Origin of the sequence: Polaromonas aquatica, assembly GCF_042659145.1 — a bacterium.
GTDB classification, from domain to species: domain Bacteria; phylum Pseudomonadota; class Gammaproteobacteria; order Burkholderiales; family Burkholderiaceae_C; genus Polaromonas; species Polaromonas aquatica.
Window position 1 is genome coordinate 1 of sequence record NZ_JBHSRS010000015.1, and the last position, 113,347, is coordinate 113,347.

105 protein-coding genes and 1 pseudogene (1 of these 106 cut by a window edge) are annotated in these 113,347 nt (G+C 63.3%); 73 read left to right on the forward strand and 33 right to left on the reverse strand.

Going from position 1 to position 113,347, the window contains the following annotated elements; genetic code table 11:
• Window positions 1-112: 112 nt before the first annotated feature.
• From ACFQND_RS06355 to ACFQND_RS06410, 12 genes are all read left to right on the forward strand, one after another.
• Window positions 113-1,894, forward strand: a complete 1,782-nt coding sequence (locus ACFQND_RS06355) for an extracellular solute-binding protein (RefSeq protein WP_371436252.1) — start codon at window positions 113-115, stop codon at window positions 1,892-1,894.
• 10 nt (window positions 1,895-1,904) lie between these two features.
• Entirely contained in the window at window positions 1,905-2,939 is a 1,035-nt protein-coding gene (locus tag ACFQND_RS06360; protein ID WP_371436244.1) for a microcin C ABC transporter permease YejB, read from the forward strand.
• 3 nt (window positions 2,940-2,942) lie between these two features.
• Window positions 2,943-3,986: an ABC transporter permease gene (locus ACFQND_RS06365; protein WP_371436245.1), complete on the forward strand. Its 1,044-nt coding sequence runs from the start codon at window positions 2,943-2,945 to the stop codon at window positions 3,984-3,986.
• Complete coding sequence (locus ACFQND_RS06370) at window positions 3,983-5,608, forward strand: ABC transporter ATP-binding protein (RefSeq protein ID WP_371436246.1); 1,626 nt, start codon at window positions 3,983-3,985, stop codon at window positions 5,606-5,608. Before ACFQND_RS06365 ends, ACFQND_RS06370 begins: the two co-directional genes overlap by 4 nt.
• A gap of 159 nt (window positions 5,609-5,767) precedes the next feature.
• Window positions 5,768-6,388, forward strand: coding sequence for a ribosome maturation factor RimP (gene rimP, locus ACFQND_RS06375; protein WP_371436247.1), 621 nt, complete (start codon window positions 5,768-5,770; stop codon window positions 6,386-6,388).
• Window positions 6,389-6,423: 35 nt separating this feature from the next.
• A complete protein-coding gene (gene nusA, locus ACFQND_RS06380) occupies window positions 6,424-7,962 on the forward strand; it encodes a transcription termination factor NusA (RefSeq protein ID WP_371436248.1) in 1,539 nt (512 codons plus the stop codon).
• 28 nt (window positions 7,963-7,990) lie between these two features.
• On the forward strand, window positions 7,991-10,906 hold the full coding sequence (gene infB, locus ACFQND_RS06385) for a translation initiation factor IF-2 (protein ID WP_371436249.1): 2,916 nt from the start codon (window positions 7,991-7,993) through the stop codon (window positions 10,904-10,906).
• A gap of 126 nt (window positions 10,907-11,032) precedes the next feature.
• Window positions 11,033-11,401 (forward strand): 30S ribosome-binding factor RbfA, encoded by a 369-nt coding sequence (gene rbfA / locus ACFQND_RS06390; RefSeq protein ID WP_309683221.1) that lies wholly within the window; start codon window positions 11,033-11,035, stop codon window positions 11,399-11,401.
• Between the two features lie 89 nt (window positions 11,402-11,490).
• A complete protein-coding gene (truB, locus tag ACFQND_RS06395; RefSeq protein WP_371436250.1) occupies window positions 11,491-12,549 on the forward strand; it encodes a tRNA pseudouridine(55) synthase TruB in 1,059 nt (352 codons plus the stop codon).
• Window positions 12,550-12,600: 51 nt separating this feature from the next.
• On the forward strand, window positions 12,601-14,424 hold the full coding sequence (typA, locus tag ACFQND_RS06400) for a translational GTPase TypA (protein ID WP_377412655.1): 1,824 nt from the start codon (window positions 12,601-12,603) through the stop codon (window positions 14,422-14,424).
• Window positions 14,425-14,548: 124 nt separating this feature from the next.
• On the forward strand, window positions 14,549-15,424 hold the full coding sequence (locus tag ACFQND_RS06405; RefSeq protein ID WP_371438653.1) for a DMT family transporter: 876 nt from the start codon (window positions 14,549-14,551) through the stop codon (window positions 15,422-15,424).
• Window positions 15,421-16,557, forward strand: coding sequence for an enoyl-CoA hydratase/isomerase family protein (locus ACFQND_RS06410; protein ID WP_371438654.1), 1,137 nt, complete (start codon window positions 15,421-15,423; stop codon window positions 16,555-16,557). Before ACFQND_RS06405 ends, ACFQND_RS06410 begins: the two co-directional genes overlap by 4 nt.
• A gap of 96 nt (window positions 16,558-16,653) precedes the next feature.
• Here ACFQND_RS06410 and ACFQND_RS06415 read toward each other — a convergent pair whose 3' ends face one another.
• The 4 genes from ACFQND_RS06415 to smpB all read right to left on the reverse strand — a co-directional run bounded on the left by ACFQND_RS06415 (window position 16,654) and on the right by smpB (window position 19,136).
• Window positions 16,654-17,487, reverse strand: coding sequence for an anti-sigma factor family protein (locus ACFQND_RS06415; protein ID WP_371438655.1), 834 nt, complete (start codon window positions 17,485-17,487; stop codon window positions 16,654-16,656).
• Between the two features lie 14 nt (window positions 17,488-17,501).
• Window positions 17,502-18,044 carry an RNA polymerase sigma factor gene (locus ACFQND_RS06420; RefSeq protein ID WP_371438656.1) on the reverse strand — a complete coding sequence of 181 codons (543 nt, stop codon included), beginning with the start codon at window positions 18,042-18,044 and terminating at the stop codon, window positions 17,502-17,504.
• A gap of 58 nt (window positions 18,045-18,102) precedes the next feature.
• Window positions 18,103-18,477: a COG4315 family predicted lipoprotein gene (locus ACFQND_RS06425; protein ID WP_371438657.1), complete on the reverse strand. Its 375-nt coding sequence runs from the start codon at window positions 18,475-18,477 to the stop codon at window positions 18,103-18,105.
• 113 nt (window positions 18,478-18,590) lie between these two features.
• Complete coding sequence (gene smpB / locus ACFQND_RS06430) at window positions 18,591-19,136, reverse strand: SsrA-binding protein SmpB (RefSeq protein ID WP_371438658.1); 546 nt, start codon at window positions 19,134-19,136, stop codon at window positions 18,591-18,593.
• Window positions 19,137-19,191: 55 nt separating this feature from the next.
• On the opposite strand from smpB, the gene ACFQND_RS06435 reads away from it, so the two are divergent.
• Window positions 19,192-19,638, forward strand: a complete 447-nt coding sequence (locus ACFQND_RS06435; RefSeq protein WP_371438659.1) for a type II toxin-antitoxin system RatA family toxin — start codon at window positions 19,192-19,194, stop codon at window positions 19,636-19,638.
• A 15-nt stretch (window positions 19,639-19,653) separates the two neighbouring features.
• Window positions 19,654-19,983, forward strand: a complete 330-nt coding sequence (locus ACFQND_RS06440; protein WP_371438660.1) for an RnfH family protein — start codon at window positions 19,654-19,656, stop codon at window positions 19,981-19,983.
• Window positions 19,984-20,008: 25 nt separating this feature from the next.
• On the opposite strand, the gene ACFQND_RS06445 is transcribed toward ACFQND_RS06440, so the two are convergent.
• Complete coding sequence (locus tag ACFQND_RS06445; protein ID WP_371438661.1) at window positions 20,009-20,551, reverse strand: DUF4124 domain-containing protein; 543 nt, start codon at window positions 20,549-20,551, stop codon at window positions 20,009-20,011.
• 165 nt (window positions 20,552-20,716) lie between these two features.
• Here ACFQND_RS06445 and guaB point away from each other — a divergent pair, with 165 nt between their 5' ends.
• From guaB to ACFQND_RS06475, 6 genes are all read left to right on the forward strand, one after another.
• Complete coding sequence (gene guaB / locus ACFQND_RS06450; protein WP_371438662.1) at window positions 20,717-22,186, forward strand: IMP dehydrogenase; 1,470 nt, start codon at window positions 20,717-20,719, stop codon at window positions 22,184-22,186.
• Between the two features lie 72 nt (window positions 22,187-22,258).
• Window positions 22,259-23,878, forward strand: a complete 1,620-nt coding sequence (gene guaA, locus ACFQND_RS06455) for a glutamine-hydrolyzing GMP synthase (protein ID WP_371438663.1) — start codon at window positions 22,259-22,261, stop codon at window positions 23,876-23,878.
• Between the two features lie 301 nt (window positions 23,879-24,179).
• Complete coding sequence (locus ACFQND_RS06460; protein WP_123787438.1) at window positions 24,180-25,436, forward strand: tyrosine-type recombinase/integrase; 1,257 nt, start codon at window positions 24,180-24,182, stop codon at window positions 25,434-25,436.
• Between the two features lie 156 nt (window positions 25,437-25,592).
• Window positions 25,593-26,414 carry a type IV toxin-antitoxin system AbiEi family antitoxin domain-containing protein gene (locus ACFQND_RS06465; protein ID WP_123788133.1) on the forward strand — a complete coding sequence of 274 codons (822 nt, stop codon included), beginning with the start codon at window positions 25,593-25,595 and terminating at the stop codon, window positions 26,412-26,414.
• Window positions 26,398-27,345: a nucleotidyl transferase AbiEii/AbiGii toxin family protein gene (locus ACFQND_RS06470; RefSeq protein ID WP_123787439.1), complete on the forward strand. Its 948-nt coding sequence runs from the start codon at window positions 26,398-26,400 to the stop codon at window positions 27,343-27,345. Before ACFQND_RS06465 ends, ACFQND_RS06470 begins: the two co-directional genes overlap by 17 nt.
• A gap of 17 nt (window positions 27,346-27,362) precedes the next feature.
• Entirely contained in the window at window positions 27,363-27,605 is a 243-nt protein-coding gene (locus ACFQND_RS06475) for a transcriptional regulator (RefSeq protein ID WP_123788134.1), read from the forward strand.
• A gap of 28 nt (window positions 27,606-27,633) precedes the next feature.
• On the opposite strand, the gene ACFQND_RS06480 is transcribed toward ACFQND_RS06475, so the two are convergent.
• From ACFQND_RS06480 to ACFQND_RS06490, 3 genes are all read right to left on the reverse strand, one after another.
• A complete protein-coding gene (locus ACFQND_RS06480) occupies window positions 27,634-27,999 on the reverse strand; it encodes a helix-turn-helix transcriptional regulator (protein ID WP_252978772.1) in 366 nt (121 codons plus the stop codon).
• Window positions 28,000-28,112: 113 nt separating this feature from the next.
• Window positions 28,113-28,982: an ImmA/IrrE family metallo-endopeptidase gene (locus tag ACFQND_RS06485; RefSeq protein WP_123787441.1), complete on the reverse strand. Its 870-nt coding sequence runs from the start codon at window positions 28,980-28,982 to the stop codon at window positions 28,113-28,115.
• 2 nt (window positions 28,983-28,984) lie between these two features.
• Window positions 28,985-29,377, reverse strand: a complete 393-nt coding sequence (locus ACFQND_RS06490; RefSeq protein WP_123787442.1) for a helix-turn-helix domain-containing protein — start codon at window positions 29,375-29,377, stop codon at window positions 28,985-28,987.
• A gap of 275 nt (window positions 29,378-29,652) precedes the next feature.
• On the opposite strand from ACFQND_RS06490, the gene ACFQND_RS06495 reads away from it, so the two are divergent.
• The 7 genes from ACFQND_RS06495 to ACFQND_RS06525 all read left to right on the forward strand — a co-directional run bounded on the left by ACFQND_RS06495 (window position 29,653) and on the right by ACFQND_RS06525 (window position 35,588).
• Window positions 29,653-29,877: a DUF2188 domain-containing protein gene (locus ACFQND_RS06495; protein ID WP_003454802.1), complete on the forward strand. Its 225-nt coding sequence runs from the start codon at window positions 29,653-29,655 to the stop codon at window positions 29,875-29,877.
• A 4-nt stretch (window positions 29,878-29,881) separates the two neighbouring features.
• Window positions 29,882-30,883, forward strand: a complete 1,002-nt coding sequence (locus ACFQND_RS06500; RefSeq protein ID WP_343499480.1) for a CBASS cGAMP-activated phospholipase — start codon at window positions 29,882-29,884, stop codon at window positions 30,881-30,883.
• Complete coding sequence (locus ACFQND_RS06505) at window positions 30,877-32,019, forward strand: CBASS cGAMP synthase (RefSeq protein ID WP_123787443.1); 1,143 nt, start codon at window positions 30,877-30,879, stop codon at window positions 32,017-32,019. The genes ACFQND_RS06500 and ACFQND_RS06505 overlap by 7 nt, the downstream gene beginning before the upstream one ends.
• Window positions 32,016-33,647, forward strand: a complete 1,632-nt coding sequence (locus ACFQND_RS06510; protein WP_371438664.1) for a ThiF family adenylyltransferase — start codon at window positions 32,016-32,018, stop codon at window positions 33,645-33,647. The genes ACFQND_RS06505 and ACFQND_RS06510 overlap by 4 nt, the downstream gene beginning before the upstream one ends.
• Window positions 33,635-34,111: a Mov34/MPN/PAD-1 family protein gene (locus ACFQND_RS06515; RefSeq protein ID WP_123787474.1), complete on the forward strand. Its 477-nt coding sequence runs from the start codon at window positions 33,635-33,637 to the stop codon at window positions 34,109-34,111. The genes ACFQND_RS06510 and ACFQND_RS06515 overlap by 13 nt, the downstream gene beginning before the upstream one ends.
• A gap of 324 nt (window positions 34,112-34,435) precedes the next feature.
• Window positions 34,436-34,972, forward strand: a complete 537-nt coding sequence (gene radC, locus ACFQND_RS06520) for a RadC family protein (RefSeq protein ID WP_123787475.1) — start codon at window positions 34,436-34,438, stop codon at window positions 34,970-34,972.
• Window positions 34,973-35,240: 268 nt separating this feature from the next.
• On the forward strand, window positions 35,241-35,588 hold the full coding sequence (locus ACFQND_RS06525) for a DUF2958 domain-containing protein (protein WP_123787476.1): 348 nt from the start codon (window positions 35,241-35,243) through the stop codon (window positions 35,586-35,588).
• Between the two features lie 37 nt (window positions 35,589-35,625).
• On the opposite strand, the gene ACFQND_RS06530 is transcribed toward ACFQND_RS06525, so the two are convergent.
• Entirely contained in the window at window positions 35,626-36,420 is a 795-nt protein-coding gene (locus ACFQND_RS06530) for a DUF6988 family protein (protein ID WP_377412672.1), read from the reverse strand.
• Window positions 36,421-36,836: 416 nt separating this feature from the next.
• Here ACFQND_RS06530 and ACFQND_RS06535 point away from each other — a divergent pair, with 416 nt between their 5' ends.
• The 4 genes from ACFQND_RS06535 to ACFQND_RS06550 all read left to right on the forward strand — a co-directional run bounded on the left by ACFQND_RS06535 (window position 36,837) and on the right by ACFQND_RS06550 (window position 40,266).
• The gene (locus ACFQND_RS06535) at window positions 36,837-37,661 is read left to right on the forward strand and encodes a DUF932 domain-containing protein (RefSeq protein WP_123787477.1); all 825 of its coding nucleotides are present in this window, start codon (window positions 36,837-36,839) and stop codon (window positions 37,659-37,661) included.
• 78 nt (window positions 37,662-37,739) lie between these two features.
• A complete protein-coding gene (locus ACFQND_RS06540; protein ID WP_123787478.1) occupies window positions 37,740-39,782 on the forward strand; it encodes a ParB/RepB/Spo0J family partition protein in 2,043 nt (680 codons plus the stop codon).
• A gap of 62 nt (window positions 39,783-39,844) precedes the next feature.
• The gene (locus ACFQND_RS06545) at window positions 39,845-40,054 is read left to right on the forward strand and encodes a hypothetical protein (RefSeq protein WP_123787479.1); all 210 of its coding nucleotides are present in this window, start codon (window positions 39,845-39,847) and stop codon (window positions 40,052-40,054) included.
• A gap of 2 nt (window positions 40,055-40,056) precedes the next feature.
• Window positions 40,057-40,266, forward strand: coding sequence for a hypothetical protein (locus tag ACFQND_RS06550; RefSeq protein ID WP_252979110.1), 210 nt, complete (start codon window positions 40,057-40,059; stop codon window positions 40,264-40,266).
• Here the strand turns inward: ACFQND_RS06550 and ACFQND_RS06555 are convergent.
• The 8 genes and pseudogenes from ACFQND_RS06555 to ACFQND_RS06590 form a co-directional block, all read right to left on the reverse strand.
• A pseudogene (locus ACFQND_RS06555) lies at window positions 40,185-40,703 on the reverse strand (GNAT family N-acetyltransferase). The gene ACFQND_RS06550 and the pseudogene ACFQND_RS06555 overlap by 82 nt on opposite strands.
• Window positions 40,704-40,720: 17 nt before the next feature.
• Window positions 40,721-41,950: a chromate efflux transporter gene (chrA, locus tag ACFQND_RS06560; RefSeq protein WP_123787480.1), complete on the reverse strand. Its 1,230-nt coding sequence runs from the start codon at window positions 41,948-41,950 to the stop codon at window positions 40,721-40,723.
• The gene (locus ACFQND_RS06565; RefSeq protein WP_015014846.1) at window positions 41,947-42,276 is read right to left on the reverse strand and encodes a PadR family transcriptional regulator; all 330 of its coding nucleotides are present in this window, start codon (window positions 42,274-42,276) and stop codon (window positions 41,947-41,949) included. Before ACFQND_RS06565 ends, chrA begins: the two co-directional genes overlap by 4 nt.
• Window positions 42,277-42,348: 72 nt before the next feature.
• On the reverse strand, window positions 42,349-42,771 hold the full coding sequence (gene arsC / locus ACFQND_RS06570; protein ID WP_123787481.1) for an arsenate reductase (glutaredoxin): 423 nt from the start codon (window positions 42,769-42,771) through the stop codon (window positions 42,349-42,351).
• A 17-nt stretch (window positions 42,772-42,788) separates the two neighbouring features.
• On the reverse strand, window positions 42,789-43,874 hold the full coding sequence (arsB, locus tag ACFQND_RS06575; protein WP_123787482.1) for an ACR3 family arsenite efflux transporter: 1,086 nt from the start codon (window positions 43,872-43,874) through the stop codon (window positions 42,789-42,791).
• Between the two features lie 10 nt (window positions 43,875-43,884).
• Window positions 43,885-44,382, reverse strand: coding sequence for an arsenate reductase ArsC (locus ACFQND_RS06580; protein ID WP_123787483.1), 498 nt, complete (start codon window positions 44,380-44,382; stop codon window positions 43,885-43,887).
• 12 nt (window positions 44,383-44,394) lie between these two features.
• Entirely contained in the window at window positions 44,395-44,865 is a 471-nt protein-coding gene (locus tag ACFQND_RS06585; protein WP_003107243.1) for an ArsI/CadI family heavy metal resistance metalloenzyme, read from the reverse strand.
• Window positions 44,866-44,877: 12 nt separating this feature from the next.
• Window positions 44,878-45,207, reverse strand: coding sequence for an ArsR/SmtB family transcription factor (locus tag ACFQND_RS06590; RefSeq protein ID WP_123787484.1), 330 nt, complete (start codon window positions 45,205-45,207; stop codon window positions 44,878-44,880).
• Window positions 45,208-45,993: 786 nt separating this feature from the next.
• Between ACFQND_RS06590 and ACFQND_RS06595 the strand changes: the two genes are divergently transcribed.
• A complete protein-coding gene (locus ACFQND_RS06595) occupies window positions 45,994-46,308 on the forward strand; it encodes a DUF736 domain-containing protein (protein ID WP_123787485.1) in 315 nt (104 codons plus the stop codon).
• Between the two features lie 106 nt (window positions 46,309-46,414).
• Here the strand turns inward: ACFQND_RS06595 and ACFQND_RS06600 are convergent, their stop codons facing one another.
• The 3 genes from ACFQND_RS06600 to ACFQND_RS06610 are packed head-to-tail and all read right to left on the reverse strand — an operon-like array spanning window position 46,415 to window position 48,147.
• Entirely contained in the window at window positions 46,415-47,251 is an 837-nt protein-coding gene (locus tag ACFQND_RS06600; RefSeq protein WP_252978782.1) for a macro domain-containing protein, read from the reverse strand.
• 33 nt (window positions 47,252-47,284) lie between these two features.
• Window positions 47,285-47,848: a TIR domain-containing protein gene (locus ACFQND_RS06605; protein ID WP_016448843.1), complete on the reverse strand. Its 564-nt coding sequence runs from the start codon at window positions 47,846-47,848 to the stop codon at window positions 47,285-47,287.
• An 8-nt stretch (window positions 47,849-47,856) separates the two neighbouring features.
• Window positions 47,857-48,147 (reverse strand): helix-turn-helix domain-containing protein, encoded by a 291-nt coding sequence (locus ACFQND_RS06610; protein WP_123787487.1) that lies wholly within the window; start codon window positions 48,145-48,147, stop codon window positions 47,857-47,859.
• Window positions 48,148-48,385: 238 nt separating this feature from the next.
• On the opposite strand from ACFQND_RS06610, the gene ACFQND_RS06615 reads away from it, so the two are divergent.
• From ACFQND_RS06615 to ACFQND_RS06670, 12 genes are all read left to right on the forward strand, one after another.
• The gene (locus tag ACFQND_RS06615; protein ID WP_031323550.1) at window positions 48,386-48,736 is read left to right on the forward strand and encodes a DUF2958 domain-containing protein; all 351 of its coding nucleotides are present in this window, start codon (window positions 48,386-48,388) and stop codon (window positions 48,734-48,736) included.
• A 309-nt stretch (window positions 48,737-49,045) separates the two neighbouring features.
• Complete coding sequence (locus tag ACFQND_RS06620) at window positions 49,046-49,807, forward strand: DUF2285 domain-containing protein (protein ID WP_123787488.1); 762 nt, start codon at window positions 49,046-49,048, stop codon at window positions 49,805-49,807.
• An 83-nt stretch (window positions 49,808-49,890) separates the two neighbouring features.
• The gene (locus tag ACFQND_RS06625; protein WP_003107109.1) at window positions 49,891-50,172 is read left to right on the forward strand and encodes a helix-turn-helix transcriptional regulator; all 282 of its coding nucleotides are present in this window, start codon (window positions 49,891-49,893) and stop codon (window positions 50,170-50,172) included.
• A gap of 26 nt (window positions 50,173-50,198) precedes the next feature.
• Window positions 50,199-51,056, forward strand: a complete 858-nt coding sequence (locus tag ACFQND_RS06630; protein WP_123787489.1) for a replication initiator protein A — start codon at window positions 50,199-50,201, stop codon at window positions 51,054-51,056.
• A 253-nt stretch (window positions 51,057-51,309) separates the two neighbouring features.
• A complete protein-coding gene (gene parA / locus ACFQND_RS06635) occupies window positions 51,310-51,948 on the forward strand; it encodes a ParA family partition ATPase (protein ID WP_123787491.1) in 639 nt (212 codons plus the stop codon).
• On the forward strand, window positions 51,945-52,229 hold the full coding sequence (locus ACFQND_RS06640) for a chromosome partitioning protein ParB (protein WP_123787492.1): 285 nt from the start codon (window positions 51,945-51,947) through the stop codon (window positions 52,227-52,229). Before parA ends, ACFQND_RS06640 begins: the two co-directional genes overlap by 4 nt.
• Window positions 52,226-52,768 carry a DUF2840 domain-containing protein gene (locus tag ACFQND_RS06645; RefSeq protein WP_123787493.1) on the forward strand — a complete coding sequence of 181 codons (543 nt, stop codon included), beginning with the start codon at window positions 52,226-52,228 and terminating at the stop codon, window positions 52,766-52,768. Before ACFQND_RS06640 ends, ACFQND_RS06645 begins: the two co-directional genes overlap by 4 nt.
• Window positions 52,765-53,352: a S26 family signal peptidase gene (locus tag ACFQND_RS06650; protein WP_123787494.1), complete on the forward strand. Its 588-nt coding sequence runs from the start codon at window positions 52,765-52,767 to the stop codon at window positions 53,350-53,352. Before ACFQND_RS06645 ends, ACFQND_RS06650 begins: the two co-directional genes overlap by 4 nt.
• A gap of 460 nt (window positions 53,353-53,812) precedes the next feature.
• Window positions 53,813-55,798 carry a relaxase/mobilization nuclease domain-containing protein gene (locus ACFQND_RS06655; protein ID WP_123787496.1) on the forward strand — a complete coding sequence of 662 codons (1,986 nt, stop codon included), beginning with the start codon at window positions 53,813-53,815 and terminating at the stop codon, window positions 55,796-55,798.
• A 215-nt stretch (window positions 55,799-56,013) separates the two neighbouring features.
• A complete protein-coding gene (locus tag ACFQND_RS06660) occupies window positions 56,014-57,357 on the forward strand; it encodes a ferredoxin reductase family protein (RefSeq protein WP_123787497.1) in 1,344 nt (447 codons plus the stop codon).
• A 14-nt stretch (window positions 57,358-57,371) separates the two neighbouring features.
• Entirely contained in the window at window positions 57,372-58,037 is a 666-nt protein-coding gene (locus ACFQND_RS06665) for a response regulator transcription factor (RefSeq protein WP_012204578.1), read from the forward strand.
• Window positions 58,038-58,040: 3 nt separating this feature from the next.
• Window positions 58,041-59,453, forward strand: coding sequence for a sensor histidine kinase (locus ACFQND_RS06670; protein WP_046984621.1), 1,413 nt, complete (start codon window positions 58,041-58,043; stop codon window positions 59,451-59,453).
• 13 nt (window positions 59,454-59,466) lie between these two features.
• On the opposite strand, the gene ACFQND_RS06675 is transcribed toward ACFQND_RS06670, so the two are convergent.
• Together ACFQND_RS06675 and ACFQND_RS06680 are read right to left on the reverse strand one after the other, a co-directional pair.
• A complete protein-coding gene (locus ACFQND_RS06675) occupies window positions 59,467-60,174 on the reverse strand; it encodes a VIT1/CCC1 transporter family protein (RefSeq protein WP_123787498.1) in 708 nt (235 codons plus the stop codon).
• A gap of 41 nt (window positions 60,175-60,215) precedes the next feature.
• Window positions 60,216-60,767, reverse strand: coding sequence for a cytochrome b (locus ACFQND_RS06680; RefSeq protein ID WP_123787499.1), 552 nt, complete (start codon window positions 60,765-60,767; stop codon window positions 60,216-60,218).
• Window positions 60,768-61,077: 310 nt separating this feature from the next.
• Here ACFQND_RS06680 and ACFQND_RS06685 point away from each other — a divergent pair, with 310 nt between their 5' ends.
• The 19 genes from ACFQND_RS06685 to ACFQND_RS06775 all read left to right on the forward strand — a co-directional run bounded on the left by ACFQND_RS06685 (window position 61,078) and on the right by ACFQND_RS06775 (window position 80,876).
• A complete protein-coding gene (locus tag ACFQND_RS06685; RefSeq protein WP_123787500.1) occupies window positions 61,078-62,301 on the forward strand; it encodes an efflux RND transporter periplasmic adaptor subunit in 1,224 nt (407 codons plus the stop codon).
• A 13-nt stretch (window positions 62,302-62,314) separates the two neighbouring features.
• Window positions 62,315-65,410 (forward strand): efflux RND transporter permease subunit, encoded by a 3,096-nt coding sequence (locus ACFQND_RS06690; RefSeq protein WP_235105032.1) that lies wholly within the window; start codon window positions 62,315-62,317, stop codon window positions 65,408-65,410.
• A complete protein-coding gene (locus tag ACFQND_RS06695) occupies window positions 65,407-65,727 on the forward strand; it encodes a DUF3240 family protein (RefSeq protein WP_003056157.1) in 321 nt (106 codons plus the stop codon). The genes ACFQND_RS06690 and ACFQND_RS06695 overlap by 4 nt, the downstream gene beginning before the upstream one ends.
• Window positions 65,724-67,022, forward strand: a complete 1,299-nt coding sequence (locus ACFQND_RS06700; RefSeq protein WP_252978783.1) for a TolC family protein — start codon at window positions 65,724-65,726, stop codon at window positions 67,020-67,022. The genes ACFQND_RS06695 and ACFQND_RS06700 overlap by 4 nt, the downstream gene beginning before the upstream one ends.
• A 170-nt stretch (window positions 67,023-67,192) precedes the next feature.
• Window positions 67,193-68,107, forward strand: a complete 915-nt coding sequence (locus ACFQND_RS06705; protein ID WP_123787501.1) for a LysR family transcriptional regulator — start codon at window positions 67,193-67,195, stop codon at window positions 68,105-68,107.
• Between the two features lie 26 nt (window positions 68,108-68,133).
• A complete protein-coding gene (locus ACFQND_RS06710) occupies window positions 68,134-68,358 on the forward strand; it encodes an EexN family lipoprotein (protein WP_123787502.1) in 225 nt (74 codons plus the stop codon).
• A gap of 215 nt (window positions 68,359-68,573) precedes the next feature.
• A complete protein-coding gene (locus tag ACFQND_RS06715) occupies window positions 68,574-70,577 on the forward strand; it encodes a conjugal transfer protein TraG (RefSeq protein WP_123787503.1) in 2,004 nt (667 codons plus the stop codon).
• Window positions 70,574-71,038 carry a CopG family transcriptional regulator gene (locus ACFQND_RS06720; RefSeq protein WP_123787504.1) on the forward strand — a complete coding sequence of 155 codons (465 nt, stop codon included), beginning with the start codon at window positions 70,574-70,576 and terminating at the stop codon, window positions 71,036-71,038. The genes ACFQND_RS06715 and ACFQND_RS06720 overlap by 4 nt, the downstream gene beginning before the upstream one ends.
• The gene (gene trbB / locus ACFQND_RS06725) at window positions 71,035-72,051 is read left to right on the forward strand and encodes a P-type conjugative transfer ATPase TrbB (RefSeq protein ID WP_123787505.1); all 1,017 of its coding nucleotides are present in this window, start codon (window positions 71,035-71,037) and stop codon (window positions 72,049-72,051) included. Before ACFQND_RS06720 ends, trbB begins: the two co-directional genes overlap by 4 nt.
• A complete protein-coding gene (locus ACFQND_RS06730) occupies window positions 72,048-72,440 on the forward strand; it encodes a TrbC/VirB2 family protein (RefSeq protein WP_123787506.1) in 393 nt (130 codons plus the stop codon). The genes trbB and ACFQND_RS06730 overlap by 4 nt, the downstream gene beginning before the upstream one ends.
• Complete coding sequence (locus ACFQND_RS06735; protein ID WP_123787507.1) at window positions 72,437-72,709, forward strand: VirB3 family type IV secretion system protein; 273 nt, start codon at window positions 72,437-72,439, stop codon at window positions 72,707-72,709. The genes ACFQND_RS06730 and ACFQND_RS06735 overlap by 4 nt, the downstream gene beginning before the upstream one ends.
• A gap of 12 nt (window positions 72,710-72,721) precedes the next feature.
• Window positions 72,722-75,193 carry a conjugal transfer protein TrbE gene (gene trbE / locus ACFQND_RS06740; RefSeq protein WP_033955072.1) on the forward strand — a complete coding sequence of 824 codons (2,472 nt, stop codon included), beginning with the start codon at window positions 72,722-72,724 and terminating at the stop codon, window positions 75,191-75,193.
• Window positions 75,190-75,915, forward strand: coding sequence for a P-type conjugative transfer protein TrbJ (gene trbJ, locus ACFQND_RS06745; protein ID WP_123787508.1), 726 nt, complete (start codon window positions 75,190-75,192; stop codon window positions 75,913-75,915). The genes trbE and trbJ overlap by 4 nt, the downstream gene beginning before the upstream one ends.
• A gap of 12 nt (window positions 75,916-75,927) precedes the next feature.
• The gene (locus tag ACFQND_RS06750) at window positions 75,928-76,260 is read left to right on the forward strand and encodes a hypothetical protein (RefSeq protein WP_123787509.1); all 333 of its coding nucleotides are present in this window, start codon (window positions 75,928-75,930) and stop codon (window positions 76,258-76,260) included.
• Window positions 76,257-77,642, forward strand: coding sequence for a P-type conjugative transfer protein TrbL (trbL, locus tag ACFQND_RS06755; RefSeq protein ID WP_123787510.1), 1,386 nt, complete (start codon window positions 76,257-76,259; stop codon window positions 77,640-77,642). Before ACFQND_RS06750 ends, trbL begins: the two co-directional genes overlap by 4 nt.
• A 12-nt stretch (window positions 77,643-77,654) precedes the next feature.
• Window positions 77,655-78,359 (forward strand): conjugal transfer protein TrbF, encoded by a 705-nt coding sequence (gene trbF / locus ACFQND_RS06760; protein ID WP_123787511.1) that lies wholly within the window; start codon window positions 77,655-77,657, stop codon window positions 78,357-78,359.
• Entirely contained in the window at window positions 78,356-79,348 is a 993-nt protein-coding gene (gene trbG, locus ACFQND_RS06765) for a P-type conjugative transfer protein TrbG (protein ID WP_123787512.1), read from the forward strand. The genes trbF and trbG overlap by 4 nt, the downstream gene beginning before the upstream one ends.
• A 2-nt stretch (window positions 79,349-79,350) precedes the next feature.
• Window positions 79,351-80,637 (forward strand): TrbI/VirB10 family protein, encoded by a 1,287-nt coding sequence (locus tag ACFQND_RS06770; protein WP_123787513.1) that lies wholly within the window; start codon window positions 79,351-79,353, stop codon window positions 80,635-80,637.
• Complete coding sequence (locus tag ACFQND_RS06775; protein WP_123787514.1) at window positions 80,634-80,876, forward strand: DUF2274 domain-containing protein; 243 nt, start codon at window positions 80,634-80,636, stop codon at window positions 80,874-80,876. The genes ACFQND_RS06770 and ACFQND_RS06775 overlap by 4 nt, the downstream gene beginning before the upstream one ends.
• Before the next feature lie 366 nt (window positions 80,877-81,242).
• Here the strand turns inward: ACFQND_RS06775 and ACFQND_RS06780 are convergent, their stop codons facing one another.
• From ACFQND_RS06780 to ACFQND_RS06800, 5 genes are all read right to left on the reverse strand, one after another.
• Complete coding sequence (locus ACFQND_RS06780) at window positions 81,243-82,340, reverse strand: S1 family peptidase (protein WP_252978784.1); 1,098 nt, start codon at window positions 82,338-82,340, stop codon at window positions 81,243-81,245.
• Between the two features lie 14 nt (window positions 82,341-82,354).
• Entirely contained in the window at window positions 82,355-82,567 is a 213-nt protein-coding gene (gene cspE, locus ACFQND_RS06785) for a transcription antiterminator/RNA stability regulator CspE (RefSeq protein ID WP_123787515.1), read from the reverse strand.
• Between the two features lie 196 nt (window positions 82,568-82,763).
• Window positions 82,764-84,113 (reverse strand): Na+/H+ antiporter NhaA, encoded by a 1,350-nt coding sequence (gene nhaA / locus ACFQND_RS06790; protein WP_123787516.1) that lies wholly within the window; start codon window positions 84,111-84,113, stop codon window positions 82,764-82,766.
• A gap of 34 nt (window positions 84,114-84,147) precedes the next feature.
• Window positions 84,148-92,718 carry a GH36-type glycosyl hydrolase domain-containing protein gene (locus ACFQND_RS06795; RefSeq protein WP_343499475.1) on the reverse strand — a complete coding sequence of 2,857 codons (8,571 nt, stop codon included), beginning with the start codon at window positions 92,716-92,718 and terminating at the stop codon, window positions 84,148-84,150.
• 1,436 nt (window positions 92,719-94,154) lie between these two features.
• Entirely contained in the window at window positions 94,155-95,222 is a 1,068-nt protein-coding gene (locus ACFQND_RS06800) for a DUF72 domain-containing protein (RefSeq protein ID WP_371436110.1), read from the reverse strand.
• Window positions 95,223-95,311: 89 nt separating this feature from the next.
• On the opposite strand from ACFQND_RS06800, the gene ACFQND_RS06805 reads away from it, so the two are divergent.
• From ACFQND_RS06805 to tadA, 3 genes are all read left to right on the forward strand, one after another.
• Complete coding sequence (locus ACFQND_RS06805) at window positions 95,312-95,932, forward strand: FMN-binding negative transcriptional regulator (RefSeq protein ID WP_371436109.1); 621 nt, start codon at window positions 95,312-95,314, stop codon at window positions 95,930-95,932.
• A gap of 1 nt (window position 95,933) precedes the next feature.
• Window positions 95,934-96,185, forward strand: a complete 252-nt coding sequence (locus ACFQND_RS06810; protein WP_371436108.1) for a hypothetical protein — start codon at window positions 95,934-95,936, stop codon at window positions 96,183-96,185.
• Window positions 96,186-96,248: 63 nt separating this feature from the next.
• On the forward strand, window positions 96,249-97,637 hold the full coding sequence (tadA, locus tag ACFQND_RS06815) for a tRNA adenosine(34) deaminase TadA (RefSeq protein WP_371436107.1): 1,389 nt from the start codon (window positions 96,249-96,251) through the stop codon (window positions 97,635-97,637).
• On the opposite strand, the gene ACFQND_RS06820 is transcribed toward tadA, so the two are convergent.
• A complete protein-coding gene (locus ACFQND_RS06820) occupies window positions 97,638-98,288 on the reverse strand; it encodes a trimeric intracellular cation channel family protein (protein ID WP_371436106.1) in 651 nt (216 codons plus the stop codon). It lies immediately after the preceding gene.
• Window positions 98,289-98,452: 164 nt separating this feature from the next.
• Here ACFQND_RS06820 and ACFQND_RS06825 point away from each other — a divergent pair, with 164 nt between their 5' ends.
• From ACFQND_RS06825 to ACFQND_RS06835, 3 genes are read left to right on the forward strand one after another with little or no spacing between them, the layout of a single operon-like run.
• Window positions 98,453-99,343, forward strand: coding sequence for a WcbI family polysaccharide biosynthesis putative acetyltransferase (locus ACFQND_RS06825; RefSeq protein WP_371436105.1), 891 nt, complete (start codon window positions 98,453-98,455; stop codon window positions 99,341-99,343).
• Window positions 99,340-100,422, forward strand: a complete 1,083-nt coding sequence (locus tag ACFQND_RS06830) for a GSCFA domain-containing protein (RefSeq protein ID WP_371436104.1) — start codon at window positions 99,340-99,342, stop codon at window positions 100,420-100,422. Before ACFQND_RS06825 ends, ACFQND_RS06830 begins: the two co-directional genes overlap by 4 nt.
• 17 nt (window positions 100,423-100,439) lie before the next feature.
• On the forward strand, window positions 100,440-101,405 hold the full coding sequence (locus tag ACFQND_RS06835; protein WP_371436103.1) for an LD-carboxypeptidase: 966 nt from the start codon (window positions 100,440-100,442) through the stop codon (window positions 101,403-101,405).
• Between the two features lie 40 nt (window positions 101,406-101,445).
• On the opposite strand, the gene ACFQND_RS06840 is transcribed toward ACFQND_RS06835, so the two are convergent.
• The gene (locus ACFQND_RS06840) at window positions 101,446-101,802 is read right to left on the reverse strand and encodes a hypothetical protein (protein WP_371436102.1); all 357 of its coding nucleotides are present in this window, start codon (window positions 101,800-101,802) and stop codon (window positions 101,446-101,448) included.
• Window positions 101,803-102,048: 246 nt separating this feature from the next.
• Between ACFQND_RS06840 and ACFQND_RS06845 the strand changes: the two genes are divergently transcribed.
• The 3 genes from ACFQND_RS06845 (at window position 102,049) to ACFQND_RS06855 (ending at window position 107,151) form a co-directional block, all read left to right on the forward strand.
• A complete protein-coding gene (locus ACFQND_RS06845; RefSeq protein ID WP_371436101.1) occupies window positions 102,049-103,488 on the forward strand; it encodes an aldehyde dehydrogenase family protein in 1,440 nt (479 codons plus the stop codon).
• A gap of 89 nt (window positions 103,489-103,577) precedes the next feature.
• Window positions 103,578-104,510, forward strand: a complete 933-nt coding sequence (locus ACFQND_RS06850; RefSeq protein ID WP_371436100.1) for an adenylate/guanylate cyclase domain-containing protein — start codon at window positions 103,578-103,580, stop codon at window positions 104,508-104,510.
• Window positions 104,511-104,589: 79 nt separating this feature from the next.
• Entirely contained in the window at window positions 104,590-107,151 is a 2,562-nt protein-coding gene (locus ACFQND_RS06855; RefSeq protein WP_371436099.1) for a penicillin acylase family protein, read from the forward strand.
• Window positions 107,152-107,179: 28 nt separating this feature from the next.
• Here ACFQND_RS06855 and ACFQND_RS06860 read toward each other — a convergent pair whose 3' ends face one another.
• Together ACFQND_RS06860 and ACFQND_RS06865 are read right to left on the reverse strand one after the other, a co-directional pair.
• Entirely contained in the window at window positions 107,180-109,354 is a 2,175-nt protein-coding gene (locus tag ACFQND_RS06860) for a catalase (RefSeq protein WP_371436098.1), read from the reverse strand.
• A gap of 74 nt (window positions 109,355-109,428) precedes the next feature.
• A complete protein-coding gene (locus ACFQND_RS06865; RefSeq protein WP_371436097.1) occupies window positions 109,429-109,626 on the reverse strand; it encodes a hypothetical protein in 198 nt (65 codons plus the stop codon).
• Window positions 109,627-109,947: 321 nt separating this feature from the next.
• On the opposite strand from ACFQND_RS06865, the gene ACFQND_RS06870 reads away from it, so the two are divergent.
• Window positions 109,948-111,300, forward strand: a complete 1,353-nt coding sequence (locus ACFQND_RS06870) for an MFS transporter (protein ID WP_371436096.1) — start codon at window positions 109,948-109,950, stop codon at window positions 111,298-111,300.
• 110 nt (window positions 111,301-111,410) lie between these two features.
• Here the strand turns inward: ACFQND_RS06870 and ACFQND_RS06875 are convergent, their stop codons facing one another.
• Complete coding sequence (locus tag ACFQND_RS06875; RefSeq protein ID WP_371436095.1) at window positions 111,411-112,337, reverse strand: hypothetical protein; 927 nt, start codon at window positions 112,335-112,337, stop codon at window positions 111,411-111,413.
• 359 nt (window positions 112,338-112,696) lie between these two features.
• On the reverse strand, window positions 112,697-113,347 hold the 3' portion of the coding sequence (locus ACFQND_RS06880) for an ATP-binding protein (protein ID WP_371436094.1). 18 nt of this gene lie beyond the right edge of the window; the window shows 651 of its 669 coding nt (coding positions 19-669); its start codon lies beyond the right edge, outside the window — the gene reads right to left on this strand; its stop codon occupies window positions 112,697-112,699.

The following is a 113,347-nucleotide window of genomic DNA, read 5'->3' on the forward strand; positions in this document are numbered from 1 at the left end:
CGTGCGTGAGCCGTATGCGGTGAAAGTCGCAAGTACGGTTCTTAGGGGGGGGGAAGGCAGTGATGCCTTCTCCCTACCCTCCCGGGATTTTCCTTTTTTACGTGCCCTGGTGATGGCGCTGGTGGCATGTGTTGCCCCGGCCGCAGAGGCGGCCCACGCTTACGCCCAGTTCGGCGACATCAAATACCCGGCCGGCTTCACCCATTTCGGCTATGTCAACCCGGATGCGCCCAAAGGCGGTGAAATCCGCATGGTGCCACCGACCCGGCCCACCAACTTCGACAAGTTCAACCCCTTCACCCTGCGCGGCACGGCACCCTACGGAATAGGCACGCTGATGGTCGAAAGCCTGCTCACCGGCAATTCCGAGGAGCCGACCACGGCCTACGGCCTGCTGGCAGATGACGTGGTGGTTTCGCCCGACAAGCTCTCCGCAACCTTTCGGCTGAACGGGAAAGCACGCTTCAATGATGGTCAGCCGGTGCTTGCAAGCGATGTGCTGCATTCGTACAAACAGCTCACCGGCCCGCTGGCGGCGCCGCAGTACCGCATGATTTACGCGGAGGTCAAGGCCGTCACTGTCGTTTCCGATCGTGTCGTGCGTTTTGATTTTGCGACGCCGAACCCCGAGCTGCCGCTGGTGGTGGGCGGCATGCCGGTGTTCAGCAAACGCTGGGGCGGCGGCAAACCCTTTGACCAGATCGTGTCGGACCCGCCCATAGGCTCCGGCCCCTACAAGCTGGCATCCCTTGCAATGGGCCGCGACATCACCTATGTGCGCGACCCGGCGTACTGGGGCGCGGACCTGCCTACGCGCAAGGGCCAGTTCAACTTTGACCGCGTAACCTACAAGATCTACCTCGACGAGACCTCGCGTTTTGAAGGCCTGAAAGCCGGTGAGTACGATTTTTTGCGCGAGTTCATCTCGCGCAACTGGGCCCGCCAGTACACCGGCAAGCAGTTCAGCTCCGGTGAGCTGGTCAAGCGGGCTTTTGAAAACCTCAACCCGGGCGACTTCCAGGGTTACGTGTTCAACCTGCGCAAGCCAAAGTTCCAGGATGTGCGGGTGCGCCAGGCGATCGGCCTGGCGATGGACTTCGAGTGGATGAACCGCCAGCTCTTTTACGGCATCTACAAACGCGTGAACGGCTATTTTCCCAACAGCGAATTTCATGCCGAAGGCCTGCCCAAGCCCGACGAACTGGCTCTGCTGGAGCCCTTGCGTGCCAAACTCAAGCCGGAAGTGTTCGGGCCGGTGCCGGTTTCGCCCAGCACCGCACCGCCGGGCAGCCTGCGCGAGAACCTGCGTCAGGCCCAGGCCTTACTGAAAGACGCTGGCTGGACCTACCGTGAGGGGGCGCTGCGCAATGCCCAGGGCGAGGCCTTCACCATGGAGTTCTTGAACGACCAGCCTTCGCTGATACGCATCGTCGGGCCCTTCCAGAAAGCACTGGAAAAGCTGGGCATCACCATGACCTACCGCGTGGTCGATTTCTCTTTGGCCAAGCAGAAGATGGATGCCTTTGACTTTGAAATCACCACCATGCGCCTGCCGGGCAGCATGGCGCCGGGCAGCGAGCTTCTGGACCGCTGGGGTTCTGCCGCTGCAAAAACGCCGGGCTCCTCCAACGTCTGGGGCATTGCAGATCCGGCCGTGGATGCGTTGCTGCAAAAAGTGCTGACGGCCACCACCCGGCCAGAACTGGGTGCTGCCATGCGCGCCCTGGACCGCGTGCTGACCAACGGTTATTACTCAGTCCCGCAATACTATGGCGACGCCTTCCTGATTGGTTACCGGCCCGGTGCCTTTGTGCTTCCGGCCACCATCCCGCCGTATTACGAAGCCGACACCTGGGCCATGGGCACCTGGTGGGCATCGGCCTCAAACAAATAAAGGCACAGCCATGGCCAGCTATATCCTCAAACGCCTGTTGCTGATGATCCCGACCCTGCTGGGCGTGCTGCTGGTGACTTTCACCATGGTGCAGTTTGTGCCGGGCGGGCCGGTTGAGCAGATGGTGGCGCAGTTGCAGGGGCGGGATTCGGGCGGCGAGCGTGCCGCGGCATCCGGCGCCGGTTACCGCGGGCGGCAGGGCGTGGACGCGCAGCGCATTGCGGAGATCAAGGTGCTTTACGGCTTTGACAAACCCGTGCATGAGCGCCTCTTCCAGATGCTGGGCCAGTTTGCGCGCTTTGACCTGGGCAACAGCTTTTACCAGCACAAGGATGTCTGGCAGCTGATCAAGGAAAAGATGCCGGTTTCCATCAGCCTGGGCTTGTGGACCTTTTTTATCAGCTACCTCATAGCCGTGCCGCTCGGCGTGGCCAAGGCGGTGCGGGCCGGCACGCGCTTTGACTTTGTCACCACGCTGGTGGTGCTGGTTGGTTATGCAATTCCCGGCTTTGTACTTGGTGTTGCGCTGCTTGTGGTGTTTGGCGGGCAGTTGCAGTGGTTTCCGCTACGCGGGCTGACCTCGTCCAATTGGGAAACCCTGAGCTGGGGCGCAAAAATCACCGACTACCTCTGGCACATCACCTTGCCTGTGATTGCCATGGTGCTGGGCAGCTTTGCTGTGACTGCCGTCCTGACCAAAAACTCGTTTCTGGAAGAAATCCGAAAGCAATACGTGTTGACGGCACGTGCCAAGGGTTTGAGCGAACGCCAGGTGCTCTGGAAACATGTGTTCCGCAATGCGCTGATTCCCATCATCACGGGTTTTCCGGCGGCCTTTATAGGCGCTTTTTTTACCGGCTCGCTGCTGATTGAAACCCTTTTTTCACTCGACGGCCTGGGTTTGCTGAGTTATGAAAGCGTGATCCGGCGCGACTACCCGGTGGTGCTGGGCACGCTTTACCTGTTTACCCTGATCGGACTGGTGACCAAGCTGGTCAGCGACCTCTGTTATGTGTGGGTCGATCCCCGCGTCAAATTTGATTGAGCCATGACGATCCCCACGCCATCTCTTTCTCCCTCAAGGCGCGCCTGGCAGCGTTTCAGGCGCAACCGGCTCGGTTTCTGGAGTTTGTTGATCTTCTCCACGCTGGTGGTCATCAGCCTGTTTGCCGATGTGTTGTCCAACGACAAACCCCTGGTTGTCAGTTACAAAGGGCAGCTGTATTTCCCGCTGGTCAGGGACTATTCGGAAAAAACCTTTGACGGTGATTTCGACACGCCTGCGGATTACCTGGACCCGTTTATCAAGGGCAAACTCAAGCAGGACGGCAACTGGGCGATTTACCCGCCGAATCCTTACGGCCCGAAAACCATCAACTACTTCGCCAAGGAGCCGAATCCTTCGGCGCCCTCAAAGGACAACCTGTTTGGTACCGATGACCGTGGCCGGGATTTGCTGGCGCAGCTGATTTACGGCTTTCGTTTGAGCGTGCTGTTCGGGCTGGCACTCACCGTGATCGGGGTGGTCATCGGTGTGATCACCGGCGCCATACAAGGTTATGCAGGCGGCAAGACCGACCTGGTGTTCCAGCGCTTCATGGAAATCTGGAGCTCCATGCCCGAGCTGTATTTGCTGATTATTTTCAGCGCTGTTTTTGCGCCCAGCGTAGCGCTGCTGCTGTTCTTGCTCAGCCTGTTTGGCTGGATGGGCCTGTCCGACTATGTGCGTGCCGAGTTTTTGCGCAATCGGCAACTGGACTACGTGCGGGCGGCGAGGGCGCTGGGTGTGAGCAACCTGCAGATCATGTGGCGTCACATCCTGCCCAACAGCATGACGCCCGTGGTGACGTTTTTGCCTTTTCGCATGAGTGCGGCCATTTTGGCGCTGACCTCGCTGGACTTTCTGGGCCTGGGAGTGCCGCCTGGCACGCCGTCGCTGGGTGAGTTGCTGAACCAGGGCAAGGCAAACATTGATGCCTGGTGGATTTCGCTGTCGACGTTTGCGGTGCTGGTGGTGACCTTGCTGCTGCTGACCTTCATGGGTGATGCCTTGCGCGATGCGCTGGACCCGCGAAAGGCGGAACAGTCATGAAAAAAGCACTGCTTCAAGTCAAAAACCTGCGGATTTCTTTTGCCGGCAAGGAAGTCGTGCACGGCATTGACTTCCATATTGCGCCGGGTGAAAAGCTGGCGCTGGTCGGCGAATCGGGCTCCGGCAAAACCATCACGGCCCTGAGCCTGCTGCGCCTGGTGCAGAACGCCGCCGTCAGCGGCAGCGCGGTTTTTGAAGGACGTGATGCCGAAGTCGACCTGCTGGCCATCCTCGAGCGCCAGTTGCGCGGCATTCGCGGACAGGACATTTCCATGATCTTCCAGGAGCCCATGACGGCCCTGAACCCGCTTTTCAGCGTGGGGGCCCAGATCGCCGAGGTTTTAGAACTGAAAATGGGCTTGGCCACCGTGGATGCAGCGCAGGCAGCTATTAAATTGCTAGCGGATACGGGGATTTCCGAGCCTGCCAGGCGGGCTCAGTCCTTTCCGCACCAACTCTCGGGTGGCCAGCGCCAGCGCGCCATGATTGCCATGGCGCTGGCCTGCAAACCAAAACTGCTGCTGGCGGACGAACCCACCACCGCGCTGGATGTCACGGTGCGCGGTCAGATTCTGGACCTGCTGGCCGATTTGCAGCAAAAAAACGGCATGGCCGTGCTGATGATCACCCACGACCTGAACCTGGTGCGCCGTTTTGCGGACCGCGTCGCCGTCATGGAAAACGGCCACATCGTGGAACAGGGCAGGGTGGCCGACGTTTTTGCCAGCCCGCAGCACCCCTATACCCGCAAGCTGATAGACAGCACGCCGGCGCGCGATCTGCTTGAAATACTGCCGGACTCATCATTGGCCCCCGTCATGCGGGCAACAGACCTGCGCGTGAGTTACCCGGTGTCGGTACCGGGCTTCAGGGGCTGGTTTAAAAAGAGCGAGTTTGTGGCCGTGCAGGGCGCCAGTTTTGACATTCCGGCCGGCCAGACGCTGGGGGTGATAGGCGAATCGGGCTCTGGCAAATCCAGCCTGGCGCTGGCGGCCCTCGGCCTGCACCCGCACCAGGGGCAGCTGGAGGTCACGGGCAAGGCCTGGAGCCGTGATACAGCCGGCAACAAGGCCCTGCGCCGGGCCATACAAGTGGTGTTCCAGGATCCTTTTTCCTCGCTGTCGCCGCGCATGACGGTGGAAGCCATCGTCGGGGAGGGCTTGCTTGTTCACCAGCCCGGGCTGGACGAAGCGCAAAGGCAGCAGCGAGTACTGCAGGCCCTGGCCGATGTGGGCATGCTGGAAGCCCAGTTTCCCGGCCTGCTGCAGCGTTACCCGCATGAGTTCTCAGGCGGGCAGCGCCAGCGCCTGGCCATCGCCAGGGCTCTGATGGTCGAGCCGCAACTGCTGGTGCTGGACGAGCCGACCAGTGCGCTGGATGTAACAATTCAGAAACAGGTGCTGGCGCTATTGCAGCGGCTGCAAAGAGAGCGTGGCCTGAGTTATTTGCTGATCACCCACGATGTGGACGTGATCCGCGCCATGGCGCACCAGGTCATCGTGATGAAAGACGGCGAAGTTGTCGAGTCCGGCGCTTTGGCGCAGATAGTGGACTCCCCGCGCCATCCTTACACAAGAACGCTGGTCGCGGCCCATGCGCCGGTTTCTTCCATGCCCATGTAACACCGGGCACGCAAACTGCTTGCACAGGCCTGTTTCACAGGTTACAATACGAGCTTCACGACCAAATGGGCGGGTTTTCACCGCCCATTTTTTTTGGGCGTTTGTTTTTGCATTTTGGTTATTTGGCAACTATTTTTGGCACTGCTTTTTAGATATTGAATGGCATCACTCAGCACGAACGACACGATTGAGCAAACCGTCACGGGACTTGGTTACGACCTGGTCGATATCGAGCGCACGGGCGGTGGCTTGTTGCGCGTGACGATTGACATGCCGTATGTCAAGGATGCCGAGCAATTCATCAATGCCGAAGATTGCGAAAAAGTCACGCGCCAGCTGCAGTTTGTACTGGAAGTCGAAGGCGCGGCCTATTCCCGGCTTGAGGTGAGCTCGCCGGGCATAGACAGGCCGCTGCGCAGTGAAAAGGATTTTGAGCGTTTTGCCGGTGAGTTGATAGACCTCACCCTCAAGGCGCCTATTGGTGTGGCGGCAACGGCGGGATCGACCGTGTCGGCCAACCAGAAAAAGTTTCGGGGAACGCTGGAGCACGCCGAGCCCAAGGATGGCGTGGCGGGCTGGCAGATTGTGTGGAGCGACGAGCCGGCGGTCAAGCCAGGCCAGAAAGTCAGCAAAAAGCGGGTTTCGGCCCCCTTGCAGGCTTTGGGCTTCACGCTGGATGAAATCCATTCGGCGCGCCTGGCGCCCGTGGTTGATTTCAAGGGGCGAAAGCCAAAAGCCGCCAAGGGCGCCCCAGCTGCGGATGCGCAGCCTGAAAACTGAATCAGTTAGAAATATTAGAGTGAAAGGCTTGTGAAATGAATCGCGAAATGTTGATGTTGGTCGATGCCATCTCGCGCGAGAAAAATGTCGAACGCGACGTGGTTTTCGGCGCGGTCGAGCTCGCCCTTGCGCAAGCCACCAAAAAGATTTACCCCGGTGAAGTCGATATCCGTGTTGCGGTTGACCGCGACAGCGGCAACTACGAGACCTTCCGCCGCTGGCTTGTCGTGCCCGACGAAGCCGGTTTGCAGAATCCCGAAGCCGAAGAGCTGGTCAGCGATGCACGCGACGAAATCGCCGACATCGAAGAAGGCGACTACATCGAAAAGCCGGTCGAAAGCCTGCCTATCGGCCGTATTGGCGCACAGGCTGCCAAACAGGTCATCCTGCAGAAAATCCGTGATGCCGAGCGCGAAATGCTGCTCAACGAGTTCATGTCGCGCGGCGACAAGATCTTTGTCGGCACCGTCAAGCGCATGGACAAGGGCGACATCATTGTCGAGTCCGGCCGGGTTGAAGGCCGCCTGCGCCGCAGCGACATGATCCCGAAAGAGAACTTGCGCTCCGGCGACCGCGTTCGTGCCATGATCATGGAAGTGGACACCACACTGCGTGGCGCGCCCATTATCCTGTCGCGTACCGCACCTGAATACATGATTGAGCTGTTCCGCCAGGAAGTGCCCGAGATAGAGCAGGGCCTGCTGGAGATCAAATCCTGCGCCCGTGATCCCGGTTCGCGCGCCAAGATCGCCGTGCTGTCGCACGACAAGCGCGTCGACCCCATCGGCACCTGCGTCGGCGTTCGCGGTACCCGCGTCAACGGCGTGACCAACGAACTAGCCGGCGAGCGCGTCGACATCGTGCTGTGGAGCGAAGACCCGGCGCAGTTCGTGATCGGTGCGCTGGCGCCGGCCAACGTCTCGTCCATCGTGGTGGACGAAGAGCGCCATGCCATGGACGTGGTGGTGGACGAAGAAAACCTGGCCATCTCCATCGGCCGCGGCGGGCAGAACGTGCGCCTGGCCGCCGAGCTGACAGGCTGGAAGATCAACATCATGACGGCCGACGAGTCTGCACAAAAGCAGGCGACGGAAACCGACTCCAGCCGCAAGCTCTTCATGGAAAAGCTCGACGTGGACGAGGAAATCGCCGACATCCTGATCTCCGAAGGCTTTACCAGCCTCGAAGAAGTGGCTTATGTGCCCATCCAGGAGATGCTCGAGATCGAGTCGTTTGATGAGGACACCGTCAATGAGCTGCGCACGCGCGCCAAGGACGCACTCCTGACCATGGAAATCGCCAAGGAAGAAAGCGCCGAAGGCATCTCGCAGAACCTGCGCGATGTCGAGGGCCTGACCCCCGAGCTGATTGCCAAGCTGAATGAGGCGGGCGTCAACACCCGCGACGACCTGGCCGACCTGGCCACGGACGAACTCACCGATATCACCGGCCAGTCTGCAGAAGACGCCACGGCCCTGATCATGACTGCACGCGCGCATTGGTTTACCGATGACGCCGCAGCCGCCGATGCCCCTGCCGAGCCTGAAAAGCCAGCAGCGGCCCAAGAGCAATGATCATGGAGGCCAGTCAGGAAAACCAAATATGTCCAGTACCACTACCGTCGCTGAATTCGCAGCTGAACTCAATAAATCCCCTGCAACCCTGATCGAGCAATTGACCAGCGCAGGCGTCGCCAAGGCACAAGCCAGCGACCATTTGTCGGAGGCCGACAAGCAGAAGCTGCTCGGCTATTTGCAGGCCAGCCACGGCACCGTGTCGGCCGAGCGCAAAAAAATCACGCTGGTGAAAAAATCCACCAGCGAAATCAAGCAGGCTGATGCCACCGGCAAGGCGCGCACCATCCAGGTGGAAGTGCGCAAGAAGCGCACCTTCGTCAAGCGCGATGACGGCTCCGAGGCGGCTGCCGAGGAAGCAGTGCCCGAAGTAGCGGCTGCACCCCAGGCGCCGGTGGTTGATAACGCCGAACTGGTCCGCCGTGAAGAAGAAGCCAACCGCCACGCTGAACTGCTGCGCCGCCAGGAAGCAGAGCTGACGGAAAAACGCCGCCTGCGTGAAGAGCAGGATGCCAGGGAAGCCGCCCAGGAGCAGGAGCGCCAGGCCGAGGAACAACGCGCAAAAGCTGCGGCCCAGGCGGCAGCAGAAGCCGCAGAAAAAGCCAAGCCTGTCGTCGGAAGGAATATCAAGCAGACCCCTCCGTCCGCAGTGGAAGTCCAGGCCGTCAAGGCCTCGGAAATCGCCGCTGCCGAGCAGGCTGGCAAGGCTGCTGAAGCCGCCGCCGCTCAGGTGTCTGCACAGGTTGCCGCCAAAGCCAAGGCTACGGCCGAGTTCCAGGCCGATGCGGCCAAGGCGCAGGATCTGCAGGAACGACGCCGCAAGGCCGAAGCCGAAGCTGCAGGCATCCGCGCCATGATGAACGCGCCCAAGCGCGTTCTGGTTCCCCACGTCGACCCCAAGGCGGCCATCAAGGGCACGCTGCACAAGCCGGCTGGCGCGCCAGGCGCTGCCAAACCGGCTGCAGCGGGTGCGCCCGCAGCGCCCGGCGCTGCAGGCAAGAAGGAAGTCAAGTCGGAGAACCTGTCTTCGACCTGGAAAGACGACGCAGCCAAGAAAAAGGGCCTGCCAAGCCGTGGTGCGCCCGTCATACCCGGTCGCGGCAACTTCCGCGGCGGCCCGCGTGGCCGGCGCAGCAATGACCGCGACGCACGTCCCGAGTCAACGTTTGTCGCACCGACCGAATTCAAGGTCATTGAAGTCCATGTGCCGGAAACCATCACCGTGGGTGAACTGGCACACAAGATGAGCATCAAGTCGTCCGAGGTCATCAAGCACCTGATGAAGCTCGGCCAGATGGCGACCATCAACCAGCCGCTGGACCAGGACACCGCCATGATCGTGGTGGAAGAAATGGGCCACAAGGCCGTGACGGCAGCACTGGACGATCCAGAAGCGTTTACCGACGACGATGTGCAGGGCCAGGAAGCCGAAATGCTGCCGCGCGCTCCTGTGGTCACCGTCATGGGCCACGTTGACCATGGCAAGACCTCGCTGCTCGATTACATCCGTCGTGCCAAGGTGGCCTCCGGTGAAGCCGGCGGCATTACCCAGCACATCGGTGCCTATCACGTGGAAACACCGCGCGGCGTCATCTCTTTCCTGGATACCCCAGGCCACGAGGCGTTTACCGCCATGCGTGCCCGCGGCGCCCAGGCGACCGACATCGTGATCCTTGTGGTGGCCGCCGACGACGGCGTGATGCCGCAGACCAAGGAAGCCATCAAGCACGCCAAGGCTGCCGGCGTTCCCATCGTTGTTGCGATCAACAAGATCGATAAACCCGATGCCAACCTTGACCGCGTCAAGGGCGAGCTGGTGACCGAAGAGGTTGTGCCCGAAGAGTTCGGCGGCGATTCACCGTTTGTGCCCGTGTCCGCCCGGACCGGTGCCGGTATCGACCAGTTGCTGGAACAGGTGTTGCTGCAGGCCGAAGTGCTGGAGCTCAAGGCGCCGGTGGATGCGCTGGCCAAGGGCCTCGTGATTGAAGCCCGCCTCGACAAGGGCCGCGGCCCCGTGGCCACCGTTCTGGTTCAGTCCGGAACGCTCAAGGCCGGTGACGTGGTGCTGGCAGGTTCAACCTTCGGCAAGGTTCGTGCCATGCTGGACGAGAACGGCAAGCCGATCAAGACCGCGGGTCCATCGATCCCGGTGGAAATCCAGGGCCTGACCGAAGTCCCGCAAGCCGGTGATGACTTCATCGTCATGCTCGACGAGCGCCGTGCCCGTGAAATTTCGACCTACCGCGCAGGCAAGTTCCGCAACACCAAGCTGGCCAAGCAACAGGCGTCCAAGCTGGAGAACATGTTCTCCGACATCGGTGCCGGCGAGGTCAAGATGCTGCCCATCATCATCAAGGCCGACGTGCAGGGTTCGCAGGAAGCGCTGGCCCAGTCGCTGCTCAAGCTGTCGACCGACGAGGTCAAGGTCCAGCTGGTGTACTCGGGTGTTGGCGGTATTTCCGAATCCGACGTGAACCTTGCGATCGCTTCCAAGGCCGTGCTGATCGGGTTCAACACCCGCGCAGATGCCCAGGCGCGCAAGCAGGCCGAAGGCAACGGTATTGATATCCGCTACTACAACATCATTTACGATGCAGTGGATGACCTGAAGGCGGCCATGTCCGGTATGTTGACGCCCGACAAGAAGGAAGAAGTCATCGGTACGGCCGAGATTCGCCAGGTGTTCAAGGTCAGCAAGATCGGCTCCATTGCCGGCTGTATGGTCACCGCAGGTGTGGTTCGCCGCACCGCCAGGTTGCGCCTGTTGCGCCAGAACGTGGTCATCTTCACGGGTGAACTCGACTCGCTCAAGCGCTTCAAGGACGATGTCAAGGAAGTCAAGGAAACTTTCGAATGCGGCTTGAATATCAAGAACTACAACGATATTCAAGAGGGTGACGTGCTCGAGTTCTTTGAAATCAAGGAAGTTGCCCGTACTTTGTAAAAATAAAGCGCGCCACGATATCAGGTCCATTGCTGCGTTGCAGTCGTCTTGTCGTACCTCGGTACTGCCTGCGACGACGCGCCTTGCACTGAACCTGATCTCCTGCCGCTTGCGATTGATTAAACAGTGAGAAAAAAGAGTTCTACCCCCAACCGCGGCTTTCGTGTTGCCGATCAGATCCAGCGGGATCTGACGGAGTTGATCGCGCGCGAGCTAAAAGACCCGCGGGTGGGCATGGTGACCGTGCAGGCCGTCGAGGTAACGCCCGACTATGCACACGCCAAGGTGTTCTTCAGCGTGCTGGTCGGCGACCCGAAAGAGTGCGAGGAAGCGCTCAACCAGGCTGCCGGCTTTTTGCGCAACGGCCTGTTCAAACGCCTGATGACGCATACAGTGCCGACTCTGCATTTCCATTTTGACCGCACGACAGAACGTGCTGCCGACATGAACGCCCTGATCGCCAAGGCAGTTTCTTCGCGCGCCCAGGACGACTAAAGCGTACCGTTCCCCTTCGGCAGGCTCGGGGTGAACGGTACCCCACCGCGAGCGGGTGTTCCGTTCGCGTTGAGCTTGTCGAAACGCTTATGTCCACATCACCCAGTCATCGTCAAAAGATCCAGCGACGTCCCGTACACGGCGTGTTGCTGCTCGACAAGCCGCTGGGCTTATCGAGCAACCAGGCGCTGCAAAAAGCCAAATGGCTGCTGCGGGCGGACAAGGCCGGCCATACCGGCACGCTGGACCCGCTGGCGACTGGCGTGTTGCCGCTGTGTTTTGGCGCGGCGACCAAGTTCAGCCAGATCCAGCTCGATGCCGACAAGACTTATGAAGCCGTGCTGCTGCTGGGCCAGAAGACCAGCACCGGCGATGCCGAAGGCGACGTGATCGAGACGCGGCCGATACCGGCCATCACGCCGGAGCTGCTGGACGAAATGACACGGCGTTTTACCGGTCCATTGGCGCAGATTCCGCCCATGTATTCGGCGCTGAAAAAAGACGGCAAGGCGCTGTACGAATACGCCCGCAAGGGTGAAGAAGTCGAGCGGGAAGCCCGCCACATCACGATTTTCAAGCTGGATATGGCTCCAGCCCAGGACCCACGCGCGCAAGCAGCTATCAAAATAGTAGTGAATTGCAGCAAGGGCACCTACATACGCACACTTGGTGAAGACATCGGCGAGGCCATTGGCTGCGGCGCACACCTGGGTTCGCTCAGGCGCCTGGAAACCGGTGGTTTTGTTGCCGGGCAGTGCGTGAGCCTGGCCGCGCTAGAAGCCATGACAGAGCCGGAGCGAGAAGCCTGCCTGTTGCCGCCGCAGTCGCTGGTAGCTGCGTACCCGTCTGTCACATTGGACGCGGACAATGCAGGACGCCTTTTAAGTGGCTTGCGCCGCAGGGGTGAGCCGGGGCAGTGGGGTGCCGACGCGCCCCTGGTGCAGGTGTACGGCCCTTCGTCAAGCTCAGGACAGGCCGGAGCTGCGCAGGCGTTTTTGGGCTCCGCCCACATCACTGCCGATGAGTTGATACCCCAGCGCTTGCTGAGCCCGATTGAAATACAGGACATCCTGAAAACCACACAACGCCGCCTTGAAAGCTTCGCATTGGAGCCCCCCGACCGGATGGTTGCGTCCCTGCATTCCTGATTTTTTTCTATCGTTATCCGTTTCAAGTTTCAAGTCTCCAGAAAGCCAACCATGAGCCATAAACAAATCCGCAATATTGCCATCATCGCCCACGTCGACCATGGCAAGACCACCATGGTCGACCAGTTGCTGCGCCAGTCCGGCACCTTCGCCGAACACGAAAAAGTCGTTGATACCGTGATGGACAACAACGCCATCGAAAAAGAGCGTGGCATCACCATCCTGGCCAAGAACTGCGCCGTGAGCTGGGAAGGCACGCACATCAACATCGTCGACACCCCGGGCCACGCCGACTTCGGCGGCGAAGTGGAACGTGCACTGTCCATGGTCGATGGCGTGGTGCTGTTGATCGATGCGCAGGAAGGCCCCATGCCCCAGACGCGTTTTGTGACCAAGAAGGCCCTTGCCCTGGGTCTCAAGCCCATCGTGGTGGTGAACAAGGTCGACAAGCCCGGTGCCAACCCCGACAAGGTGGTCAACGCCGCGTTCGACCTGTTCGACAAGCTGGGCGCGACCGACGAGCAACTCGACTTCCCGGTGGTTTACGCCTCCGGCATCAACGGCTGGTCCTCGCTGGAAGAAGGTCCTCCAAATGAACAGTGGGGTCCCGACATGTCGGCCCTGTTCAACACCATCCTGAAGCACGTACCCGCGCAAAAGGGTGATCCCGCTGCGCCGCTGCAGCTGCAGATTTCCGCACTCGACTTCTCGACCTTCGTGGGCCGTATCGGCGTGGGCCGTATCAGCCAGGGCACGATCAAGCCCATGATGGATGTGGTGGTCATGGAAGGCCCGGACGGCAAGGCCATCAAGGGCCGTATCAACCAGGTCCTGACCTTCCAGGGCCTGGAACGTGTTCAGGCGACCGAAGCCGGCCCCGGCGAAATCGTGCTGATCAACGGCATTGCCGACATCGGCATTGGCGTGACCATCACCGACCCAACCAATCCGGCACCGCTGCCCATGCTCAAGGTCGATGAGCCGACCCTGACCATGAACTTCTGCGTCAACACCAGCCCGCTGGCCGGCCGCGAAGGCAAGTACGTCACCAGCCGCCAGATCTGGGACCGCCTGCAAAAGGAACTGCAACACAACGTGGCGCTGCGCGTCAAGGAAACCGACGAAGAAGGTATCTTCGAAGTCATGGGCCGGGGCGAGTTGCACCTGACCATCCTGCTGGAAAACATGCGCCGCGAAGGTTACGAGCTGGCCGTATCCAAGCCGCGCGTGGTTTACAAGGATGTCGATGGTGTGCGCCACGAGCCTATCGAGCTGGTGACGGCCGACATCGAAGAGCAGCACCAGGGCGGCGTGATGCAAGCGCTGGGCGAGCGCAAGGGCGAGCTGGTCAACATGGAGCCGGACGGCCGTGGCCGTGTGCGCCTGGAATACCGCATCCCGGCCCGCGGCCTGATCGGTTTCACCAACGAGTTCCTGAACTTGACCCGTGGTTCCGGCCTGATCTCCAACATCTTCGACAGCTACGAGCCGCACAAGGGCGACATCGGCGGCCGTAAAAACGGCGTGCTGATCTCCATGGACGACGGTGAAATCTTCACCTACGCCCTGGGCAAGCTGGACGACCGCGGCCGCATGTTCGTCAAGGCCAACGACCCGGTGTACGAAGGCATGATCGTCGGCATCCACAGCCGCGACAACGACCTGGTGGTCAATGCCACGCGTACCAAGCAGCTGACCAACTTCCGGGTGTCCGGCAAGGAAGACGCGATCAAGATCACGCCGCCCATCGAGTGCACGCTGGAATACGGCGTGGAATTCATCGAGGACGACGAACTGGTCGAAATCACGCCCAAGTCCATCCGCCTGCGCAAGCGTTACCTGAAGGAAAGCGAGCGCAAGCGCGCTGGCCGTTAATCGGGCGGCCTTTTGGATGTTTCAGGCCCTGCCGGCCTGAATGAGGTCAAAATAAGGTCATAAGGCCGCTGCGGGGCAGCGGCCTTTTTTCTTGTACTTCGCTGTCCGCAGCACAAGCTGTTTCATGAAACTCACGCATCCCAGGGCTGTGGCCCTCATGGTTCTGGTCACCCTGATGTGGTCCATCGCGGGTGTGGTGACGCGTCAGCTGGAGTCGGCGCGCAGTTTTGAAGTGACCTTCTGGCGCAGTTTTTTCACGGCGGCTTCATTGCTCGTCATCCTGCCGCTGGTACAGGGCCGTGCCGTTTTTTCAAGGATTCGCAACGGCGGCCCGGCACTCTGGTTGTCCGGCGTCTGCTGGAGCGTGATGTTCACGGCCTTTATGGTCGCGCTGACACTAACCACCGTGGCCAATGTGCTGGTGACCATGGCGCTCAGTCCCTTCATCACGGCCTTGCTGGCGCGGGTGTTTACCGCTTACCGCATTCCTGCGCGGACCTGGGTGGCCATCAGCATGGCCGGTGCCGGCATCGCCTGGATGTATGGCGGGCAGGTGGATCTCTCAAGCCACCTGGGCGGCACACTGGTGGCCTTGCTGGTGCCGCTGGCCAGCGCCGTCAACTGGACGGTGGTGCAGCACAGCCGGGCGCATGGCCAGAAGATAGACCTGGTGCCCGCGGTGCTGGTAGGCGCCGTGATTTCTTCGCTGGCGACGCTGCCGCTGTCGCTGCCGTTTTCCGCAACCCCGCACGACATCGGCCTGCTGGGCCTGCTGGGCCTGGTCCAGCTGGCCATTCCCTGCGTGCTGTCGGTCATGTGCGCCGGCGTGCTCAAGGCGCCAGAGGTCGCGCTGCTGGCGCTGCTGGAGGTTATTTTTGGCATCCTGCTCGCCTGGCTGGGTGCAGGGGAGGTGCCGGGTGCGAGTGTGTTGACCGGTGGTGCACTGGTTATCGCCGCACTGGTGATTAACGAATTGATTGGATGGAGACAGAAGTTATGAATGCAGAAACCCTGAAAACGGAAATCAAGAGCGACATCATTGTCGAGCGGCGCGGCAGTGCCGGCCTTATCACCCTGAACCGCCCCAAGGCGCTCAATGCCCTCAGCCTGCAGATGGTGCGCGACCTGACAGCAGCACTAACCGCCTTGCGCGATGACCCGGCGGTGTTGCTGGTGGCGATTCGCGGCACCAACAAGCATGGCCAGCCCGGCACACCCGAGAGCCGTTTCGGCGGGTTTTGTGCGGGCGGCGACATCCGGTTTTTTCACCAGGCCGCGCTGGCTGGCGATTCCGCACTGGAGGATTTTTTCACCGAGGAATACAGCCTCAACCACCTGATCCAGAGCTATCCCAAGCCCTACATCGCCTTTATGGATGGCATTGTCATGGGCGGCGGCATGGGACTGAGCCAGGGCGCAAAAGTCCGTATCGTCACGGAGCACACCAAGATGGCCATGCCCGAAACGAACATCGGCCTGTTCCCCGACGTAGGCGGCGGCTACTTCCTGAGCCGCTGCCCGGGCCACGTTGGCGAGTACCTGGCCTTGACCGGTGAGGTGATAGGCGCCGACGAGGCGATTGGCTTTGGTCTTGCCGACATCAAGCGCGACGCGGCGCAATTGCCCGCGCTCTGGGATGCACTGGGCAGCCGGGTTTTTGTGTCAGGCGCGGAAGCCGATCAGTGGGTTGCTACTGAATTCATAGCTGATCCCGAACGTTCTTCGGGGGCCACGGGCCATATTGATACTTATTTTTCGCTGCAGAGGGTCAAACACATCGTTGACGCGCTGGAAGCCGCGAAGGATGACCCCTGGGCCGGAAAAACCGCCAGCGTCCTGCGCAAACGTTCACCGTTGATGTTGCACGTGGCGCTGGAGCAGGTCCGTCGCGCGCGCAGCATGAGCCTGGCCGATGACCTGCGCATGGAGCGCGACATGGTGCACCAGTGTTTCCACCTCAGGCCGGGTGCCCGGAGCGAAACGGTGGAAGGCATACGTGCGCTGGCCGTTGACAAGGACTACAAACCGCAATGGTTGCCGGCGCGTATTGAAGACGTGAAGCCGGGCATGGCCGATGCGTTTTTTGCCAGTCCCTGGACGGCTGAAACGCATCCGCTGCGCGGGTTGAAGTAAAAAAGCTGGCGCAGCCGCTATCAAATGGATAGCTGGTTGCGCTCGTTCTGCCTTGGCTGGAGGCAGATTTGTTCTTGATTTACGCGTGCGCTTGCGTCAAAGTTGCTGGTAAACGGCTTGCGCGAGTTTCATCAATTCCTCGCGCGAGACGGTCCCGCTGAGCGCATAACCAAAGCCCTGGTCCACCCAGTAAAACGAAGGCACCGGACCGTCGCCGCTGTAGCGGAAGGCAGTTTCCTGTGCGGTCTGGGGTCGGGACGCCGCAGCCTTGGCTGGTGAAGCCGTATCCACGGCGCCAAGGTAAAGCGTCAGTCGAAGGCCGGCTGCGTTCTGGAACATGAACTGCGCACGGGCGCCACCGTCACCGGACAGCAGCCGGCCGCCGACCAGTTCATAACCCTGCGCCGTCAACACAGGCACCTTCAGCGGGCGATCCAGCCGTTTGGACAGCCATTGCACAAGATGCTCTTGTTGCGCCGCCGTCACTTCCACGGGGTGGCGGACTTCAGGTGAAAACACCGCATGCGCCAGCGACGCCTGGTGGACGAAATTCTGCGCCGCGCGCATGGGCGCGGACGCCATTTGCCGGGATGCCTGGTTATCCAGCCGGCCATGCGACAACCAGCCCGCGCCGAATGCCAGCATCACGCCTGCGGCCATGCCGCCCCAGCGCCACCACCGGTCAAGCTGCTGCCGGCCCTGTTGCCCGCGTTGTGCGGCAACCAGCAGGGTTTCCGGAATCGGTTCATCCAATAAAGGGCGATGCAGGGCGCGCAAGGCTTCGCGTTGCGATTGCCAGGCTTCTAACGTTTCCTGAGCAGCCGGGTTGCCGGCCAGCCTGTCCCTTGTTTCGGCTTCTTCGACGGGAGACAAACGGCCATCGACCAGCGCGTTGATCTTGTCCTGCATAGGTTCGTTTTTCCTGTCCATGATGTTCAGTGCCCTTATTTCAGCCGCCTGAGCGGGGCGGGGGACTCGGGGTGAATGGCACGTACTGTGCCGGCAGCAGCAGGTCCCTCCATCAGCTCCCGCAGGCGGGTCCGTGCCCGTGACAGGCGCGACATCACCGTGCCCATGGGGATACCGATGATTTTGGCAACTTCCTCGTAAGACAGGTCTTCCAGGCTGACCAGCAGCAGCACCGCTCGCTGGTCTTCCGGCAGGCGCATCAGGCAGCGCTGCAGGTCCAGCGACTGCGAGGCAGCGCTTTCTGGCGCAACAAGCTCATGTTCAACATCATCCACATTGACCGCGGTGCCCGCAGCTCTCTGCCGGACCGCGCTGCGCACCTGGTTTGCAAAAATATTGTGCATCAGGGTAAAAAGCCAGGTGCGCAGGTCGCTGCCGGCCGTCCACAAGCGCCATTTGGCGCAGGCGCGCTCCAGCGTGTCCTGCACCAGGTCGTCGGCCGTCCAGGCATCGCCGGTGAGCGCACGGGCGTAACGCCGCAGGCTGGGGATGTGTTCGGTCAGCGGAAAATCAGTCATGGCTGGCGGCCAGGGTCGTGGTCGTGTGGCGCATGGCTGGTTTCCGCACCGGGCCCCTTCAGGGCTTGGCGACGTGCCAGATGTTCATGAAGTTGTCACCAGTCTTGTCGCCGGGCTTGCTGTCCTTGGCCCAGTAATACAGCGGCTTGCCTTTCATGGCCCATTGTTTTTTGCCGTCATCACGCGTGATGACCATGTAGTCGCCGGTGGGCTTGTCGGCATCCGTGGCCATCAGCGGCGGCCAGTTGGTCGCGCAAGGGCCATTGCAGACGGATTTGCCGCTGTTGGCGGTGTCGCGGTCGAAAACGTACAAGGTCATGCCGTTGGGGCCGACCAGCGCGCCGTCGGCGACTTTGGCCGGGGTGGCGGCGTTCATGGAGGCGCAGCCGCCCAGCAGGGCCGCGGTGATCAGGGCGATGGACAAGAGTTTCATGAAAGACTCCGGGTGAAGGTTAGGCAGCAAATGTCTGCACCGGAATAAACACCGGCCAGGCCCGGTTTATTCCACCGCCCGCCGAAATCGTTCAAAAAAACCGCTTTGGATGCCTAGCGGCTCCTGGATTTCATGGCGCGTTCAACCTCGCGTTTGCCTTCGCGGTCCTTGATGGTGTCACGTTTGTCGTGTTCGCCCTTGCCCTTGGCCAGGCCGACCTCGCACTTGACCTTGCCGGCTTTCCAGTGAAGGTTCAGCGGCACCAGGGTGAAACCTTTTTGCTCGATCTTGCCGATGAGGCGGCGGATCTCATCCTTGTGCATCAGCAGCTTTTTGGTCCGCACCGAATCCGGCCGCACATGGGTGGAGGCCGTGCCAAGAGGGTTGATCTGGCAGCCAATGATGAAGAGTTCGCCATTGCGGATCACCACATAACCGTCGGTCAACTGCACCTTGCCTTCACGCAAGGATTTGACCTCCCAGCCTTCGAGCACCATGCCGGCCTCAAAACGCTCTTCAATGTGGTAGTTGAACAGCGCCTTTTTATTGTCTGCAATGCGTATGGCTGCCGCTGCGGCCTTGGGCGAAAGCTTTGAATCAGCTTTGCCTGAAGATGCCGCGGCTGGTTTTTTTGAGGAGGATGCTTCTTTGGTGGCCATGACTACAAAATAAGGGCGCCGTCGACTAATACAATTGCGCGCAACTCTCCATTGTATGAAAACTGTCCACAAGTCCGTCCTGATCTGGTACAGCGCTGCCGAAATGTTTTCCCTGGTCACGGATGTTGCCAGCTATCCGCAGTTTCTTCCCTGGTGCGATGAAGCTGTTGTGATAGAGGAAAACGCCCACGGCATGACCGCCAGGATCGGGCTCGGGATGGCGGGCCTCAAACAAAGCTTCACCACCCGCAATACGCATGTCAAAGACCGCAAGGTCTCCCTGAAACTGGTGGACGGACCTTTTTCTCAACTGGACGGGCAATGGGATTTCACGCCGGTCGGCAAAGGCTCCGAGCGGGCCTGCAAGATCGAGTTCAGCCTGCGTTATGACTTTGACAACGCAGCGTTGGCTGCCATGGTGGGTCCGGTGTTTGACAAGATCGCGGGCAGCCTGGTGGATGCTTTTGTCAAAAGGGCCGGCCAGGTCTACGGCGAGATTTAGGCCTGCGCATTCAGCATGAAGGTATTGCTCTTCTACTCACCCGCACCCCGGCAGGTGCGTGAATGGTTGCTTGATCTTCCCAGTGGCTGCACCGTCGCGCAAGCCCTGGCGCAAAGCCCGGTCTTCGGGGAGTTCCCGGACCTGCAGTCCCGGACGCTGACGCTTGGGGTTTGGGGTAAGCGCACGGGCCAGAACCATATCCTGCGTGAAAATGATCGCCTGGAGATCTATCGCGGGCTAAGGGTGGATCCCAAAATTGCCCGCAGGGAACGCTTCAGCCGCCAGGGCGCCAAAAGGGCAGGGCTTTTTTCTGCGACAAGGGCAGGGGGCAAGGCGGGTTATTGAAGCGAACGGCTGGAGTAGCCGGAGCTTACTTGCAGCTGGCGTCGATGACGTCCTGTGCACGCTTTGTTTCGGCGGCGCGCCGGTCATCGTCAAAAACCTCACGTTCACCCTTGGCGTTGACTGACGCCATCCGCACGCCGGACTGGAGTGTGGCCAGGCTGGTTTTGGCCCGTTCGCAATTGTCAGCCCTGGTTTTTGCAAGCTTTTCTTCTTCAGCCTTTTTCTTGGCCGCTTCATCGGCTTCAGCTTTTTTCTTCTTTGCTTCCAGGTCGGCGTCCTTGCCCGAGAGTTTCGGCGCGCTTGCCTTTGCAAGAGGTGCTGATGCCGTATCGGCTGGTTTTGCGGCCGGGCCTCCTGCTTCAGCGGTCACTTGAGGAGGCGCCGGCCTGGCGCTTCCGGCCGGCCGCTTCAGGATGTCCTTTTCCTGGACTTCGGCCGGGGGGGAGCGGTCGCTGAAAACCTTTCGGCCGTCTTTGTCAAGCCATTGCCACTGGGCCAATGCCGTGAGCGAAAAAGACGCGCCGGCAAGGGCCAAAACCAGGGTTTTTGAAACAGATTTGAAGTCCATCCGCCGAGTGTATAGCGGTGCAGCGCAAATTTACAAAGGACGTTTTGTCACAGGCAATACTTGCCGGATTCAGTTTGTAACCTTTTGTCGCTTGATCCCCAAATTTTGGGTGTCCGGGTTACTACCCAGCGGCGCGGGTACAATCGTGTTTTTGGAGCCATCCCTATGCGCCTACTCGGCAAAGCGCTCACCTTCGACGACGTATTGTTGGTGCCAGCGTTCTCCCAGGTCCTGCCAAAGGACACCTCGCTTTCCACCCAGTTTTCCCGCAATATCCGCCTGAATCTGCCGCTTGTGTCGGCAGCAATGGATACGGTCACCGAAGCCCGGCTGGCCATCGCCATTGCACAGGAAGGCGGCATTGGCATCGTGCATAAAAACCTGACGCCGCAGGAGCAGGCTGCGCATGTGGCCAAGGTCAAGCGCTACGAGTCCGGCGTGGTGCGTGATCCCGTGGTGATCACGCCCGAGCACACCGTCCTGCAGGTCCTGGAGCTCTCCGAGCAGCTCGGCATCTCCGGCTTCCCGGTATGCGACGGCGGCAAGGTTGTAGGCATCGTCACCAGCCGTGACCTGCGCTTTGAAACCCGCTACGACGTCAAGGCGCACCAGATCATGACGCCGCGCGACAAGCTGATCACGGTCAGGGAAGGCACGTCCGCAGCCGAAGCCAAGGCCCTGCTCAACAAGCACAAGCTGGAGCGTGTGCTGGTGGTCAATGAGGCCTTTGAACTCAAGGGTCTGATCACCGTCAAGGACATCACCAAGCAAACCAATTTCCCCAATGCTGCCCGCGACACTTCAGGTCGCTTGCGTGTGGGTGCAGCGGTTGGCGTGGGCGCCGGGACCGAGGAACGCGTAGAGGCCCTAGTCAAAGCGGGTGTCGATGCCATCGTGGTTGATACGGCCCACGGCCACAGCCAGGGCGTGATTGAGCGCGTACGCTGGGTCAAGAAGAACTACCCGCAAATTGATGTGATCGGCGGCAACATCGCAACCGGTGCAGCAGCGCTGGCGCTGGTTGAAGCTGGCGCAGACGGCGTCAAGGTCGGCATCGGCCCGGGCAGCATTTGCACTACCCGCATCGTGGCAGGCGTTGGCGTGCCGCAGATCATGGCGATCGACAGCGTTGCCACCGCATTGCGTGGCACCGGTGTTCCCCTGATTGGCGACGGCGGTATCCGTTACAGCGGCGACATCGCCAAGGCGATTGCCGCGGGCGCCAATACCGTGATGATGGGCGGCATGTTTGCCGGAACCGAAGAAGCGCCAGGCGAAGTCATCCTGTACCAGGGCCGCAGCTACAAGAGTTACCGCGGCATGGGCAGCATAGGCGCCATGCAGCAGGGCAGTGCGGACCGCTACTTCCAGGAATCCAGCACCGGCAACCCGAATGCCGACAAGCTGGTGCCTGAAGGCATTGAGGGACGGGTGCCTTACAAGGGCTCCATGGTGGCCATCGTGTTCCAGATGGCGGGCGGTTTGCGTGCCAGCATGGGTTACTGCGGTTGCGCCACCATCGAAGACATGCGCGACAAGGCAGAGTTTGTCGAGATCACCGCTGCCGGCATACGCGAAAGCCATGTCCACGACGTACAGATCACCAAAGAAGCCCCCAATTACAGGGCTGATTGAACCTTGAACCGGCCCACAGGCGTCTGATAAACCAGACGCCTTTTTCTTTTTTGCCCTGAAGACTAGCCCCTCATGCAACACCAGAAAATCCTCATCCTCGATTTCGGCTCCCAGGTCACCCAGCTGATTGCCCGCCGCGTGCGCGACGCCCACGTGTTTTGCGAAGTCCATCCCTGCGATGTGACGGACGACTGGGTCCGCGAATATGCCAAGGACGGCACGCTCAAGGGCGTGATCCTCTCGGGCAGCCATGCCAGTGTCACAGAAGACAGCACCGACCGGGCGCCGCAAGCCGTGTTCGAGCTGGGCCTGCCGGTGCTCGGTATTTGTTATGGCATGCAAACCATGGCACAGCAGCTTGGCGGCAAGGTTGAAACCGGCCACAAGCGCGAATTCGGCTCGGCCGACGTGCGCGCCCGCGGCCACACGGCGCTGCTCAAGGACATCGCCGACTACACCACGCCCGAAGGCCAGGGCATGCTCGATGTCTGGATGAGTCACGGCGACAAGGTCACCGAAATGCCGCCCGGCTTCAAGCTCATGGCGTCGACCGACTCCTGCCCTATCGCCGGCATGGCTGATGAAGACCGCAAGTTTTATGCAGTGCAGTTCCATCCAGAAGTCACGCACACCAAACAGGGCAATGCCATCCTCAAACGTTTTGTGCTGGACATCTGCGGCACACGCCAGGACTGGGTCATGGGCGACTACATCAGCGAGGCGGTGGAAAAAATCCGCGCCCAGGTTGGTGATGAAGAAGTCATCCTGGGCCTGTCGGGCGGGGTTGATTCATCGGTTGCTGCGGCTCTGATTCACCGCGCCATCGGCGACCAGCTCACCTGCGTGTTTGTCGACCACGGCCTGCTCAGGCTGAACGAGGGCGACATGGTGATGGACATGTTTGTCGGCAAGCTGCACGCCAAGGTCATACGTGTTGATGCCAGCGACCAGTTTCTTGGACACCTCGCCGGTGTCAGTGAGCCGGAAGCCAAACGCAAAATCATTGGCCGCGAGTTTGTCGAAGTCTTCAAGGCCGAGGCAGCGCGCCTTAAAGCTGGCGACGGCGGCCATAAAGGCGCCAAATGGCTGGCCCAGGGCACGATTTACCCCGACGTGATCGAGTCCGGCGGCGCCAAAAGCAAAAAAGCCGTCACCATCAAGAGCCACCACAACGTCGGCGGCCTGCCGGAACAGCTGGGCCTGAAACTGCTGGAGCCGCTGCGTGAGCTGTTCAAGGACGAAGTCCGCGAATTGGGCGTGGCGCTGGGCCTGCCGCACGACATGGTCTATCGCCACCCCTTCCCCGGCCCAGGCCTTGGCGTGCGGATTCTTGGCGAAGTCAAAAAGGAATACGCCGACCTGCTGCGCCGTGCCGATGCGATCTTTATCGAGGAACTGCGCAACTTCAAGGACGCCGAGACCGGCAAGACCTGGTACGACCTGACCAGCCAGGCCTTCACGGTGTTTTTGCCAGTGAAAAGTGTGGGCGTGATGGGTGATGGCCGCACTTACGACTATGTGGTGGCCCTTCGCGCAGTGCAAACCAGCGACTTCATGACGGCTGACTGGGCTGAGCTGCCTTACGCGCTGCTCAAAAAGGTGTCGGGCCGCATTATCAATGAAGTGCGCGGTATCAACCGCGTGACCTACGACGTCAGCAGCAAGCCGCCAGCCACTATTGAGTGGGAGTGAAATCGAGTCCTTCGGGGACTATCGCCAGTTATCGAAAAACTGCCGTAACGTGTTGATTTAAAAGAAAATACGTCACGACAGCTATCGGTGGCTATCGCCGGCCAGCAAAACGGGTTGACGGTAGAGTTGACGGTAAGAACCGAAGGTCTGATTAAGACCCTCCCGTTTACTATTGAGACCAAACCGGTCTTTGACGGTAAAACGCTCCCCTGGAAAGCTTGTTTCATGCGGCTTTCCGGGCATCGACGGGTCTCCTGACCCCTGACGGTAAAAGCCGTCACGAAACAGGAGGAAAACCTCGATGCTTACCGACACAGCACTGCGCAACCTGAAGCCTAAGTCATTGACTTATAAGGTTTCTGACCGGGATGGGATGTACGTGACGGTATCGCCTGCCGGTACCGTCACCTTCCGCTACGATTACCGTCTCAACGGGCGCCGTGAGACCCTGACCATCGGCCGCTATGGCTCTGGCGGCATCTCGCTGGCTCTGGCCCGCGAAAAGCTGCTCGACGCCAAGAAGGCCGTCGCTGCGGGCCGCTCCCCGGCATTGGAGAAGCAGCGCGAGAAGCGCCGGCTGACCGCAGCCAAGAACTTCGGCGATGTAGCGCTCAAGTGGCTGGCGGACGCCAAGATGGCCGACAGCACGCGCGCGATGCGCAAGCATGTCGTGGACCGCGACATCCTGCCGGTGTTCAGGAGCCGGCTGCTCAACGAAATCACGGCCGATGACCTGCGGGCCTTGTGCAACAAGGTGAAGGCGCGCGGCGCTCCTGCCACTGCGGTGCATGTCCGCGACATCGTGAAGCAGGTCTATGCGTTTGCCATCCTGCACGGGGAGAGAGTGGACAACCCGGCCAACGACGTGGCGGCCGCCTCGATCGCCACATTCGTGCCGAAGGACCGCGCGCTGTCGCCGGTCGAGATCCGGCTGGCGTTCCACCAGTTGGAGTCCATTGCGACATACCCGACGATCCGCCTGGCGCTGCGGATGGTCCTGCTGACCCTGGTGCGCAAGAGCGAGTTGATCGAGGCCACCTGGAGCGAGATCGACTTCGAGAACGCGACCTGGACGATCCCGAAGCAGCGCATGAAGGGGCGCAACCCTCACGTGGTCTATCTGTCTCGGCAGGCGCTGGACATCCTCGTGGCGTTGCACACCTGCGCGGCGGGCTCGAAGTTCGTGCTGCCCTCGCGCTATGAACCAACCCGTTGCATGTCGCATGCAACCTTGAACCGCGTGACCCAGCTCATCGCGTCGCGGGCCCAGGCCGCAGGCCTGCCGCTGGAGCCTTTCACGGTGCATGACCTTCGCCGCACGGGCTCGACGCTGCTCAACGAAGTGGGCTTCAACGGCGACTGGATCGAGAAGTGCTTGGCACACGAGGAAGGGCGCTCCTCGCGCTCAATCTACAACAAGGCCGAGTACGCTGAGCAGCGGCGGCACATGCTGCAGGAGTGGGCGGACATGGTCGATGCCTGGATCGATGGGCGCACCCATGTGCCGAAGCTGCTGCCGGAGAACACATCGGTCCCGGTTCTCAGCGCAGCTTTGTGAAGGGAGGGCCGCATGATGACCCTATCGAGACTCTCTCTCGGCGACGAGTGCAAGGTTTGCTGGCATGGCGAAAAGATCACTCTGAGTGATCCTTTGTGGCCCTTATCAAACTGGCCTATCTTGGCGAAGGTTTATAAATCTGTTATTTTGAGCACTATGGATGCTCAAAATTCAGGAAAACTGAACCGTTTGCTGGCCGAGCTGGGGGATACCCGCCTGGTGTCCAGCCGCTGGCTCCGGGCGCACGGCTACTCCAATAGCCTTGTGGCGCGCTATGTGGGCAGCGGCTGGCTGGTGTCGCCGGCGCGTGGTGTCTACATGCGCAGAGGCGGGCGGCTGCAATGGGATGGTGTGGTCCGCAGCCTGCAGGTCGGCGAGGGCATGCCGCTGCACCTCGGGGGACGCTTCGCGCTCGGCCTGCAGGGCCACGAGCACTACCTGCGCCTGGGCGATGCCGGGACGATCACGCTGTATGGGCCGCAGCAACTGCCGGGCTGGGTGGGCAAGCTTTCACTGGAGCAACGCTTCGAGTACCAGGGCAAGGGTCCGCTCGATCTCCCGGCCGTGCCTGTCACTGCGGAAGTCTCCGAGAAGGCGTTGTCGGAAGCGGGCCTAGCTTGGCATTCAGCAGCACCTGGGACCGATGCGCTGGTCTGCTCGACGCCCGAGCGGGCCATGCTGGAACTGTGCGACAGCGTGTCGGATGCGGCAGGGGTCTACGAGGCCGATGCGCTGATGCAGGCCATGACCACGCTGCGGCCGCAGCGGGTCGGCCTGCTGTTGCGCCACTGTCGCAGCATCAAGGCGAAGCGGCTGTTCCTGGCCCTGGCCGAGCGCCATCGGCATGCATGGCTGTCGCACGTGCCCCTGGAGGGCGTTGATCTCGGCCGTGGCAAACGCGCGCTGGTGCCCGGCGGGCGCCTGCATCCGACCTACCAGATCACTTTGCCGGGGGACCTCGATGAGCACCTGGCTTGACCATTGGGACCAGCGCTACACGGACCGCGTGCGGCTGCTGGTCGAGATCCTGCCGGTGTTGGCTTCGGAGCCGGGCTTTGCGCTCAAGGGCGGCACGGCCATCAACCTGTTCGAGCACGATCTGCCGCGCCTGTCGGTAGACATCGATCTGGCCTGGTTGCCGGTACACGGCTATGCCGAAGATGCGAAGCTGATTGCTGACGCGTTGGGGCGACTGGCCAATACGCTGCGCGCCCGGCCTCTGCAATTACAGGTCCACGCCTCGGCGGGCGAGGGTGGGGTGGTCACCCGGCTGGTGGCCAGTCGCGGCCGTGCGCGCGTGCAGATAGAGACGACGCCGGTCATGCGCGGCGCGGTGCATCCGGTGCGAACCATGGTCGTGCGGCCACGGGTGGAAGAGGCCTTCGGCTTTGCCGAGGTGCAGGTGCTGGCGTTCGCTGATCTCTATGCCGGCAAGCTGGCGGCGGCGCTGTCGCGCCAGCATCCGCGCGATCTTTTCGACGTGGGCCTGCTGCTGCAAGATGAACGAGCGGACGAAGTGCTCTGGCGCACCTTCCTTGTTTACCTGACGTGCAGCCCCAAGCCAGCCTGGGAGATGCTGTCGCCGCGCGTGCCGGGGGATTTCGAGGCCACCTTCGAGGCCCACTTCAAGGGGATGACATCCGAGCCTATCAGCGTGGCTGCCTTGCTGGAAAACCGCGAGCGCCTGTTGGCGCGCGTAGCGCATTGGCTGGATGGTCCGTCGCGCGCCCTTCTGCAATCCGTCGAGGATGAGAAGCCGGATTTCAGTTTGATCGGATTGGCCGATGCGGTCGGCCTGCCGGGTGTGCGGCGCAAGCTGCACAACCTTGCGCAGCGCACGGCCGCCAAGCGTGCAGCAGATCGCCAGCAGCTTGACGAAACGCTCGCGCGGATCGCAGGAGCTAGATGACGAAGGAGGTTGACGCGATGGTTCACGATTTCATACTGGTCTATGCGCTGGACTCGGGCGTGGGGTCGCAGGAGGATGTTCTTCGCGAGTTGGCGGATAGCGATTGCGCCGATGCCACGGTGGGCTGGGGACGGCCGGGTCATGTCGGCCTGGCTTTCAGCAGGGAAGCGAGCGACCGCGATGCTGCAGTCACGCTTGCAACGCTGCAAATGGCACAGGCGCTGCCGGGGGCGGTACTGGTCCGGGTTGATGCCGCGTAGCCGCTGCAGGCATTTGATGGTGACTTCATCATCGAACAGGGCGGTGCCGGCGCAGCCTCACGTCCGGTCCGCTGGGCGAGTTAGTCTTCCCTGATCGAGAGGCTTGCTTGCGGTCTTCGATCCAGGCTTCGACTTCTTCCAGGTCCCAGACGACGCAACGGGAGGTGAGGTGGAAGCGACGGGGAAATTCGCCGCGCTGTTCCATTTCGTAGATCGTCGTCTCGGCGAGGGGGACGATTTGGTGCAGTTCGGGACGTCGGATGGTGCGACGAAAGGGGAGAGGGCTGCGCTGCGGAAACTGGGGTAGGGCCTCGTAAGCTTCGGTGCCTGGCAAGGGAAGCGACTGGTGGGCGTGGGTGCCGGTCGCATGAGATGCTTGTCGTAGCTTTTCCACCTCGAACTCCAAGAACTTGCTGTATGGAGATATGGTGAAGTTCAGTACCCATCGGAACAACTTGCTGTGGAGTGGAAGAGCAAGTTACGTACGGACAAACAACTATCCGCTTCTCAGCGGCGTCTACTTCGCCCTGGCCACGGTAGCTGCCCCGTGAGCTCCGCCAAGCCGCCATCGTCTTCGACGCGCGCACCGAAGCGGTTCACTTCGACATCTGGCAAGTCCTCGCTGTCGAACCACAGCAGCGACGTCGTGGTATCAGTGCGGGCGTAGTGTTTGGAAATCTCCCAGAGGTCAAGGCCCTTTTCCCAGTTGTCGAACCAGATGTCTTGTGCAACCTCATCCGTGTCGGCGGCACTGCTGCCTGAAGAACGGAGGCGGTGAGCCACGGAGCCGACGGGAATGGCGGATCTGGGAGATATCCAAGCCCCAGCCTGTCGCAAGCTGGTGGAGCGTGCCGCGTAGCGTACTGCGCCGCGCTCCATGGTGACGAAGGCGCAAGGGATGTCGCTGAGGGAGGCGAATCGCGACGCTGCGGCGGGAAATGATGTGCTGAACAATGCCGCCATGCGCTGGATCAGCTCCAGCGAAGGTTCTTCCTTGGGCGCAAGCGACAGCCATTGCTGATATGGCATCAGCAATTCAGCGGCGAAGGTGTCGCAGGCGATTTCGTTCGGATGCCGCTTTGCATAGGACCAGGACGGCACCTCCTCATGGCTCGATTCCAGCGCAAGGACGATATGCGCAATTTCGTGGCAGATGGTGAAGCGCTGGCGTTCTTCCGTCTCCAGCGAGTTCACCGTAATGACGTGCTTGCCATTCGGCTTGGTGATCGTGTAGCCGGACTCACCCTCACCAAGCTCCTCCTTCTTGACCTTGGCGTTGGCCTCGACGACATAGGGCGTCAGATCTTGCCGGATGTCGGACGCATCGACCTTCGCAACAAAGGCGCGCGCTTTCTGTCTGACATCCGCCTCATCCATGTTCAATCGTCCTCGTCCTCGTCCTCGAATGCCCTCTGTATCCGGGCAATCAGCGTCGCGGGATCGGGCCTCGTATTCCCACGATGCCTCACCCCCGCTGCAGCCGAAAAGATATCGATGCTGATGGACGGATCGTTCAGCACGAACTCGACAAGGCGGGGATCGGCTTCAGCATGGTCAACCAGCCACATCACCAGCGCAGCATCTCTTTCACCTGGTTTGAGAACCTTCAGCAGCTTCTCGACCAAGTCCGCTGACGGGTTCGTCTTCTCGCCGGACTCCAGGCGGTGGACATAGGCATGGTCCACCGATGACAGTTGACCGATTTCGCGCAATGAGAGGGTTCTGCGCTCGCGTAGCGTCTTGAGGGCGACGCCCAGGCCTGTTTGTGACATCCGTTCCGTTCCTTGTGGCTGCGGCGGACACCGGTGTGTTTCCGGTCCGAAGCAGTTGCGTTCCGCGGCACCAAGCCCACCCTTTGCAGCTTGGCACCAAGTCTGATACATTGTTGTCCAGCCAGACAACAGAAGTAAGTTCTACGACTGCAGAGAGTTGATTTGGCTTGACTCGCCCGTTGTCTGCAAGAGCAACGATTTTGCTTCAACCGGTGGTCATTGGCAACCCGGCCGGCTGGCTGGGGTCTCGATGGTTCAACTTAAGGAAATTCGCCATGACAGGCAAAAATCAGCACGTAGTTCCTCACCAGGACGGTTGGGCCGTCAAGGGTGCCGGCAATCAGCGGGCAACCTCCGTGCACGACACGCAGCAACAGGCCATTGACGCGGCACGGGACATCGCACGCAACCAGCAGTCCGAACTGGTCATCCACCGCCCCGACGGCCGCATCCGCGACAAGGACAGCCACGGCAACGACTCTTTCCCGCCGAAAGGCTGATGCCATGACGGGCGTGCCCACCTACCATGTGCTCGCCCTGTCTGGGGGCGGCTATCGCGGCCTGTACACCGCGACGGTTCTTGCCGAGCTTGAAGCCGTGCTGGGCCGCCCAATCGCTTCGCACTTCGACCTGATCTGCGGCACCTCTGCAGGCGGGATGCTGGCCTTGGGGCTGGCCGCAGAAATCCCTGCCATTGAACTCAAAGCCTTGTTCGAAGGACAGGGTTCCCGCATCTTTGGTTGCCGAAGTCTCGCTCGGCGCCTTCTGGGCTTCTGGTTGACCGCCAAGCACGACTCCGCAGGGTTGCGGGGCGTGCTGACCGAGCGCTTTCAAGACGCCACGATCGGCAACTTGAAGCACCGCGTTCTCGTGCCAGCCGTCAACTACTCGACAGGGCGTGGCCAGTTCTTCAAAACGCCTCACCATCCCTCATTTGAGATGGACCACCGCATGAGGATCGTGGATGTGGCGTTGGCGACCGCCGCTGCGCCTGTGTACTTTCCGCTGGCGCGTAACGACCGCGGCGTCTTTGCGGATGGAGGTCTGGTCGGCAACGCGCCCGGACTGTTCGGGCTGCATGAGGTCAATACGTTCCTCGCGCCGAAACAGAATGCCCTGGTTAGGGTGCTGTCCATCGGCACGATGACGATCGGTGCAACGGTCCGCGGTGGCGCCAGCCTCGACCGCGGATTCGGTAAGTGGCGCGGGGGGCTCTTCGACCTGGTGATCTCCGCCCAGGAGTCGTCGGTGGACTACATGCTACGACAGTCCTTGGGCAGCAACTACTTCCAGATCGACGACAAGGCCACGCCCGATCAAAGCAAGGACGTAAAGGCGCTGGACCGGGTTTCCTTCGGTGCCACGAATACGCTGAAGGATCGCGGCAATCATGCAGCGCAGCGCGCGCTTGGCGACCCTCTTTTCCAACCGTTTCGAGCGCATCAGGCCGGCGCACCCACCTTCTATCACGGCCCTAACAAGAATGTGCCGGAGGCCGCATGCTGAATCTGAGCCCGCTTTTCTTTACCACCGTCGATGACGAATCCTGCATGCATGACGAGTTGGATCTGTCGCCCGCGCAACGAGCGGGGATCGCCAGCGCCCGAAATGATGTCAGGAACTGCCTCCGCACCGGAATTCCGCGCGTGCTGCGCGAACGTGGGTACACGGAAGACGTGCCGCAGCCGCGTTTCTTCACGCAAGGATCGTGGGCGTACAAGACTTTGAATGGTCCGGCACAGCGGCCCCAGCAGGCGGATGTCGATGATGGTTGTTATCTGCCGTTGAGTTTCGTCTCCCAGACGAAGCGTCCCAGCAGGGCAACAACGGTGTTCTTTGCCGCTGCAGAAGAAGCATTGAAGCCGCTGGTCGAGGAAAAGCGCTGGAAGCTCGTCACCGACAAGCCGACCTGCATCCGAATTGTCATTGCAGCGTATGCCCACATCGACATTCCGCTGTACGCCATTCCCGACGAAGAATTCGTCACGCTCGCGAAAGCCTCGATGGAGCGATACGGCTACGACTCGCTGACGGAGGCAGTGAATATGGCAGAGCGGGATGCCTGGACGGCATTGCCCGCTGACAAAGTTTTGCTGGCGCATCGGGAATGCAACTGGATGTCTTCGGATCCCAGGCCTGTGAAGGAATGGTTTCTGGGCGAGGTGGAAGCCAAGGGCGAACAGTTCCGCCGCGCGATTCGCTACTTGAAGGCGTTCCGCGATTGGCGATGGCCCAGCGGCGGGCCGGCTTCGATTCTGCTGATGGCCGCTGCGGCTCCGCTCTTCGAGAAACGGGATCGGCGTGACGACCTAGCCCTGCTGGATGTCGTCGCAGCATTGCCGGGCAGGCTGCGCGCGGGGGTGAACAACCCCGTGGAAGAGTCGGAGTCACTTACCTCACGCCTTGGCAAAGAGGGCGTCGAAGAGGCTGCGAAGGCGTTCGAAGCATTTGAAAAGGTGCTGCGCGGTGCCACCGACGCCGGCAGCCCTTCACAGGCCTGCATCTGGATGCAAGGCGAGTTCGGTCCACGTTTTCCGAACGAGCCCGACCGGGTCAAAGTGGTATCCGTTGCCGCGACCATCGCCGCAGCGCCGGCCACGGCTGGTCCGAGTGAACTGGTCGGGCGAACGAAAGCCGGATGAGCAGCGTTGCCGCAATCGCTGACGTGATCGAAGCCTTTGAGCGGCAAGGCTTCAAGTTCGTCGGCAAGACGGAAGACGGCTGGTTCAAGCTGCGGGGGCCGTTGATCCCTTGCGGCGCGGTCGACGGCATTCCATGTGAGGTTCAGCTCGACCCTGCCTTCTTCGACCTGCCTCGCATTCGGTTGCTTGAAATTCCGCCTGAACTGCCCAAGGCGGTTCCCCATCTTGGTGCGGATGGCAGCCTTTGCTATTTGGCCAAGGGGACCGTGGTATTGGACATCTACGATCCAGTCGGGCAGTCCTTGGCATGTCTGCAACGCGCGGCCGCCGTGCTGGGGCGAATATTGAAAGGCGAGATGATCGAAGACCTCGCCGAAGAATTCTTTGCCTACTGGAGCGGCTGGCTTTGCTTCGTGGACATGCAAGGCGAAGATCTGGGCCGGCAGAACTGTATCGTTGCGCAAGCCCATGGCAATCCGCTCTGGTTCATCACCGACAACGAAGAACGAACAACCAAAAAGCTGCATTCGCTCGGCTACCAGGTCACCGATAGAACGGTGCTGACCTACCGAGTCAAGACCACCGCTCAGCCCCGGCCGCTGACCAGCCACTGGCCTCCTGAAACCGTGGGGGACGTGTTGACTTGGCAAAGCACCCTGGACCCTCGGTGTCGGCGCAAGATTCACGAACGAATCAAGGAGGGGCAAAGCAAGAGGGCCAATGGTGTCCTCATCGTCATCGAGTCGCCATTGATGACGTATGGTTTTGTTGTGCTCTTTGACCACCAACCGTTGACGCACAAAGCCAAGCTCGCTGATCGCAGAGATTCAACCTTTGGACTGAAGGTTATGCCCGTCTCTGTGATCCGGATCGATGACCGGTATCTGGCCCAGCGCAACATTCCCAATTTGAGAACGCTGGCGGGGAAACGAATCGCAGTTGTGGGGTGCGGCACGATCGGCGGATACCTCTCGGACATGCTGGTCAAGGCCGGGGCGGGCACATGCGGCGGAAAACTCACGCTGGTGGATTTCGACGCACTCCTTCCACAGAACATCGGGCGGCATCGCCTCGGATTTCCGGACCTGCTGTCGAACAAGGCCGAGGCCATGGCGCGGGAACTCAAGCGCTTGTCGCCAGGCGCCGAGGTTCACGCGCTTCCTGTAGATGTCAGACAGGCTCAATTGGGAAAGCTTGACCTGCTCATCGATGCCACCGGCGAAGAATCCCTCGGGCACTGGCTGTGCGGCCGCTATCGGGCGCCCACCCCCATGCTTTCTGTCTGGATCGAAGGGCCTGGAACAGCTGTGCGGGCGCTCCTGAGAACGACCGCGTTGGGTGCGTGCTACCGGTGCTTATGGCACAGCCACAGAAGAAGCGAACTTCGCTCGACCGTTGATGCTCTACCGAACATCTTGGCAGGCCATGGGTGCGAGGGCTTGTATGTGCCATTTCCGGCTTCGGTGTCGGTGCAGGCTGCCAGCCTGGGCGCTGATATGGCCCTTGATTGGATCAACGGCGTCCACTCTCCTGCGTTGCGAACCCGGCTGATCGATCAGACCCATCAGTTGGCCACGTCCGACTGCGATCCTCAGCGAGATCGGGATTGCCCTCTATGCAACTCCTAGGTTCCTGGGCAACTGGCGACAAAGGCACGTTGCTGCATTTTTCGGCAGCTACGCTGCAGACATTCAATCAGCATATTCAGGGCACTGATGCCGACTGCGAAGCCGGTGGGCTTTTGCTTGGCTCCGTGCATGGAGGCCACTTGCTCATTGAGCAAGCGACGGTTCCCACGGCCTGGGACAAGCGGTTTCGCTACCTGTTCGAGCGGATGCCGTTTGGACACGAAGCCATCGCCTTGTCTCGATGGACGGCGAGTCAAGGGACAATCCGCTATTTGGGTGAATGGCATACCCACCCTGAAGATCATCCTCATCCTTCTGGTCTCGACAGATCAGAGTGGAACCGACTGTCAGCGCAGCGTCGAGACAAGCGGCCCATGCTTGCTGTCATCGTTGGGCGACAGTCCCTGTATGTCGAACTGGTGCCAAGTACGGGACGCGGTTCAGTGCTGATCCCTGTGGAATAACTGGTAATCGATATTCGGTCGTTCCGGCGTACCGCAGCCGGGTTCGGGGGCTGCGCCCCGGGTTTCCTGCCGCATCCCGGCCATCCGGCTTTGATCCCTGACGTCTGCGCGGCGTTGCCGCTGCGCGCTTCGCTTGCCAGTGCAATGCTGGCGGGGTGTGGGCTGGCTTGCTGTTCCCTTCATCCTTGCACACCGTTCTCGCGGTCAAGGTCTGCGCGCACTCGTGCGCTTGCGGCCTGACGGCCGTCGTTGAACCTGTGACAGCTGCGCTGCGGCGTGCCGGTTCCGGTCTTGGGCAATCCCGCCCGATCACTGGAGTTCGCCATGTCGCACGATCTGTTCTCGTCCCTCGATTCCTTCGCAGCCGTTTCTTCTGCTGCTGGTTCACTGCTCTTTCGCGATGTCGCGGGTGAGTACCGCTCGGCCGAGCCAGCCGAAGTGCTGCAGGCGGCGCTGCGGGTGTTGGCAGGCCAGTTGCGCGGTACCGAGATGCTGTCGTCACCGCAGGTGGTGCGCGACTTCCTGCGTATCAAGCTGGGCACGCTGGAGCACGAGGTGTTCGCGGTGATCCATCTGGATGTCCAACACCGGGTCATTGAGTACGTCGAGATGTTCCGGGGTACGGTGAACCAGACGTCGGTGTACCCGCGCGAGATCGTCAAGGAAGCCCTGGCGCGCAATTCGGCGGCGCTGATTCTGGTGCACAACCATCCGTCGGGTGTGGCCGAGCCGTCGCGGGCGGACGAGGCTCTGACGCAGACGCTCAAGAGCGCGCTGTCGCTGGTGGACGTGCGGGTCATCGATCACCTGATCGTGGCTGGGCCGACGATCCTGTCCTTTGCCGAGCGCGGGCTGATCTGAGCCCGCGCAACCGGGAGCCGCATGGGCTCCCGGATTTTCCTGTGCCGTGGACAGCGTGCCATGGCATGGCACGAGACCGTTGCAAGACGGAGGGTGAGGCTGGCTTGCTGTTGCACCCAGCGTGCCACGTCATTCTCGCCGTCAAGGTCGGCGCGCATCGGCGATGCGCTGGCGGCCTGGGCGGCCGTCTTCGAACCTTGACCGCTGCGCTGCGCCGTGACCCGGAGGCTGCGGGCAATCCCGCCCGGCATTTCTTCTGGAGTTCACCATGAACGCACTCATCACCGACGCGCAGCGCGTGCTGCTTCTGGCCAATGGCCGCGAATCGCTACAGGACACCGACTTCGATCCGGCACCCGTGGTCAAACTGTTCACGGCCGATGCGGGCGCGACCTGGCTGCTGACCGAGATCGACCCCGACGACCATGACCATGCCTTCGGTCTTTGCGACCTGGGCCTGGGTGCCCCGGAGCTGGGCTGGGTCAGTCTGCAGGAACTGGCAACCGTGCGGGGACGGCTGGGCTTGCCGGTCGAGCGTGATCTGCACTTTCGCGCCGAGAAGCGCTTGAGCGCCTACGCACGTGATGCGCGGCTGGCCGGGCGGGTCGTCGTCTGACCCGCCATCAGGGCGTCCGTCATCGACGCCCTGATCCTCAGGGCTTGAGCAGATCCGGCAGGCAGTCGGCGAACGCCGGCTGGACCTTGCTCATCGGCTTGGTGATGGCTTCATCGCCGGTGAGGATGGCCATCGTCATGGCGGTCATGGTGCTCAGCCCGTTCGAGTTGCGCAGCACCTGCAGGGCCAGATGCACGGGGAAGCCATCGGCATTGCGCCGCAGGGGATGAATGCCGCCGTGAACGAACGAGTTCATGGCATTCCAGGAGATGTCCTTGAAATGGACCAGCATCTGGTGGGCTGCTGCCGGCGCATTCTGTCCGACGCGCTTGCCGATCTGATCGATCATGTCCTTTGCGCTGGGTAGATTCTTGGCGGCCTGTTCGGCCTCCAGCGTGAGCGGGGCCGACAGCTTCTCGATCGCTGTCTCGGGGGCCGCATAGATGAGCCACATGGCGCGGGTCAGCGCTTCGAACTGCAACCGCATCAGACTGACGGCCGATGTAGGCATGCCCAGCGCCATCAAGGCATGCAAGGCTGTGGCGTGTTCCATGGCGACCAGGCACATGCCCAGAGCTGCTTCGCCGCGTGGAGAGCCGTCGAATTCGGCTTCGTCCAGCAGTTCGTTGAATCGTTCGTGCAAGGCCTCCGAGCGCTGGAGCATGTGTTCCAGGGGATCGTCGGAATCGGTGTGTTCTGTCTCGGGCATGGCGTCATCGTAAAGGCCACTTTGCGTTCGGGCGTCCCCGGCCACCAGGGAGATGGCCGGTCGCGCTGTCGTGCGCGTTGCGCATCGAGCCGCCTGCGGTGTCTCGCCCCTTCGGGCTTCCATCGTTCCCTCGCTCCGCTCGGCTGACGCCTCCGGCCCAGCTTCCAGCTTCGGGCCTGCGCGCTTCGCTTGCCGTGCGGTCAGCGCAAGGGGAGGGCCGTTGCCATGTCCAGCCGTCTTCCCTGACTCCATCACCTTGTCCGCGACTGTAGCCGCGCCCCTGTGCCGTCAAGGCGCGCAGGGCCGTGTCCTCGGCTGCGCCTGCGGGCCGCACCAACCCCGCGCTTGCCTCCTTGACGGCACCCGTTCGCGCGCTCCTGACCGTCGCGGGCGATGAACTCAGGAAAGACGGTGGCAACAGGGCCAGCCGGGTTCCTCGTGCCGACCGCACCGAACAGCCGGAAGGCTGGGCTTCCGAATCTAGGAATCCGGTGTGCGGTGTGAACAGCAAACCCTTTTTCTTTGTAAGGAGAAATGCCATGCAACTCGCATCCCGCTTCGCTTCCCGTTCTCCGGTGCTGCGTTCGGAACGTCCCTTGTCCGATGACCAAATCCGGGCCGTGGCCCCGTCCATCTTCGCGGAGGCACCGCACGAAAGCCGCTCCGAGCGGTACAGCTACATCCCCACCGCGACCGTGCTGCAAGAACTGCGCGGGGAAGGCTTCGAGCCTTTCATGGTGACGCAGACCCGCGTGCGCCACGACGACCGCCGCGACTACACCAAGCACATGATCCGGCTGCGCCACGCCAGCCAGGTCAACGGCCGCGAGGCCAACGAAATCATCCTGCTGAATTCCCATGACGGCACCAGCAGCTATCAGATGCTGGCCGGGATGTTCCGCTTCGTTTGCAGCAATGGCCTTGTCTGCGGCGACACCGTGGCCGACGTGCGCGTGCCGCACAAGGGCGACGTGGCCGGACAGGTGATCGAAGGCGCATACGAAGTCCTGCACGGCTTCGACCGGGCGCAGGAATCACGCGATGCCATGCGCGCCATCACGCTCGACAGCGGGGAATCGGAAGTGTTCGCCCGCGCTGCGCTGGCGTTGAAGTACGACGAGGACAAGCCGGCGCCCATCACGGAATCGCAAATCCTGATGCCGCGCCGCCACGACGACGACCGCCGCGACCTGTGGAGCGTGTTCAACCGCACGCAGGAGAACTTAACCAAAGGCGGCCTGTCCGCCCGCTCCGCGAATGGCCGCCGCCAGACCACGCGGCCCGTGCAGGGCATCGACCAAAGCGTGCGCCTGAATCGCGCCCTGTGGCTGCTGGCCGATGGCCTGCGCCAGTTGAAAGCCTGAATCCCGACGCGGCAGCGGCACGCCGCAGCCCTTGCCGCTTCTCTCGCTGCTGCATCCCAACCGCAAGGAGTTATCACCATGAACGCCGTACTCAAAACCGAAACTGTCGCCATCGAAGCTGGCGCACCGCTGGAAGTGGCCGACCCGTCCAAGAACCTGATCTTGGTTCCCCTCTCGCTGTTGCTGCCGCGCCGCTCCAAGCGCAACGTGCGGACGACCCCGCGCCAGTCCATCCCCGAACTGGCCGCAAGCATCGCCCGCATCGGCCTGCTGCAAAACCTGATCGTCATCCTCTCCGCCGATGGCGAGCAATACGAAGTCGTCGCAGGCGACCGCCGCCTGACCGCCTTGAAGCTGCTGGCGAAGAAGAAGCGCATCCCCGCCGACTACGAAGTGCCGTGCCTGCTGGTGCCCGATGCCTCGGCTCGCACCGTCAGCCTTGCGGAGAACGTGCAACGCGAGAACATGCACCCCGCCGACCAGTTCGCGGCCTTCGCCGCGCTGGTCAAGGAAGGCCGACCCATCGAGGACATTGCCGCCGATTTCGGCGTGTCCCCGCTGGTGGTGCAGCGCCGCTTGAAGCTGGCGAACGTCTCGCCGCGCCTGATGGCCGACTATCGCGCCGGTGGCGTGACGCTGGAACAGTTGATGGCCTTGACCATCACCGACGACCACGCCGCGCAGGAAGCCGCGTTCTATGGTGCGCCGGAATGGCAGCGCAGCCCGTCCAAGCTGCGCGAGCGCCTGACCGAGCGCGAAATCGACGCCACGCACCCGCTGGTGCGCTTCGCCGGGCTGGACGCCTACAAGGCAGCGAACGGCGGCATCCGCCGCGACCTGTTCGCAGAAGGCGATGCCGGAACCTACCTCACCGATACCGGAGTGCTGGAAATGCTGGTGCGCGACAAGCTGGAAACGCTGGCCGAGGACGTGCGCGCCGAGGGCTGGGCATGGGTGGAGGCCGTGCCGCATCTGGCCTACGAGGACCGGCAGGCGTTCCAGAACGCCCCGCGCCATCGCCGCGAGCCGACGACCCGCGAGGCCCGCCGCATCGCCTCGCTGGAAACCCGCCTCGAGAAGATCGACGCCGAACTGGAAGATGCTTGCGACGCCGAGGACGAGGCCAAGGCCGAGAAGCTGGAACAGCGGCGCGATCAGGTGGTCGGGGAATTGCAAGACGCGGAGGACGCCTTGCAAGGCTATGCGCCCGAGGTGCGCGACGTGGCCGGGGCCATCGTCACCATCGACCGCAACGGCGAGGCCGTCATTCATCGCGGCCTGCTGCGCGAGGCCGAAGCGAAGGCGCTGCGCGCGCTCGACAAGCTGCGGCGCGGTTTCGGCAGCACCGAAGGCGAAGCCGCCAACGACGAGCGCGAGGACGACGACAACGACGCACCCAAGGCCGCGAGCCTGTCCGATCGGCTGGCGCAGCGGTTGAGCGCCCACCGCACCGCCGCGCTGCAAATTGAAGTCGCCCGGCATCCGCAAGCCGCGCTGGCCGCGCTGGTACATGGCATGGTGCAGACCGTCTTGCAGCCCGACGCCTACGGCGATGGCCTGCCGTTGGGCGTGCGCCTCACGGTGCAAGACCGGCTGGAAGGCATGGCCCCGGACTGGCCGGAATCGCCCGCCGCCGTGGCGCTGCGCGAACTGCAACAGGTGGCCGGTGAAGCCTTGCCGGAGGACAGCGCCGAATTGTTCGCCGCGCTGCTGGCGAAGTCGCAAAACGAACTGGTCAAGCTGCTGGCCGTATGCGTCGCTTCCACGGTGGACGTGGTGACGCCCCGCGCCATGACGCACCAGCCCGGCGAGGAACTGGCGCAGGCCGTGGGCCTGGATATGGCCGCATGGTGGAAGCCGACCGCAGAAGGCTACTTCAAGCATGTTTCCAAGGCCGCGATTCTGGATGCCGTGGGCGAGTACGCACCCGAGCAGGTCAACCGGCTGGCGAAGCTCAAGAAGGCCGACATTGCCAGCGAAGCGGAACGGCTGGCCGATGGCACGGGCTGGATGCCCGCCATCTTCAAGGCCGCAGGCGCGCAGGACGCCGTGCAGGAGGCCGACCCAGAGCAGGATGCCGACGCTGTGGCGGATGAACCTGCCGAGGCGCTGGCCGCTTGACCCGCGCCAATGGCAAGCGCCCCGACTCCGGCCGGGGCGCTTCGCTGGAAGGGGCACCGCCCATGACCCACACTACGACCAGCCGCCCACGCATGGCGGCGACCTATGCCCCCGGCACGGTACGCACCCGCCGCTGGCATGGTGAAGGCGACGTGCGCGGCTATCGTCCGCCTGCGGGCTGGACGGCCCGCACCGACCTCACCGACATTCATCCCATCACGGGCCGCGCCTTGCCGCGTGCCGTGTGGTGGCTCATCGAGACGAAGGAATAACCGTGTTCAGCACCGCGCCCAGGCCGTTCCGTCCTGGGCGCGGTGAAACACAAAATCCGGGCGTGGCAGTGGCCGCGCCCGGTGTCGAAGGCCAACAGCCGAATCAGAACGCCGCCGCCTTCGCGGTGGCTCAGGCGGCGGCGTTGAAGGCATCGCTGTATTTCGCGATGCCTTCGGGCACCGGCCCATCGAAGGCCAGCGCCATGAAGTAGCCGGGCGGCACGCCCGGCAGTTACAGGCCCGCATGGGCCTGGAAACCAAAGCGCGCGTAATACGCGGGATCTCCCAGCAGAACGCAGCCTGCGGCCCGCATGGCCCGCAGTTCGGTCAGTGCCCGTTCCATCAAGCGCGAACCAATGCCTTGCCCCTGCCTTGGCGGCATGACTGAAATCGGCCCCAAACCATACCAGCCCTCGGCCTTCCGGCCTTGGGCGTCGGAGACCGTGACGGGGGACAGTGCGACGTAGCCGATGATCTGTCCACGTTCCTCGGCCACGATGGAAAGCGTCAGTTCCTGGGCTACACGCAAGGCACGCACGATGAACTGCTCGGTATGGCTGGTGTGCGGCGCATCGGCGAAGGCGGCGGTCGTGATCGCTTCGATAGCGGCAATGTCGTCGGCGGTTTCGTGTCGGAGCTGGATGGTCAGGGTGTGCCACATGAGATTCAGACGCCCATCGCCATGACCCAGCCCACCAGCCCGGCTAACAGCACCACGAGCGCCGGCGGCACGCGCCCCACCGTCAGCAGTCCGAACGAGAGCAGCGCCAGCCCAAAATCCGCCTTGCTGTGGATGGCACTCGTCCATACCGGGTCATAGAGGGCGGACACCAGAATACCGACCACGCCGGCGTTGATGCCGGCCATGGCCGTCTGGATGCCCGCGCGGTGGCGCAGCCCTTCCCAGAACGGCAGTGCACCGACCAGCATGAAAAAAGCGGGGAGGAAGATCGTGCCCAGGAGTGCCAGCCCGCCGATCCAGCCATGCAGCGGTCCGTGGGCGACCGCGCCGAGGTAGGCCGAGAAAGTGAACAGCGGCCCCGGCACGGCCTGCGCCGCACCGTAGCCGGCCAGGAAGTCGGCATTGCTCACGACGCCGCTGGGCACCACCGAGGCCTGCAGCAGCGGCAGCACAACGTGTCCACCGCCGAAGACCAGTGCACCGGAGCGGTACACCCCTTCCAGCAGGGCTATCGTGGACGAGTCCGTGGCTGCCGCCCACAGGGGCAGCCCGACGAGCGGTGCGGCAAACAGCAGCAGCGCCACGATGCCCAGCTTGCGCGAGACGGGGTAGCTGTGGGCGTGGCCGCCGCCGGGTTGCGCGATCTTCAATGTCCACCAGCCCAGCAGCCCTGCCACCGCGATGGCGGCAAGCTGTCCCGCAGCCGAGGGCAGGACCATGGTCAGCAGCGCCGCCAGAATGGCCAGCGCGGCGCGCGGCCGGTTCGGGCACAACGACTTGGCCATCCCCCAGACCGCTTGCGCCACGATGGCCACGGCGACGACCTTGAGCCCGTGCACCCAGCCGGACTGGGCCAGCCCCTGGTACTCGGCGATGCCAAAGGCGAACAGGATCAGCGCAATCGCCGATGGCAAGGTGAATCCGGCCCAGGCCGCCAGCAGCCCCAGCCAGCCCGCGCGGCCCAACCCCAGCGCCATACCGACCTGGCTGCTGGCCGGCCCCGGCAGGAACTGGCACAGGGCGACCAGATCGGAGTAGCTGCGGTCATCCAGCCAGCGGCGACGCTCGACGAACTCCGAGCGGAAATAGCCCAGATGCGCGATCGGCCCGCCGAAGGAGGTCAGCCCCAGCTTGAGGAAGGCGCCGAAGACTTCGACGGGTGAGCCGCGCGCGGCAGCGGCCTCATGCTGCAAGGTGTTGGTGGAATCTGTCATTTGTGCATCGCCTCCCCGGTGAACTCCCGGATGCGGTCCTTGGCCAGCGCCAAGCCTTCCTTGCCCTTGGGCGTGATCGTGTAGAGCTTGCGCACGGTGCGCCCCTCACGCTCCTGGCGGGAGACGAGGTAGCCGTCGCGCTCCATCTTGTGCAGCATCGGGTACAGCGTTCCGGGGGAGAGGCGGTAGCCGTGGTGGGCCAGCTCGTCGATCATCCATTGCCCGTAGATCTCCTGCTCGGCTGCGTGGTGCAGCACATGCAGGCGGATCAGCCCCGACAGCAGGTCGTGGTGCTCCATGGCGCGTGGAGTAGGTTTCTCTTTCATATCGAATATCGATAACGAAATTCGATAATACCAGCCTCACTTCAGATTGCCTGCCGCTTGTGCGGGAGGTCTTCAGACCCTGCGACCCTCCGCATCCACCACGGCTTCGCCGTCTTCCTTGCGGAACGCGCCGCGCTGCGGCTGCGGCAGGATGTCCAGCACGGCCTCCGAAGGCCGGCACAGGCGCGTGCCCAGCGGCGTGACCACAATGGGCCGGTTGATGAGGATGGGATGCTGGAGCATGAAGTCGATCAACTGGTCATCGCCCCACTGCGGGTCGCCCAGGCCCAGTTCGGCATAGGGCGTGCCTTTCTCGCGCAGCACGGCGCGCGCCGATACGCCCATTGCGGCGATCAGCACCATCAGCGTCGCCCGATCAGGCGGGGTCTTCAGGTACTCGATGACCGTGGGCTCCTCGCCGCTGTTGCGGATCAGGGCCAGCACGTTGCGCGAGGTGCCGCAGTCGGGATTGTGGTAGATCGTGACGGTGCTCATGGGAGTGACCTGGTTGGTTATCGGGTGGCGGAGTCCGGGCCGCATTCGTACCAGCCGCGCGAGCGGTTGACCACGCGCACGACCAGCAGCATCACGGGTACCTCGATCAGCACGCCGACCACCGTGGCCAACGCCGCGCCGGACTGGAAGCCGAACAGGCTGATGGCGGCGGCCACGGCCAGCTCGAAGAAGTTGGAGGCACCAATCAGCGCCGAGGGACAGGCAATGTTGTGCTGCTCGCCCAGCCGGCGGTTGAGCCAGTAGGCCAACCCGGAGTTGAAGAACACCTGGATCAGGATCGGCACCGCCAACATGGCGATCACCAGCGGCTGGCGGATGATGGCCTCGCCCTGGAAGGCGAACAGCAGCACCAGCGTGAGCAGCAGCGCCGCGATCGACAGAGGGCCGATGCGCTCCAGCGCCCGGTCGAAGGCGGCTTGGCCCTTGCTCAGCAACGCGCGGCGCCAGAGCTGGGCCAGGATGACCGGAATCACGATGTACAGACCGACCGATACCAGTAATGTGTCCCACGGCACCGTAATGGACGATAAGCCCAGTAGCAGGCCCACGATTGGGGCGAAGGCGAAGACCATGATGGTGTCGTTCAGCGCCACCTGCGACAGCGTGAACACAGGATCGCCCCCGGTCAGCCGGCTCCAGACGAACACCATTGCCGTGCAGGGTGCGGCGGCTAGCAGGATCAGGCCCGCGACATAGCTGTCGAGCTGGTCGGAGGGCAGCCACTGCGCGAAGACCTGGCGGATGAAGATCCAGGCGAGTAGCGCCATCGAGAAGGGTTTGACGGCCCAGTTGACGAACAGCGTCACGCCGATGCCGCGCCAATGCTGCTTGACTTGGCCCAGCGCGCCGAAGTCCACCTTGAGCAGCATGGGAATGATCATCACCCAGATCAGCAGGCCCACCGGCAGGTTGACCTGCGCGATCTCCATGCGGCCGATGGCATGGAACACGCCGGGCGCGAACTGGCCGAGCGCGATACCGGCGACGATGCACAGCAGTACCCACACGCTCAGGTAGCGCTCGAAGACGCTCATGGTTGGGGCGGCCGGCACGCGGCTGGCCGTTTGGGTTCCAACACTCATCGCGCAGACCTCACTTCGTGCCGATGCTGCGCAGCTCGTGCTGCAGCGACATGGCATCCAGGCGCTGAATCGGCAGCGACAGGAACAGCTCGATGCGTCGGCGCAAGGTCAGCGCCGCATCCGTGAATGCCTTGCGCTTCTGTTCGTCGGTGCCCTCGACGGCTGTGGGATCAGGCACACCCCAATGCGCCGACATCGGGCGTCCCGGCCACACGGGGCAGACCTCGCCGGCGGCGTTGTCGCAGACCGTGAAGATGAAATCCAGCTCCGGCGCACCGGGCGCCGCGAACTCGTCCCAGTTCTTGCTGCGGTAGCCGGCGGTCGGCATGTGCAGCCGCTCCAGCGTGGCGAGCGCCAGTGGGTGGACTTCTCCCTTGGGGTGGCTGCCCGCCGAGTAGGCGCGAAAGCGCCCCTGGCCCAATTCATTGAGGATGCCTTCGGCCAGGATGGAGCGAGCCGAGTTACCCGTGCAGATGAACAGGGCGTTGTAGGTCTTGTCGGTGGTCATGGGTATCTCACATCAGCAGCAGGAGGAAGCCGGCTTCACCGCAACGCCCACCGGCTTGCCGCGCACCGGGGTACAGCACGCTGCGGCGGAAGTCGCTGCAGGCGCCGCTTCGTTAAAGACCGGAATATTGCCCAGCGTGTGGAAGTGCTCCCAGGCCACGCCCTGCGGATCGGTGATCCAGTGCTTCTCGCTGCGCGCGTAGCAGCAGGTCGTGGTGCCCTCGTCCAGCAGCGTCATGTCGGCCGCCTCGGCGCGGGCCTTCAGCACCGCCAACTCCTCGGCATCGTCGGTCTGGATACCCAGGTGGTCGATGCCCGGCTTGTTGCCACGTGTGGAGATGGCGAAGTTGACCGGCGGGTCTTCGAGCATCCATTTGGCGTAGTCGCCTTCGACGCGCGCGGGCTGCGCGGCGAACAGTTGGGAATAGAAGCCGATGCTGCGGTTCAGGTCATCGACGTGCAGGTGGACGTGGAAGCGCTTCATGGGGAGATCCTTTCAGCAGGAGGTACAGGCGGAGGAGGAATCACTGACCTCACACGTGCTGCCTTGGCAGCAGTGCTCGGTCAGGTAGCCGAGCAACCCATTCATCTGGCTGAAGTCGGCGCGGTAGATCAGGTTGCGGCCTTGCTGTTCGATGGTGACGAGGCCGGCATGGGCCAGTTCTTTCAGGTGGAAGGACAGCGCGTTGCGGGCCACGTCGAGCTGATCGGCCAGAACGCTGGGCGTGAGCCCTTCGGGGCCGGCGACGACCAGGGATCGGAACACGCGCAGGCGCTGGGCATGGGCTAGGGCACCGAGGGCGGAAACAGCTTGGGTCTCATTCATTATTCAATGATACATCAATTATTGAATCAATGGCAATGCCGCTTATGCTGGATCAAGCCTGCGTGCTTGGGTGGCTTGACCTTCAAGACAGTTGCTCACGCCTTCGCGCCTGCGGCGCTGCGCGCTTCGCTTGCCTCCAGGGGAAAGCCCTGCGGGCTATCCCCGCCGCGCGCAGCTTGGCGCCCCTCAAACACCGCCGAACCGGCTGCGCCGGATCTGCCTAGCCAGCGCCCCGCCGCGATGGACGGGCCGCTGGCGAACACGCTGGCGCTTGCTGCGGCAGGTTGTGCGGATGCGTGCCGTCCTCAACGCTGGCGGTTCCTGCCCATCACGTCACGAAGGACGGTTCACGGACAACCCGCCCGGCATCGCTATGGAGCTTCCACGCCACGCCTCAAGACCTGCGCCGCAAGGTGTGGCAGGGCGTTCTCGCCTGTCGTTGGGTGGTTGACCTGGCCCGCGTCAGGGGGCGGGCCGGAGAAGCCTTCGGGCGGGGATGCCGAGCCGGCCCTATCTCCGTTCGGAGCGGTTCGGCCCAAGGCGTCCTTGTCTCGTTGTGAATCCTGGCGGGGGCGCGGCTGCGCCTCGGGCTTCATGACTGCAACCGTCCGGCGAAAACAATTTCCCCTGCGCTGCGCGCATTCCTCGCGGGACAAATTCTTTTCGCCTCCCGGTTCTCCACTACGTTGCGACCGCAAGCGGTGCAGCCAGCCCGTCCCCCGCCGGCCGGATCACAACAAGGACGCGATGGGCGCGAACCTTGTTCAACCGAAAGGAGAGAACATCATGGCCAACATCGGCACCTTCACCGCAGACAAAGACGGCTTCACCGGCACGCTGCGCACCCTGACGCTCAACGTCAAGGTCAAGCTGGTTCCCAACGACAAGGGCAGCAGCGAGAACGCCCCCGAGTTCTGCCTCCAGGCCGCAGGCCACGACATCGGCGCGGCATGGAACAAGACCAGCGAGGCCGGGCGGGAATACAAGTCCGTGACCCTCGACGATCCTTCGTTCCCGGCTCCGGTCTATGCCCGCCTGATCGAAGGCGAGGACGGCACGCACGACCTGATCTGGTCGCGCAGCAAGCCCCAGGCGGCGTGACCGTCGCAGCGCCCCGCCCATCGCGGCGGGGCGCTGTGCTGTTGGTACAGCACCTATCCAGTCAGCACCTATGAGAAGCAGGCTCGTTCCGAACCGCTATTGGAAATTACACGCCGTTCCTAGCGGATTTAATGTCAAGAAGATTGATCTGGTCAATCTTATCTTTGTGGATCACGATGGTCAGCTTCGCGGGATACTTGAATCGCATTTCGCTGATCCTGAACGTCCACAGCATTATCTTCAGGAGATCCTCGTCGGAAATGTTCTTGTGTCCTTTGATCCGCGTGATTCCCGAACCGAAGATTGTGGTCGATACGCTTTGCTGGGCGTAGACGTTGTTTACCTTGTCCCAGAAATTGATGAGAAACTCAAGGTACTCCGGCATCGTTAGCAGCGCCTTGTTGTTCTCGTCGAACTTGGAGAACGCGGTCAGGAGGTAGTCCTTGTACAGGCAGATCGTGCCTATCTGATATCTTTTCTTCTTCCCCTGTTTCCTGGCCTCGTTCTCATCCAGCACTTCGCTGATATCAAAAGCGTATTCCTCGATGTGGCGGTCCAGTTCGGAGAGTGGGACGCCGAGATGCTTCTGGATGAAAACGCCGTTGAGGGAAGTCTCGCCAATTATCTTGTTATCAACCTGCGTGTCGAAATACTCATTGAAGGCGATTGCCTTCAATCCAGGCTGCTGGAAAATGTCTCCAGTCTTGATCGCGACATCGCTGCCCTCGACATTGATGTCGATACTATTCAGGTTGTTCGACCAGAGCCATATCACCAAGTAGATGAGCGCCAGTATTACTAAGAAGCCCAAGCCAGCCTTCAGCTTCCACTCGGTAGGGACGTCAACAAAAATAACTACGAATGACAGCGTACCGCTGATGACAGCGGTGATCTCAAGGAATTTCTTGATGACCCGCCTGTCAAAAAAGTTGACCTTCGCCATGACGTGGATCATTCGCTCCGATATGTCGATTGATTATGGGTTGTACCTGTAGATGCCTGGGGCCTTCATGCTCCCAACCATGAACTCGCCGTCCTGCAAGGATTTTTTTATGAGTTCCTTGTTCATTGGGACATGAAGCGTAGGGATTTTGCTCATCGAATCCCGGAATACGGGAAGATTTCCCCACAGGTTCTTGACCGCCTGCTTCAATGATCCACCGACCAGCAGGCTTTCCTTGGTGGCATATTCAGGGTAGACGACGATGACGGGTAGCCCCTGGTCGTTGATCCCGTAGTCGATTTCTTCTCGAAGGGCACGGGAATTCGTCGTGATCGAACTCAAGATGAGGATGATGTTCTTCGAGTTCCGAAGGCGCTCCCTGAGTCTCGGCTTCAGGGTATATTCCCAATCGCTGCCGTCGCGGACGCTGTAAGTTTTGTCGTGCGAATCGACAAAGGGGAACGTCGCATCAGCGCCTTTCCACATCCGCAGGGTGTTGTAGTATTGAAAATCTTTTGTCGCATTGGCACCCAGCGAGCTGGGATGGAATGGCTCCGCAACGTAGAAGGCGGTGTAGTTTCCATTTCGATATGCCATGGCGCTTCTCAATCTCCGTCTGAATTCAATACCGCCTCAAGTTCGTGGCGAACCTGCGCCAGCAACTCGTCGGCCTTGCGCGTGCTGTCGCCTGCGTAAGCCAGCGTCAGCAGCGTGAGCGGGTGGATCTCCATCACCTCGCACAGCTCGGCCAGTTTGTTCAAGGTAGGGCTTTTAAGGTCGCGCTCCAGGGTACTCATATAGGTGCGGCTCGACACGTCCGAAAACGCTTCTTGGCTCAAGCCACGCGCTTTCCTGACTGTCTTCAAAGCCTTCGCCAATGAGTACCGAGCCGCCACCTATGGTTCCCCTGAAAAACCAAGATGACAACCCATTGCGCTCTATAGGGCTACAATCTATAGTGTTCATTGTTGTTCTCCGCTTTCGTGCCTTTACGGAAATCCGTATCGACGGGTTCCAGCAAAGCCACAGAACCGCATCCGTGCTTGCGCACGAAGGCGTACATCCGTTTTCGCGGTTCTGCGCTTCGACGTGGAACAGCATTCGTGCATCATTGGATTTGTGGGATTGCCGACCATGCCCCAGTCACTCACCACCGCCCCGGAGCGCGCGCAACTGCTCGCCAACGGCGCGGCCCGTGCCGCTGGCCGGGCCATCGACCCGGTGCCCGTGGTGCGCCTGTTCACGCCGGACGCGCACGTGACCTGGCTGCTGGCCGCGCTCGACCCCGTCGATGGCGATACCGCCTGGGGCCTCATCGACCTGGGGATCGGGATGCCGGCGCAAGGCACCGTCAAGCTGTCCGAGCTGGCCGGCATCGTCGGGCCACGCAAGCAGCCCGTGATGCGCGATCTCTATTTCCAGCCCACGCGCACACTGTCGGAATACACCTGCTTGGCCGAGCAAGACGGGGCTATCCCGGACTGAGCACAGCCCACTGTGACTTTTTCAGTCTGGTGTCATACCGGGCAGGTCTCAATCAGCATTCTTGCGGCGCAGCCGCACCAGTCTGATCCAAATAGACATGATGCCCGACGCGGGCTACGGCAGGCTGGTCTGTACGGCGCCCCACCTCGGGGCGTTGCCGCCGCAGCATTGAGACAACTACCGCAACGCATCGGAGCCAATCGGTCTTGACAGTCCCAACTATCTTTTTTCCCCATGACGTTCTGATGATGGCGATGTAGCGCGTAGCCCTGCCGTGGCGGCCTGTCCTGTTCGCAGGGAGGTTGCGCCATGGTCGATCCCCATCACGTCGCGCATTGGTATCCGACTGCCGCTTACCTGTACGTCCTTTGGCTGGATACGCTCGCGCTCGCCTGGGAGTACCTGCGCAGGCATCCCGACTACCGGCTTGACTGGCTGCGCCGTCATCGCCGGCCTGAAGCAGCGCATCGCTGGGGCTTGCGCCTGCTGGAAGACCCGGCCTTGGATGCGCGTGACGCGCATCCCGCTTGGCTGCCTGGTCATGCGGCCGTGGTGCAGCTCTATCCCGATGCCGACCCGCCGCAGGATGCCGCCACCTTCGCGTTCTGGTGCATCCCCGGCCACAAGCAACTTCTCCACGACGGCAAGGGGCTGGCGCTGATCGCGCGCAGCCCAGGCCATTGCCTGCGCTTCGCGTTGGCGTCCGCCCTGGAAGACGGCATGGCCGTGGCCTATGCCCATCGCGGCGGCGCTGCCGCGAATGCGCGTCGCCATACGCCCGGCCCAGCCTTGGCCGACGCCAAGCCCAGGCCAACACCTGCCGCGCTGCTGGAGCTGCACACCTTGCAGGCGCTCGACGCGACCCTGGCGGGCGCATCCTTGCGCGATGTCGGCGAAGGGCTGTTCGGTGCCGAGGCCGTGGCCGATTGGTACAGCGATGGCGGCCTGCGCTCCAAGGTGCGCCGCCTGGTGCGGCGCGGCGATGCGCTGATGCGCGGCGGCTATCGCCGGTTAGCACAGCTTCCGCCGCTTGAGAAGGGTCGTTTTGATGCGGACGCAAAACGGCCCTGATCGGAAACCTCTCGCTTCTTGAGACTGCCTCCATCCGGTCGCGCTGTGTGGCCGGGCGTTTTCAAACGATGGAGGTTCACACCATGCGTCCCGCTCCTTTGCGGCCTGCCGCCACTGTCTCGACCGCTGCCGCGCAACCTCAACGCTATCTCACCAACGACGAAGCCGCCGAGTACCTACGCCTATCGCCGCGCACGCTGGAAAAGCAGCGCGTGATTGGCGGTGGCCCGCGCTTTCGCAAGTTCGGCCGCCGTGTCATGTACGCCGTGGCCGACCTCGATGCCTGGGCGGCCGACCGCAGCTTCGAGACGACCTCCGATCCCGAATACGCCGAGCACCACTCGGCCGACAGCCGTGCGCGCTGATCGGCGGCGCGCGGCAGGCCATCGCCATGTCCAGCACCGCGCTGCCGTCCCGGCAGCGGCCGTTGCAGGAGCGCGAACAGCTCGACCTGTTCCGCGCCTTGCCCGGCGACATGGCGCCGCGCGACAGCCAAGACCTGATGGCCTATCCGTTCTTCTCGCTCGGCAAGTCCAAGCGGGTCAAGCCCATCGACTTCCGCGCGGGCAACGTCACGATCCGCGTGGAAGGCACGGCCGAGCACGGCATCGCCACGATTTGGGATGCGGACGTGTTGATATGGGCGGCCTCGCAGATCGTGGAGGCAAAGGACGCGGGACTGCGGCCTTCGCGGCTGATGCGCGCCACGCCCTACGAGATCCTGCGCTTCATCGGGCGCGGCAAGTCGCTGCGCGACTACCAGCGCCTCAAGGCTGCGCTGGATCGCCTCCAATCGACCACGGTGGCCACGTCCATCCGCGAGACGACCGGGCGGCGCCTGCATCGTTTTTCATGGATCAACGAGTGGAAGGAACTGGCCGACGCCAGCGGCACGCCGCTGGGCATCGAGCTGATCCTGCCGGACTGGTTCTATGCCGGCGTGCTCGACGCCGCCTTGGTGCTGACCATCGACACGGCGTATTTCCGGCTCACGGGCGGCATCGAGCGGTGGCTGTATCGGCTGGTGCGCAAGCATGGCGGCAGGCAGGAGCACGGCTGGCAGTTCGACTTCCGCTACCTGCACCAGAAATCGGGCAGTACCGCCAAGCCCTACGACTTCGCCTGCGACCTGCGCGCGCTGGTCGCACGGCAGTCGCTGCCCGGCTACGTCCTGGGCATCGAGCGGATGCCGGACAACGGCATGGAACTGCTGACATTCCGGCCCGTGCCGCAGACGGCACGGGGATAACTCCGGGAGAGCCTGTGGATGGAGTCGTGCTATCAGGCGTGCGGGGTATCGTGCTATCAGGCGTGGGACGATCGTGCTATCAGGCGTGCCGATCGGCCGCAAACCCTCGCCAGCACTGGGTTTCCTGGCCCTCTAACTTCCCTAACTTCATTTCTCTAACTTTTAGTAGAGAAACGCCGCTGCGGTGGACAACCACCACGCGGCCACAAACGCAGCAGCAAAAGCCCGGTTTTCCAGCACGGAGGGCCAGGCCATGATCGTCGCTCTGCTCAACCAGAAAGGCGGCGTGGGCAAAACCACGCTCGCCACGCACATCGCCGGCGAGCTGGCGATGCGCGACCAGCACGTCGTCCTGCTGGACGCCGACCCGCAGGGTTCATCGCTGGACTGGACACAGCGCAGAAGCCAGCAGGGTTTGCCAAGGTTGTTCAGCGCCGTGGGCCTGGCACGCGAAACGCTGCATCAGGAAGCACCAGAACTCGCCAGGCGGGCCGATCACGTCGTCATCGACGGCCCGCCACGCATCGCGGCACTGGCGCGCTCCGCGCTGCTGGCGGCCGAGCGCGTGCTGATCCCCGTGCAACCCAGCCCCTACGACCTGTGGGCCAGCGCCGAGATGGTGGCGCTGATCCGCGAGGCGCAGGTGTTTCGGCCTGCGCTGCGCGCGGCCTTCGTCATCAATCGGCGCGTCAGCACCACGGTGATCGGGCGCGAAGCGCGCCAGGCGCTCGCCGACCAGCCGCTTCCTGCGCTGCGCGCGGAAGTGCATCAGCGCATCGTGTTCGCCGACAGCGTGGCCGCTGGCCGGCTTGCACGCGAGACGGCGCCGGACAGCGCAGCCGCCCGCGAAATCACTGCGCTGGTGGACGAACTGCTGCGGTGGCCGTCATGACAGAGAAGCCACCACCGAACAGCAAGCGCACGGCCAAGCGCGTCGGCATCGGCGCGCGCCCGCCCGCAAATCCGCACGCCGAGGCGTGGATTCGCCAGGGCGACGCCGATGCGCTGGGCAAGGGCGACCTCTACACCGCCCGCCTGACCCTCGACATCACGTCCGCGATGCGGGCGCGCATCAAGGTGTCGGCCTTCACGCAAGGCGTGACCGTGGCCGACCTGCTGCGCGGCCTGCTGGAACGGGAGTTTCCAGAGAACCGCAGGGAGAACACACCATGACTACATCCGCTTCGCCTGCCTCCGCGCCTTCCGTCGCGGCCACGGCTGCGCTCGCAGCACCTGCCGGCCAACCCGCCAGCGCGCCGCTGACGCGCGTGGCGCTGGCTTACATCGAACCGCATTTCAAGCTCTATCTGCGCTTCGGTGAACCCGCGCGCACCCTCCAGCTCGACCGCTGGCGGCGCTGCGCGGTGTTCCTGCCGGGCGCGATGTTCTGCCGCATCCGCTGGCAGGCCAACGACTACGGCACCGTGCGCTGGCAGCTCATGGTCATGCAGGCTTGCACGCCGTTCGATGCGGCGCAGCGCATCCCCGGCGTGCTGCCGGGCGCGCGCCTGCTGCTGCACGCCGAGGGCGAGAACGCAGTGCGCGCCGTGCTGGAGCGCATCGACGCCATCGAGGCGCTGGGTATCGCGCCCGGCGGCGCCTCGCTCGCGTACTGGCGCACGCTCGCCAACCGGCTCGCCGCACGCTTGCCACTGCCCGAATACACAGCCGAGCGGCACGCCGCCTGGCTGACCGGGAGGGCGCTGTCATGACCGCCGCTTGTGCTGCCGACACCGCGCCGCAGCCTCGCTCGCGCCTGCGCGCTCGCATCGTGCTGGCGGGCCTGTCCGCCTGCGGCCTCGCTGCGCTGGCCTGGGCATCCTTCGTGCATCCGCTGCCGCGCCTGATCTACAACCCGTCCGACAGTGTGGCGGTCGGCTGGTATCGCGTCGATCCGCTGGGCCACGGTGCCGGCTCGCTGCCACGTCCGTTGTCCGTGGACAGCATCGTCCTGACCACGCTGCCGCCAGACGCCGCCGCGCTGGCTGCGCAGCGCGGCTACCTGCCGGCGCGCGTGCCGCTGCTCAAGCGCGTGGGCGCTATCGCACCGCAGGAGGTGTGCATCTCTGGCCGCATCGTCCGCATTGACGGCGTGCCTTCGGCCGCCGTGCTGCCCGCTGATCGCTGGGGTCGTCCGCTGCCATCCTGGCAGCAATGCCGTCGCCTTGAAGCTGGCGAACTGTTCCTGCTCAGTGTGACCAACCCGGCGTCGTTCGACAGCCGGTATTTCGGGCCGGTCAGCGCATCCGCCGTGATCGGCGTCGCGCATCCGGTCTGGCTGGAGTCCCACCCATGATGGCCGCCGATTCGCTGCACGTCGCCGTGCATCTCATCGTGCCATCGGGCGTGTCGTTCTGCTGTTCGTCGCCGTGTCGTCGCGCGTGCAGTGCGGGTGCCAATCCTACGCATTGGGCACCGCAGTTCGCGCTGCCTTCGGCGCAGCCGTCCAACGTGCAGGCGTCTTGCCTCGAACGCGCCCGGCCTGCGGCCGTGTCCGCGTTCGCCGGCGCGCTGGCTGCTCACGCAGCAGCGCCGCCGGGCCGCCGCTGCCCGGAGCGCCAGCGAGGGGCAAAGGCGGAAGGCAAGACAAAAGGACGCGGCACCGGGCCGCGTCGAAAGCCAGTCTGCACGTGGGGTTGGCGCAGCACGGAGCGGCTTCGCCGCCGTGCCGTTTGTGGCGCGAGGCCCGCGCCAATGCAGGCATGTCCGCGTGCTTCGCACGACCGGACACGCCAGAGCTTGCAGAGGGCACAGCCATGACCGACCGCCGCGACGACGATTTCCGCATCCGCCCCAGCGCCCCGAAGAATCGCGGCCAGGGCTTTGTCTCCAAGGTGCTCAAGCAGGCAGGCAAGGCCAGCGGCGGCAAGTCCTCGGTGCGCCGTCCTGGGACGGCTGGCGGCACCGGGAGGGGCACCGGCCAGCGGCCCGGTTCGCGCCTGGGGCGCGGCCACACGGCGGCGCGCTTCGCGGGGGCGAAGCTCACGCCCATGTCGCGGCGCGTGACCATCAAGACGCTGCTGGTCAACCAGCGCCAGGCCAGCCCGCAGTCGCTCGCCAAGCACCTGCGCTACATCGAGCGCGATGGCGTGGGCCGCGATGGCGAGCCGGGCCAAGCCTACGGGCCGCAGACCGATGCCGCCGACCTCGACGCCTTCAAGGAACGCTGCGCCGACGACCGACACCATTTCCGCTTCATCCTCTCGCCCGAGGATGGCGCCGAGCTGGAAGACCTGCGCACCTACACGCGGCACCTCATGGGCCGCATGGAAGCCGACCTGGGCACGGGCCTCGATTGGGTGGCCGTCAACCACTGGAACACCGACAACCCGCACACGCACATAGTCGTGCGCGGGCGCGACGACACCGGCAAAGACCTCATCATTGCGGGCGACTACATCGCCGATGGCTTCCGCCATCGCGCCGCCGAGCTGGCGACCGAATGGCTGGGGCCGCGCACCGAGCTGGAGATCCAGCAGACCTTGCAGCGCGAGGTGGAGCAGGAGCGGTGGACGAGCCTGGATCGCACCCTGCAACGCGAGGCCGGCGACGACGGCCGAGTGCAGATCGAACGCTTCAACGAACCGAGACTGCAACGCCAGCGCCTGTTGCTGGTTGGCCGGCTGCAACGCTTGCAGCGCCTGGGCCTGGCCGACGAAATGCAGCCCGGCACCTGGGCCGTCCACGCCGACGCGGAAAAGACCCTGCGCACCCTGGGCGAGCGTGGCGACATCATCCGCACCATGCAGCGGGCCATGCGCGGCGAGCCGCGCGAGCTGGCAGTGTTCGAGCCGGGCGACGATGGCCGAACCATTCTCGGCCGCGTAGCCGCGAAGGGGCTGGCCGACGAGCTGCGCGACCGGGGCTATCTGGTCATCGACGGCGTGGACGGCAAGGCCCACTACGTCGCGCTCAATGCCCGCGACGAGCTGGCGAACTATCCGACCGGCGCCGTGGTGGCGGTGAAGGGATCGGCCGACGTGCGTGCGGCCGACAAGAACATCACCGCACTGGCGAGCGGTGGCCTGTACCGCACCGACCATCATCTGGCCGTCGCGCAGGGGCAGACAGTGCCGGGCCGTGATCCGCAGGAAGTCGTCGCGGTCCACGTCCGCCGGCTGGAAGCCCTGCGCCGCGCCGGCATCGTGGAGCGCGTGGCCGAGGGACTTTGGAAGGTGCCGGACGACCTGGCCGAACAGGGCCGCCGCTACGACGCGCAGCGTCTGGGCGGCGTGGCGGTGGAACTGAAATCGCACCTGCCCATCGAGCGGCAGGCCCGCGTGATTGGGGCCACTTGGCTCGACCAGCAATTGATCGGCGGCGGCTCGGGCCTGGGCGACCTCGGCTTTGGCAGCGAGGCCAAACAGGCGATGCAGCAGCGCGCCGACTTCCTGGCCGAACAGGGATTGGCCGAGCGGCGCGGCCAGCGCGTGATCCTGGCGCGCAACCTGCTGGGTACACTGCGCAACCGGGAACTGGCGCAGGTCGCCAAAGACATTGCGGCCGAAACTGGCTTGGAGCATCGACCCGTGTCCGATGGGCAGCGCGTGGCCGGCATCTACCGGCGCTCCGTCATGCTTGCCAGCGGGCGCTACGCGATGCTCGATGACGGCATGGGGTTCAGCCTGGTGCCGTGGAAACCGGTGATCGAGCAGCGAATGGGGCAGCAGCTTGCCGGGACGGTGCGCGGCGGCGCGGTGTCATGGGAGATTGGGCGGCATCGGGGGCCAACCATTTCTTGAGTCAAGGTAATGCCACAAGCCGGTGGGAAAAATTAGATCCTATTTATTGATGGTTGATCAATCCAAAGCATTACCAAAGGTTGGGATTCCAGAATTAAAATTTTCTGTAATTTCGGATACATGGCCACATTCAAAGGCACGCTATCGCGTATCTGGATTGATGGTTTCAGACCAATACCGCATGCGCCTTCCGCAGAATTTAGGGCAAATCCACGATGAAGAGAATAATTTGGACGTTCTGGTTTTTTGCGCTGGCATTGAGCGCTCTATGGCTTTTTACCGATACGCTCTGGCCTGCACAGTCCAACTACTTCGCCCTGCGAACGGTATGGATTCAATACAGCGGCGTACTGGCCATCGGCACGATGTCCGTGGCGATGGTGCTGGCCACGCGCCCTGCGTGGCTGGAGCCCAGCTTGAACGGACTGGACAAGATGTACCGCCTGCACAAGTGGCTCGGCATCGCCGCTCTGGCCGCTGCAACAATACACTGGCTGTGGGCGCAGGGTACTAAGTGGGCCGTAGGCTGGGGCTGGCTGACGCGCCCGGCGCGCAAGCCCCGCGCAGCGGCTGATTCAATGGGCTCCATTGAATCGGCGCTGCGTGGCTGGCGCGGACTGGCCGAGGACTTGGGCGAATGGGCCTTCTACGCCGTCGCGGTGCTACTGGTACTGGCTTTGGTCAAGCGCTTTCCATACCGGCTGTTCGCCAAGACGCACCACTGGATGGCAGCGATCTACTTGGTGCTGGCCTTCCACACCTTGGTGCTGGTTCAGTTCTCCTACTGGGCGCAGCCCGTGGGCTGGGCTTTGGCTATGCTGCTGGCGAGCGGCACGGTATCGGCGGTGTGGGTGCTGCTGGGCCGGGTCGGTGCGCAGCGCACCACGCACGGTGTCATCGAATCGCTGCAGACCTACCCTGCGCTGAACGTGCTGGAAACCACCCTGCGAATGGACCCGGCCTGGCCCGGCCACCGGCCCGGACAGTTTGCCTTCGCCATGTCCAACCCGAAAGAAGGCCCGCATCCCTACACGCTGGCCTCAGCCTGGGTGCCGGAAGACCGGCGCATCACCTTCATCACCAAGGCGCTGGGCGACCACACCCGCCGGCTGCCGGAACGCCTGCAAGTTGGCGACCGGGTGACGGTCGAGGGGCCTTACGGCTGCTTCACTTTCGACGACGGGCGTGCCCGCCAGATCTGGATCGGTGCTGGCATCGGCATCACGCCGTTCATCGCGCGCATGAAGTTCCTGGCGCAGCACGAGGGCCAAGACGCACGTCCCATCGATTTGTTTCATCCGACGAGCGACGTTGATCCGCAGGCCATCGAGAAACTGAGCGCCGACAGCGAGGCGGCCGGCGTTGCGCTACACCTGTTCATCGACAAGAAGGACGGTCGCCTGACAGGTGAGCGCCTGCGTGCCATGGTTCCCGGTTGGAAAGACGCCAGCGTCTGGTTCTGCGGCCCCACGGCCTTCGGCAGCGCGTTGCGCGCCGACCTGCTGGCCCAGGGGTTGGAGCCGGAAGCCTTCCACCAAGAGCTTTTCGAGATGCGCTGAATGGAAGAAAGCATATGCGCGTATTGATCGTGGAAGACTCGCAAACGCTGGCCGAAGCCCTGAGCCAGAGCCTTCAGTCGGAAGGCTATGCCTGCGATACAGCAGCCGATGGCGTGTCCGCGCTGAAGTTTCTTGCCAGCTACCGGTACGACGCCATCATTCTGGACTTGATGCTGCCCCGGCTGGACGGCTTTGGCGTGTTGCGCGCATTGAGCCGGGAGGCCCATGCCGCTCCGGTATTGGTGCTCTCCGCGCGCGAACTGCTTGACGACCGGGTGCGGGCCTTGGATGCGGGTGCCGATGACTACCTGACAAAACCCTTCGAGCTGGCCGAACTGCTGGCTCGCCTGCGGGCGCTGGTGCGGCGTCCGCCGCAACGGGACGTTCCAGTTCTGCGCCACGGCGATCTGGAGGTCGATCCGCGCTCGCGCACCGCGAGGTTCAAGGGCATTGATCTTGGGCTCACGCCGAAGGAATATGGACTGCTCGACTTGCTGCTGCGTCGGCGCGGCGCCACGCTGTCGCGCCCGCAGATTTTTGAACATTTGTACGACAGCCGCAGCGATGCATCGGACAAGGTGGTGGAGGTGATCGTCAGCACCTTGCGAACCAAGCTCGCCCAGTGCGGCCTGGATGAACTGATCGTGACACGACGTGGCTTCGGCTACATACTGCCCTGAACGATGGTACGTCCCGATTCCGAAGCCCTCTCTGATGCGAGTCAAGGCAGATCCTGGTCCTTGCAGCGGCGGCTGGCTGCCAGCCTGGTGATCTGCATTGGAGGAACCTTCGCCATCCTGTTTCCCGTCCTCGACTACTGGATCGACCACGAAATCTACCGACGGATGGATACCACCCTGATGCAACGATCAGCGGCGGTGGGGCGCGTGCTGCAGGAGTTGGATGCGAGAAAGCTCGAAAGCCTCATGCCGGAATACGAGCCTGGCGGGCATACCGAGTTCTTCACGGTCTTCGATTCGCAGACCCACCGGACCTTGCTGCGTTCGCCCAGCAGTGCTGGGGCCGAGCTGGCGCTTGGACCGGTGGAGCAAGGCACCCCACGCTACTACGACGTGATACTCCCGGACGGCCACGCGGGCCGCGCGCTGGCGACGCGCGTGCCGGTAAGAGGTGAGGAATCTCGATTGCTGGTTGTGGCAACAGAACGTCGGGATTGGGATCAAACCGAACGGCGCATCCACTTCACGCTCCTGGGCGGTATCGTGCTGGCGACGCTCCTGGCCACAGGCCTGGCGCTGCTCATGGTTCGGCGCATCGTGGTCATGCTGGAGCGCGTTGGCGTGCAACTGGCCGACCTGCGTTCGGATCGGCCGATTGCGCGGATCGGAGCGGACTTTCCACGCGAACTGCGGCCGTTTGCCGAAGCCTTCAATCAGGGCTTGCATCACCTGTATGCGGCCATTGCCCGCGAGCGCCGCTTCTCCCGCGACGTGGCCCACGAGTTGCGCACGCCCTTGGCAGAAATCCGCATCAGCGCAGAAAGCGCTTTGATCGATGCCGACCCGACCCGAATCCAGCGCGCCCTGAATGCAACGATCCAGGCCAGTTCACGCATGCAGCGCAGTGTGGACACTCTGCTGTTGTTGGCGCGGCTTGAATCCGGCCAACACACACTTGCGCTTGATCCTCTGGATCTAACAGCTTTGCTGCAAGAGTTGCTGGCGGGATTCAACGTCCAGCAAATGGCACCCAAGTCACCTATCCGTGTGACTTTGCCTGAATCGGCATGGGTGCAAAGCGATCAGGGCGTGATCGAACGCATCGTCTCCAACCTCTTGCGCAATGCCATCGAATACGCGCCCGAAGGCGACGACATTCAATGTAGGCTGGAGCGCGCGGCTTCCGGCTGGATGTTGACCATCGTCAACACAGCTCCCAATTTGCAGGCATCCGATCTGGATCAATTCGGACTTCGCTTCTGGCGCAAGGATTCCGAAGGTGGCACGGCGCACCACGCCGGGCTGGGACTTGCACTGGCCCTGGCGCTCGCGCATGCCATAGACCTGCCGCTGGCGTTCTCACTGGACAACGGTCGGCTGTCCGCGCGGCTTGGCCCTTGGCCACCGCTGCTCTGAGATTGACGCAGATCTACACCGCAGTGCCGAACATGGCTCCCACGCCCGCTGTCACCGCCATGGCAAATGTGCCCCAGAACGCGACGCGCAGCGCACTTTTGAAGAGCGGCGTACCACCCACGGCAGCGGCCGCAGCGCCGAGAAGGGCCAGGAAGACAATCGCCGTCGCGACGATCCAATAGAGCAGGCTCTGCTCCGGCGCCAACAGAACCACGGCCAGCGGCATGGCCGCACCCATCGCGAAGCTCCCAGCGGACGCCATGGCGGCTTGCAGCGGGCGAGCGCTCAAGGTTTCAGAAATGCCCAATTCATCGCGCGCGTGCGCGCCCAGCGCATCATGCGCCATCAATTGCGTGGCGACCTGATCCGCGAGTCGATGATCCAGGCCACGCCGGACATAGATGGCCGTTAGTTCCCGATGCTCTGCTTCCGGACTGTTTTCCAGTTCATCACGTTCCCGCGCCAAATCCGCCTTCTCCGTATCAGCTTGTGAATAGACCGACACGAACTCGCCTGCAGCCATGGACATGGCACCGGCTACCAACCCCGCGATGGCCGTGGTCATGATGCTGGCATGGCTTGCATGGGCAGCAGCCACGCCTGCAACCAGGCTGGCCGTGGAAATGATGCCGTCATTGGCACCCAGAACAGCGGCGCGCAGCCATCCGATATGTTCAGTGCGGTGACTTTCAGGGTGGGCGCGGTGGTGAAATTTGGTCATTGGAGATTCGAATCCATATAAAGCAGCCTGAGGCCAGTAGGTCAGGGGCGACGACCGGGAAGCATGCGAACCAGTGTGTTGTCACGCATGACGTAGTGGTGCAACAGCGCCGCCATCGCATGCGATCCGATCAAGACATAGCCCAATGTCGCCAGCGCCTCATGGACATCCTTGAGTTGGCGCGACAAAGCAACGTCGGTGCCGATCAGAGAGGGAATGGGCAAGCCAAACAGAACAACCGGCTTGCCCGCCGCACTCAAGGTGAGCCATCCGAGCAGCGGCATGGCGAGCATGAAGCTGTAGAGCGCATAGTGCATGACATCGGCGAGCGTGGCCTGCCAGCGTGGCATGGGTGGTTGGATCGCGGGCTTCACGCCCGCCTGGATGCGCACCCCGATACGGATCACGACGATAACCAGAACGCTGAGGCCCAGCAGGTAGTGCAAGGACTTCATGGCGTCTCTCAAGGCTCCCTTGGGTGCCAGTCCGCGCAGCTCCATGCTCGCATAGACCGCGATGATGAGAAGCACGGTCAGCCAATGCAGTCCTATGACCAAAGGACTGAAGCGGTATTCGGAATTCCTGACATTCATGGTGTATGGCTCCGATGTTTGAGGTAGCAAAGGCGCACCGCTGGCATATCAGAGCAAGTTACTGAAAAATCAGTTTATCGATTGCTTGCTGCTCAAAGCAGGCGTTTCGCCGAAATACATCGTACTGAGCAAATTTCGCTTTCTCCAAAGCTTTCTCAAAGCTTCACCGAAGAACATGAGCCGATCTTTTACAAGAGATCGACCGCATGTTTCGCCTCATTAACCTCGCGCACCGCTTCATATGCGACGGATTTTCAATCCGCGCTGTGTGCTCGCTACTCTGCTCTACGTCGTTTGGAGCAGCACAAGCATGAGCTTCCCGACCTTGAAAGCGGCGGGTGCCTCCAGCCGAACCAAGACTCTGGCCCTGTCCGCTATCAGCGTGGCGGTTCTGGTTGCCGCAGGGTACGGCTGGTGGGCCTGGACAACGCCGCGGACAACCGTAGCCGATAAAGACGCGAGCGAGGCTGTCGCCCAACCGAGCGCTGGCGGCGTTCAGCTCAACGCTGCTCAGCTTCGCGCGCAGGGTGTGGAAACCGCGCTCGTCAAAGACACCGCAGTGATACCGCTGGATGGCTTGCCCGCGCAGACCGTAGCGCCGCTCTCGGCCAGCGCGCACGTCGTAGCGCCCTATGGCGGTGTGGTGACGCGTGTTTTGGTCGATGAAGGCGCTGCGGTGCGTCAAGGACAAGCTCTGGCGCACATCCAGAGCAAGGACGTTCTGGCGGCGCAGGCCGATCTGGCGCGTGCCCGCACCGAAGCGGCGGTGGCCGCGGCGCAGGCCCGGCGCGATGCCTCGCTCTTGGCCGAGGGCATCATCCCAGCCACGCGCAACGAGCAAACCCAAGCGCGCGCGGCGGTTGCGCAAAGTACGTTGCAAGAGACCAATGGCGCCCTCGCACGGCTTCGACCCGTTAGCGGTGGGCAGGCGGGCGAGTATGAATTGCTGGCGCCTTTGTCCGGGCGGGTGATGCGTCGTCACCTGAGCCTCGGGCAGGCGGTCGCGCCGCTCGACATCGCCTTCCTGGTGGCTGAGCCTGGCCCGCTGGATGTCAGCGTCACGGTTCCGCTGCGGTGGCGCTCGGATCTCCGCCCGGGCTTGGAAGTGCGTCTTCCCGATGGCACGATCGCTCGGGTGACGGCCGTTGGTGGCGACACTGACCTCAGTAGTCAGAGCCTGCGGGTACGTGCCCGCGTCGATGCAGATCAGGCAGGGGCAGACCGCTATGCGGCCGGGCAGCAGATCAGTGTCGCGCTGTTGCTGCCAGCACCGCATGGCACCTTGAGCGTGCCATCGTCCGCACTGCTGCCAGCGGGCAGCGCCCACGTGCTCTACGTTGCTGAGCCGTCATCGCAAGACAAGCAAGGCGACCTACGCGTCCGCGCTGTTCCGGTGCAACTGCTGGGGCAAGACGAATCAGAGGCGTCAAGCGCCGTGCGTGCCGTCTCGCCAGACACTGCGCCGCTTGCGGCAAGCATGCAGGTCGTCGTGCGCGGCACGGCACTGCTCAAATCCATGATTCCATTGCAATGAGGGGCGACCACGCATGTTGTCCCGTCTGATTGAATTTTCCCTGCGCCAACGTGCGCTGGTGCTACTCGGCGTGCTGGCTTTGGCAGGTGCGGGCTTGGCAGCCTTCCTGCAACTGCCGATCGATGCCTATCCGGATATTTCCCCCACGCAGGTCAAGCTGATCATCAAGGCCCCCGGCATGACGCCCGAAGAGGTGGAGTCGCGCGTGATCACGCCGCTGGAGATGGAGTTGCTCGGCGTGCCGCAGGGCGTGATGCTGCGCTCCACGGCCAAGTATGCCATCGCCGACATCACGCTGGACTTCGCCGAAGGCAGTGACATCTACTGGGCGCGTCAGCAGGTGGCCGAGCGCTATGGCGGCGTTTCGGGCAGCCTACCCGAAGGCGTCAGCGGCGGACTAGCGCCGATTTCGACACCACTGTCGGACGTGTTCATGTTCACCATCGAAGGCGGTGGCCTCACGCTGAGCGAGCGCCGCGCTCTGCTGGACTGGACGCTGCGCCCGGCCCTGCGCACGCTGGCCGGTGTTGCCGATGTCAACGTGCTGGGTGGAGAAGCCAAGAGCTTTGCCGTGGTGCCGGATCGCGCACGGCTTTCCGCTGCGGGCCTCAGCTTCTCTGATGTCATCACGGCAATCGGCCGCAACAACCGCAATGACGGTGCGGGCCGCCTGGATGCAGGCGAAGACACGCTGATCGTGCGCGCCGAAGGCGCGATCCACACTTTGGACGATTTATCCCGTCTGATCCTGCGCGCGGGGGCCAATGGTACGGCCCCAGTTCGCCTGGGCGACGTGGCCCAGGTGCGCATCGAAGGCGTGACGCGCTATGGCGCCGTCACCCGGGACGGCGCGGGCGAAGCGGTGGAAGGCATCGTGGTGGCGCTGCGCGGGGCCGATGCCTCGGCGCTGGTCAAAGCCATTCGAGCCCGGCTGGACGAGGTGACTCCCAGCCTGCCGCCCGGCGTCAAGGTGGTGCCATTCTATGACCGCAGCACGTTGATCGAGCGCGCTGTGGGCACGGTGGAAAGCGCCTTGCTGGAAGCCACGGTACTGGTCGTTATCCTGCTGCTTCTGTTCCTCGGCGAGCTTCGCGCCGCGCTGGTTGTGGCGGTGATGGTGCCTTTGGCGGCACTGGGCACCTTCCTTCTGATGCGTCTGGTCGGCATGAGCGCCAACCTGATGAGCTTGGGGGGCCTCGCGATCGCCATCGGCATGCTGGTGGACGCTGCCGTAGTGGTGGTGGAAAACGCCGTCAGTCGGCTCGACCCGCACGCGCCCAGTGCGCACCAGCCGCGCCTGCACCGCATATTCGCCGCGGCGCGCGAGGTCGCCATGCCTGTGGCCTCGGGCATCCTCATCATCTGTCTGACCTTCATGCCCCTGCTCACGCTGCAAGGGTTGGAAGGCAAACTGTTTGTGCCGGTGGCGCTGACCATCGTGTTCGCCCTGGGCGTCTCGCTGCTGCTGTCGCTCACGCTGGTGCCGGTGCTGGCCTCGCTGCTGCTCAAGGAACACGCGCACACCGAGCCGTGGGTGATGCGCTGGGCCACGCGCCTGTACCAACCGCTGCTGGAGGCTGCGCTTCACCACCCGCTACGCGCATCGGCGGTCGCCATCGCGGCCCTGACATTGGGTGTGGTGGCCTACCTCGGCACGGGCAAGGCGTTCATGCCGACGATGGACGAGGGCGATATCCTGCTGCAACTGCAAAAGCCGCCGTCCATTGGGTTGCAGCGCTCGCTGGAGATTGACCTGGCGGTGCAGAAGGCCATCGGTGCGGCGGTGCCCGAGGTGCGGCACAGCATCGGGCGGGTGGGCTCGGACGAGCTGGGGCTCGACCCGATGGGCCTGAACGAAACCGACCTGTTCATGCAGCTCGCACCGCGCAAGGATTGGCATGCAGCCGACAAGGACGCGTTGAGTGCCGAGATACGCAAGGTGATGGATGCCTTCCCCGGCCTGGAATTCGGCTTTACCCAGCCCATCGAGATGCGCATCTCGGAAATGCTCACCGGCAGCCGGGGCGACGTGGCCGTCAAGCTGTTCGGCCCTGATCTGCAAACGCTGGGCGATCTGGCGCAGCGCATGGCCGCTCGCATCGAGAAAGTGCCCGGTGCGCGCGACGTGCTCACCCAGGCCAGCGACAGCGTGGAATACCTGCAGGTGAAGGTGGATGCGCAGGCGGCCGGTCGCGCCGGACTGGCCGTGACGCAGGTTCAGGACGAGCTGCGTGCGCAGCTCGAAGGCGTGCCGGCCGGGCTGGTGATCGAGCCGGACAGGCGCACGCCCATCGTGGTGCGCGGGGATGCCCGGCTGCGCGGATCGGCCGAGCGGTTCAAGGACTTGCAGCTCGCCCGTGGCGATCAGGGCGAGATCCCCCTAGCCTCGCTGGCGCGCATCGCCACCACCGATGGCCCCGTGCTGGTGCGGCGCGAGAACGGTTCGCGCTTCGCGCTGATCCAGTCCAGCGTGAGCGGGCGCGATCTGGTCGGCTTCGTAGATGAAGCGCGCGAAGCCGTGGCGCTCGACGTGCCGCTGCCGCCCGGCTACCGCGTCGAATGGGGCGGGCAATTTGAGAACCAGCAACGTGCAGCGGCCCGCCTAGGCATGGTAGTGCCGGTGGCCCTGGGGCTGATTTTCTTCGTGCTGTTCATGACCTTCGGCTCGGTGCGGCAGGCCGCGCTCATCCTCGGCAACGTGCCGTTTGCCATGGTCGGCGGCGTGGCGGCGCTGTGGCTGTCGGGGCAGTACCTGTCGGTGCCTGCTTCGGTCGGCTTCATCGCGCTGCTGGGCATCGCCGTGCTCAACGGATTGGTGCTGGTGACGCACTTCAACCACCTGCATGCGCTAGGCCTGCCCATGGAACAGGTGGTGCGCGAAGGTTCGCTGCGACGGCTGCGCCCCGTGCTGATGACGGCTTCCATCACCGCCTTTGGCCTGGTGCCCCTGCTGCTGGCCAGTGGCCCTGGCTCTGAGATCCAGCGCCCACTCGCCATCGTGGTGATTGGCGGACTGGTCAGTTCCACGGCGCTGACCCTGGTCCTGCTGCCGGTGCTGTACCGGCGATTCGGCCAGGCCATCTCCTCACAACAAGGAGTCCACGCATGAACGGATTGAAAGAAGCGCAACTGGTGCGCCTGAATCTGGTGTTTCCACCCACGCTCGAAGACGCCGTCACCGATGCCCTGATGGCCGACCCGGTGCTGCCAGGGTTCACCCTGTTGCACGCCGAAGGGCATACCGGCGACTTCGCGCGCGCGTCCATTCGCGAGAAGGTTCGCGGCCGTGTGGATCGGCGCGTCATCTGGGTGTTGATCGAATACGAACAACTGGAACAGGTCCTGGCGCATCTGCGCCAGCGCATCGCGTCTAGCGATGTCCGCTGGTGGGTGGAGTCGGTGTTGGCAAGTGGAAGACTGGTATGACGAGTAAAAACAAGGGATGCAGCCTGGTACTACCGGCTGGTGCCGTCATGGTGGCCATTGCGGCCTTGACATTCCATCCCGCGCAAGTGCGCGCCGATGATCTCTCCTGGCTACCTGCGCAGGCGCAAGTCGAAGCGGCGATGAAAACCCAGCCGGTCGTGAATGCCGCAGCCGCTCGCTTGGACGCGGCTGCTGCCACGCAAAGCGCCCTTGAAGCCGGTAGCCACGAGTTTGAACTCAGTAGCGGCCTACAACGTCGCAACGTGACCAACGAAGCGCGTCGCTACAACGAATGGGAAATCCAGCTCAGCCGTGCTGTTCGCTTGCCAAACAAGGCGCGTCTGGATCGGGAGATCGGCAACCGCACCCGCGGCGTGGCCGGTATGCGCCTTGAAGATGCCGAGCACCAGATGGCAAGGCGACTGCTGGAAGTCTGGGCCGGATGGCTGCGCAGTTTCATCGTGGCTGACGAGATGCAAGCGCAGGAAAAGTTGCTTATTCGTGAGCAGGAAGCAATGGCCCGGCGCGTGGCCCTGGGCGATGCCGCGCGGCGGGACAGCGACGTTTTGCAAGCCGAACGCGCACTGCTTGCGGCCCAGGTTAGCGCCGCGCGCGATGCAGAACGGGCAGCACGACAGACGTTGGTGATTGAGTTCCCCGGCATTGAGATTCCCGCACGGCCATCCACCCTGCCAGATCCCGATCCCTTGCCGGGCGGGGTACAGGAGTGGCTGGCGCGAATTGTGCGACAAAGCGTCGAAATCGGCATTGCCGATGGAGAGGCGGCTCGCCTTGCCAAGGTGGCCGAGCGCGCTCGCGCCAACCGCACGCCCGACCCCACCGTCGGGGTACGCATGATGTCTGAACGCGGCGGGGCGGAACGTGTCATTGGCGTTGTCTTGACGGTGCCATTTGGCACGGACTATCGCAGTGCAATGGCCGCCACGGAAAGCGCCAACGCGGCGGCCGCAGAGGCCGAGGCGCTCGGCGTGCGGCGCGCGGTGGAGCAAGGTGCGTGGGTCGCCGTGCAAGCAGCGGATAGTAAGCGCACGCAGTGGCAATCATTCACGCAGGCGCTGGCCGCGCAGACCACGGCCAGCAACCGCACGCGGCGGGCTTGGGAATTGGGAGAGGCCCCCTTGGCCGAATACCTTTTGACGCTGCGCAACCTGCGCCAGACACGACTCGCCGAAGCACAGGTTCGCGTCGATGCGTTGCAAGCATCAGCACTGGTGCGTATCGACGCGCATGCGCTGTGGCATTCCGAGGAGGTGCATATCGATGCCGCTCCGTGAACTCCTATTTCTGCGCATGTCTTTGTTCCTATGCGTCAAAGATGGGAAGCGCCGACGTGTTGTTAGCTGCCATATTGAAGAAATGCTTTCTTCCTGGCACGACAGCGGCGCTTTCTTCTTTAGCCGACTAGCTAGGCAGCGAATTCAATAGCCCAAAAGGAGTGAGCACTATGGAGCTTCGACATCTTCGCTGCTTTCTCATCGTTGCGGAGGAGCTTCATTTCGCTCGCGCCGCTGAACGGCTACATATCGACCAATCCCCACTTTCGCGCACTATCAAGGAATTGGAAGAGGAACTCGGTGCTCGCTTATTCGTTCGCACCACCCGAAGCACTCAGCTAACCCGTGCTGGGCGGCAGCTTCTGGAGCATGTCCCGCGCATTTTTACCGCATTGGATCAGGCCCGTGATGGCGTCAAGTCTGCCGCCAACGGATTTTGCGGCCAGTTGCGCATTGCCTTGTCTGACGGTGTAACTCCCTCACGCTTGCCAACTTTACTGGCGCAATGCCGTGAAGAGGACCCCGAAGTTGAGATACGTCTGTTCGAGGTGCCGCTCGGGCAACAGATCAAGGGTTTGCATGAAGATCTGTATGACGCAGGTTTTTCAATGGCCGAAGACGGAGGCGATGGCATCTTGGTCACGCCCGCCTGGGAGGACGAGTTGATGGTTGCGGTGCCAACTCGCCATTCTCTGCTCGCCCATAAGCGCGTTCCGTTGGAGGAAGTACTACGTCATCCGTTGGTGCTCGGCGACCCAGCAGTATGCGAAGGCCATGCACGGCAAGTCGATCGTTTTCTCCGCAAGCTCGATCAGGAGCCATTGATAGTCCAGCGCGTGGCGACCTTTGACGTGATGATGACATTGGTTTCCGCCGGTTTGGCTTTGGGCCTAGCAGGCGCAGCGCATATAGCTTCTTGTCGAGAGTCAGGCATCGTGGGTCGCCCCTTGGCAGGCAAGCCGCCAATGCTGACAACCTATCTGTTGCGCCGTGATGCCGCACCTTTCGAGATGTTGAACCGATTCATTGAACGAGTCGCCTTTCTTGAGGCAAGGGGTAATCTGAACCTGGCCGAAGATTCCTGACTTACTCGACGAAAGGACTGGGAACCATGAACAAAGTGCTGCTGATAATGGTCATCACCCTAACGGCATGTGGTCAATCTCGACCCTCGGAAACCGTGGACTTCCTTGTGGCCCACCCCGACCGCATCAAGGAACTCCAGCGCCAATGCAAGGAGGATCGCGCAAGGGTCGGCGATGAACTCTGCGTGCGCGCGGCCGAGGCCGCCAATCGGCGCTTCTTCGGTGATCGGCCGGAGCAAAAGACGAAGTAGCGTCCGCCGCTGTTGCTTCGCTACGACGAAGCTCTCGCTACTACCTCCATACGCCGCAACGCGCCCGCGCTCGCGGCGTTTTTATTGTCTTCGCCATTGCAAGAAATCTGGCTTTTTTCGCCTGAATCCCCGCCATAACGGCCTTTGACCGGCACTCCCCACGGCACTGATCCTGATGCCTGCGGCACGTCTATGTGCCGTGCTTGGAGGCTGGGATGCAAGGGACGAACGTGCTGTTCGGTCAGATCGCCGTGGTATTCGGCATCGTGATCGCCGGAGTGTGGGGCGCCACACAATGGACAGCAGCAGCCCTTGGCTACCAGCTACGCCTTGGCTCGCCCTGGTTCGACTTCCTCGGCACGCCGGTCTATCACCCGTGGCGGCTGTTCGAGTGGTGGTTCTTCTTCGACGCCTACGCGCCGCGTGTGTTCGACACCGGCGGCGCCATCGCGGGCGGCAGCGGTCTTGTCGCCGTGCTGGTGGCGATTGGCATGTCGATCTGGCGCTCGCGGCAATCGCGCCTGGTCACAACCTACGGCTCGGCCCGTTGGGCGAACGCGGATGACATTCGCAAAGCCGGCCTCACACAGCCGGCCGGCGTGTTCCTCGGCCAGCATGATCGTCAGTACCTGCGGCACGAAGGGCCGGAACACGTCCTGACTTTCGCACCCACCCGCTCGGGCAAAGGTGTCGGCCTAGTGGTGCCGACGCTGCTTTCGTGGCCCGCGTCAGCCGTCATCCACGACATCAAGGGCGAGAACTGGCAGATCACAGCCGGCTGGCGCTCGCACTTCTCGCATTGCTTGCTGTTCAACCCGACCGATGCGAAGTCGGCGGCCTACAACCCGCTGCTGGAAGTTCGGCGCGGCGCACATGAAGTGCGCGACGTGCAGAACATCGCCGACATTCTGGTCGATCCCGAAGGCGCGCTGGAGCGCCGCAACCATTGGGAGAAGACTTCGCACGCGCTGCTAGTCGGCGCGATCTTGCATGTGTTGTACGCGGGCGAGGACAAGACGCTGCGCGGTGTCGCCAACTTCCTCAGCGACCCGGCCAGCCCGTTCGAGCTGACCTTGCACCGGATGATGACCACGCCCCACCTGGGCGATGGGCCGCATCCTGTCGTCGCTTCGGCGGCGCGCGAAGTGCTCAACAAGTCGGACAACGAGCGTTCCGGTGTGTTGAGCACCGCCATGTCGTTCCTCGGCCTGTACCGCGATCCCACGGTGGCCGAAGTCACCTCGCGCTGCGATTGGCGCATCGCCGACCTGATCGCGGCCGAGCATCCAGTGTCGCTGTATCTGGTGGTGCCGCCTTCGGACATTTCGCGGACGAAACCGCTCATTCGCCTGATCCTCAACCAGATTGGGCGGCGGCTCACCGAATCGCTCGATGGCTCCGACGGCATCGCGCGCCGCCACAAGCTGCTGCTGATGCTCGACGAGTTTCCCGCGCTGGGGCGCCTGGACTTCTTCGAGACGGCGCTGGCCTTCATGGCCGGCTACGGCATCCGCAGTTTTCTCATCGCCCAAAGCCTGAACCAGATCGACAAGGCGTATGGGCAAAACCATTCCATCCTCGATAACTGCCACGTCCGCGTGACGTTCGCCACGAACGACGAACGCACGGCCAAGCGTATTTCCGAAACGCTCGGCACCGCCACCGAGCTGCGCGCGCAGCGCAACTATGCGGGCCACCGGCTCGCGCCGTGGCTGAGCCATCTCATGGTGTCGCGTCAAGAGACGGCCCGCCCGCTGCTGACGCCGGGCGAAGTCATGCAGCTTCCGCCCGACGAGGCGGTGGTGATGGTGTCCAGCGTGGCGCCGATCAAGGCGAAGAAGCTGCGCTACTACGCGGACGCCAATTTCAAGCGGCGCGTGCTGCCGTCGCCCACGCTGACGGACGGACAGTACGCCGACGCGCCGCCGCTGCGCCCTGACGACTGGAGCGGGATGGCGATTCCTGCCGTGCCCGCCGCGCTTGCGGCCGATACCGCCGAAGGCTTCGGCGCCGCAACCGACGACGGCGGCCCGCGCCGTCAGCCCGAACTCTCGCAAACCGTCGCCTACGACCCCGAGCTGGCCGCGCCCGCAGCCGACCTCGGGCTGCTCGATGACGACGACGACCTGCCGCTTCCCCTTCCTCGCCAGCTCGATCCGGCCATGCAGCGCACGGCCCGGCTGGCTTCCCTCGACCCCAACGACGGAATCGAGCTATGAGCCACTACCGCCTGAACCTCTTTATCCAGCCCGAGCACGCCCAGCGGCTCGATGAACTGGCCGCCAAAAAAGGCGTGTCCAAGTCCAGCATTGTCGCTGCCGCCTTGGCGTCCTGGCTGTCGCCGGACGCGGCCGACCAGCGCGAGGCGGCCATCGCCAAGCGGCTGGATCGCCTGTCGCGGCAGGCCGAGCGCCTGGAGCGCGACCAGAACATCGCCATCGAGACATTGGCGCTGTTCGTTCGCTACTACCTGACCGTCAGCACACCGGTGCCCGAGGCGCACCAAGACGCGGCCCGTGCCCAGGGCAAGGCGCGCTTCGAGCAGTTCGTCGAACAACTCGGGCGCCACCTGCTGCGCGGGCGCAGCCTGGTACGTGACGTGGTGGAAGAACTGCATCCCGACCCGATGCGGATGGAGGACGCGGCGGCAGCCGCGCAAGCGCAGGAGCGCGCGTCATGAGCGCCACATCGCTCGACCGCCGCATCCAGATGCTGCGCACGGCGATGGGGCCGCTGATCGCCACTGCGCTCGAAGACCCGGACGTGGTGGAAATCATGCTCAACCCCGATCGCACCCTTTGGGTGGATCGGCTGTCGTCGGGCCGCGCGCCGATGGGCGTGGAGCTGTCCGAAGCGGACGGCGAGCGAATCATCCGCCTCGTGGCCGCCCACGTCGGCGCGGAAGTGCATCGCGGCCAGCCGCTGCTGTCGGCAGAGCTGCCCGAAACGGGCGAACGCTTCGAGGGCATCTTGCCGCCTGCCGCGCCGGGGCCGGCCTTCGCGCTGCGCAAGCGTGCCATCGGTGTGATCCCGCTGGAGCGGTATGTCATCGACCGGGTGATGACCGCCGCGCAGGCAGCCTTTCTCGTTCGCGCCGTGCGCGAGCGCAAGAACATCCTCATCGCCGGCGCTACCAGCAGCGGCAAGACCACGCTTGCTAATGCCTTGCTGGCGGAAATCGCCGCCACCGGCGACCGCGTGCTGGTGCTCGAAGACACGGTGGAACTGCAATGCTCGGCCCGCGACCACGTTCCGCTGCGCACGCGCGCGGGCGTGGTGTCCATGACCGAGCTGGTGCGCTCGTCCATGCGCCTGCGGCCGGATCGCGTCGTCGTCGGCGAGGTGCGCGGCCCCGAGGCGCTGGATCTCATCAAGGTGTGGGGCACGGGCCACCCCGGCGGCATTGCCACGATCCACGCGGGTTCCGCACTGGGTGCGCTGCTGCGCATGGAGCAACTAATTCTCGAAGTGGCGGTGAACCCGCCCCGTGCACTGATCGCCGAGGCCGTGGACGTGGTGATCCACATCGCCGGGCGCGGGCACAAGCGCCGCATCGAGAGCATCGCCCGCGTCGTCGGCTTCGACGACGTGGGCTACCAACTGGCGGACGCGCTGGACGCGCCGTTTCCCGAGCTGCCTTCGCAGTCCGACCTTTCTTCCCCGTCCCTCAACCACTCTGGAGAACTGCCATGACGCAGATGCACATTCCTGCTTTCCGTGTTTCCGTAAATCCGCCCTCGCGGCTGCCGAGGCTGGCCCGGCTGCACAGCCTGGCCCGCCCTGCGGGGCAAGGGCTGCTGCTGTCCGCGCTGCTGTTGTTCCTGGCCGGCACCGCGCAGGCCGCTGGTTCCTCAATGCCGTGGGAAGGCCCCTTGCAGTCGATCTTGGAGTCGATCCAAGGGCCGGTGGCGCGCATCGTGGCAGTCATCATCATCATCGCCACGGGCCTCGCTCTCGCGTTCGGCGACACGTCGGGCGGCTTCCGCAAGCTGATTCAGATCGTGTTCGGCTTGAGCATCGCGTTCGCCGCGTCCTCGTTCTTCCTGTCGTTCTTCAGCTTCTCCGGCGGGGCTGTCGTATGAGCGCCCCGGATAGCTTCGCGGCGGGGTTCGAGGTGCCTTTGCACCGCTCGCTCACCGAGCCGATCTTGCTGGGCGGTGCGCCGCGCACCGTGGCGATTGCCAACGGCACGCTGGCTGCCGCTGTGGGGCTGGGCCTGCAACTCTGGATTCCCGGTGCCGTGCTCTGGATCGTCGGCCACTCGCTGGCGGTGTGGGGAGCGCGCGTCGATCCGCAGTTCATGCAGGTCTTTGCGCGACACATCAAGCATCGCCCGCTGCTGGACGTGTGAGGGGACGCCGCCATGCTGAACCTCGCCGAATACCGCCAGCGGCCTGCGCTGCTGGCCGACTGGCTGCCCTGGGCCGGGCTGGTCGCGCCGGGCGTCGTCTTGAACAAAGACGGCAGTTTCCAGCGCACGGCCCGGTTTCGCGGGCCTGACCTCAACAGCGCCACGCAAAGCGAGTTGATCGCCACGTCAGCGCGATTGAACAACGCGCTGCGGCGGCTGGGTTCGGGCTGGGCGCTGTTCATCGAAGCCGAGCGCTGCGCTGCCGCCGACTATCCGCACTCGGAGTTCCCCGAGCCGCTTTCGTGGCTGGTGGACGAGGAACGCCGCGCAGCGTTCGAGGAATCGGGCAACCATTTCGAGAGCGGCTATCACCTGACGCTGGTGTACCTGCCGCCCGAGGAATCGCGCGCGCGTGCGGCGGGGATGCTGTACGAGAACCGGCCCACCGAAGGCGTGGATTGGCGTGAGCGCCTGCAAGCCTTCGTCGCGGAGACGGATCGCGTCTTTGACCTGCTCGATGGCGTGATGCCGGAAATCGCATGGCTCGATGACAGCCAGACGCTGACCTACCTGCACGCCACCATCTCGACGCGGCGCTATTCGCTGGCGGTGCCCGAGGTGCCGTTCCACATCGACGCGCTGCTGACCGATTCCGTGATGGTCGGCGGCCTCGCACCGATGCTGGGCGACCAGCACCTGCGCGTGGTGTCGGTGCGGGGCTTCCCGACCTCGACCTGGCCAGGGATTCTGGACGACCTCAACCGCCTGGGCTTTGCGTATCGCTGGAGTACGCGCTTCCTGTGCCTGGACAAAGCCGAGGCGGAAAAAGAACTCACCCGGCTGCGCCGCCAGTGGTTCGCAAAAAGGAAGAACGTCATCGCGCTACTGCGCGAAACGATCTTCCAGCAGGAAAGCCCGCTGGTCGATACCGATGCCAGCAATAAAGCCGCCGACGCGGACGCGGCGTTGCAGGAGCTGGGCAGCGATCAAGTCGCCTTCGGCTACCTCACCGCCACGGTGACGGTGCTCGATGCTGACCCAGCCGCAGCCGACGAGAAGCTGCGCATGGTGGAGCGCGTCATCCAGGGGCGCGGGTTCGTGACCATTCCCGAAACGCTCAACGCCGTGGATGCGTGGCTGTCCTCGCTCCCCGGCAACGCCTACGCCAACGTGCGCCAGCCCATCGTCTCGACGCTGAACCTGGCGCACATGATGCCGGTGTCGGCGGTATGGGCCGGGCCGGAGAAGAATGACCACTTGGGCGGCCCGCCGCTGATCGTCACGCGCACCGATGGCGCGACGCCGTTCCGGCTGGTGACGCACATCGGCGACGTGGGCCACACGCTGGTCGCCGGCCCGACCGGCATGGGCAAGTCGGTCTTGCTCGCCACGCTGGCGATGCAGTTCCGCCGCTATCGCGGCTCGCGCATCTTCGTGTTCGACATGGGGCGTTCCATGCGCGCCACGATCCTCGGGCTGGGCGGCGAGCACTACGACCTGGGCACGGATGGCGAAATCGCCTTCCAGCCGCTCGCCCGCATCGACCGCGAGGGCTACCGCACCTGGGCCGCCGAATGGATCGAAGGCCGCTTGCTGCATGAGGGCGTGGCGGTCGGCCCGGACGAGAAGGCCGCCATATGGTCGGCACTCGGCAGCCTCGCCGGTGCGCCGTTGGAGCAGCGCACGATGACGGGCTTGTCGGTACTGCTGCAATCGAACGCGCTGCGTCAGGCGCTCGCGCCCTATGTGCTCGGCGGCGCGCACGGCAAGCTGCTGGACGCCGACCACGACCGGCTGGGCAACGCCGACGTGCAGGGCTTCGAGATGGAGGAGCTGATGCACAGCAAGGCCGCCGTCATGGCCGTGCTGCATTACCTCTTTGCGCGCTTCGATGAACGCTTCGACGGCGCGCCCACGCTGCTGATCCTCGATGAAGCGTGGCTGTTTCTGGATGACCCGGTGTTCGCGGCCCGCATCCGGCAATGGCTCAAGACGCTGCGCAAGAAGAATGTCTCGGTCATCTTCGCCACCCAGAGCCTGGCCGACATCAAGGATTCGAGCATCGCGCCCGCGATCATCGAAAGCTGCGCCAGCCGCATCTTCCTGCCGAACCCGCAGGCGACCGAGCCGCAGATTCGCACGATCTACGAGGGCTTCGGCCTCAACCGGCGGCAGATCGAAATCGTCGCCACCGCGCAGCCCAAGCGCGACTACTACTACCAATCCCGCCTCGGCAACCGTCTGTTCGACCTCTACCTGGGGCCGGCGACGCTGGCCTTCGCGGGCGCTTCCACGCCGCAAGACCAGCGCGCCATTGATGACGTTCTTGGCCGCGTGCCGCCGGACGCCGGCGCACCCGGCTTCGCGGGCGCCTGGCTGCGCCATCGCGGCCTCGATTGGGCGGCCGACCTGCTGCCCTCGTTTCCCGGCCTTGTGCCGGGTTCCCTCCGTACTACCGACCACCCACAGGAGAGCCTGTCATGAAGAAGCGCCTGATCGCCGCCGCCGTCGCGGCCATGCTTTGCACCGCCACCGCCCATGCGCAATGGGTCGTGATCGACCCCACCAACCTCGTGCAGAACACGCTGACCGCGATCCGCACGCTGGAGCAGATCAACAACCAGATCCAGCAGCTCCAGAACGAAGCGCAGATGCTGATGAACCAGGCGCGCAATCTCGCCAGCCTGCCGTCCAGCGTGGTGGGCCAGTTGCGCGCCAATCTGGCGACGACCGAGCGGCTGATCGCCCAGGCTCGCGGCTTGGCCTACGACATGACGAACCTCGATCGGGAGTTCGCGCGCCTATATCCCGAGCAGTACGCCGCCACCGTCAGCGGTGACCAGATGTACCGCGACACGCAGGAGCGTTGGAAGAACACGCTCAACGGCTTGCAAACCACCATGCAGATGCAGGCGCAGGTGTCGCAGAACCTGGGCGAAGACGAAAGCGTGCTGGCCGACCTCGTGGGCAAGAGCCAGTCGGCCGAAGGCGCGCTGCAAGCCATGCAGGCCATGAACCAGTTGCTGGCCTTACAGGCCAAGCAGTCCATCCAGTCGCAGCGGCTCCAGATCACGCAAGACCGGGCGACTGCGCTGGAACTGGCACGGCAGGCGGCAGCCACGGAGCGCGCCCGCGAGGTGCGGCGGCGTTTCCTGGGCGACGGCACGCCGTACACGCCGCAGTCCGTGAACTTCTACGGCAACTGACGGGAGGCCGCCATGCGATGCGTCCTCGCCCTGTCGGTTTCGCTGCTTGTGGCGCTGCTGGCCGCGTGCAGCGAGCAGCCGGCCGACAACCTTGCCGATGCCCTGGCCGCCGATCCCGTGCGGCTCAAGGCATTGCGCGCGCAATGCGCAGCCGACCGGCAAGCCACGGGCGAGGACGCTTGCCGCGCCGCCGCCGAAGCCTTCCGGCGGCGCTTCTTTTCCGGCGAGGCTGGGCCGGATGAATACCGGACGCTGGCCGATCTGCCGCCGATCCCGCCGAGTTTCGATGAGCCGGCCGATGGCGTGGCGCCAGCAATGCCGACCGAACCGGAGGGCACGCCATGAATGACGTGACCATCATCGACCAGTTCCTCAACACCTTCTCCGCCTACATCGACTCGGGTTTCGGGCTGCTGCGGGGCGAAGTGGCGTTCCTCACGGCCACGCTGATCGTCATCGACATGACGGTCGCCGGCCTGTATTGGGCCATGAGCCATGCCACCGGCCAAGGCGAGGACGTGATCGCCAAGCTGCTGCGCAAGGTGCTCTACGTCGGCGCCTTCGCGTACATCCTCAACAACTTCAACTGGCTAGCCAGCATCGTGTTCCGCTCGTTCGCGGGGCTGGGCATCACCGCCACCGGCTCGGCCATCACGATGGAGAACTTCTTGCAGCCGGGCCGGCTGGCGAAAACCGGCATCGACGCCGGAGCGCCGATCTTGAAGCAGATCGGCGACATGGCCGGGTTCCCCGAAGTGTTTGCCAGTCTCGATCCCATCGTCGTGCTGTTCCTCGCGTGGCTGGTCGTGGTGCTGTGCTTCTTCGTGCTGGCGATCCAGCTTTTCATCACGCTGATCGAGTTCAAGCTGACCACGCTCGCCGGCTTCGTGCTGGTGCCGTTCGCGCTGTGGAACAAGACCAGCTTCCTCGCCGAGAAGGTGCTGGGCAATGTCGTGGCCGCCGGCATCAAGGTGCTGGTGCTGGCCGTGATCGTCGGCATCGGCTCGGGTTTGTTCTCGCAGTTCCAAGTCCATCCCGCCGAACCAAACATCGACCACGCGCTGGTCATCATGCTGGCCTCGCTCACCTTGCTGGCGCTCGGGATCTTCGGCCCCGGCATCGCTACGGGCCTAGTGTCCGGCGCGCCGCAGCTCGGCGCGGGCGCGATGGCCGGTGCCGCCGTCGGCGCAGCCGGAACGGCAGTGGCTGTCGGTGCTGCCGCGACGGGCGTTGGCGGTGCGGTCGCCGCTGGTGCCCGCATGGCCCCGGCCGCCGCCAAGTTGGCCGGCGCTGGCGCGCGTGCGGCCACGTCGGCGGCTGGCAGTGCGAAATCGGCGTTCCAGGCCGGCTCCGCCGCCGCAGGCGGTGGTGCGAAAGGCGCAATGGCGGGCCTGGGCAACGCCGCCAAGACCGGCGCGCAGGCAGCCGGGCGAGGCGCTGCATCCCGCGCCTCCACTGCCGGGCAGCGCATGGCCGCTCCCTTCCGCGCTGGCTGGAACGGCGCTGCTGCCGATGGCGGCGCGGGGGCGGCATCCGGTCAGGGTGCCGCAGGCGAGGCCGCATCTGGCGCCGCTACGGCGCAGACACAGGAACAGCCCGCTTGGGCCAAGCGCCTGCATCGCCGCCAGCAACTCACTCACGCCGCGACCACCACCGCCCACGCGCTGCGCGGGGGCGATGGCGGCGGCTCCGGCCAGGGGCCGAGCCTGCGCGATTCCGATTCATAAGGAGAACTGACCATGCGATTCAAGAAACCGCAGGTGCGCTACGCCGACACGCCGCAGCCTGCCACGCCGTACCAAGCTGCCGGCCAGGTGTGGGACGAGCGCATCGGCTCGCCGCGCGTCCAGGCGAAGAACTGGCGCCTGATGGCCTTCGGCTGCCTGACGCTTGCGCTGCTGATGGCCGGCGGCTTGGTGTGGCGCTCGGCGCAATCCATCGTGACGCCCTACGTCGTGGAGGTGGACAACGCGGGCCAGGTACGCGCCGTGGGCGAAGCCGCCACGCCATACCGGCCCAACGATGCGCAGACCGCGCACCACATCGCGCGCTTCGTGACGCTGGTGCGCTCGCTGTCCATCGACCCCATCGTCGTCCGCCAGAACTGGCTCGACGCCTACGACTACACGACCGACAAGGGCGCGGCCGTGCTCAACGACTACGCGCGGGTCAACGACCCGTTCGCGCGCATCGGCAAGGAGTCGGTGACGGCGCAGATCACCAGCGTCGTGCGCGCCAGCGACACGTCTTTCAACGTGCGCTGGACGGAACGCCGCTACGTCAACGGCGCCGCGGCGGGCTTGGAGCGGTGGACGGCCGTGGTGTCCATCGTGCTCCAGCCGCCGCGCACCGAAGAACGCCTGCGCCAGAACCCCCTGGGCATCTACGTCAACGGCCTGTCATGGAGCCGCGAACTGGACTCTTCCGAAGGAGCCAAGCCATGAATGATCTTTTCCGTAAATCCGCCTTGCCGGTGATCTTGCTTGCCCTGGCGGGCTGCGCCACGCAGGGCAAGCCACCGCCGACCATCTCGCTCGATGAGCCGGTACAGGCCCGGCCGCTACCCGAGCCACCCGCGCCGGTGGAGGTGGTGGCGGTGCCCGAGGTACTGCCGATGCCGGCGCAGTTGAAGCCATTGCCCGAAGCCGAGGACGCCAAGCCCACGCCGGAGCCAGCCGACGAGAAGGTGCGCGTCTCACGGGCCAATGCCGAGGCGCGCGTCGCACCCACGCGCGAGGGATACGTCAACGCGATTCAGGTGTGGCCGTTCACCGATGGCGCGCTCTACCAAGTCTATGCAGCCGTGGGCCGCGTGACCGTGGTTTCGCTACAGCCGGGCGAGGAGCTGGTGACGGTGGCCGCTGGTGATACCGTGCGCTGGATCGTTGGCGATACGTCGAGCGGCAGCGGTGCTGACCTGCGCGTCAATGTGCTGGTCAAGCCGATCCGCTCGGGCCTCAAGACCAATCTCGTCATCACCACCAACCGCAGGACGTACCTGCTGGAGTTGGCTTCGACGGAAAAGACGTGGATGGCGTCGGCTTCTTGGGAGTATCCGCGTGACCGGATGCTGGCCTTGCAGCGCCAGGCGCAGGCGGCCAGCGCCGCCGCGCCGGTGGACTCCGGCTTGTCGCTGGAAAACCTGCGCTTCCGCTACGCGGTCAGCGGTAGCAACCCGCCGTGGAAGCCGCTGCGCGCCTTCGACGACGGGCAGAAGGTCTATATCCAGTTCCCCGCCGGCATCGCGCAAGGCGAGCTGCCGCCGCTGTTCGTAATCGGGCCGGAAGGCGACGGGCAACTGGTCAACTACCGCTTCCGCTCGCCGTACTACATCGTGGATCGGCTGTTCGGTGCCGCCGAACTGCGCCTGGGCGGCGACAAGGGCGACGTGGTGCGAATTGAGCGCACGGACGGCGTTGCGCGGAGGAACTGACCATGAGCCAGGACGACACCCCCGACCTCGCCACGCCGCAGGCAGGCAAGGTCGCGCCGGAAGCGGTGGCGCTGCGCGCCCAGCCGCGCCCGGTCACTCGCTTGAACCGGCGCACGCTGGCCATCCTCGTCGGCGGCCTGTCGGTCGCCGTCCTTGGGGCCACGATCTGGTCGCTGCAACCGCAGCGGCGCGGTACGGGCGAGCAAACCGAGCTTTACAACGTGGATCGCGTCTCGAAGTCCGAAGGGCTGGATGCGCTACCGACGGACTACTCGAAGCTGCCGCCAGCCTTGCCGCCCGATGTGCCCGAGCTGGGGCCGCCGTTGCCCGGCGACCTTGGCCCGGCCATCGTCGCTTCGCAGCAGCCGGTGACGCCGGGCTATTCGCCGCCAGGCCATGATCCCGAAGATGCCTTGCGCAAGGAGGCGGACGCGGCGGCGGCCTCGTCGGTGTTCTTCCGCTCGGGCGGCCAGAGCCAAGCCGCCGCCACGGTCGCGCAAGCTGCGCCGGGTGCGCCTGGTGTTGCAAACACACTTGCGGCCTTCGATCCTCTCGCTGCCGGGCCTGCCTCGACGGCGGCCCAGCCCGCCGACCCGACGACCGTGCAGAACCGGCAAGACCAGAAAGAGGCGTTCCTGAAAGCCGGTTCTACGGAAACCCGCAATTCCGGCAATCTGGCGCTGCCCGCGTCGCCTTATCAGGTGATGGCCGGAACGGTGATCGCCGGCGCGCTGGTGACAGGCATCAAGTCGGACTTGCCGGGCGACGTGATCGGCACTGTGACGGAGCCGGTCTATGACACGGCCACCGGCAAGTTCCTGCTGATCCCGCAGGGGTCGCGCATCCTAGGGCGCTACAACAGCCAGGTCAGCTACGGGCAGAGCCGCGTGCAAGTGGTATGGAACCGGATCATCCTGCCCGACACGTCCTCGCTGACGCTCGACAACCTAGTGGGCACCGACCCGGCCGGCTACGCGGGCTTGGAGGACGACGTGGACTGGCACTGGAACCGCATCTTTGCCGGTGCGGTGCTGACGACGCTGCTGGGTGTCGGCGCCGAGCTGGCCGCGCCGGAGAACCGCCAGGACGGCAACCGCATCGTCATCGCCGGGCGTGACAGCGCCCAGGACAGCATCAATCAGGTTGGCCAAGAGATCACCCGGCGCAATATGAACATCCAGCCGACGCTGACCACGCGGCCCGGCCTGCCGGTGCGGATCATCGTCAACCGGGATCTGGTGCTGCGGCCCTACCAGCCCCTGTTCTTCAATCGGGGAGCTTCGCAATGAACGCGACCAAGAAACTGCGGCTTGGGCCGCTGCCCAAGACCGAGAACGTCAAGCTTACCTTCGCGTGCCCGGCCGGCCTGAAAGCCGACCTCGACCGCTACGCCGCGCTGCACGCGCAGGTGTATGGCGAGGCGGTCGATGCAGAGAAGTTGATCCCGCACATGCTGGAGGCGTTCATGGCGGGGGATCGTGGTTTCAAGAGGGGAGGGCAGGCAACGCCGAAGCCACCGGCGAAGTGAGGCTTGGAGGAAGACCGCTGTGCTTGTCTGCGCTATCCTAGAGGGTGATTGACGATGGAGTTGCCAGAGTCGTCGCCCCTCAAATCCCTCCATCTTCCGCACCAGACAAAGCTCTTGTCGGATGACGGTAAAAGCGACGGTAATGGCCCATGTCGATCATCGCAAATCCCTTTAACCACGCGGGCTTGCGTGGCCTGTTGATGATCGAGTGGGCCCGGAGGGCTACAGAGTAGCAGGGCGAGCTTTGTCGTGGTTTAGCTAGGCATTCCAGTTCGCTCGCGCATAGCCCCAACTGCTGTTCAGCAGAAGCTGAACGCACAGTGCGCGTGCGTGATGGCCTGGGCCCTCATTTCAGGTGACGAATCGCTACTTGGTTTGGGTCAGCACCATCAGAACATCTGCGTACCAAGCGCAATTGAGTCCAAGCGACTCATCTTTGATCAGGTCGCGGGTGAGCATGTCCATGCGCGTGGAATGCACGCCGAGCAACTGCCAAGTCGGCAGAGAGGACCTGCGTCCTTGGTTTGTGCTCCTGCGTCGAACGACAGGCGCACCGCTGCTGCCACGGTGTGTGCGGGCATCGGTCAGGAAGTAGCCCTGTTGCTGGAAGCGCACGCCGTACGCCGAGGCGATTGATGCGCTGCGGGCCACTGCGAGGTGATGGACCGTGTCGTGAAATCCCAGCGGAAAGCCAACGACCATCAGATTGTCTCCAATGGCCACGTCCTCGTCTTGAGGGTCAAGGTGCGACTTGTCGAAGGCATGCAGCACCGCGCCTTCTGGTAAGCGACTGGTCTGAATCTCGATGGTGGCGATATCCACAGCGCCACCCGTGTCGGCGGCCTGTCGCCACAGCGCGAGGCCGTTCTCATAGAGCGGTATGGAGAAGGTCGCGTACTGGGTCAGGTTGCTTGCATCGGTATGCAACTCGATTTCGACGCGGTCGGGAAAGTGCTCGCTTGGTTCATCGGACAAGACATGCCGGTTCGTCACAAGGAACAGTCGATCATCACGGCGGAAGAAAAAACCGCTTGCACCCGTTAACAGTCGCGCTCCGACGTAGGTGCGGATGTGTGTGGTGGTCAGCAGAATGGCCTCGACGGCCTGCCGTGGATGGATGTTTTCCTGGGGTGTCTCGGTCCCAGCAAGCACCGCGCGCGTTCTGGCAATGTCCCGTTCAAAAGCGGCCAGTACATGGTCTGAAATGGGGGTGTTCAGAATGACCGTTCGAGCTGCTTCGGCATGTGCTTCAAACGAACGCACCAGGATGTCGTGGGTAGTGGGCGGCAGTGCTTCTAGCAGAGAAGGAAGCAGTGCGTCCAATGCGATCAGGCTTCCTTTGAGTTCGCAGATGCGCTCGGTGGCCTCCTGCAGATTCTTCATGGCAACGATGCCTTCCAGAAATGACAAAACGCGGATGAACCGCGCTTGGGAGGAGTGTGTGGAGAAGTCTGGCTGGGCCATTACGCCCAATGCCTTCAGCTCACGGCACGAATGTTGGAGGCTTGGGGGCCCTTGGCGCCCTGGGTGACTTCGAACTGCACGTGCTGGTTCTCAGTCAGGGTCTTGAAGCCGCCGGCCTGGATTTCACGGAAGTGAGCAAAAAGGTCCTTGCTTCCGTTGTCGGGGGCGATGAAGCCAAAGCCCTTGTCTTCGTTGAACCATTTCACGGTTCCGGTTTGTGTCATCATATCGAATTCCTTTCGAGGTTGCCGGGACGCAAAAACGCATCCGGCGAAGAGACGCCAAGAAAATCATCAAGGGAGATTCGACACAGCCGCGGGAGAAGCCCGGGAGAGGCGGAAAAAGACCGATGCAATGATGGCCTTGCACATCTCAACGAACCCATAGTACGCGCATTGCGTCCTGCGTGCCGGTTTTCCTGACTTATATTTTCCTTGGCTCGTCAAGCGCCTGTGCTCGTGACATCCACATCAGCAGCGCCAAGCCCACGGCCGCCGAGAACAGCGAGGCCAGGAAGATGCCGATCTTCGCGCTTTCCATCACCGGGCCGACCAAGGCCAGATTGGCAATGAATAGCGCCATCGTGAAACCGATACCGGCCAGGAAGCTGCCGCCCGCGATGCTGCCCCAGTTCAGATCCGGAGGGCGGATCGCAAGGCCGAAGCGCAGAGCCAGCCAACTGAAAAGAAGAATGCCTGCTGGCTTGCCGACAGCGAAGCCCAGGAACACCGCCGCTGCAACCGGCTGGGTGGCACTGGCCCACGAGAGTGCCAAGCCTGCATTGGCGAGGGCGAAGATCGGCATGATGCAGAAGCTGACCCACGGGTGCAGCGCCATCTCCAGGCGCTCGACCGGCGAGAGCGACTCGCGCGCGGCAATCTCCGCCACCTGCAGCGTTCTTCGATCACTTGTGTGGGCGCTGCCCTGATTGCCTGCAGGATGGGCGATGACTTGCCCCAGGATCGCGTAGAGCCGGCTGTCGCTTACCCAACGCCTCGCAGGTGTCATCAGCCCAAGGATCACACCGGTGACCGTGGCGTGGAGTCCGGACGCGTCGATGGCCAGCCAGGTGGCGCTGCCCACGAGGACATAGATGGGGATGCTCCGTATGCCGGCGGCAGCCAGTGCGCGCAGGATGCCGATGCACAACCCGGCCAGGGCGAGCATGCGCCAGTCCATGTGGTGGCTGTATCCGACAGCGACCACCAAGATGGCGCCGATGTCATCGACGATCGCCAGGAACAGCATGAACACCCGCAGGCTGTGCGGAATGCGCTTGCCGAGCAATGCCAGGCAGGCAATGACGAATGCGGTGTCGGTGGCCATCACAATCCCCCAGCCATGCTGGCCGGGTTGCGCCCACTGCAGTGCTAGGTAGACGGCGGCGGGCGCGACCATGCCGCCCAATGCCGCAGCGATGGACAAGGCTGCCATGCGCGGGTTGCGCATTTCACCCAGGACGGCTTCGCGCTTGAGTTCGAGCGCTACTAGGAAGAAAAACAGTGTCATTAGCCCGTCGTTGATCCAGCCTTTGAGCGAACGACCGAATTCGAATTCTCCGAGCCGCAGTTCGACCCGCGTTTCCCAGATGCCGAAGAAAGCATCTGCCCATGGAGAATTGGACAGGAGGAGGGCGGCGATGGTGAACACCAGCAGGACGGCACCACCTGCCGCCTCGATGTGCAGAAATCGGACAAAGGGCGGGGCGATCCGGTCGATTAAGGCCCGAGGGAGCTGGACGGGTGCGGTGGAGTCGGGTCGTGGGTCATTCATGGTTTTGCCGCATGGCATTGGGGTGAGCTTGCCTTCACAACGTGACCACCAGCCGATGCTCGCCCGGTGTGAGCGGCACGCGCAAGGCACCGCCGTCGCTGGTCAGCGTCATGCCGTCCAGGACCGCCGACGAGATCCCGGCGCAGCGCATCCCGGGCGATTCGATCTGGATGGCGTAGCGCGCCGCGCCGAGGATGATCTCGGCCTCGAATCCGGGCCATTCGGCAGGGATGCATGGATCAATGACGAGTACCTCGCCTTCGCGGCGAATGCCCAGGATCCCTTCCACACCTGCGCGGTGCATCCACCCGGCGGCGCCGGTGTACCAGGTCCAGCCGCCCCGGCCTTCGTGCGGCGGCACCGAATACACGTCGGCCGCCACCACGTAGGGCTCCACTCGGTAGCGCGCGGCCTCCTGTGGGGTGCGCGCATGGTTGATGGGGTTGACCAGCGCGAACAGCGCATGGGCGTGCGCGCCCGCCTGCGGGTCGGTGCGCAACTGCGTGAGCGCCAGGATGGCCCACATGGCCGCGTGGCTGTACTGGCCGCCGTTTTCGCGCAGGCCCGGCGGGTAGCCCTTGATGTAGCCGGGGTCGCGCGGGGTGTGTGCGAAGGGCGGGGCGAAGAGCAGCGCCAGCCTGGGTTCTGGCATCAGCAAGTGCGTGCGCAGAGAATCCATCGCTGCATGCGCGCGGCCCGGGTCGGCGGCGCCGGACAGCACGGCCCAGGATTGGGCGATCGAATCGATGCGGCATTCCTCGTTGTCACGGGTACCCAGCCAAGTGCCGTCGTCGAAGGTGGCGCGCCGGTACCAGGCGCCGTCCCAGGCCTCGCGCTCCAGCGCGGCGGTCACAGACTGGGCATGGGCGCGCCAGCGCGCGGCCCGGGCTGGGTCGCGCGTTTCGGCCAGCGGGCCGAAGAGGGCCAGCGTGCGCACCAGCAACCAGCCCAGCCACACGCTCTGGCCCCGGCCTTCCTGGCCCATGCGGTTCATGCCGTCGTTCCAGTCTCCGGTTCCCATCAGCGGCAGGCCGAGTTCGCCGGTGAGCGCGATGCTCTGGTCCAGCGCGCGTGCGCAGTGCTCGAACAGGGTCGCCGAGGTGCCGGCGGGCATCGGCTGGAAGAATGCGTCATGTTCGCCCGCCTGCAGGGCGGGCCCTTCCAGGAAGGCGATGGGTTCGTCGAGCATCGCCGCATCGCCCGAGACGGCCACGTAGCTGGCCGCGGCGAAGGCCAACCAGACGCGGTCGTCCGAGATGCGTGTGCGCACGCCCTGGCCCGAGTGCGGCAGCCACCAGTGCTGCACGTCGCCCTCGACGAACTGGCGGCCCGCGGCGCGCAGCAGGTGTCGGCGCGTCTCTTCGGGCCGCGCGAATGTGAGCGCCATGCCGTCCTGCAACTGGTCGCGAAAGCCGTAGGCGCCGCTGGCCTGGTAGAAGGCCGAGCGGGCCCAGATGCGGCAGGCCAGCGTCTGGTAGAGCAGCCAGCCGTTGAGCAGGATGTCCATTGCGCGGTCGGGCGTGCGCACTTGTACGGCGCCGAGCAGGTCGTCCCAATGATCCTGCACCCGCTGCAGTTCGATGTCCAGGTCAGCCTCGCGCCAGCGCCCGGCCAGTGCCAGACTCTCCTGTGCGCTGCCGCACTGCCCGAGCAGGGCAACCATGTCCACCGACTCGCCGGGGCGCAGAACCAGGCTGCATTGCTGCGCGGCGCAAGGGTCCAGGCCCGCGCCCACCGCGCCGGACAAGAGCGTCCGGCTTCGCAATGCAGCGGGCGCGGCCAAGCTGCCGTGGCGGCCGAGGAACTCCGTGCGGTCGGCGGTCCAGGCGCTCTGCCGGCCCGCGAGGTCGGCGAAGGCGACGCGGCCCGGGAATGCGGTGCTCCAGGGGTTGCGCGCCAACAGAACGCCGCTGGCTGCGTCGACTTCGGTCAGGACGAAGGGCGCGCAGGCGGCACGCGAGGTGCCCAGAACCCATTCCGAATAGGCCGTGACCGACAGGCGCCGAGTCTGCGTGCTGCGGTTGCGCACAGTGAGGCGCGACACCTTGACCGGGTCATCCAGCGGCACGAACTGCAGCAGTTCCAGCGCGATGCCGTGCGCCTCGTGCGTGAAGCGGCTGTAGCCATGGCCGTGGCGCGCTACGTAGGTGCCGCCGTCGCGGATCGGCTGCGCGGTGGGGCTCCAGAGCTGTCCGCTCGCCTCGTCGCGTACGAAGAAGGCTTCGCCGGTCGGATCGGTCACCGGATCGTTGGACCATGGGGTGAGTTGGTTCTCACGGCTGTTGCCGGCCCAGGTGCTGGCGCTGCCATCAACCGAGACCTGGAAGCCGAAGCCCGGGTTGGCGATGACGTTGATCCAGGGTGCGGGTGTGGTCTGGCCATCGGCGAGGACGGTCACGTATTCGCGGCCTCCCTGGTCGAAACCGCCGAGTCCGTTGAAGAACTCCAGCCGCGCCGTGTCCATGCCCTGCGCCCGCCTGGGCAGCGCGGAGGAGGGCGGCTGCGCGGCCGCCTCGAGTGCAGGGCTTGCGGTGAGTGCTGCCTGGGGCAGGCGCGCGATTTGTCGAGCGATGTCGCCCCGACGCGCCAGCAGCACCACGCGGGCCGCTGACTGCAGCAGGGCGCGGGCCGACGTGTCCATCAAGTCTGCACGCAGCGTATGGACCACACCCCGGGCCATCGCTTCGCCGTCCAGTCGGGGGCGCGACTGGCTGCGGCGCACGGCGGTCTCGATGGCGGTCTGCAGATCCTGCACATAGGACGAGGCACGCTCGTTGACGATCACCAGGTCGACGCTCAGTCCCTTCATGCGCCAGTACTCGTGCGCGCGCAGCAGTTGGCGCACCTGGGCGATGTCTTCGATGTCGTCGATGCGCAGCAGCACGATCGGCAAGTCGCCCGAGACCGCGTGCCGCCACAGGCCCGACTGCGGGCCGGCGCCTCGTGTGATCGCTTCGGCCGGCGTGCGAAAGCGTGCGTCGGCATAGAGGATGGGCGCGGCCAGTCGCTGAAAATCCGCGGCTTCGTCGGCCTCGATGCCGATGTGCCGCAACTGCACCTGGGCCTGGGTCCAGGCCAGCGTGCGTGCGCGCTCGAAGGCACTGCGGTCGTGATGCTGGTCGACCAGGTCGAGCAGCGCCTCGCGCGTGGGAGCCACCAGCGTCCAGAAGGCCAGGCGCGCCATCCGGCCGGGGGCGATGCGCACGCGGTGCCGCACCGAAAAGACCGGGTCCAGCACCGTGCCGGCCGTGCCGGACAGCGCGGCGCCGTCCGCCATGGCCTGCGCCGTGGCGGCCGTGCGGCCCCGGCCCAGGAAGCGCGCCCGGTCGGATTCGTACTGCGCCGGGCCTATGGCGATGCCTTCGACGACCGCGAAATGCGCGGCCCAAACCGGTGGCTCGTCCGGCGTGCACGGGCGGCGGGTGGCGATCAGGGCGCCGAACTCGGGCAGGTATTCGGTCTGCACGAACAGCTTGGCGAAGGCCGGATGGGCATCGTCGGCTGCGGCCGGCGCGAGCACCACCTCGGCGTAGGAGGTGAGCTCGACCTCGCGCGCCTTGCGGCCGGTATTGACGACCGTCACGCGTCGCACCTCGCCGTCGGCTTCGGCCGACACCAACACCTCCATCGTGGTCGTCAAGCTGCCGTCGTGCCGCGTGAAGGTGGCGTGGTCCTCGGCGAAGACCACCTCGTGGCTGTCGGCCGTCACGCCCAGGGGCTGCGCCGCGGCGGACCAGACTCGGCCGCTGTCCGTGTCGCGTAGATAGACGTAGGCGCCCCAGTCGTCGCGGGTCGCATCCTCGCGCCAGCGGGTCACGGCCAGGTCGCGCCAGCGGCTGTAGCCGGTGCCCGCCGCGGTCAGCATGACAGCGTAGCGCCCGTTGGATAGCAGGTGCGTGGAAGGTGCCGCCGTAGCCGACGGGTCCATGCGCCGCACCGCGTGCAAGCCGCCATGCGGATCGGCTGCGCCCGAGGGTACCTCCTCGGCGCGTGCGTGCGCTACGGGGACGAGGCGCGGCGTGCGCTCCTGCAGCAGCAGTTCGCAGGCCTGGATCATCGGTTCGCGATGGAAGCGTTCGCGCATGCGCGCACCCTGCAGCGTGTTGGCAATGGCGACGAGGGTCATGCCCTGGTGGTGCGCCATGTAGTTGCGCAGGATGGCAACCTGCGACCCGTCGGGCAGGCGGGCACGCGTGAAGTCCAGCGCTTCGTAGAAACCGTGGTGCCCGAGCGCGCCGAGTTGTCGCAGGCGCTCGAAGTTGAGCTGCGCGAGCCCCGCATCGACCATGGTGGCCAGACCGGTAGCGTAGGGCGCGATCACCAGGTCCTCGGCCAGGCCGCGCTTGAGGCCCAGGCCTGGCACGCCAAAGTTGGAGTACTGGTATGTGAACTCCAGATCGCGGGCGTTGTAGGCCGATTCGGAGATACCCCATGGCACGCCCATCAGCCGGCCGTAGGCCACCTGGTGCTGCACGATCAGGCGGTTGGTCTGCTCCAGCAGGCTGCCGGCTGGCGCGCGCATCACCAGCGAGGGCATCAGGTACTCGAACATCGACCCGGACCAGGACACCAGGGCCGATCCGTGGCCCACGGGGATGGCGCTACGGCCCAGGCGAAACCAGTGGCGCGTGGGCACGTCGCCCTTGGCGATCGCGAACAGGCTGGCCAGCCGCGCTTCGGACGCCAGCAAGTCGTAGCAGTTGGCGTCGAGCACGTTCTCCACCGCAGCATAGCCGATGGACAGCAGCTTGCGCTCGGGGTCCAGCAGGAAGGCGAAGTCCATCCCAAGTGCCAGCGCGCGCGCCTGCCGCGCCAGTGCCTGCCAGCGGGCATCGAGAGGATGCGTCGCGGCGGCGAACGCGGTGGCGTCGCGTGTTTGCTGTTCGACCCGTTGGCGCAGCGTCTCGGTCCAGAACAGCAGATCGTCGCTTTCGGCCTGCGCCGTCGGGGTCAGCGCCCGCGCTTCTTCCACCGCCTTGTCGGTCAGGCGCTGGAGCACCGGGAGGAACAGGTCGGCAGGGCCCTGGAGCCCGGCGTCGATGTCGTCGAGGAGGGTCTGCAGCCGCTGGCCCTGCAGCCCTTGAGCCGCGGGTTTGGCGGATGCGGACTCGCGGGCCAGCGCGAGTGCATCGCTGGCGCCCTCCGTCCAGTCGGCCGGCAGCGGCGCACCCATCCATTCCTCGCAGGCGTTGGCCAGCGCGATCAGGTGGCCTGCCAGGTTGCCGCTGTCCACCGACGACACGTAGGCCGGTGCCAGCACCCGGGTCGTGCGCGTGTCGTACCAGTTGTAGAAATGGCCTCGGAACCGCTCCAGCGTCTGCAGGGTGGCGAAAGTCGCTTCCAGGCGTTCGCAGGTCTGCAGTGCTCCAGCCCAACCGAAGTCGCGGGCCGCCACCGCCGACAGCAGGTACAGGCCGACGTTGGTGGGGGAGGTACGGTGCGCGACCACCGGCTTCGGGTCTTCCTGGAAGTTGTCCGGCGGCAGCATGTGCTCGGCCGGCGTCACGAAGGTTTCGAAGAAGCGCCAGGTGCGCCGTGCCGTGCGCCGCAGGGCCAAGGCATCGGCGAGTTGGGGTGCGCCGGATGGCACGAGCGGCGGGCGGCGGCTGGCGCGCCAAGCCAGGGCTGGCGCCGCGAGCCAGAGCGCCAGCAGGAACAACGCCATGGGCCATGCCGCGGGCGAGAACACGCCAACGCTCACGGCCAGTGCCACGGCCAGCAGCACGCCGCCGGCCATCTGCGCATAGAAGCCCGCTACGCCGGGTCGCGGGCGAGCGGCGGACTGGGCCGCGGTCGTCCATTCCAGCAGGTGCCGATGGGTCGCGTACAGCCTGGTGAGCGTGCGCGTGATGGCGTCCAGCGCGCGCCAGGCCTGGTCCGGCAGCAGGGTCAGCGCCCAAGCCGCCTGCAGCGCGGCCATCCGAAGATCGCTGGCCAGCAGGCGCAGGTGGCTGCCCAGCCCGATGCCTGCGCGCGGCGGCCCCAGCCCCGCTAGGCTGGGCAAGAAGGCTGGCACGGCCAGCGCCAGCACCAGCAGCCCCATGGCCTGCAGTGACTGCGGCCAGGGCAGCCAGGCGCACAGCGCGAGGGCCAGCAGGCTCGTGGGCGCCAGCAGGGACCGCCGCAGGTTGTCGATCATCTTCCAGCGGCCCACCGGCGGCACGGCTGCGCCCGAGTGGCGCCGTCCTAGCACCCAGGGCAGGAGCTGCCAGTCGCCGCGCGTCCAGCGGTGTTGGCGCCGCGCGGCGACGTCGTAGCGGGCCGGGAATTCCTCGACCACCTCGACGTCCGACGCGAGCCCTGCGCGCGCGAACACGCCCTCGAACAGGTCGTGACTGAGCATTGTGTTCTCGGGGATGCGCCCGGCGAGCGCGGCCTCGAAGGCATCGACGTCGTAGATGCCCTTGCCGGTGTAGGAGCCTTCGCCGAACAGGTCCTGGTAGACGTCGGAGACGGCGGCCGCATAAAGGTCCATGCCGCCCGGGCCGGACGACAGGCGCTGGTAGAGCGAGCCTTCGCGGCCCAGCGGCAGCGCGGGCGTCACGCGCGGCTGCAGGATGGCGTAGCCGCCCGTCACGCGCTGTTCGACATCGCTCCAGCGCGCGCGGTTCAGGGGGTGGGCCATCTTGCCGATCAGTCTCAGCGCCGCGTCGCGCGGCAGCCGGGTGTCGGCGTCCAGCGTGATGACGTAGCGCACGCCGGCCAGGATGTCGGGTTGCTGGGCGTTGTCGGCAGCGCCGCCATCCAGCGGCATGAAGCTGGTGTCGGTGGCGCCACGCAGCAGCCGGTTGAGTTCATGGAGCTTGCCACGCTTGCGCTCCCAGCCCATCCAGCGGTTCTCGCTGGCGTTGAACCGGCGTCGCCGGTGCAGCAGGTAGAAGCGCTTGCCGCCCGGGGCCGGGCCATGCCGTTGGTTCAGTGCGGCGATGGTCTCCTGCGCGATGCCGATCAGGTGGGCGTCGCCGTCAAGCACTTCCGTGTCCGCGTCCAGACCGTCCGACAGTAGGGCAAAGGACAGGTCGCCACCTGCGCCGGCCAGATGGTGGACTTCAAGGCTCTCGATGTGGCTGAGCAGTTCTGCCTCGCTCGACAGCAGCGTGGGTACGACGACCAGTGTGCGCAGATTGGCAGGGACCCCATCGGCCAGCGCCAGGGCAGGGAGGCTCGTGGCGCCAGAGCGCGAGGCAACTGCGCGCTGGACCAGGGCCGTGGCCACCTCGGTGGCGGGCAGGAATGCGGCCAGCGCGAGCGCGGCCAGCAGCCCGCTGGGAACTGCTGCCGAGGCACCCGTGGCAAAGACGGCCCAGAACGCCAGGCCCAGCAACATCGCTGCCAGCACGAGGATGGCGGCCATGTAGCCGCCAAGCCCGAGGCGGACGTTGAAACGGTCGATGCGCACGGCCAGTGGCGGCCGGAATCCGATGGCCTGCTCCAATTTGCCACGCCCTTCGGCGATCAGGTAGTGGCCAGGATCCACGACCGTATCGGCGGTGCCGGCGTCCTGGACGCGAAGCGCCGGGCGTGCTTTCGCGGCCGCCAGCGCCAAGGCCTGCTCGACGATCGCGAGTTCGGACAGGAGCGAACCCCGGGCCAGTTGCTCAATGGCGGTGCGATAGCGGTTGCGCGTCGGAAAATCCATCTCCGCGAAAGCGCTGGCGGCCCGCAGTCGTGCATCCACCAAGCTGGTGCTCTCGAACAGGTCGGCCCAGTCGATGTCCGACATCAGCCGCATGCTGGTGATGACGTTGCGTACCGAGACGTTGGAGGCGCCCTGGCGCTGCTGTGCATGCAGGATGGCCTGGTCCGCATCCGTGCCCTGGCTGCGCAGCCGCTCGTCCAGCCATTGCAGGGCCGGCGTGGTGCGGGGATCTTGGTCGCGCAGGCGCTTGGCGAGCTGTGCGGCGAACAGTTCGGACACCGGGCCGCTCGCGCGCGTGGAAATGTCCTGGTCCAGTGCGGCATACGCGCCACCTGGCTCCAGCAGGTGGTCGGCGAGCCGTTGCGCGTCGGCGCGCGCGGCACGTCCGGCCGTGATCTGGTCGGCCAGCCGGCGCAGGTTCTCCACCAGCACAATGCGCAGGGTGATCGCCACGGCCCAGAGTTCGCTGATGTCCAGGGGCTGGACCTCCTGGTAGGCCGCAATGAAGCGGCGCAGGACGGCGGGGTCGAAGTGGCTGTCGGTATGGGCGACGAAGGCCCAGGCGAGCCCGAAGACACGTGGATAGCCCGCCAGTGGACCGTCGGCCAGCTTTGGCAACTGACGGTAGTAGCCGGGTGGCAGGTCGGTGCGGATCTCGCGTACCTGCGCCTCGACCACGTGGTAGTTGTCCAGCAGCCATTCGGCGGCCGGGACCACTCGGCGGCCCGCAGCGACTTCCGCAGCACCCGCACGGTAGGCCCGCAGCAGTTCGGTGGCGTTCCCGCGCAGCCGGCTATGCAGCGAAGGCACCCGGGGCGGGTTGGCGCTGACCTGCTGTGCCGCGGCGAGGCTGCGCGCGTGTTGCTCCAGGCGCTCGATGCCGAACAGTTCCTCGCGCACGGGTGCGGTGTCAGACCACGGCCCTTGGGCAGAGCGCTGAAAGGCGAAATGAAGAACGGAATGCATGGGCGCCTTTCAGGGCGCCACGGGCATGCGAGGCACCGCGATCAACCCGCCGAGAAGAAGATGGGCAAGATGGCCCTTGTGGAAGCGGCTGGGCGATGTGGCCCAGCACGCCTGTCAAGACTTCTTGGGAGTCCGCACCGGTGCCGCTACGGTCCTGGCCAGGACCGTGGGTGCCGGGACTGCCGGCACCGGTTTCTTCTTGGGCTTTTTCAGTTCCCGGTTACCGCGCTTTTGCTCTTTTGCCGCCATGAAGTGCTCCTGCTCTTGAGATTTCAGCCCGCTATTGCAAGCGAAGGGTGCGCAGCCGTTCGACAAGAAGCGACTGGCGAGTGCGTCAGGAAAGGAAGGGGATCTGCAAGACGCTGGCGTCAATCAGCGGGAAGCGGAGGGGCCCGCCCATTCGGTAACAACTACATATGGTGGCATGCGGCTGCATTTCAAGGCTCATTCCTCGCTTGAGCCTCCCTCCACGCTTTGCCCATCCCTCGGCCCTGAGCTGCGTGGATTGCCTCCGGGCTGGGGAGGTTGTACCGGTCTTGCTGCGTCCATCGGATGTGCCATACGCAGGCCGGAATAGCTTGCACTGCATTGAGTGCCGGCGGCTGGCCGGCAAAGCTGAGCAGTGCGCTTGCAGGTCGTAGGTACACAGGCTGAACTCTACGTACGTGCCACTACGAAAAAGCCCGCATGAAGCGGGCTTTAAGAATTTGGCCGTGGACTCTTACGCGACCCACGTTTACGGCAATTCACATGCAGGACTGATCTTCTACTTTTTTCGTCGCGAACAATCGTGCGACGCGCCGGTTGGATGCGGCTTGCTTGGCCAGGCACCAGCGAGTTGTATGCCTGCTGGGTTAATTCATAGTAGCACATTGCTGCCGAAAGGTGTTTTGGGATTGAGCGCGCGCTCCTGCACCCGCTATCTCTTCCAGTATCTGCCATGTCATCGACATGGCCTCTTCTGGCATTGCCGAGCCAACTGGGATCGATGCGGCAGGCTGCGCACAAGGCGCAGCGGCTAACCCAGTCGGCGCTGGCCGGCCGACTAGGCCTGCGCTAGGCGTGGCTTCTTGCTCGTACCAGCGGCCATTGCCGAATTGCCACAGGACTTCTCACCGCGTGTCCGCGATGCCATCCTGGGCGGGCTTGAGCAGGCGGCCAGAACACTCGGTGGGATGCCGCCGTAGGCAGGCGAAGAGCAGGGCGTTCCAGGGCAAGTTCGAGCGCGCTAAGATGCAACCTGATCGACGATAAGGCCGAAAGTGTCGACGCCGCGCAAATCGCTCCATAACCCGCGCCAGCCTTAAGCGAGCTTTTTTGACGGTAAATGCCGACGGTAAAACTTACGACGATCATCGAAAATCCCTTTAACCACGCGGGCTTGCGAGACCTGTTGATGATGGAGTGGGAATAAGCTTCAGGAGCGGGTCCGCAGCCTATGCGGCCCGCTGTGACTGAATCTCCGCCGCCAGCGCGGCCACCGACAGCGGCGAGCAGCCTTCTGCCTTGTTGCTCATCGTCACATAGGCATGGTGCCCGGCCTTTGCCGTGGCATTGATGACGCGGGCCAGCGTGGTCCTGGTTTCCAGGTCTTCATCCACCAGCTTGTCATAAGGCATATAGAGCTTCTCGGCATCTTCATAGCCGTAGGCGCCATGCATGCGGTGCAGGTTCCAGCGGCAGACCAGCGGTCCCGGCCAGAGGGCGCGCAGCAGCGGCAACTGGCCTTCGATCGGCGGCATTTTGGCATGCAGGCCAAGGCAATAGGTCGCTTTGGACGCACGCAGCACCGCCGCAAATTCAGGCGTCAGCCACAAGGGGTCGCGCACCTCCACGGCGATCACCGCATCAGGAGCATCGTCCGCAAGAGACGGCAAGGCCTGCAGCATGGCTGCCAGCCGTTGCAACAACTCAGGCATGCGCGAGTGCAGGGCGGTGGGCAAAGGGCTGATCTGGAACACCAGGGCGCCCAGCTTGGGACCGAGGCCCTGCAAGGCGGGAAGGGCAAACTCCTGCACCGCCAGTTCCGGGCTCAGGAACGCCGGATTGGCCTGCATGGCGCGGCCGGTCTCGGTGCGCACCGTCGCATCCGTGACCAAAGCCGGCGCCTTGATGACAAACCGGAAATCGTCGCTCACCTGGGCCGCATAAGCGGCGTACTGCGCGGCCGTCAAGGGCCGGTAAAAAGCCCGGTCCAGGCTGACGGTGCGAAACAGCGGGTGCTGGGCGTAAGCTGCCAGCCCATATTTTGAGAGCTGGCTGTCCGAGTAATCACCGTCCCAGACCAGGCCGTTCCAGCCGGGGTAGGTCCACGATGAGGTGCCCAGCCGCGCGAGCTCCGGCAATGCAGCCGCCAGTTCAAGATGGGCCGGCACGGGGGCCAGTGGATTGACTTTGGGACCGCCGGCTTTTGCCTTTGCTACCGGTTTCTTTGAGGCCGGTCGCCCGGGCTTGGCTTGGGGGCGTTCGGGTGGTTCGTCATCGGGAAATAAGGCGTCTTGCATGGCAGCCGTAAGTCTAGGGCCTGTTAGGGTTAACAGGCCCAGTGGACTGGCAAAATGGTGCGCATCACCAATCCACAGACGGGCACACGATGTACCTCCCACCGCAATTCAGGGCGAAAGACGACGCGCATGCCTGGGAGCTGATGCGTGCCTATCCTTTTGCGTCGCTCATCTCCAATGACGACGCAGGTTTGCCCTTTGTCACGCCCTTGCCCCTGCACCTGGAGCGCAGCGATGGCCAGGCGATCCTGCTCGGCCATTGCGCAAAACCAAACCCGCACTGGCGTTACCTGCAAGCCAGGCCGCAGGCCGTTGTGACCTTCATGGGGCCGCACGCCTACATGACACCGCGTGTCTACCCGGACCTGGCGCGCGTGCCGACATGGAACTACCTGACGGTGCACTGCACGGTCGAGGCCAGGCTGATAGAAAGTTTTGACGACAAGGACCGCCTGCTCAAACACCTGATTCACGACAACGACCCCGCCTATGCCGAGCAGTGGCGCGCGCTGCCGGAGGACTACCAGCACAAGATGATGGGCGGCATTGTGGCGTTTGAATTAAAGGTTGTTGACCTGCAGTGCAAGCTCAAACTCAACCAGCACAGGCCCGAGGCGCATGCCACGATGAAGGCGGCCTACGCGGCAGGCAGCGAGGACGAGCAGGCGCTTGCACGATGGATGGACAAGCTTGTTCCTGGGGCGCTTTGACATGCGCACCGTGTTTGGTGTTCTCGGTTTGGTGGTTGCGCTGGGTGCTGTAGGACTGATCATCAAAAAACAGCTGGAAGCGAATCGGCAAGCCATCCCGGTACTGGCTGTACCCGCGCCTGCCGGCCCGGATGGCGCAAGTACAAAACCGGCCAGCACAGTCCAGGAGCAATCGCAGCAAATCCAGCAGCAATACAAGCAGGCTGTCGAGGGTGCCATGCAGCAGGCGCGGCCGCTGCCGGATGAAAAATAATGATTAAAAGTGGCTGTGGCCTCCGTCCTGCTTGCGCAAGCAGCTATATAAAGAATAGCAACCATGGCTGATGCACTCTCAAACCAGTTCATGGAACTGGCCCTTGCAGAAGCCCGTGCGGCAGCCGCGGCAGGGGAGGTTCCTGTCGGTGCCGTCGTCGTGCGACAGGGTGAAGTGATTGCCACGGGCCGCAATGCGCCTGTGGACGGGCATGACCCGACGGCACATGCCGAGATCGTGGCGCTGCGCGCCGCCGCCAGTGCGCTGGGCAATTACCGGCTCGATGATTGCGAGCTGTATGTCACGCTGGAGCCCTGCGCCATGTGCAGCGGTGCCATGCTGCATGCCCGGCTCAAGCGTGTGGTGTTTGGCGCGCTGGACCCCAAAACGGGCGCTGCAGGCTCGGTGGTCGACCTGTTTGCCCAGCCCCAGCTCAACCACCAGACCGAACTGGAGGGCGGGGTCATGGCGGAGGAAAGCGCCGCGCTGCTGCAGGAATTTTTCCGCCAGCGCCGCAGCGAAAAACGAGAGACCTCGCGCCTGAACCATCCGCTGCGCGACGATGCACTGCGCACGCCGGATGCAGCATTTGAGGGTTTGCCGGCTTACCCGTGGGCACCGCGCTACATCAGCGATTTGCCGGCGCTTGGCGGCCTGCGCATGCACTACCTGGATGAAGGCGCTTCGGACGGGCTGACGTATTTATGCCTGCACGGCAACCCGGCCTGGAGTTACCTGTACCGCAAGATGATTCCCGGCTTGCTGGAGGCCGGGCACCGCGTGGTGGCGCCCGACCTGATCGGTTTTGGCAAAAGCGACAAACCCAAGAAGGAAAACTTTCACACTTTCAGCGCGCACCGCCAGATACTGCTTGAACTGGTTGATCGGCTGGATTTGCAGAACATCGTACTGGTGGTGCAAGACTGGGGTGGCCTGCTCGGCCTCACGCTGCCCATGGCGGCGCCGCAACGCTACAAGGGTTTGCTGGTCATGAACACCATGCTGGCCTGCGGTGATGCGCCGCTTTCGCCGGGATTTCTGGCCTGGCGCGAGATGTGTGCCAAAAATCCGGAGTTTGACGTGGCACGCCTGTTTGCCCGCGGCAACCCCCAGATGAGCGTCCAGGAGTGCGCGGCTTACAACGCACCGTTCCCGGACAAGGGCCACCGCGCGGCACTGCGCGCCTTTCCGGCCATGGTGCCGGAATTTGAGGATTCGGACGGTGCCGCCATTTCACGCGAAGCAAAGGGCTTCTGGCGCGAACACTGGGCCGGCCAGACCCTGATGGTGGTCGGTGCACAGGACCCGGTGCTGGGCTTGCCCGTGATGCGCGGATTGCAAAATCTGATCCGGGGTTGCGGCGAGCCGCTGGTCCTTGCGGACGCCGGGCATTTTGTACAGGAGCATGGCGGGCAGATTGCCCGGGACGCCGTCCGATTTTTCAAACGCTAACTATCCCTTTGGAATCTGGAACACCGGCAGGCTCCAGCCCAGGAAAATCGCGCTCAACCTGAGTGTTACAACTACCAGTACGCCGATCCAGAAAGCCCAGGCCTCACGCAGGCCCAGTGCCTTTAGCACCAGGTAAAGCGCAATGCCGGCAATCGCGGCACTGGCGTAGATATCCTGGCGCAAGAGCAGGGGGATCTGGTTGCTGCAAATGTCGCGCATCACCCCGCCGGCCACCCCGGTCATGGTGCCCATCAGCACCACGATGATTGGCGACAGCCGCGCCGCTTCCGCAAGCTGCGCCCCTGACAGCGCGAACAGGGCGAGCCCGAGCGCATCGGCGATCAAAAGCGCATGCGCCGGGATCGGGAGCACCTGGACATAAAGCACTGTTCCCAGCGCCGCCGCGCAAATCACCAGCAGGTAAGTGGGCCTGGCCATCCAGAACACCGGGTGCCGGTTCATCAGCACATCACGCAAGGTGCCGCCGCCAATTGCCGTGAGGGAAGCCAGAACAAGCACGCCCAGCAGATCAAGGCCGAGACGGCCGGCGGCCAATGCGCCACTCACGGCAAAGACGGCGACACCGGCAAGATCAAGGAAGTACAGCAGCATGGTGATGCCGTTTATACCGCGCCGTGCAGGTCGAAGCACGGCGGCAGTGGGATACTTGCAACGGTGAAAAAATAGCAACCGACATTTGCCGTGGCATGCGATGTGGCAGGCTGGGCTCAGGCGCGCAGTGGTTGGCGTGCCCGATGCCAAAATCGGCACACCAGGCCTATTCATCAACCGGTTTGAGCTACCGTAGTTAATCCATGAGAAACATTGTTGTATCAGGCCACTGCCAGACGAATGGGGTCGCGGCAGCACTGGCCGAGTTGATGCCTGATGACAAGGTCACCGCGCTGCCCCTGCCTTCAATTTACGGCACGCCCGAAGATGTTTTTATACCAGCGGCTCATGCAGCCGATATCTGGATTCATGGGGCGGACCAGGCTTTTCTTGACAAACACGGCTTGAACCCAGGCACCCGAGGTGCGCCGGCGCAACTTGGCCTGCCTCTCATTTATTTTGATGCCTTTCACCCCGATACCTGCATGCTGATGCAACGGGGCAGTGGAGAAATCTTCCATGACCAACCCCTGAGCTCGGCCATCACGGCATGGGCCTGGCAGCATGGGCTGCTGCCGGATGAGGTGCCGGCCCTGTTCCACAAAAATGTCTTTGCGGCGCTGGGTTACTTTGACCGTTGGGCCGCCAATGTTGAACATCTTCGCCGCACCTTTGCGGCTGCAGGCTGGGCGGACGAGTTTGACCGGTTTTTCCTGAATGTCCAGCGTACAGGCAACTTCATGCACACCTTTAACCACCCCAAGGTGCACGTGCTGGCCAGCCTTGCCAAAATGCTGGCCGCCCGCCTGGGCTGCGATGAGGCTGTATGGGCGCGCGACGTCAATGTGCAGGACATTCTGGCCGTGGTGACCTGGCCGCTGTATCCCGACGTGGCTGACGCTTATGGCCTGACAGGCGGCAGCTACCAGTGGCGCTGGCACGGCGAGCACCAGACCAGCGTGCAGGCGTTTGCAGAAACGTCCTACCTGGCATATGCGCGCTGTAATCTGGGTACGAAGGACACCGTTATTTGCGGCGTTGACGGGCCGATGCTGGACAGGGTGCTTGGCCCGCTGTGTGGTGTGGCAGCATGACCATCAACCCGTACCACGGCCTCGGCGACTTCCATTTTTGGCGCAAAGCCATGACTGACCCCGCGCCGGGGCAGATCGACACGGTGCGGCGGTCTGCGCTGATAGAGCCGCACCACAAGGTAGCGACGCTGGGCAGCTGTTTTGCCCAGCAGATTGCCCGCCACATCATGGCCAGTGGCCTGCAACATTACGATCTAGAACCCGCACCGCCCGGCATGCCTGCAGAGTTGGCGGGCGCGCATGGCTACGGCATTTTTTCAGCCCGCTACGGAAATGTCTATACGGTGCGGCAGGCGCTGCAATTGTTTGACCGGGCTTTTGGGACGTTCAGGCCGCAAGAAGCCGTGTGGGCACATGATGGCCGTTATGTCGACGCCTTCCGGCCCGCCATTCAGCCTGGAGGTTGGGCACACCCGGATGACGTACTGGCCGGGGCCGATCAGCACCTGGCCTGTGTGCGGCAGTTGTTTTGCAGTTTCGACTGGCTGGTTTTTACATTGGGCATGACAGAAGCCTGGCGCTCCCGCCTGGACGGCGCGGTTTACCCGCTGGCCCCGGGCGTGTCCGGCGGCTCATTTGATGCAACGCGGCACGAATTCGTCAATTTTTCAGCCGGGCAGGTCAGTGCAGACCTGAATGAGCTGGTCACAAAAATAGCCAGCGTCAATCCACAGGGCCGCATCCTGCTGACCGTGTCCCCCGTTCCGATCATTGCTACTTATGAAAAGAGGCATGTGTGGGTAGCCAGTACAGTCACCAAGGCACGCCTGCGCGTCGCCGCAGACGAAGCAGAGCACGCCCACCCGCAGGTGATGTACTTCCCGTCCTATGAGGTAATCACGTCCCCAGCCGCAGGCAGCCGTTATTACGCTGACGATCTGCGCCAGGTTACCGAGGCAGGCATCAAGCATGTCATGCGTCTTTTCAGCCGGCACTTCATGCAGGCTGGCCCGCCCGCGGCGACCGCCTCAAATATCGAGCAGGACCTGAAGCGCGCGCAACTGCACAGCGATGTGGTGTGTGAAGAAGAACTGATCGCAGCATCACTGGAGAATGCGCAGCCGGACGGGAAGGCTTAGCTGCGATACTCTTTACCGTGAAAAAACATATCTACATTTATTCACCTTCGAGCGCAGTGCGTGACAAGGCAGCTTTCAAACGCGGCGTGAAGCGCCTGCAGGGCCTGGGCCATGAGGTTGAAGTCGACGAGGCGGCGCTGGCCAAATACCAGCGTTTTGCCGGCGACGACGAAACCCGGCTGGCGGCCGTACACCGCGCGGCCGCCAGTGGAGCGGATGTTGCGCTGATTTCGCGCGGCGGTTACGGTTTGACCCGAATCCTGCCCGCCATCAATTACAAGGCAGTCGCCAAGGCCGTCCACAACGGCACCAAATTTGTTGGCGTGAGTGACTTCACCGCATTTCAGATGGCCTTGCTGGCAAAAACCGGTGCGGTGACCTGGGCCGGGCCGGCGGTGGGCGAGGACTTTGGCAGCAAAACGGGGCCGGACGACATCATGGAGGCCTGTTTTGACGACATGATCAGCGGTCAGGGTGAAGGCACTGGCTGGACGCTGCCCAAGCCCGCCGCACAGTTTGCTATTAATTCAATAGTTGGTGGCGCTCAGAGCGCGCCGGCCAGGAGCACATTCAATATCAATAATGCGGTTTTGTGGGGCGGTAACCTGGCTGTTCTGGCATCCCTGATTGGCACGCCTTACCTGCCTGCCATCAAGGGCGGCATTTTGTTTGTCGAAGATGTGGGCGAACACCCGTACCGGGTCGAGCGCATTCTGACCCACTTGCTGCACGCCGGTGTACTGGCTCAGCAAAAGGCGATTGTTTTTGGCCAGTTCAGCAACTACAAGCTGGTGCCCGGTTATGACCGGGGCTTTAGCCTGTCGAGTGTGGTTGCCCGTCTGCAAAGCCAGGTCAAGGCGCGCGTGCTGACCGGCTTGCCGTTTGGCCATGTGGCGACCAAGGTACTGCTTCCGGTGGGCGCAAAAACCACGCTGGCGGTGGAGGGCAGGAATGCGTTTTTGCTTTGGGGACACCAGCACTGAGCCGGGTCTGATGTTGGCGTTTGCGCGCCAGCGTGGGTGACTAACGCGTGCGCGGGCCGTTTTTACCCAGCAAGCCTTTGGGCAACAGACCATTGAACCTGCCGCTGATGTCCGCAATTTTTTCCCTGGCGACGGTTTCGCCGTGTGTATTCGCCAGTATGGCCATGACGTCGCTGCGTGCGTACCACAGGCCCTGGACGTCAGGTGCATACCGGACGCGGCGTACAACGGCCGGGAATTTCTTTTCGCCATACTCGCCCAGCTCGCTCAGCATGAGGTGCCGGATGTCTTCCGTGCGCTCATTCAGCGCCGCAGGTTGCTGGGCTTCCGCGAGTCCAAGCAACGCCATGCAACTGTTTTTGATTTGAGGGATCAATGACGAGGTGAGAGTACGCATAGTGCTTACAGTTGGATAATGGTTCACCAAGGAAACTATTTCCTTGGAAGAGTAAGACCGTCCGGGTTGTACGACAAGCACTTTTTGTGAATTCGTTAACGTACAACAACATATGAATCAATGAGTTAGTAACCAAATGTCAAGTTGATTCTGGGTTTGGGCGGTGCTAGTCATTTGTAATTACGGCCCTTTGCGCGGATTTCTTTAATCGTTTCCATTCATCACCTCCAATATTTCAATACTTGTATGACAAGCTCCACCACCCACTATCCCTCGCATTACATCAACGGCCAATGGGTCAAGGCCCAATCAGCTGAAACCCTGCCTGTCCATGACTCCAGCACCGAAGAGCTGATGGCTACCGTGCCTGCGGGTACGGCTGCTGAGGCCGAGGCCGCCGTGCTGGCCGCGCGCGCCGCGTTTGATGGCTGGTCGGCGCTGCCGGTCGAAACCCGGGCCGCTTACCTCGACAAGGTCGCCGCAGGTGTCAAGGCCAGGACCGACGACCTGGCCATGGCCATTACCCGCGAGGTGGGCATGCCGCTGAAAATGGCGCGTGCCGTGCAGGTTGGCGGCCCGGCCTGGCACTGGGGCAACTTTGCAAAAGTGGCTCGTAATTTTGAGTGGGAGAAAAAGGTCGGCAACTCACTGGTGGTGCGCGAGGCTATCGGCGTGGTGGGTTGCATCACACCCTGGAATTTCCCGCTGAGCCAGATCACGCTGAAGATTGCGCCGGCCATGGTGGCCGGCTGCACCGTGGTACTCAAGCCCAGTGAAATCGCGCCGGTCAATGCCATGATCCTGGCCGAAATCATCCATGAAGCCGGCATTCCTGCCGGCGTGTTTAACCTGGTCAACGGCATGGGTCCGGTAGTCGGCGAAGTGCTGGCTACGCATCCTGAAGTGGACATGGTGAGTTTTACCGGCTCGACCCGCGCCGGCAAACGTGTGGGCGAACTGGCCAGCCAGTCCATCAAACGCGTGGCGCTTGAATTGGGCGGCAAGTCGGCCAGCGTGGTCCTGGACGATGCCAACCTCGAAGCCGCCGTCAAGGGCACGGTCTCGGCCTGCATGCTCAACAGCGGCCAGACCTGCTCGGCGCACACCCGCATGCTGGTGCCCGCTAGCCGCTATGACGAAGTCAAGGCCCTGGCCCAGGCGGCCATCGCCAAATTCAGCGTGGGCCCCAGCCTGGATGAGGCCAGCAAGCTCGGCCCGCTGGTCAGTGCCGCCCAGCGCGACCGCGTGCTGGGCTTTATCAAAACCGGTATCGATGAAGGTGCGGACGTGATTGCCGGAGGCGCCGAGCCGCCGAAGTTTGACAAGGGCTACTTCGTGCAGCCGACCATCCTGGGCATCAAGTCATCCGACACGCTTGCGCAGGAAGAAATTTTCGGCCCTGTGCTGGTCGTCATCCCCTACAAGGACGAAGAAGAGGCCGTGGCCATTGCCAACAGCACCATCTATGGCCTGGGCGGCGCCGTCTGGGGCGGCACGGATGAAAGCGCCATGAAGGTGGCCCGGCGTATGCGCACCGGGCAGGTGGACATTAACGGCGGCCCTTTCAATGCCAATGCACCGTTTGGCGGCTACAAACAATCCGGCAACGGGCGCGAGAACGGTATTTACGGCTTTGAAGAGTTCCTGGAGTTCAAGGCACTGCAATTCAAACCAAGTGCGGGCTGAAGTAGCACCAGAAATGCTCAGTTTTTCTCAGTTTCAAACTCAGTGCATGTGATTTAATGACTTAAGTCACACTCTCCCAATAAAAACGAATGGCCGAAGTCACCGTCGTCTTTGCCGATCTCACAGGAAGTACCGGGGTTTTTGAGTCACTGGGCAATGCCAAAGCCACGCAAGCCATCACCCGCCTGACCCAATGGATAGGCAAGGTTTGTATGGCGCAACACGGCAAGGTGGTCAAAAACCTCGGCGATGGTGTCCTGATGGTGTTCATGCGGAGCACCGATGCGGTGGAGGCTGTGACGGAGATGCAGCGCGTTCACGCTGACCGCATAAAAAACTGGCCCGACAAGCTGAAAATGCGCCTGCAGGTAGGCATGGCGCGCGGCGAAGTCATCGAGCAGGACGACGATTTTTTTGGCGATGCAGTGAACGTGGCATCCCGGTTGTCGGACCTCTCGGGGCCGGATCAGATACTCACCACCGACGCCGTCATCAAGCAGTTGCCGTCCGATAGCCTGGTGCGCTTTCGCAGCCTTGGGGCCATGGACATTCGCGGCCGCCACGAGGCCTGCATGGTTTACCGGGTGGAATGGCAAAACGAGGTTTTGTCGGATTTTTTCACCGTCCCCGCCAGCCTGAATACCTTGCCGTTTGCACCCTCGGTGCCGCAGCTTGGCTCGATTGCGCTGTCGTGGCTGGATGTCGATGCTTCTTTCACCTCGGAAGATCTGCCGGTCCACCTTGGCAGGGTCTCCGAGGCGCAATTTGTGGTGAACGATCCGAGGGTGTCGCGCCTGCACGCCAGAATCGTCTGGCGCGCCGGCAAGTTCTACCTTGAGGATGTCAGCAGCTATGGCACCTGGGTGCGGTTTGCGGGCGGCGATGCCATTATCGCCCTGCGCCGCCAGGAGTGCGTGTTGCTGGTTGAAGGCGAAATTGCGCTGGGTGCCCCGTTTGAGGATTTCACGGTGCCCACGGTGAGCTTCAAGTTTCCGCTGGATGGTGCGCGTCTGCGCGGCTGACCTGACCGGACAGCGCCAACAGGACAAACAGACACCCGGCATCCCGGCCGCAGGGGTCAGAAAAAAACAGGAGACGGGCATGATCTGGTTCAAGCGGACTCTGGGTTCTTTGGGAGCATTGCTCCTGGTGGCGGTGGGCGTTGCCGGGGTGTATGTTTACCGCGCATTTCCGGCGCTGGACGGTGAGTTGCAGGCCGCTGGCCTGGCTGCCCCCGTGACGGTGGCGCGCGATGGCTCTGACCTGACCCATATCAAGGCGCAATCGCCCCACGACGCCTGGTTTTCACTGGGTTACGTTCATGCCCAGGAGCGCGGCTGGCAACTCGAGTTCAACCGGCGTGTGATGCATGGCGAGCTGTCAGAGGCGTTTGGCCCAGCCACGCTGGATACCGACAAACTGCTGCGCACCCTGGGCATCATGCGGGCCGCCGAGCTGCAGTGGCAAAACCTGCCGGCTGAGGGTCGCGATGCCCTGCAGGCCTACAGCGACGGCATCAATGCCTTTTATGAGTCTTCGTCGCAGGCACTGTCCCCCGAGTTCCACATTCTCGGGATCAAGCCCGGCGGCAGCTCGGGCAAGGCATGGACACCGCAGGATAGTGTGGGCTGGTCGTTGATGATGGCGCTCGACCTGGGCGGCAATTGGGGCACCGAGTTTGCACGCCTGTCGGCCGCCAGGGTTGTAGGAGGCGCCCAGCTTCAGCAGCTGTTCCCGCCTTACCCGGGCGAGTCACCGGCCTCAAGTGTTGACTTTGCAAAGTTGTACGCAGGCCTTGGGGTGTACCGGACGGTGGTGCAGGGTGCTACAAAAACGATAGCTGATCCCGCGCGTATTTCGGGGGCCAAAGGCCTGTTTGATGCCCAAAAGCCGGAAAAAATGCTGTCCGCGCTTGCCTCAGGCATCAATGACTGGGCTGGCGGCCTGGGTGTGGTCGATGGCAAGGGCTCCAACAACTGGGTGGTATCGGGCACGCACAGCACCAGCGGTAAACCACTGCTCGCCAACGATCCGCACCTGGCGCTGTCGGCGCCGGCCATCTGGTATTTTGCACGGCTGCAGGCGCCTGCCGGCAAGGCCGCAGGCGGTAGCGCGGCGCCGGCCATTGATGCTATCGGTGCGACCTTGCCCGGCCTGCCTTTTGTGGTTTTGGGGCGCACCAGCAAGGTGGCCTGGACGTTTACCAACACCAATCCGGATGTGCAGGACCTGTACCTGGAACAGATCAACCCCGCCAACCCGCGCCAGTACCGGGTGCCGGCAGCAGGCGGCGAACAGGCCTGGGCCGACTTCAAGGTTCGCGAAGAAATCATCAAAATCAAAGGCCAGCCGGACCTGAGGCTGGCAGTGCGTGAAAGCCGTCACGGCCCGGTGTTGAGCGATGCGCAGAAGTCGCACACCGACCTGCTGGACACCAGCAAATATGTGATTGCACTGCGCTGGAGCGCGCTGGAGGCCGACAACAAGACCGTACTGGCAGGGATCAGGGCGAACCAGGCCCAATCCGTGGACGAGTTGCTTGCGGCTTTTGCCAGCCACCACTCGCCCATGCAGAACCTGGTGGCTGCGGATGTGGACGGTAACGTGAGCTTCAAGGCGGTAGGCAAAATGCCGCTGCGCAAACCCGGCAACGACATTCTGGGCATGGCACCTTCGCCCGGCTGGGATGCCCGCTATGACTGGACCGGTTGGGTCCCTTATGAACAGACGCCGCAAACCGGCAAGGCGGCCATTGATGCCAAAGGCTGGTTGTCCACCGCCAACCAGCGCATCACGCCGCCCGGATACCCCATCTTCATGGGGCAGGACTGGACCGTGCCTTACCGCTACGACCGTATAGAACAACTGCTGGCAGCCACACCCAAACACGATATGGCGTCCATGCAGAAAATCCAGGGCGACCAGCTTTCGCTCGCCACGGTACGGCTGCTGCCTTTTTTGCAGAAAACATTGCAGCAGACGCCAGGCCAGCCTCTGGTCGGCGCCATCACCAGGGCCATGCAGGGTTTTGACGGCACAATGCGGGCGGACCAGGCTGCGCCGCTTGTATTTGCAGCCTGGGCTGATGAGCTGACACGGGGCGTCGTGGGAGGAAAACTCGGCCCCGGCCTGTTCAAGGCGCTTTACGGCAAGCGCAATTTTCGCAGCACCATCGAGGACATCATGGAACGCGACGATGCGGATTGGTGTGGCGCGGGTGGTTGCGCGGCGCAGTCCGCCGCCGCGCTTGAGCGCGCCGTGACCCGGCTGCAAAGCGATTACGGCCCGGACGTCAGCCAGTGGACATGGGGCAGGGCGCACTACGCCTTGTCGGCACACAAGCCGTTTGGCAATGTGCCCTTGCTGGCGCGCTTTTTCGATGTGCGTGTGCCTACCGGCGGCGATACTTTTACGGTCAATGTCGGGCAGTACTGGTCCAACGACGAAAAAACGCCTTTTGCCAGCCGGCATGCAGCGTCCCTGCGTGCGCTGTACGACCTGGCCGACATGGAGAACTCCCGTTTTATTTACCAGACAGGACAGAGCGGCCTGGTGTTTTCAGGCCGCTACAGCGATATGCGGGATGGCTGGGCGGCGGTGCAGTACAGGCCCTTGCAGATGAACCCGGCAGCGATGGCCCATCAGTTGACCTTGCGCCCCTGAGCGACGTCTTTCCGTTAGCGCGTTTTCTTCAAACCGGGACGGCATCCAGGCCGGAGCGCTCCCAATGCCGGTGCAACGCGATAGCGGCGATGAACTCCTGTGAGATCTGCCCCTCCACGACCTTGCGCGCGTCGGCTACCAGGACACCCGCTGCCGGTGTTGTGATCAGTTCCGGATTTTTGCCCTGGCTGATACCCAGGGAACCCAACAACTGAACGCCTTCATTGAGCGCGCAAATGGCCTTGCAGTGCTTGTAGGCCTCCAGCACAAAATGCACGGCTTCACCCATCCCGCACAAGGCTTTCGCACTTAGCGCACCGCCGGGAATCAATACCGCATCAAACATGATGGACGGCATGTTGCCAAAGGTGTGATCAACCGGAAACTGCCGGCCGCTGGCAGTGCTGACGCTGCCCAGATGGGGGCCAATGACCTTGCAAATCGCGCCAGCCTCGACCAGGTCATGCTGTATGCGTTTGATGGTGGCTGGCTCCAGGCCATCGGCGACAAGAATGGCGACCTTGCGGGTCTTGATACTGCCTTCGCCCTTGCCCGCCATGCGCAAGGCGGCGTCTTCATCGACCTTGTTGGCGATGCGGTGGTCGCGAAAGCCCAGGCGGCCCGCCGCCGCTTTCGGGTCGGGTGCGTTGATGCCCAATGGCGCGGCAACCCGTGCAGCCAGTTTCTGGTCTACGTGTGCGAGGTTGTCGACCATGCGCTGGCGAATTTCCGGTAACTCGACCTTGGACAGTTCAAACCGGAAAGCCGCAACGATATGGTCTTTTTCAACCGCGCTCTGGCTGTTCCAGAACAGCATGGCTTGTGAAAAATGGTCGTCAAACGATGGGCTGCGGCTGCGGATCTTGGGCGGTTCAAGCTGTTCTGGATGGGACTGGAAACCCTGGGTTGCGCCATCCACCCGAAACTCTGTGCCATTGCCTAGCGTGTTGGGCTCGTAAGCCACACGCCCCTTCGGGATGGCCATCCGGTGAATGCCATCGCGCTGGAAGTTATGCATGGGGCAGACGCCCCGGTTGATGGGAAGCTCATGAAAGTTCGCGCCACCCAGCCGCGACAACTGGGTGTCGGTATAAGAAAAGAGCCGGCCTTGCAGCAGCGGGTCGTTTGAAAAATCTATGCCCGGCACAAGGTGGCCGGGGTGAAATGCCACTTGCTCTGTTTCGGCAAAAAAATTGTCAGGATTGCGGTTAAGCACCATCCTGCCTATAAGTTGCACAGGTACCTGCGATTCCGGAATCAGCTTGGTTGGGTCCAGGATGTCAAAGCCCAGCTCACTTTCCTGACCGTCGTCCACGATCTGCACGCCCAGTTCCCACTCGGGAAAATTACCGCTTTCAATGGCTTCCCATAGGTCGCGCCTGTGAAAATCGGCGTCCTTGCCAGCGATTTTTTGCGCCTCGTCCCATGCCAGGCCGTGCACGCCGAGTTTGGGTTTCCAGTGGAATTTCACGAAATGTGAGTCCCCGCGGGTATTGATGAAACGAAAGGCATGAACCCCAAAACCCTCCATCATGCGCAGGCTGCGCGGCAGGGAACGGTCAGACATGGCCCACATCAGCATGTGGGTGGATTCGGGCATCAGCGATACAAAATCCCAGAAGGTGTCGTGTGCACTGGCCGCCTGCGGCATGCCGTGGTGGGGTTCCGGCTTAAGGGCATGGATCAGGTCCGGAAACTTGATGGCATCCTGGATAAAAAATACGGGAATGTTGTTGCCTACCAGGTCGTAGTTGCCTTCGCCGGTGTAGAACTTGACCGCAAAGCCACGCACATCGCGCACTGTATCTGCAGAGCCGGCGGAACCCGCGACGGTTGAAAAACGCACAAACACCGGCGTCTCAATATCCGGGTCCTGCAAAAAACCTGCGCTGGTATAGGGCGCCATCGACTTGTAGGGCTTGAAATAGCCATGTGCAGCGGAGCCACGCGCGTGAACAGCCCGCTCGGGAATGCGCTCGTGGTCAAAGTGTGTGATTTTTTCGCGGAGTATGAAGTCTTCAAGCAGTGTAGGGCCGCGGACGCCGGCCTTGAGCGAGTTGTGGTTGTCGGGTATCTGCAAGCCCTGATTGGTGCTCAGTACATTGCTGGTGTTTTCAGTAAAACGCTCAAGCTGCTGTTGCTTGACTTTGGCGCTGTCCGCAATTTTGATGGGGCCGGCGGCTTTGCGCCTTGGTGTTGACATGTAGATTCCCGGGTTGGATAAAAATTGGGCCGCATTTTTCTGCGCCCGCGTGGGATCAACTGCCATTTGGCAGCTTATGAGTCAAGCATGTCTTGCAGCGCTTTCACGCTGGCCAGCAAGGCAAGGACGGCCAGTGCACCAACCAGGCACCAGCTCATGAGATCCAGCGCGAACTGCGCGAGGTTGTCCGGCAACAGCACGGAGCACGCAATGATCACGGCCATGCTCGCCAATATGATCAAGACGCCTGAACGCCTGTCTGCAAGTTTCATGATGAGTTTCCGGTTCTGGGCCAGGGCACCATCCTGTTGCTCCGGCTGCGACAAGCTGGTACCTAGACCATAAGCGTCAAAGCGATCCCGGCAGGTAGCCGAACGGCGGAGCTGTATGTAGGGTCGCGCTCGTGCTTGTGTAAGACTGCGCTTACCGGGAATTGGGGAGACGTCTGTGAAGTTGCGGAGAGGGCAAGCTGTCATGGATGCGAATATTCGAAGCATCTCGCTGAAACCCTGCGTTCGCAGGGTTCCCATGGACTTTCGGCCCGCATCTAGAATGCTTCAATGGTGGTCCGCGACAGATTAATTCCAATCATCGTGGCCAGCCCACTTTTTCTGCAAAACCTCGATACGTCGGTGATGGCAACGGCGCTGCCGAGCATCGCAGAGTCCCTGAAAGTGCCGCCCCTGCACTTGAACCTGGCCATCACGTCCTACCTGTTGAGCCTGGCGGTATTCCTTCCTGTCAGCGGCTGGCTTGCTGACCGCCTGGGTGCCAAGCGGGTGTTCTGTCTGGCCATTGCATTTTTCTCACTGGGTTCGGCCTTGTGCGGTGCAGCCAGTTCGTTGCCAGAGCTGGTGCTGTTCAGGGTTCTCCAGGGCCTTGGTGGGGCCATGATGGTTCCGGTAGGGCGGTTGATCCTGCTTCGCTCCGTGCCCCCCTCGCAAATGATCTCGGCCATGGTGTGGTTCACGGTGCCACCCGTGATTGGCCGCATGGCCGGCCCCCTGTTTGGGGGCGCCATCGTCACAATGACCTCTTGGCGCTGGATATTCTTTGTCAACATCCCTTTCGGCATGCTGGCCATTTTCCTGGCCCTGGCGTTTGTGAGCGACACAGAAGAGGCTGCGGAGCCGGTTCCGTTCGACACCAAAGGCTTTTTTCTGCTGGCAATGGGCCTGAGTGCGCTGTTGGGCGCGCTGGAAACTGCGGGTAAGGCCGTAGTCCCCACATGGGTATCCTTGCTGGGCGCTGGCCTCGGTTCGCTGGCGCTGTTGCTGTACTACCTGCACGGCCGGCGCCAGGCGCATCCCATCATCGATTTGAGCATCCTTAACTTTCGGACCTTCAGGACGAACGTCGTTGGCGGCATGCCACTGCGTATTGCCATTGGCGCTTCACCTTTTCTGTTGCCACTCATGCTGCAACTGGGTTTTGGCCTGTCGCCCCTGGAATCGGGCTTGCTGACGGTTGCCACGGCCATTGGCGGGCTGGCCACCCGGGTCGTCATGAAGCGAGTCATTCGCGGTTTTGGCTTTCGCCAATTGTTGATTGGCGCGACTGTTCTGACCAGCCTTTTTTACATCAGCTACAGCCAGTTCAGCCCATCAACCCCGCACCTGCTGATGTTCTGCACGATGATGATGGGCGGCCTGGTCAATTCGATGTGCATGGTGGCATTGGGCGCCTTGGGATTTACGGAAATACCCAAAACCCGCATGAGCCATGCGACGGCCCTGTCCTCCATGGCCCAACAACTCTCGGTGAGTTTTGGTGTTGTCCTGGGGGCATCATTGGTCAGCGCCGTGACCTGGTGGCATGGCGGTGACGCGCTGCACCTTCAAGCCCGCGACTTTTCGCCGGCATTTGTGGTGGTAGGGCTGCTGACAATGCTGTCGCTTTACTCATTTGTGCAGTTGCATCCAAAAGAAGGTGCCGGACTGCACTGATTGCGCAGGGCGGCAAGTATCGCCGTACCGAGTTCATGCAACTTATCGAAGATAAGCTGACGACAGACAGGGTAGGGGGCCATTCAAGATTAAGCCCCCTTGCGACTGACTCAAGAGGCGGCTTGCAGGCGCTGGTACTCGATTTTTTTCATCGCAAGGTAACTGGTTTTGTCCATTTCGCGCAGTTGCAGCGGAAACTGCTCAGTTGCATCAAACCAGTGCTCCAGCCGGGTGTTCAATTGCTGCTGGGGCGGACTGTTCAGGGAGGCCAAATAGGCCTCGATGGCCAAGTAGTAACGCATGGTGTTGCGTTCAACGATGCCTCGCGTTCCGCCTATGTATGCTGGTTTGTTGCCCTGGCTGATTTGTGTAAACCCTACTTTTCCGCTGCCCAGTGTTGCCAGGTAAGCCTGCATGGCCAGGCGCCCGGCCAGTCCATAGCCATACGAATAACGAAAATGCATGAAGGTCTTCCCATCGGGCAGTGGGACCGCGCGAAGCTCAATCTTGTAGTCGCTGGTGCCCATCGGTCCTTTGTCTGCTTCCAGCTGAAGCGCCAGATAGTTTGGCGAGGCCGAGACCAGGCGAAATGCAAACTCAAGTGCGTAGGATTCAGCCAGAGCCTGCACTCCCTTCTTGCCAATATTCACAGTCAGCAGACTCGGGCTGGCGTCCGAACTCGCCCGGCAATACTTGGTGTTGAGGTGCAACATCATCACGTCACACCAGCGTTTTGGGCTCTTGAATGTGCCGCTGACGGCGCTGAACGGCGAGTCCAGTACCGCATACGCATTACCATTGACCCGGGTTGGCGTCTCGGATGAATCCAGAAACAAAGGCCGTCCATAAGGATTGCTGGCCAGTTGGGCGGCCAGCGCGGCATGTTTTTCGAGCAGGGCCGTAGCGCCTTGTTCGACAGCCGTCGATGACGGAGTTTGAGCCATGGCGCTCATGGTCAAACCACCCGGCAGTGTGCAGAGCAAGGCGAATACGACCCGTAGTGCGTATTTGGGCAGCAGGTGCAACAGCGTGTGCATGGGCCTAGTTTGCCAGCACCAGAACATCATTCAGGCAACAGTCTCCATCGTCCTACACGTCATGTCGCCAAGTAGGATGAACTCCAGATAACAGCTGATAGGCCGCCGCAATATCAAGCTGGCCCTGCAATTTCTCTATGGCTAAGGGTACCAAAAGAGCCTCGCACTGGAGTGGAGCACCACGCAATCGTTTCAAGAATTGCCCGGCAAGAATGGGCGATCTTTGGGCGTGTTGGCACTGGAGCCAGTGGAGACGGACTGCAAGCGTTCAAGGACACGGCCCGAATCGGGCTGTCAATTGCAGCACATCCTGAAGGTGCTTTTTTGAGGGGCGTCAACGCTCGTCGGTGAGCACCCCGTTAGAGCCGTTCAATCTCAGAAACTGGCAGCCGGCTTTGGTATGGGAAATTGAGTGTGACCGTTGTCCCCAGACCTGGCAAGGTACGCATCTGCATGTCACCGCCGGATTGGCGTACAAATGTTTCAACCCTGAAGCGTCCGGTTCCCGCTCTGTCCTGCTGCGCAACTTCTGCACGCATACCCCTGCCGTCATCGCAAATTGAGACCGCAACCGCTGGTTTTCCCGTAGCCAGGACTCCCTTGCGAATGTCAATTGTCAGCCGTCCTCCCTGATGCATCGCCTCGCGTGCGTTCATGACCAGATGCAGGACGGCGGCCTCAAATCCGTAACGGTCAACACGGCAGGCCGGACAATCTGTCTCCAGGTACATTGCGATGTCTATCCGCTGTCCCAGCGTGGGGCGCATGCGATTGGACAATGCGCTTGAAAAATTGCATAAATCCAGTTCAACCGGTTCTGCGCAGGCAAAGCCGCATGAATCAAGCAGCTCAACGCGACTCGGTGGACCAACGAACAGCGTACAGTGGTCGATGCGCATGAACTCAGGCGGCAAGTCAAACACCCCGCTCAACGTCTTGCGAATGAACGCCCAGCATCGGGCAACCGTAGCCGCCAGGCCTTCAACTGCAGTTGCGAAGCGTGAGGCCTC

Bases quoted from the DNA above. Each gene is read 5' to 3' on its own strand.
- parA (WP_123787491.1), top strand. From the start codon at position 51,310: ATGATCGTCGCTCTGCTCAACCAGAAAGGCGGCGTGGGCAAAACCACG.
- ACFQND_RS06670 (WP_046984621.1), top strand. From the start codon at position 58,041: ATGGTACGTCCCGATTCCGAAGCCCTCTCTGATGCGAGTCAAGGCAGA.
- ACFQND_RS06545 (WP_123787479.1), top strand. From the start codon at position 39,845: ATGACCCACACTACGACCAGCCGCCCACGCATGGCGGCGACCTATGCC.
- guaB (WP_371438662.1), top strand. From the start codon at position 20,717: ATGCGCCTACTCGGCAAAGCGCTCACCTTCGACGACGTATTGTTGGTG.
- ACFQND_RS06825 (WP_371436105.1), top strand. From the start codon at position 98,453: ATGAGAAACATTGTTGTATCAGGCCACTGCCAGACGAATGGGGTCGCG.
- ACFQND_RS06770 (WP_123787513.1), top strand. From the start codon at position 79,351: ATGAGCCAGGACGACACCCCCGACCTCGCCACGCCGCAGGCAGGCAAG.
- ACFQND_RS06775 (WP_123787514.1), top strand. From the start codon at position 80,634: ATGAACGCGACCAAGAAACTGCGGCTTGGGCCGCTGCCCAAGACCGAG.
- ACFQND_RS06860 (WP_371436098.1), bottom strand. From the start codon at position 109,354: ATGTCAACACCAAGGCGCAAAGCCGCCGGCCCCATCAAAATTGCGGAC.
- ACFQND_RS06810 (WP_371436108.1), top strand. From the start codon at position 95,934: ATGCGCACCGTGTTTGGTGTTCTCGGTTTGGTGGTTGCGCTGGGTGCT.
- ACFQND_RS06730 (WP_123787506.1), top strand. From the start codon at position 72,048: ATGACGCAGATGCACATTCCTGCTTTCCGTGTTTCCGTAAATCCGCCC.
- trbL (WP_123787510.1), top strand. From the start codon at position 76,257: ATGAATGACGTGACCATCATCGACCAGTTCCTCAACACCTTCTCCGCC.
- cspE (WP_123787515.1), bottom strand. From the start codon at position 82,567: ATGATGACACAAACCGGAACCGTGAAATGGTTCAACGAAGACAAGGGC.
- ACFQND_RS06840 (WP_371436102.1), bottom strand. From the start codon at position 101,802: ATGCGTACTCTCACCTCGTCATTGATCCCTCAAATCAAAAACAGTTGC.
- ACFQND_RS06475 (WP_123788134.1), top strand. From the start codon at position 27,363: ATGGTTCACGATTTCATACTGGTCTATGCGCTGGACTCGGGCGTGGGG.
- ACFQND_RS06780 (WP_252978784.1), bottom strand. From the start codon at position 82,340: ATGGCCCAGCCAGACTTCTCCACACACTCCTCCCAAGCGCGGTTCATC.
- ACFQND_RS06435 (WP_371438659.1), top strand. From the start codon at position 19,192: ATGAAAACTGTCCACAAGTCCGTCCTGATCTGGTACAGCGCTGCCGAA.
- ACFQND_RS06660 (WP_123787497.1), top strand. From the start codon at position 56,014: ATGAAGAGAATAATTTGGACGTTCTGGTTTTTTGCGCTGGCATTGAGC.
- ACFQND_RS06805 (WP_371436109.1), top strand. From the start codon at position 95,312: ATGTACCTCCCACCGCAATTCAGGGCGAAAGACGACGCGCATGCCTGG.
- trbJ (WP_123787508.1), top strand. From the start codon at position 75,190: ATGAAGAAGCGCCTGATCGCCGCCGCCGTCGCGGCCATGCTTTGCACC.
- ACFQND_RS06535 (WP_123787477.1), top strand. From the start codon at position 36,837: ATGCAACTCGCATCCCGCTTCGCTTCCCGTTCTCCGGTGCTGCGTTCG.
- ACFQND_RS06540 (WP_123787478.1), top strand. From the start codon at position 37,740: ATGAACGCCGTACTCAAAACCGAAACTGTCGCCATCGAAGCTGGCGCA.
- ACFQND_RS06605 (WP_016448843.1), bottom strand. From the start codon at position 47,848: ATGGCATATCGAAATGGAAACTACACCGCCTTCTACGTTGCGGAGCCA.
- ACFQND_RS06640 (WP_123787492.1), top strand. From the start codon at position 51,945: ATGACAGAGAAGCCACCACCGAACAGCAAGCGCACGGCCAAGCGCGTC.
- ACFQND_RS06495 (WP_003454802.1), top strand. From the start codon at position 29,653: ATGACAGGCAAAAATCAGCACGTAGTTCCTCACCAGGACGGTTGGGCC.
- trbF (WP_123787511.1), top strand. From the start codon at position 77,655: ATGCGATTCAAGAAACCGCAGGTGCGCTACGCCGACACGCCGCAGCCT.
- trbE (WP_033955072.1), top strand. From the start codon at position 72,722: ATGCTGAACCTCGCCGAATACCGCCAGCGGCCTGCGCTGCTGGCCGAC.
- ACFQND_RS06500 (WP_343499480.1), top strand. From the start codon at position 29,882: ATGACGGGCGTGCCCACCTACCATGTGCTCGCCCTGTCTGGGGGCGGC.
- ACFQND_RS06425 (WP_371438657.1), bottom strand. From the start codon at position 18,477: ATGAAACTCTTGTCCATCGCCCTGATCACCGCGGCCCTGCTGGGCGGC.
- ACFQND_RS06595 (WP_123787485.1), top strand. From the start codon at position 45,994: ATGGCCAACATCGGCACCTTCACCGCAGACAAAGACGGCTTCACCGGC.
- smpB (WP_371438658.1), bottom strand. From the start codon at position 19,136: ATGGCCACCAAAGAAGCATCCTCCTCAAAAAAACCAGCCGCGGCATCT.
- ACFQND_RS06800 (WP_371436110.1), bottom strand. From the start codon at position 95,222: ATGCAAGACGCCTTATTTCCCGATGACGAACCACCCGAACGCCCCCAA.
- trbG (WP_123787512.1), top strand. From the start codon at position 78,356: ATGAATGATCTTTTCCGTAAATCCGCCTTGCCGGTGATCTTGCTTGCC.
- radC (WP_123787475.1), top strand. From the start codon at position 34,436: ATGTCGCACGATCTGTTCTCGTCCCTCGATTCCTTCGCAGCCGTTTCT.
- ACFQND_RS06720 (WP_123787504.1), top strand. From the start codon at position 70,574: ATGAGCCACTACCGCCTGAACCTCTTTATCCAGCCCGAGCACGCCCAG.
- ACFQND_RS06355 (WP_371436252.1), top strand. From the start codon at position 113: ATGGCGCTGGTGGCATGTGTTGCCCCGGCCGCAGAGGCGGCCCACGCT.
- ACFQND_RS06360 (WP_371436244.1), top strand. From the start codon at position 1,905: ATGGCCAGCTATATCCTCAAACGCCTGTTGCTGATGATCCCGACCCTG.
- ACFQND_RS06465 (WP_123788133.1), top strand. From the start codon at position 25,593: ATGGATGCTCAAAATTCAGGAAAACTGAACCGTTTGCTGGCCGAGCTG.
- guaA (WP_371438663.1), top strand. From the start codon at position 22,259: ATGCAACACCAGAAAATCCTCATCCTCGATTTCGGCTCCCAGGTCACC.
- ACFQND_RS06370 (WP_371436246.1), top strand. From the start codon at position 3,983: ATGAAAAAAGCACTGCTTCAAGTCAAAAACCTGCGGATTTCTTTTGCC.
- ACFQND_RS06600 (WP_252978782.1), bottom strand. From the start codon at position 47,251: ATGGCGAAGGTCAACTTTTTTGACAGGCGGGTCATCAAGAAATTCCTT.
- tadA (WP_371436107.1), top strand. From the start codon at position 96,249: ATGGCTGATGCACTCTCAAACCAGTTCATGGAACTGGCCCTTGCAGAA.
- arsC (WP_123787481.1), bottom strand. From the start codon at position 42,771: ATGAGCACCGTCACGATCTACCACAATCCCGACTGCGGCACCTCGCGC.
- ACFQND_RS06530 (WP_377412672.1), bottom strand. From the start codon at position 36,420: ATGGAAGCCCGAAGGGGCGAGACACCGCAGGCGGCTCGATGCGCAACG.
- ACFQND_RS06490 (WP_123787442.1), bottom strand. From the start codon at position 29,377: ATGTCACAAACAGGCCTGGGCGTCGCCCTCAAGACGCTACGCGAGCGC.
- typA (WP_377412655.1), top strand. From the start codon at position 12,601: ATGAGCCATAAACAAATCCGCAATATTGCCATCATCGCCCACGTCGAC.
- ACFQND_RS06620 (WP_123787488.1), top strand. From the start codon at position 49,046: ATGGTCGATCCCCATCACGTCGCGCATTGGTATCCGACTGCCGCTTAC.
- ACFQND_RS06625 (WP_003107109.1), top strand. From the start codon at position 49,891: ATGCGTCCCGCTCCTTTGCGGCCTGCCGCCACTGTCTCGACCGCTGCC.
- ACFQND_RS06715 (WP_123787503.1), top strand. From the start codon at position 68,574: ATGCAAGGGACGAACGTGCTGTTCGGTCAGATCGCCGTGGTATTCGGC.
- ACFQND_RS06485 (WP_123787441.1), bottom strand. From the start codon at position 28,982: ATGGATGAGGCGGATGTCAGACAGAAAGCGCGCGCCTTTGTTGCGAAG.
- ACFQND_RS06470 (WP_123787439.1), top strand. From the start codon at position 26,398: ATGAGCACCTGGCTTGACCATTGGGACCAGCGCTACACGGACCGCGTG.
- ACFQND_RS06705 (WP_123787501.1), top strand. From the start codon at position 67,193: ATGGAGCTTCGACATCTTCGCTGCTTTCTCATCGTTGCGGAGGAGCTT.
- ACFQND_RS06845 (WP_371436101.1), top strand. From the start codon at position 102,049: ATGACAAGCTCCACCACCCACTATCCCTCGCATTACATCAACGGCCAA.
- ACFQND_RS06505 (WP_123787443.1), top strand. From the start codon at position 30,877: ATGCTGAATCTGAGCCCGCTTTTCTTTACCACCGTCGATGACGAATCC.
- ACFQND_RS06515 (WP_123787474.1), top strand. From the start codon at position 33,635: ATGCAACTCCTAGGTTCCTGGGCAACTGGCGACAAAGGCACGTTGCTG.
- ACFQND_RS06420 (WP_371438656.1), bottom strand. From the start codon at position 18,044: ATGACTGATTTTCCGCTGACCGAACACATCCCCAGCCTGCGGCGTTAC.
- ACFQND_RS06850 (WP_371436100.1), top strand. From the start codon at position 103,578: ATGGCCGAAGTCACCGTCGTCTTTGCCGATCTCACAGGAAGTACCGGG.
- ACFQND_RS06855 (WP_371436099.1), top strand. From the start codon at position 104,590: ATGATCTGGTTCAAGCGGACTCTGGGTTCTTTGGGAGCATTGCTCCTG.
- ACFQND_RS06830 (WP_371436104.1), top strand. From the start codon at position 99,340: ATGACCATCAACCCGTACCACGGCCTCGGCGACTTCCATTTTTGGCGC.
- infB (WP_371436249.1), top strand. From the start codon at position 7,991: ATGTCCAGTACCACTACCGTCGCTGAATTCGCAGCTGAACTCAATAAA.
- ACFQND_RS06700 (WP_252978783.1), top strand. From the start codon at position 65,724: ATGACGAGTAAAAACAAGGGATGCAGCCTGGTACTACCGGCTGGTGCC.
- ACFQND_RS06585 (WP_003107243.1), bottom strand. From the start codon at position 44,865: ATGAAGCGCTTCCACGTCCACCTGCACGTCGATGACCTGAACCGCAGC.
- ACFQND_RS06615 (WP_031323550.1), top strand. From the start codon at position 48,386: ATGCCCCAGTCACTCACCACCGCCCCGGAGCGCGCGCAACTGCTCGCC.
- truB (WP_371436250.1), top strand. From the start codon at position 11,491: ATGTCCACATCACCCAGTCATCGTCAAAAGATCCAGCGACGTCCCGTA.
- ACFQND_RS06735 (WP_123787507.1), top strand. From the start codon at position 72,437: ATGAGCGCCCCGGATAGCTTCGCGGCGGGGTTCGAGGTGCCTTTGCAC.
- ACFQND_RS06405 (WP_371438653.1), top strand. From the start codon at position 14,549: ATGAAACTCACGCATCCCAGGGCTGTGGCCCTCATGGTTCTGGTCACC.
- ACFQND_RS06460 (WP_123787438.1), top strand. From the start codon at position 24,180: ATGCTTACCGACACAGCACTGCGCAACCTGAAGCCTAAGTCATTGACT.
- ACFQND_RS06690 (WP_235105032.1), top strand. From the start codon at position 62,315: ATGTTGTCCCGTCTGATTGAATTTTCCCTGCGCCAACGTGCGCTGGTG.
- ACFQND_RS06365 (WP_371436245.1), top strand. From the start codon at position 2,943: ATGACGATCCCCACGCCATCTCTTTCTCCCTCAAGGCGCGCCTGGCAG.
- ACFQND_RS06440 (WP_371438660.1), top strand. From the start codon at position 19,654: ATGAAGGTATTGCTCTTCTACTCACCCGCACCCCGGCAGGTGCGTGAA.
- ACFQND_RS06565 (WP_015014846.1), bottom strand. From the start codon at position 42,276: ATGAAAGAGAAACCTACTCCACGCGCCATGGAGCACCACGACCTGCTG.
- ACFQND_RS06875 (WP_371436095.1), bottom strand. From the start codon at position 112,337: ATGCACACGCTGTTGCACCTGCTGCCCAAATACGCACTACGGGTCGTA.
- ACFQND_RS06525 (WP_123787476.1), top strand. From the start codon at position 35,241: ATGAACGCACTCATCACCGACGCGCAGCGCGTGCTGCTTCTGGCCAAT.
- ACFQND_RS06445 (WP_371438661.1), bottom strand. From the start codon at position 20,551: ATGGACTTCAAATCTGTTTCAAAAACCCTGGTTTTGGCCCTTGCCGGC.
- ACFQND_RS06795 (WP_343499475.1), bottom strand. From the start codon at position 92,718: ATGCATTCCGTTCTTCATTTCGCCTTTCAGCGCTCTGCCCAAGGGCCG.
- rimP (WP_371436247.1), top strand. From the start codon at position 5,768: ATGGCATCACTCAGCACGAACGACACGATTGAGCAAACCGTCACGGGA.
- ACFQND_RS06675 (WP_123787498.1), bottom strand. From the start codon at position 60,174: ATGACCAAATTTCACCACCGCGCCCACCCTGAAAGTCACCGCACTGAA.
- ACFQND_RS06685 (WP_123787500.1), top strand. From the start codon at position 61,078: ATGAGCTTCCCGACCTTGAAAGCGGCGGGTGCCTCCAGCCGAACCAAG.
- trbB (WP_123787505.1), top strand. From the start codon at position 71,035: ATGAGCGCCACATCGCTCGACCGCCGCATCCAGATGCTGCGCACGGCG.
- ACFQND_RS06590 (WP_123787484.1), bottom strand. From the start codon at position 45,207: ATGAATGAGACCCAAGCTGTTTCCGCCCTCGGTGCCCTAGCCCATGCC.
- ACFQND_RS06650 (WP_123787494.1), top strand. From the start codon at position 52,765: ATGACCGCCGCTTGTGCTGCCGACACCGCGCCGCAGCCTCGCTCGCGC.
- ACFQND_RS06655 (WP_123787496.1), top strand. From the start codon at position 53,813: ATGACCGACCGCCGCGACGACGATTTCCGCATCCGCCCCAGCGCCCCG.
- ACFQND_RS06580 (WP_123787483.1), bottom strand. From the start codon at position 44,382: ATGACCACCGACAAGACCTACAACGCCCTGTTCATCTGCACGGGTAAC.
- ACFQND_RS06710 (WP_123787502.1), top strand. From the start codon at position 68,134: ATGAACAAAGTGCTGCTGATAATGGTCATCACCCTAACGGCATGTGGT.
- chrA (WP_123787480.1), bottom strand. From the start codon at position 41,950: ATGACAGATTCCACCAACACCTTGCAGCATGAGGCCGCTGCCGCGCGC.
- ACFQND_RS06680 (WP_123787499.1), bottom strand. From the start codon at position 60,767: ATGAATGTCAGGAATTCCGAATACCGCTTCAGTCCTTTGGTCATAGGA.
- nusA (WP_371436248.1), top strand. From the start codon at position 6,424: ATGAATCGCGAAATGTTGATGTTGGTCGATGCCATCTCGCGCGAGAAA.
- ACFQND_RS06695 (WP_003056157.1), top strand. From the start codon at position 65,407: ATGAACGGATTGAAAGAAGCGCAACTGGTGCGCCTGAATCTGGTGTTT.
- ACFQND_RS06415 (WP_371438655.1), bottom strand. From the start codon at position 17,487: ATGGACAGGAAAAACGAACCTATGCAGGACAAGATCAACGCGCTGGTC.
- ACFQND_RS06645 (WP_123787493.1), top strand. From the start codon at position 52,226: ATGACTACATCCGCTTCGCCTGCCTCCGCGCCTTCCGTCGCGGCCACG.
- ACFQND_RS06410 (WP_371438654.1), top strand. From the start codon at position 15,421: ATGAATGCAGAAACCCTGAAAACGGAAATCAAGAGCGACATCATTGTC.
- ACFQND_RS06865 (WP_371436097.1), bottom strand. From the start codon at position 109,626: ATGAAACTTGCAGACAGGCGTTCAGGCGTCTTGATCATATTGGCGAGC.
- arsB (WP_123787482.1), bottom strand. From the start codon at position 43,874: ATGAGTGTTGGAACCCAAACGGCCAGCCGCGTGCCGGCCGCCCCAACC.
- ACFQND_RS06510 (WP_371438664.1), top strand. From the start codon at position 32,016: ATGAGCAGCGTTGCCGCAATCGCTGACGTGATCGAAGCCTTTGAGCGG.
- ACFQND_RS06630 (WP_123787489.1), top strand. From the start codon at position 50,199: ATGTCCAGCACCGCGCTGCCGTCCCGGCAGCGGCCGTTGCAGGAGCGC.
- ACFQND_RS06665 (WP_012204578.1), top strand. From the start codon at position 57,372: ATGCGCGTATTGATCGTGGAAGACTCGCAAACGCTGGCCGAAGCCCTG.
- nhaA (WP_123787516.1), bottom strand. From the start codon at position 84,113: ATGAATGACCCACGACCCGACTCCACCGCACCCGTCCAGCTCCCTCGG.
- ACFQND_RS06750 (WP_123787509.1), top strand. From the start codon at position 75,928: ATGCGATGCGTCCTCGCCCTGTCGGTTTCGCTGCTTGTGGCGCTGCTG.